Source organism: Spirosoma jeollabukense (assembly GCF_054777855.1).
The window spans coordinates 1-115343 of the sequence record NZ_BAAHAD010000005.1 but is presented as its reverse complement, the minus strand read 5'-3'; the positions used below and the strand labels follow the sequence as shown (position 1 = coordinate 115343).

The window sequence follows — 115343 nt, the reverse complement described above, 5'->3', positions numbered from 1 at the left end:
GGCTTGTCTATTATTGAAAACAAACATATACCCAAGTCATATCTAATTAATTCGACCGAAAACCGGCTAAAACTACTTGCCGGACTTGTTGATAGTGACGGCCATTACCAGGAAGAGTTTAACTGCTACGAGATTATTCAGAAAAACAAAGAATTAGCCGAGCAATTAAAATACCTCTGCGACACCCTTGGATTCCGTTGTTCACTCAAAGAAAAACAAGCAACTATTACCTCAATCGGATATACCTGTCCTGTCTACAGGCTTCGAATTTTCGGTAATCTGAATTCGATTCCAGTACGTATTGAACGCAAAAAAGCCCGGCCCCTCAAGGCCCGTGCTGATTGGCGCGTGACGGGTATTCAAGTTGAATACGACAAAGTTGACGACTATTACGGTTTTTCAATTGACGGAAATCGGCTGTTTCTGCTGGAAGACATGACGGTGACGCATAATACCGCCTTTGTCGTTAGCGCCCTTCGAAATGCTGCTGTCGATCACGGAAAACCGGTAGCAATTTTCTCGCTGGAAATGTCGTCCGTACAGTTGGTTAACCGGCTTATCTCGGCTGAAGCTGAAATTGATTCCGAGAAGATCAGAAAAGGGACGCTGGCTCCGCACGAGTGGACACAGTTGCACCACAAAATTCAACGGCTGACCGAAGCACCAATTTTTATTGATGATACGCCTGCGCTGTCCATTCTGGAACTACGGGCCAAATGCCGTCGTTTGAAAGCCCAGCACGACATTCAGATGGTCGTTATTGACTATCTCCAGTTAATGTCGGGCGATACGTCGGGCGGTAAGGCGGGCAATCGTGAACAGGAAATTGCGTCTATTTCACGGGCGCTCAAGAACTTAGCCAAGGAATTGAACGTACCGGTTATCGCGCTTTCCCAGTTGAGCCGGGCCGTTGAAACACGGGGTGGTGACAAAAAACCGCAGCTATCCGACCTTCGGGAATCAGGGTCAATTGAGCAGGATGCCGACATGGTATGTTTCCTGTACCGGCCTGAGTATTACAACATTACAGCCGACGAAAACGGAAACTCGACGGCTGGTATTGGTGAGGTGATCATTGCCAAAAACCGGAGTGGCTCGCTCGATACCATTCAGCTTCGGTTTATCAATAAGTTCACGAAGTTCTGCGATCTGGATTCTTATTTCGAACCCGTAGCGACACAGGGCTTCGCTCCTGATGTGAATGGTCTAAGCAATTTTGATGCGCCCCCATCGGCGGGAAGCGTTTTCAAGAGTAAGGCTAACAACATGTCGAACTTTGGTAACGCAGACCCCAGTCAGGAAACTCCGTTTTAAGTTTGCAGACGAAGAAATGACGCGGCTGGCCTCTGAATAGGCTATTCGCCGGCGAACAGTCATAATTTGTAAGTACCTTGTGTCGGATTCAAATTCGACATACAATCTTGCTATGAAAATTTCTGCATTACTCACTTCACTACTGGTTTGCTTCACACTGGCTACTAACGCTCAAAAATTAAGGGATATCGACAAGAGTCCAATGGATATGGCCTACTATCCTGACGATTTTGCGCATGACCGGAAATTTGCTCCCGCTAAAGTTGGCGATAAGGTCTTTGCACGGGTAACCTATAGTCGCCCGGCCAAGAAAGATAGAGAGACATTTGGGAAGCTGATTCCCTACGGAAAAGTGTGGCGGGTGGGCGCTAATGAAGCCACTGAATTCAAGCTTTTTACGGACGCCACCATTCAGGGGAAAAAATTAAAAGCGGGCGTGTATTCTTTCTATGCGATTCCGAATGAAAACGAATGGACCCTCATCTTCAACACCGATTTAGATCAGTGGGGCGCGTATAGCTACAATGAGAAACTGGATGTTTTACGGGTAACAGTACCAGTCAAAAAAGCCGAAGAACCCGTTGAAAATCTTAGCATTCAGTTCAAAAAGGCCAGCGATAACGACGTTAAGAACGCCATTATGATGATCGCCTGGGATAAAGCACTGGTCGAGGTGCCCTTTACGTTTTAACAACGTAACTGTTTAGTATTCACTTAAATAACGTGTTTTTGTCATTCCGACCGGTCCGCCGGTGCGGTCGGAATGACAAAAACACACGTGTGATTGCGCGATTTTCCAGCCGCATTACGTTAAAAATTAGGCTTCAATAGGTATTTATTATAGAACTCATCAATAACTTTGACCGCTTCGGTTGGCGTATCAACAATGCTGATGAGCTTCATATCTTCGGCATTGATGTTGTGTTCCTGGCCCAGCATTACGTTGGTAATCCAGTCAATCAGGCCGCTCCAGTAGGCTCGTCCGACGAGCACAATGGGGAATCGAGCAATTTTGCGCGTCTGAATCAGCGTCATCGCTTCGAATAGTTCATCAAGTGTTCCCATGCCGCCGGGCATCACCACAAACCCCTGGGCGTATTTGACGAACATCACTTTTCGGACGAAAAAGAAGTCGAAGTTGATATTCTTGTCGGGATCAATGTAAATGTTGCTATGTTGCTCGAACGGTAACTGAATATTTAAACCTACCGATTTGCCACCCTGTTCAAAAGCACCCTTGTTCCCCGCTTCCATAATACCCGGCCCACCGCCCGTAATGACGCCGTAACCATGCCGTACCAATTTGGCGGCAATCTCTTCGGTCATTTTATAGTATGGATTGTCGGGCTTGGTACGGGCCGATCCAAAAATCGAGACACAGGGGCCTATTTTAGCTAATTTATCAAAGCCTTCGACAAACTCAGCCATGACCTTAAAAATGACCCACGAATCGGCCGTTTTTATTTCATTCCAGTCATGATCCTGAAAGGCTTCTTTGATACGTTGTTCGTCGGGTGTTAGTAGTAATTCGTCACGCTTTGGTAAATCGTGGGCAATCCGTTCGGTGCTCTGCGTTTCAGAGCGATGAACATTTTCTTTTGTTTCGTCCATGTACGTAATTAAAAAAGGCAGTGGGTGCTAACGTACTCACTTATTCGAATAAAACATCCATCCTAATCAAAAAATGAGTTGCCAGCCATGCCAACTGGGATTTTCCTTAGGGGGAATCGAATAACGAATTATTCCCTGAAAATGTTTCTTTACCTCACTTTCATTACCAGTCGACTCATTTACCCTTACAATTACCCTGTGTTTGCCAGACTAAACGAGATATTCATCAAGATACAAATACCCCAAAAGATGCCGATTAAATTATGGTTAATCAGCACCTTATGGGGTATTTGTGATTTAATCAGTCAGAACTGCAAGACAATTATTTGTCCTCGTCGTAACTTAAGTTGTATTGTTTCAGCACATCGGTCGGCACACCTTCCCAATTGTTCGGTACGTTACCAACGTAGCCCAAGTCCTCAATCCCCATCTTACTCGTATAAAATCCACCTAAAACGAAATTGCGCATCCGGGTAAAAAACGCTACGCCCTGGGTCATATCGGGAGTGGCTTTTCCGGGGTATGCAATTTGCTCAACCATATCGATTTGCTGTGCTTTTGTGCATTTTGCAAAGGGGGCACCATAGCGACTGACACACTTGGTATTGAGCCAGCGAAGCCCTCCACGCATCGGCGTCTGGTTAGCTGGCTGATCAACCATCATAAATTCGATGAAGGCCGGTACGCCCGCCTGCGAGGCACTCCCCGATTTGGCATCGGCCGGAATAATAATGTCGCTCAGGATCGTGACCGTTTGCAACTCAGCGGGTGTAAAGAATTTCTCGCCATGCAATTTGGTGTCGCGCTCAGCTTCAAATTTCTGACGTCCGGCCAGTAGTTTAGGAGGGACGATTTTGGGCTTGGGTTCTGGAACGGCTTCTTCAACCGGCCCAACGGCTAGTCCGAACGATGTGAACGATAAGGCTTTAAGGGTGTCTCTTCGTTTCATAAATTTTTGGTTTACGGTTTATGGTCTTCGGTTTACGGTGGGCTGACGCGAACTTGTCCTACGTCAGCCCACCGTAAACCGAAGACTATAAACCTTATATACTTTTCGCTTTGACCTGGTCAATGATGTATTCACTCGTTCGCATCGAACTGGCCAGAATCGTCCACGTAACGTTTTTGTCGCCCTGAGAAACGAACGGGGCGGCATCGACCACAAAGAGATTTTTTACATCGTGGGCCTGCTGGAATTTGTTCAGGGCTGACTTATTCGGATCATTGCCCATACGGACCGCACCCACTTCGTGAATGATACGTCCTGGGGGGGCAAGGCCGTAATTCTGTTCGGGACCGGGCTTGTTTCCCATCGGAATACCACCCATTGCGTGAATGATCTCCTCAAATGTATCCTGCATGTGCTTGGCCTGTTTAATCTCGGCATCAGCCCATTTGTAATGGAAACGTAGCGTTGGAATACCATATTTATCAACCGAGTTCGGGTCAATTTCGCAGTAGTTGCTTTCCAGCGGCACCGGCTCTCCCCTACCCGACATCCCGATATACGCCCCGTAGAATCGGCGGACGTCATCTTTTAAGCCCGCGCCGTAGCCGCCAGCGGGTTTCATCTTGCCATCTCGACCGGGTATTTTCCCATTCAGGGCTTCGATTCCTCCGCCGAAACCATAACCAGGCATTCCCATACCGCCACCGTACTCAATGTGGTAGCCACGCGGAAAATCCAGTTTTTTGTTATCGAGCCACCAGGGTGTGAATACGTGCATGCCGCCAACGCCATCTTCATTGTACCGTTTGCGATCCATCAACGCGGGCACAAAGCCCGATCGCGACGCCCCCGTTGAGTCATTCAGGTATTTACCTACGACACCGCTGGAGTTTGCCAATCCATTCGGGAAACGTGCCGATTTGGAGTTGAGCAATAGGCGGGCTGATTCGCAGGTGCTAGCGCCGAGAATAACCGTTTTAGCCTGTACCGACACTTCCTGCATGGTAATGGTATCAACGTAGGAAACACCGGTAGCCAAGCCCGTTTTCTGATCGGTCAGCACTTCGCGCACCATCGCGTTGTTCTGCAGCGTCAGATTGCCGGTTTTGAGCGCCGGAATACATAACACCGAGGAGGAAGAAAAATCAGCATAGGCCTGACAGCCCCGATTGCATTGATGGCAGTAAAAACACTGTCCCCGCTCTTTATTGATCGGTTGGGTCAGAATAGACAGCCGCGACGGAATGACGGGAACGCCAATTCCTTTGGCAGCTTTTTTCAGCATTAATTCGTGCAAACGGGGCTTGGGAGGTGGCAAAAAGATACCATCCGGTTCGTTAGGGAAGTTTTCGACTGAGCCAAAAACACCAATCAATTTATCGACACGGTCATAAAACGGCTTAAGGTCGTTGTAGCCAATCGGCCAGTCATCGCCAACGCCCGAAATTGAACCGCGTCTGAAATCGTCGGGCCCAAAGCGCATCGAAATCCGACCCCAGTGGTTAGTACGTCCCCCCAGCATTCGGGAGCGGAACCAGTGAAATTCAGCACCCGGTTTCGATGAGTAAGGTTCCCCTTCAATATCCCAGCCGCCCCAGGCCGCATCGAAATCACCGCCGGGCCGGGTTGTACTGGCACCGCGCCGGGGCGATTCGTACGGCCATTTAAGTTGCGTAATGTACTTGGGGTCGGCGGGGTCAAAATAGCCCCCAGCTTCCAGAAGCAGCACTTTGGCACCGGCTTTGGTCAGCATGTAGGCAGCCATCCCACCGCCCGCTCCCGACCCAACAATCACGGCGTCGTAAACAGTCGGGGCTTTTTTAAGTTGAAAAAGGTCCATATAGTTAGGCAAAAGAAGGCGTATTGAATGAGCAGGGATTAGATACCTAAAAAGTAAATTAACGCCGTCAACTACTGATGCGGCTTATACTCCTCAACACTTGTGCGCCAACTATGCAATCCAGTCGTTATATTTGCCAAAATATAACGAGTAATATTCATTCGTTTAAGTGGCGGTATACAGTTTGTATGTGGAAATTATGGCCGTTAAACACTCCCTGAATTTATTAATGAAGCAATCAGTACTTTCTCATCCATTTTCAAGGCAGATTTCTGTAGCCCTGTTGTTTTTGCTAACGCTGGTCTCGAGCCAAAAGACGGATAGTGACAGAGTCGGCTCAACGCCAATAGCCTCTTTATGAAAAAACTCCTCCTGCTTCTCTGCCTATTTTTACCCGCCGGTTTGCAGGCACAGGCACTTCGGGTAGCCGTAGCGGCCAACGCTCAGTTCGTGATGGAAGAACTCAGGACGGCTTTCCAGAAAAAAACCGGTATCACCATCGAGTCCATTGTCAATTCTTCCGGCAAGCTCACCACGCAGATTCAGCAGGGAGCCCCCTACGACGTTTTTTTATCGGCCGATATGGTCTATCCCACTACGTTGCATAAGCAGGGATTAACCAGGTCAGCACCGGTTGTCTATGCGTATGGGTCGCTGGTATTGTGGACGCTGGGCGAGTTTTCGTTATCGACTGATTTGAAGGTCCTGCTCAATGAGAAGATTCGTCATGTTGCTATTGCGAACCCTGCAACAGCCCCTTATGGCGAAGCAGCCGTGTCCTTATTGACTTATGCGAAATTACTCGAGAAGGTCCAGCCGAAAGTGGTCTATGGCGAGAGTATTGCCCAGGTGAATCAATACGTACTCACGGGCTCGGCGGAGATTGGTTTTACGGCTAAGTCAGTCGTGCTTGATCCCAGTTTGAAAGGAAAAGGGCACTGGATTGATTTGCCCGCCAAAGGCTACTCACCTATTGCGCAAGGTGTAGTGATTCTTAAACGTACCAGCCAGTTGAAAGCTGCCGAACAGTTTACCGCGTTTTTGCAGAGTCCGGCTGCCCACCGTATTTTGCAGCAGTTTGGCTATCGTTCATCCAGATCCTGATTCATACCTAGCAACCCATGCCCATCGACTGGGAACCCATTTGGTTAACCCTGCGCTTAGCCAGCATCACTACCCTGCTCCTGCTGATCATCGGTCTACCGCTGGCGGGTTGGCTGGCGCTCAGTCGATTCCGGCTCAAACCCGTGGTCGAAGCCATTATCAGTTTGCCGCTGGTATTGCCCCCCTCAGTGGTAGGATTTTACCTGCTCCTGGCTTTCAGCCCAACGAGTGGACTGGGGGGATGGCTGCTACGTACGGTGAATGTACAACTGGTCTTTTCGTTCGAGGGGCTGGTAGTGGCATCGCTGTTGTATAGTCTGCCCTTCATGGTACACCCCATTCAGGCAGGCCTGGAAAACTTGCCCGCTTCCTGGCGAGAAGCGTCCTACACACTGGGGCAGTCCCCCACGCGAACGTTATGGCGCGTATTACTGCCAAATTGCAAACCGGCTTTGCTAACGGGCATCGTCCTGTCCTTCGCGCATACGATTGGCGAGTTCGGCCTGGTGATGATGACTGGCGGTAACCTGCCCGGTCAAACCCGGGTGGCCTCCATCGCCATTTACGACGAAGTCGAACTCCTGCATTTCGAAACAGCCCATGCCTATGCAGCACTGCTCCTGGGACTTTCGTTCGCTATTTTGCTGCTGGTTTATGGCATTAACAAACGGGTGACGGTATGATCCATATCGATCTTGTGATGCCGCGTTTGTTTGCCGAAGGGACTGGTGCGCTCCAGCTTCAGCTAGCGTTGACGCCCGGTAGCCTGACCGCCGTGGTTGGTCCATCGGGTTCAGGCAAGACGACACTACTACGTGTATTGGCGGGATTGGAAACGCCACCTACAGGACGTATTGACATCATCGGAGCCATCTGGTTCGATACCAGCCAACAAATTAACCTGCCGCCCCAGCAACGTTCGATTGGATACGTATTTCAGGATACGGCGCTATTCCCGAACCTGAGTGTGCGCGAAAACATTCAATATGCCGCGCCTGCCGGTCAGCGCCAGCTCGTCGACGAACTCATTGATTCAACCGGACTTACCTCGTTTGTCGACAAAAAACCAACGGCCCTATCTGGAGGTCAGCGTCAACGGGTGGCTTTGGCGCGGGCCCTTGTTCGCCGACCGAAACTCTTGTTACTGGATGAGCCATTTGCCGCGCTGGACCCGGCAGCCGCTCAAACGCTACGTCAGGTACTGCTCGACCTGCACCGAACCTGGGGCACAACCACCCTACTGGTAAGCCACCACGACGTCGACGTTCAGGCGTTAGCCGATCGTGTAATTCGGTTAGTACAGGGGCAGATTCAAGCTGATTACAATAACGTAGCACCTCATTCTACTACGTCCCCCTTAGGGGAGCGTATTCGACGTATCGACTTTGACGAAGCGCATCAACAGTGGGTTATCGAAACAGAAACGACTGAATTGCGCTCTGCGAATCCGGCCTGGGGCCAACTAAACGTTGGTGATCTGATCGAACTCTCGTGGACACCGAAAGTACGTTGAACAAAGATCTATCTTCAAGTCATCCCAAGGAAACACCCGGTTTTGATCCGGAGCAATTGCTAATCCACTGCGCCGGGTTGACCCCCGGTGTCGCCTTCCTCTCGGGTAACTGCCCCCACCTTGTCCACCAGTGAACAACGGATGTCCGATTCTTTAACGAATCCGCCCATATTCCAGCATTAAAGTAGGGCCTGGTGGCTTTCAACAGCCTTTTCAAATTCTGGCAAGGGATTTGTTGTGCTCAATTACAACTAATCATTTCCGTCGGTTAATACAATGAGAAGAACCTTCCTGGGAGAGTTTGAAGAAATCGTGCTGCTGGTAGTGGCAGCCTGCACCGTCGATGCCTGTGGTGTCAATATCTGGGAAGATATTCAGCAACAGACCGGGCGTTCGATTACGATGAGTGCCGTCCATGCCACCTTATACCGGCTGGAAGAGAAAGGTTATTTGGCGTCATCAATGGGCGGAGCTACAGCCTAACGGGGCGTCGCCCGTGGCCTGGTACGCCATGAGCCAATGGTTACAGGGGTATGTCTACAGAATCAACATGGATTGGTGATTTTTTGCTGTGGTCGGCCTACTGGCAATCGGCATCGCTCTCCTAACAATTAGTTTCCAAAGTATAAAAGCCTCTTTGGTGAATCCCGTGAAGAGTTTGCGAAGTGAATAAGGAGTGGACACCAATATTTATAGTTTCGCCAAGCCTTCCAGCCTCGTTATCCACTCATTAAAGTGTGGACATTCGTTGCGGAGTACAAGTAGCGTGACATCTTTCAATATTAAGATTCCATCTGCGATTTTGTTGTATCCTGAACAAAGTGATAAAATACGCTTCGACGGAGCTGTATGTGGACTATCATTAATCTCTTCAGGTGTCTGGTATGCCTGTCTTATCGGTGCTAAGCTACCAGTAGGCAATTCAGGATGATCGAGTTGAAGCCAGCTCTCGGTGTGCGCTGGATCAGCAAAAAGTAACGCTTCAAACTCATGAAGTTGTAAATACGGAATGAACCGATAGTGGTTAATACGTTCTTCAAGTGCCTGTTCGAGTTGGGCAACACGGTCGTATGAACGTAGTAATCGAGTTTCATCGAAAGCCGGAAACTGGTTATCCAAGCCATACAGATCAATTAAAGTCGTATGCCAGGCAGTAGGATCTTCGCTAAGCCACTGCCTTATGTCGAACTCTGCCTTTCCAAAACTGGTATAACCTCCTCGATGGCCTTTGCTGGTACGTAGTCGACGCACATCAGCATAGATGCCTAATGGAAGTAGATGTGGACGCAGAATCTGGTTAACGAATTGTTCTTCAGCATGCCCTTCGGCCGTAACATTTAATCGAATCATGGAGTACCGCCTATTACATTTTTCTCCCATAGATCGCCCAGGCTATACTCGGTGAGCCAAGTAGACAGTGCTTCAGTCTGTAACCGCCGAAATGTGGAATGGCCATCTTCTCGATCCACAACGATAATATCATCGGGTGTGAACGCATTGACCAAATTAACGCTTTGGGTTGACACGATAACCTGTGTGCGCGACGCAGCTTTTTTTAGCAAACCGGCCAATAAAGCCAGTGCTGTGGGATGCAGCCCCAGCTCGGGTTCATCCAGAAGAATCAAGTTGGGGAGCTTAGGCTGTAAAAGTAATGTTGTCAGACAAATAAACCGTAGCGATCCGTCGGATAGATCACCTGCATTAAAGCGCATATCCGACTGATTGTCTTGCCATTCCAGCAGGATTTTCTGCTCATTGTATGGGTTAGGCCGAAACACAAAGTCCCTGAAAAAAGGCAGCATCAGTTGGATCGTATTAATAATACGCTCGTAATGTTTCGGTGATTTTTGTTGCATGTACCCTAGAAAAGCAGCCAGATTACCAGCGTCAGCGCGTAAAAATGCGGTGTCATTTATATCACTTAGTTTCTTAACAGGAGCTTCAGCACTCGTATCATGAAAGTGATATACACGCCAGTCATCCAGAGCCTCTTGAACCATCCGACTAATCCAATACTCGTTTTTAATTAATCCTGATTCTCTACTCCCCTCCGAGAGTGATTCACCAGCTAAGTCACCAGCCCTATTGTAAACAGCCGAAAAAACATCTTCATTTTCAATAATTAATCGATCGCTTTCAGCAGCAATTAGATCAATTCTATAATGAGCATCACTAAGCAACAAATGAATATTAATCTCTTTCGTCTCCCGGCTCCCGTAGTGTAGCAGTTTGTCGGCTCCGCCTTTCACAGCGGTATAAACTTGTAAACGTTGGTCGATTATTTCATGAAGAAAGCGAAATACTTCAATAAAATTCGACTTTCCCGCGCCGTTTTGTCCAATCAGTATATTTAGATTTTGAATCGGCAGATCGACGCTCTGAATTGACCGGAAGCCACTAACAAAAATTGATCGTAATGTATGTTGCTTATCCATATCCAAAACTACAATTATTTTTCTACCCGGTTGGTATTGGATCTTAGTAGAGTGTAATCGCTTGTTAGAACGTATTAGCATCGAACTAGCTTCCAGAGTATAATGCAGTAAAGTAACGCGGTGAATACATAAAGTGAATTGCTTGCTTTTGTTAGTTCAATCAATAATACCCAATATACATAGCTGGTCGTCTAACAAGCATTGCGCCAGATGTAATGGAAATGGTAGCACAGTGTTGCCCATCGCCCAGTTGGGAGACGAGCGTAGGTAGTGCACAACTCGGCATAAGGCTAAAAATAATTCGTCGGACTGAAAATCCTGACGAATAAAAAAAGGCACTAATTCAACCACTTGCGGGTGCTTAATAGCCAAGTTGGCGCCTGCTATCGCTTTACCTTTATCATCATAACGAGTTTCTAACTTATACAATCCTGCGCTAACTTCAGTGTTCTGTGCCTTTTGTGGGGTTGGTAGTTTACCCACAGAAAAATAATGCCACAGATTAGGATTAGTTTGATCCAGAAATCCACTTAACTCAGTAAAGTTGCGGGCGGGAGACTCATCATCGGTTGTTGGTATGTATTGTGGTGTTTCATTACCCATACGTAGCCGGATAACACCCAGCAAATTAGTTAGCCTGCTATCGTGACGCAAATACTTACCCTTAACGCTCACATTGGCTATATGAGTAAAGTCCAGAATATCACGTTTTGACGTTAACTCCTCATTTTTAAGCTGCGGCCAAATATGATAACGAGGATCTGAGCCGCTGCCATTTCGCCAAACATCAGCTTCTATCATGACGACAGTTGGACGTTCATGTTGAGCCGTTACTACTTGAGCAGCAAATTCAGCTAATTGACTATTAGTCAGATTCAAGGCATTCTTATCGGGCGCATTATGCCACTCTGCCCGTTTCTCTGCCAGCATACGCCCAATGGTTGGTCCAGCTTCGACATAAGGTATCCATTGATTAGGTTGGCTTGGTAGACATACGTCTACTTCTCCCGTCACCCGAAGTCGAACGGCTACAGCAAGATGCGTTTTGGGTATGTCTGATTTAGCATTGGTTTGATGCCGGTATAATGCGATCAAATCAAGTTTATTAGCTGCTTCATCCGATAAGCCAGCTTGCTTATAAATATCAGATGGCGCTCCCAGAAGGGTACCGGTTTGACGCAGTACAAGATCAAACAGACTCAATTGAGCACGTACTAAATCACCAGTTTCTGCCTTATTATTCTTAAATTCCTTCACTTTTTTGATACACTGTGACGCTATATTTAGTTGTGCACAGGCTTCACGAATAGCTCCTTTTGGTTGCTGACGCGGATCGATGCCTTTTCTTACCTGATAATTAATCTCGACAAGTGCAAGATTTATGGCTCCATTTGCTAGTACATACGGTTTGAGAAATTCAATCCATAATGCCTTTTTCTCGCGCTGCTGTTTTAGAAAATACAGAGCTGTGTTATCTTTATAAAGTGGGTCAGTAATGTCTTTATTATAAAGAGAAAGTAGTTGGCTGTTCGTGATATGTACGTCAACCACGTTTAGCCAAGCTGGATATGTGTCCCCTTCATTAATAAGTAGCATCCGTTTCAGTTGCTGATGCAGTAACCAACGGGTGCTGTTCTCCTGACAGACGACTAGAACTGAAATTGGAGATTGAGGTAAGTTTACAGCTAGTCGTTGCTGTAACGTTTGTAAAGGTCCGTCGCCGGCCTGGCGAGCTGGCGATTTTCGGTCTCGCCGGGTGGCAAGCTCTTCCCTATACTTGTTAAATGGCAACATAGCCGCTGATGCGGAGAACCCAATAGGTGCAGATATATCGGCAGGTAACTGACTATCTGGTTGTAGTAACCCATCTAACTGTTCAATAACTGCTTGTATAATCGCGTGCCGCTCATCAAGATGAAAACCAGTTTTAATGCCGTGATTTCGATTATGATATTTGTAACCTTCTGCATGTACAAGAAGATATTCATCACCAAAACGGTCCGTAGTGTTGCCTTTAACTCCAAATCGGTCAGGATTATTATGAACGAGTTCTGGTCCAACCAGTTTACGGCCGCCTACTCCCTCCAACAACTCAGGTAAATATTCACCCCAACAAAGATGGTCTGTATCACGATGGTGAGTTACGGGTAGACGCACAAGTGTTCCGTCGAACGGATAGGTCGTAATACGTCCGGTGCCGATTCCAACTAATATAGATGTATTTCGGTTAAAATTTCCATTATCCAATCGTTCATGTGCATATCGTTGGCAACTTAATTTTAAGAAAACCCAAGGTTTCAAATTACCGTCTGCATAGGTACGTCCAGCTTGCGTCTGTACTATGAAGTCGAGTCGATATGCAAAATAACCACCGCGTGTAGTAGTTGCGCCAGTCTTTTTATCTTCATGAATGTATGTGGCTTGAAAAGGTTGACTTACTACAAACAGGCCAGTGCGGTCGCCACTATTACCCTGAACCCGACGCCACTTGATTTGTTGTCCGTCGCCAATGTTAATGGTCTTCTCATGAAGTAACGAAGCCAGTAAAGCGGGGACTGCTTGATAAACCAAACCATTTTCGTGACTGGGGTTTAGTACTAACAACTCCGGCTTAATTGTTCGCCAGGAAGCTTGCTTGGGTAGTTCTTTTAGTGAGTCAAGAAATCGTTTACTATAATCAGCTTTTTTCTTCACCCGTTGCGGCAAGGTGTCAACCCAGTGTTGTCCCCAAATATTAATAAGCGGATGTAAATCAGCTAGTTCTGGGCGATGTAATACACCATTCGTACCGACTACGACAGCCCTATGGTTGTCAGCATTAAACCATTCAAAACCATGTGTTAATGTAGGCGCACAAGCTAATAAAGCATTATTTAAACGGCGTAACGGAGGGGCTTGTTTTCGCTGGGATGTGCTGATTGCCTGTCTAAACGTAGCGATTGCCTGCTGATAACTAGGGTCGAATAAAAGCGTCTCGACGTGCAAATCTCGAATCACTTCCGGCGATACGGTATAGCGAGCTAAAGTAATGTCAGAATTAATCATGGTGTGTGGTTGGTTTATCAGGTGCCCATTGAAAATTAACAATATTATCTACTAATGCAGTAGCCAACGGACCGTATAGCGGTTGGCAAATCATCTCTTCTGCGTTTTTAGCATCTCCGGCTACATAGTCTGCCAGTAGTTGAATCATGGCCGTTAGTAAGCTGGTTTTGGGTGTATCTGCCACACCCGGCGTCTTGGCATTAATAGGCCCCCAGGCCGCATCAACGAAGTATGCCCGAAACGGAACCCCTCCCCGTAGTAACCGGCCAACGGCTTGAATAATATAACCCAGTGTAGTAGCCGCCAAATCTTTGCGAGGGTAGCAGAGCAATTCTTCATTGTCAAACAGCATACTGTAATACTGCCGGCTTTCAACCAATTGCCAGTATCGTGTCGCCAATCGGCGTGCGGCTTCGGCGCGCCCGGCCAATCCATCTGTTTGCCAGGCCGCAAAATCAGCCTTATGTTGCCAGTCGAGGGAACGTCGGTTAACTTCCTGAGCAATGGCTTGCGTGTCATGCGGATGTGGATAGGGGCGCGTCAGAAAATAAACGGCTCCAAAAGCTGCTTTGCCGTTCGTATTCAAGATATTGAACCCTCGCCCAATTGCACTTAGCGGAGCCACTAGCACCCGGCCACCAGATCGGGCAAATTGTTCGATATCGGCGCGCCGAACGGTGAAAACTTTGTCCGCTTTTGTTAGTGAAACTTCATTTTCCGAGGTCTGCTCGTCGTTGTCTGCTACAAGGTATTTGATCATGCTCTGCTGGTCGGGCCATTGAAGTCGTAATTTATCGGCGACCCATTTAGCCTGTTCATAGGAGTTGACGAATAAAAGTAAGCGGTCTCGGTCATCCCAAGTGTAATTTTTCTGATTATCAGGTAGCTTCCCTGCCTGTTTTAGGCTTTCAAGCATCTGACCAAGATGCCCGCGACCATTCGCTCCAGCGAGTTGTCCAATCATTTGTTCTAGTCGGCTCAGTACTTTTGACTGCCCAGTCCCAGAAATGCGAATCGGTTTATTATTTGTGTCATACTGTGGTAGAAATGCGAAAAGACTCTCGGCAATAGCATCATTGTCTTCCTTATGAGGGAGAAGTACGTAATGAGGACGGCCAACATGAAAAGCTGTTGAATCGGGTAGGTACGACGTACCTGATAAAGCTAGTACGTTAGAACCGCGTCGTCCCGTCAAAGACGTAAGCAGGTTATGAAAATTCAGGACGTAGCACCGGCCGATATTAGTATAGGCAAACAAACTTAAGCTCTGATTCCCCTCGCCACGTGCATAATATGTACCAAACTGTCGTCCGGTTAAAGGCACAGGAAGGATTGTCTGCATAGATGTGTTACTATGATAATTGGGTGATGTGCCTTGAAGTGTAGCGTAGTCGGGACGACTGTCCCACTCATAAAAAATAATTCTGGCCCGGTTATCAAGCAACGTGATAGTCAGAACAAACTGAAGTCGATAAGCTAGACTGTCAATCGTATCAACGTCTTTCCCTGTAAACACATTCGATAAATTTTCTTGAGATTCACTACGTATCTGTTCTCGCAACTTGTCCAATCGAGCTGAAGTTTGCGGAAAATGCTCAAGAATCCACGATCGACAATCTTGCCTTATAACTGGGTTCAAAGCGTTATTTCCAGTCGCGTCGATGCGTAATAAAATCATTGACAAAGCAGCCGCAGCCTGATTCCCTGATACGCGCGTTAACTCTTCCGCTTCCAGAAGTACGTTGAAAACGCTCATAACTTCCGATGTACGTTGTTCGTGTTCCTGCCGGATAGCTTGCGAAACGTCTGATCCGTCCACTTCTCTTAATCCAGCTATGCGCCTAGCTAAACGGTAGAAAAGTGTTTGTGGCGTAAATTGTCGTCTAGCGATCCATTTTGTTAAAATATCATTGTTGGCTTTGTCATTGACTGAGTCGAGCAAGGTCAATACTGATGTAACCAACTGTTGTCCTGAACGCTCGGCTCCACTCCAACGCTGTGTGCGTGATGCGCGGGCCATTGTACGGTATTGGATGGCATATTCCTCTGTTGGCACTGTGATCTTATCGAGTAGGCCTTTTGCTCCACCTGTAAGCTTCACCTCTTGAGCATACTGATCGTCAAACCATTTAATAATGGTATCGGCTTCATCAAAGATCACCACATCGGATTGTTCGTGAATCAACTCGCCTAGTCTAAGACGTCGGTTATCCCAGTGAACTGGTAACGGGCTAATACCCATTGCACCAGGCGTAGTAATCCAGATAGCGGCCGTTGGCATATCGCGATAAAGTTGATATTGCGGGCAGTTTGCTATGAATGGGCAAGCACTTACCTTTTTCTCAGGTAGTTCTTCTGGCTTATTATTTGACCCACCTTTTTTAGGTTTCGGTTTAACCATTTTGTGTAACTGCCGACAAGGTTCTGTGCCAGGAACGAAGACACCGCCATTGAAACGTTCAGCGATCACATTGTCAGGGAGGCAACTTTGTAATGGGCAAAGCGGGCTAATCCAACGCTCTGCCCAATGTGGTTGATGGCGAGCCTGGTGACGTTGATACTCTTCTGATGAGTAAAATCCTTTACAATGAGCTTGGCGGCTGTTACGTCCCAGTAACGGCACTGCTATTGGTGTGTCCGTTTCAGGTATATCTAAGAACCAGTAATTCAGTTGATTCGCAAGTCGAAGAGCTGACTGAACATCGCCTACCACTAATGTTAGCCGCTGATTTGATGCTTGCTCAACTATATAAGCAGCCAAAAGCATAGCTAGTGTTGATTTACCCGAAGCAACCATGCCCGCTATGTGCGTAAAGCCATCTAGGGTCAACCATTCGGCTTCCTCAAGAGTTTTTTCCCTAACTATTTGCAACGTCAATCGATCCAGACGTTCAGACCAGGAAGTAGAAGATGGTGAATACCCATAGCGTGTTGCTAGTAATCGTTCACGCTGATCAATTCGTTGTGCTACGGCCCGTAAAGATGTAACGGACACTCGAAATGAACCTCGTTCACCAGGGATAGTTAACCAGTTTGTTGGTAGTGGAAGTTGTTGATCCAACAAGTCTGCGGGAAAGCTTACATTAGCTTCGACAATTTGATGCCTAAGGACTCCTTCGGATGAGGTCGCTTGAACATGGGTTTTGAAATAGTAAGAAACGTTAGCCACAGCCAGGCTAGGAGGAGTTTGGCGGTGATAGTCAAGCCGAGAAACCACACATTGCTCGTAGATGGTCAAATGGATATGGTGTTGATAGCTTCCTGAACGTCGGGCGTGAGTAAGAAGTGTGGGGCCGGGTGAGTCAAGTTCGAATTCATAGCCTCGCAATTCGTCAGGTAATTCCTGATACCTTCGTAATTCATTTAGCCATGCCGATTTAGCCGAAAAGGGAACAATCTGACGAACATTATCTAAAGCGGTGCGATCCTCTTCAGTGAGCCGTTGTAGTCGTGATTCAAACAAAGGTGATGCGCCCAGGAGCGCCCAGAATATTGTTACAGGTTCATCAGCAAAACCTAGTCGCTCGGCCAATGCAAATGTTAATTCAGTACGTAATAATGAGTAAGCCTCCGTTTTGGACAAAACCTCGTCGTTTACAAGTTCGTCAATCCGGGCCGTGAAGCACGCAGGTGGGTCAAATAGTGGTAAAAAGTTCATGGTTTTCGGCGTGGTTTACGAATAGATTTCAAGTGAATATCAAGGCGCTCAAGCAGTTGGCTACTACTGACAATGTTATGGCTGGCTGGTAAATCTGTGTTGCTTTTCAACAAAGGCAGGTAATGTGGGTTATTTTCAATCCATCGGTCAGGGATTACATAAAACGCAGCACGGTAATCTAAGTCGTTACGACCGTCAAGTACCTTGAGTTCAGGTAGTAATCGCTGTGGATGCTGGTAATCTTTTACATCAATTGCCCAAGCCATTCCGCTCGTAAATTCGATTCGTATGTCATATTGATCAACCCCTGGCCAGAGCTCAACCGCCTTCATTAGGCCGGGCCGCTCTTGTTGGCGCTTATATAATTGGTTGAAAAGAAAAAGCTCAGGTAAGCCTGGAAAGCAAGTACGAACATGGATTCCTGTTCGTATGCGGAGTATAGGCTCTCGTTCACTAGACTCTTGCCAAATGTGTTCAGCTTCGGTTGGGTGATAATTACAGATACTTTGCCTAATACCTACCAAGGCATTTCCTTCCCAATGCAACGGTCCACAATGATGACAAGACCATTGAGTTTGCCCGTCATTACATGGTTCATAGAAATCGCTAACCTTGGGAAATGTCACGTACTTGCCAGACCAGAATTTCCTGCGGATAGTATTTGTCGTAGTAATTGGTGATTCGATTAAAAAACGGCGTAATTGGACGTATTCCTGCTGAATCTGCTCCCGCTGTTCAGCATTCAATTCGTCTCGATAGGCATCTTTTAAATTAAGATAAAGCGATCTAAATAGGCGATTTTCTACACCTACTGCTGTGTACATGGGTGAAGCAGTAGCGTCTATTTCGCTTAGTACAGAATAGTAGTAAGCGACTGCTTCGTCTGACGGTCGGTTCTGTACCAGTAAAGAATCTGTCGATGCAAATTCTTGTGGTAATACATAGTTGGCTGGCCACCATGACTGTATAGGTTGATGAAACAAATTGAGCCAACCTTGAAGCGTTCGGGGAGCGCTAGTTGACAGTTGTAACGCAAGACGTTGACAGACTTGTTGAAATAAAACTGGGTAGGGATAAGGCGACTGCCGTTGCTTATCGGTTAGCTCAAACAAGCCAAGTAAAAGCTTATCAAATAAGATTGTTTGTGGCATAATAGAGCGAATGTTTCCTTTGTGCATCAATCGTATTACAAATAAAACGGATTATTTTCTTTGTGTCAACAATGAAATGAGTTTTTTTTGTGTGAAACAGTAGAATTTTATGGCGTATCAATTGGATGCTGACCGGCTGGCGACATTACTCCGTGCAAAACGGGCTGGGAGAGGTTTGCGTGATATAGCCGATGAAATAGGTGAGGTAAGTCCTTCGACACTGTCGCGGGTCGAAAATGGTAAGGCGCCCGACCTTACTACTTTTTTACTAATCTGCGACTGGTTACAGGTAGCACCGGATGAATTATTAAGAAAAGAAGAGGAGACTGCTAGTAAAGAGACAAATCCTTTAGAAGAGGTCGCTTTATTGTTACGCTCCAATAGAAATTTAGACGCTGCAACTGCTAAAACCTTGGCTACCGTAATAAAAGCGGCCTATCAAAGTTTAACAGGTAATCCTAATCCGCTAGAGTCTAACTGATGCCCACCAACAGTTTGAGCTTTGCTTTCCGGCAACGATGCGAGGCTATTGCCACTGAGCAGCGTTACTTACTCAACAAATTGGCCTTTGATCCACTGCCCGCCATCGATTTAGTAAACATGCTGGGGATTCGTGTTCAATCTACTGAACAGACTGGAGTTGATGGAGCCGTGCTCATTGAATTGATGGATGCCCAGAACTGGTCAGCAATGCTTTTTGGTGCAAATCCGCCAATGATTATTTATCGCCCAGATCATAGTCTAGCAAGGAGAGAGTCTGACCTTATGCATGAGCTAGCCCATGTATTGCTCAAACATCCATATGGACGGTATAATGCAATAACCAGTACGATTAGCAAAAACAGTCAGCACGAACAGGAAGCCGATTACTTAGGAAGCTGTCTGCAAATTCCTCGTCGCGCTATGCAATGGGCAGCACAGTTAGGTTTAACAATTGATCAAACCGCTTCGCACTTCGGCGCAAGCACCCAAATGGTCGAATGGCGAATCCGAATGACTGGCATAAGCCTATAGTGAATGATTCTGTAAGTATAAATAATCGTCTTCAATCAGTTTCCAAAGCATCAAAGCCGCCTTCATAAATCCCGTAAAAAGTTTGCGAAACGAGTAAATCGTACCTGAAGAGAAAGTATCCTCGTTTACTTAAGTGCCATGTATGTTAGGAGTCAGGCTTGTTAGTAATAACGAGCCTGGTCCTAATGGTTTTCGAATTACCCTATTTAGATTCACTATGGTTCAGTTTGTCGAGCGCAGAACTTTGTCTCTTGTAATAGCCAGAATGGCCGGAGGTTGTCTACATCGCAAAGAAGTCATTACGTTAGGTTACACTACGTCACTCTATATAAAAAAGCAAAGCGTTATGACAGATGTTTATCTTTTCCTCATAAGCCCAATTAGCTTATTTCTCAAGGGTTGATCAACCCCCTCTTGTCGTAGTCTTTCCTCAAATACTGCTTTAAACTGTTCAGATGTAAGCCCTGACTCCATAAGTAGTAAGTCTTGTAGAAGACTATCTATTATTATCCAATCACTATTGGCCATTGTTGCTTTATCCTTTTTTGAACCGGAGCGAGCCCAAGCATCTATGTCGCCATTGTAGTACTGATAAATTTCTATTTTTTTGAGCGTCAGCATACCTTAAAATGGGCGTTGTCCCTAACTTCGATTTGAACTTTGTGCGTACCGATCCGCCACGGCAACTATTAGCCGTCTGGTTTCTTCAGCCTTTAATTTATGAGCGGCTAACAGGGCCCTAAAAAGCGAAGAATATAGAAACGCTATGCCGCGTTTACATTTTACCACAAGTGGCGAATCTAGTTCAACGTTAGGTTTTGTCAGTAAGTCACGATACGCAATAAAGCTGACGCCGACCGGATTTGGCGCAAACGGCGCTTTGGGTCTACTTTGTTGCTCTGTTTTAAGCGTAGACCTCAATCTAGCGTAGCTAACAAACTCACTCCGAAAGCTCAAATTGTTGTAAACTTCTTCGACTAACTGTTCATGTGTTTTCATAACCTGTATGATTTATAACCACGAAAAAACTGCTATTACGTTAAAGTTCAAGTAGGGGAAAATTCAAGTTGTCAATAAGATGCTGTTTATACGTTTTCGTAAGCGTGTACTTATGTCCATTTACTAACGCACATTAAAGCGAAGTTCCACGAATGGCTGAGTTGATACCGGGCGGTTCTTGCCGGTTATGTTTCGGTCGAACGGGCGGTTGAGGTTGTTGCCCGCCAGATCTTCCAGCCGACTCTCAATACGCAACCTGTACAGACCCCCTTTCCAGGCTTCGCTGGGGATAAACAAGCCTCGTTTTTCGCTGTCTGCCAGTTGCCATTTCCCTGAAACGATTTTCCTGTCTTGGTCCAAGACGTGCAGCGTTTCGGTCAGTAAATTGTAATCGAGCGATTCGCCAAACGCTACGTCCAGCGGCTGCCCACTGCCTGTTCGTGGCTGGTTAATCCGCCATCGCGCGGGCACTGGCGACAGACTGTCCCGCTGCACCGTCGAAAACGTTTTGGTTGTCGTCTTCGCCAACGTGGCTCCCTGCTGATCGGGCCAGGCAGCCGAAACGACTAGCTGATACTGTTCACCCCTTTGTAAAGGAGCTCCTAATCGTTTGTTGGGTTGCAGATCGCGTTTGATACGTCCGGGATCGAGCCACAGCGTGAGAATGGTCCGTTCGGCGTTCCAGAGCTCCGGTTGCAGATCGAGAAATACACCGGGCAACGTATCAGTCTTGTTTTTTACCAGCGATACGTATTTCTGCGATTGTCCTTCCCGCATGGGGCGCGAAAAATGCAGGTAGATTTTCAACAGGTTGTCCGGCAGGGAATCGCCAGACGGGTAGATCGCCAGCAAAGCCGGCTTGTCGCCCGAGGACAGACCGGGAATGGTAATTTCGCTCAGGCGTTTATTTTTTAGCCACAGAACGTAGCGCAGGCCCCGCGTAAACGGAATAAGCGGCTCGAAGATAATACTGTCATCAATCCGTTTGTAATTACCTAAAATAGCCGTGTTCTGATCGGCCAGCCGCACCGCCAGCCGTTGCTCCAGCGAATCGGCCGGGATGGACTTTGTAAACTGGTTGGGAATAGAAATACCCACCGCGCGCTTATCCTCCCAACGGATGGTGATTTCAGCATCTTCCGAAGACTGACAGGCAGGAAAAAGCCCGGAAACAAAAAAAATCAGGCCATACGTAGCGCATAACCTGATCAAGATTTTTCCGAAAGGTTTATAACATCCGGTCATTGGAAGTCCAGAGATCAAGATTCCCGTTTGATCGACGTTGTAATAACACCATGCGGGAGTCATCCAGTTTGTCAAGCTGGATCACGTTTGTCACAGGCAACGATACAAAATCCACCCCGGCGGTTGCATAATTTTCAACCACGGGCGTTGTCAGTGAACCCTGATAGGCTTCAATATTTTTGTACTTCACTTTGAAAACCGGACGGCTCGAATTGGCCATCATCAAATAGGATTCATCGCCTTTTTTCATCGTAACCATGTCAATCGGCTGGTTACCACTGCCCATTTCGGCAACGGTACGTCCTTTTACGTGGCTTCCAGCCTTCAACTCATCGAGCGGAAACAGAACCAGCGGTGTACAGGTGTAGCTGGCCACCAGGTACTTTTTGCCTTTTATGTCGGTTGTCGTAAAGGTCTTGATGGGCGCCATTGTTTCGTATTTACCGTGGGCCGCATGATAAATTTCGAGCGACGCCTGATCCTGAACGTTCGTGAACGGAAACGGAATGCTGCGGAACGTAGAACCGAATTCCTGATTCGACAAGCCGCTGACCATCACTTTTCCATCGGCAAAACCCATATCCGAAATAGACGCAATACGTAGTGATTCACCGCGCTGGCCTTTGGCATCTTCGGCAGGCGCGTTCGTCAATGCAATAGTTGAAAACGGGATTTCTTTCAGTGATACATTGGTAATTTTATCGCCTTCAATCTTGAGTAAAACCGGCGTCCCATCGCCAGACTGCACGGCACAATACACATTTTTTGAAGCCGGATTAACGGCCATGTCCTGAATGGTGATGTTACTCACTTCGGTCCCTAAAAGAGCCGCAATTTTCTGATCAATGTTTTTGATTTCAACGGCGCTGGGTTTTTCATTCATTGCCGCATCTTTAGTGTCGACCGCAAAAACCGTCGCGCTTTTTCCATCCCCAATGAACAGGACCCCGGCCGGGCCGAACGTCATGGCATTGATTGATTTAATGCCGGGCGTTCCGGTTACAAATCCATACTTGTTTTTGGGCGAACGAGTCGTTGTTGCCAGCAGCACAAGTCCGGCTAAGGCAAGCGCCAGTACGGAATACGTCTTTTTCATGTTCGTAGAGGTTAGTTTTAAGAATACGTTGATAACCAGGCCGAATATAGGCATAGTATCCTAGGTATCAAGGCATTTCGATTGTGTTATTTCATAAACCGAGCGTGGGCTAACTACCTTTATGCTACGTGCCGGACTTACTCACTTTTCCTGCTGGATGTAGGCGTCAATGTTTTCTTCCAGAATAGACAGCGGCACCGATCCATTCATTAAAACGACCCGATGAAATTGCTTCAAATCAAATTTGGGACCGAGTGCCTGTTTTGCTTTTTCGCGCAGCGCTAAAATCTTCATTATCCCAATCTTGTAAGCACAGGCTTGCCCCGGCATAACAATGTATCGTTCGATTTCAGTAACCACCTCGCCATCGGACATGCCTGTATTGGCTGTCATATAATCGATGGCCTTTTCCCGCGTCCATCGTTTGTAGTGAATGCCCGTATCGACCACCAACCGAACGGCCCGAAACATTTCGGCCTGTAAGCGACCCAGATTCCCGAACGGGTCATTTTTGTAAAAGCCCAGTTCATAAGCAAGTTGTTCGCTATACAACGCCCAGCCTTCGGCGTAGGCTGTAAACGGAATAATGGTGCGAAAAATGGGCAGCTCTTTCAGCTCCGTCTGAATACCCAACTGAAAATGATGGCCAGGAATGCCCTCGTGATAGGCCAGCGTCTTCATGCCATATTTCGGGTGTTCAGAAACCTTTCGGACATTGGCAAAAAATATACCGCCCTTCGACCCATCCATGGCAGGGAGGTTATAACTCCCTATGGCCATACCCGCTTCTTTGAAGGCAGGCACTCGCTCTACGGTAATCGCGGCCCTCGGGCGGATGTCAAAGGCCGCGTCCAGTTCTTTACCCGCTACGTTGATAATGCGGGCGTATTCGGCCAGAACCATCTCTTTTCCAGCGGGCGTTTCGGGAAACAGAAAACGGGATTCTTTACTCAAGCCCTGAACAACGGCCCCAATCGACTTGGTCGTATCGGTATAGCCTTCGCTTGTCAGAATGGCCCACATCTCTTTTTTGATCCGACTTACTTCCCGCAAGCCGATCTGATGGACTTCCTCCGGGCTTAGCTCCGTTGTGGTGTTGGTCCGCAACCGATACCGATAATAGGCATCGCCGTTGGGCAGTTTCCAGACGCCGTCATCGGTGGTTGCTCTGGCATACAACCCTTCGTTATAGGCAATCAGTTTTTGATAGGCTCCGAATACGGACGTTTGAATTTTATCGGCCACCTGTTTAGCATAGGCCGCTTTCTCTTCGGTCGACAAGCCGTCTAGCTTGGCTATCTTCTCGTTGAAATTGGTGTAGAGTATGTTCTTGCCAACCCCTCCGCCAATAAAGCCTTTCATTTCATCCAGTACGCGTTTAATCACGAACTTTGGCGGCACAATACCCCGTTGTTCCCTGATTTTGAGGCACTCCAGTACCTGATTAAACTTGGTTTCGAATCCAGACAAGCGGGCCATATAGGCCTTAATATCCCCTTCACTTTTCAACTTATGATGGGTAACAAGTAAGCTGGGCATCCCGTTTTGCACGCCAAACATCTGATTGAGCGGGTAATCATGATAAAAAAACGGCTCCCTGTCCAGTTCGCTTTTTATGTACCAGCCAAATATTTTCGTATTCAGCTTGTTGGCCTTGGACTGACTCCCGAAGTCGTACGACTGAAGTGTAGCGTAGGTGTCCTTAGTTTTCTGAAAATCGCTCCGCAGGCGGGTGTCAGATACATCGTCCCACTCGTCTTTGGTCAGATCGTACAGCACCGGAATGCCGAGTGTTGTAACGATTTCCGGACTACGCAAAGCTAACTTTATAAATTCGCGGTCATAGAACTGCCGGATACTGAACGGGGTAAACCAGATCAGGTTGATAAGCCATACTGAGCCAATCAGCAACATGAGCAGCAACGTTCGTGATACCCAGAATTTCCAGGATCTTTTAGTAGTAGCCATAGTTGAATCGATAGGTGGTTAATAAGAGGTTATTTTTGGTGTGAATAGATAATTATCGATGGCTACTCTTTATAAGATCAAACCGCTACGTCGCAGCATGGCTTTGGGCGATGGTTCGCGCCCCCGGAATTTCTTATAGAGATCCATTGGCTTTTCACTGCCACCTTTCTCCAGAATATTCTTGCGGAAGCTATCGGCGGCTGCTTTATTCTCCAGCGCTCTTTTTCCTTGAAAAATTCAAAGGCATCCGCATCCAGATGAGAATTAGCTACGTTCGTTTGTCGAGCCATTCGCTTATGAATTATGTTAGATGGGTGTATTTATCAAGGAATCTGGAGCCGTAATTTCAAGGACACTAAGAATCTGTCTAAAAATATTTCTTATTTAATCTGAAATCTTCAGTTCTACTTAATAGGCCTAATTTGCCAATATCCTGTGGTGGGACTGTTTTGAGATTCCTGTTTTTGGACGAAAACCCATTGGTAGCCCGTTGCCATTGAAATTGGTGAAAGGGGAATGGCTTCGGAATACAGTAGCTGGGCGTTGTTCATAAACAGTATATTTTCGTTAACGGGTTCGGGCGGTGCATCAGCCACAACCTCGTTGGGTAGCTGAGCGAGTGGTCTATTGATGCGGGTGGCCTGCAGAACCGATGAACAGGCCAGTAAACCGCCGATTGAACCCAGCAGTAGTGAACGAGACAGTAAACCTAAAACAAAGGGTGTGTTCATGGCTATCAATGATATAAAAGAGGGTTAGAAGGCTGCATATACGCAGGGAGGTTTATAAAATGGTGTGGCTAGACAGCCCGTTTGGGTGGGTCAAAGATGGACGTTTACTGCGCTTTACACTGTCAGACTGGGGACATATGTTGTCAGATTCGGGGCATTTTGTCCGTAGAAAGGAGAGAAAAGCCCGAATCAGGCGTTTTTCAAGCGATTGGCCATAAATTCGGTGGGTGTTTGCTGATAGGTTTCTTTGAAAACAATTGTGAAATGCGAGGGCGTACTGAACCCCACCAGGTCAGCCGTCTCTGCTACGTTATGGCCCGCCTTTAACAACTCAGCCGCTTTCCGGAGTCGATACTGGCGGATCAAATCCGCCGGTGCTAATTGAATCAAGCTCTGCACTTTGCGATACAGTGTCTTGCGGTTCATGGCCAGTTGATCGGACAGCCAGTCTACACTGATCGAGGAGTCATCCAGATGCCGATCCAATAACCCATAAATCCGTACCAGAAACGGGTCGGTACTCAAAGCTGGCACAGAAGCCGGTTGCCTGGCGGGCGAATCCACGCCGGACGAATCCACGCCGACCGCACCGGGCAAGTTGAACTGATGCCGGTAATGGTTACCTAATCGCTGCTGGCGGGTAATTAGATTACTGAGCCGCAACTGCAACTCGTCGATACTGAAGGGCTTGGACAGGTAATCATCAGCTCCTTGCCGTAGGCCTTCGATCCGGCTGGGCAGAGCGGCTTTGGCGGTTAGCATTACCACCGCGATATGATCTGTATCGGGATGGCTTTTGATGCGACGGGTCAATTCATAGCCATTCATGCGGGGCATCATTACGTCCGTGATAACTATATCGGGTAGTTCAGCCAGAGTACATTCCCAACCTGCCTGCCCATCGGCGGCCTTCACGACGTGGTAAGAAGGACTTAACTCACCCGTCAGAAACTCCCGTAGCTCGTCATTGTCTTCCACAATCAAAACTCGGGGAATCAGCTTTTCAGCTAACGACGGTGGTGTCACTGAATGCGCAATGGAAGGAGCCCCGGTTTGGCTGACTGTCGTTATAAGTCCGGGAGGAATCAGGACGCGGGTACTGACGTTAGCCGACAACGGACGAACCGGCAGTGTCAGTTGGAACGTAGTGCCCACAGCCAGTTGACTCTCCACCGTGATGGTTCCCCCCACTACGTCGGTCAATTCTTTTACAAGCGCCAAACCAATTCCGGTGCCTTGATAGACGCGGGTTTCTGACGTGTCGGCTTGATAGAACCGGTCGAAAATATGAGGTAAATTAGCTGGTGCGATGCCAATCCCGGTATCCGTAAGTTGAAGTTGCACACCCGCCATCTCCTTGCCGGCCCAAACTGGCGACACGGTTAGGGTTACCAGATCCCCCATGTCGCTGAATTTTAACGCATTTGAGAGTAGATTCATGAGGATCTTTTCCCACTTATCGGCATCGAATAAATGGTCCTGTTCCGGTAGGTGGTCTGCACGCACCGTTAGTGTTATACCCTTGTGGCTGGCCGTCCGTTGAAACAGTGCCACCAACTGACTAATGAAGTCCGATACGTTCCCCTGATTCAGCGAGACGCTCATCTGATTGGCTTCCAGCTTCGACAAATCCAGCAATTGGTTAATGAGCCGAAGTAGCTGATCGGCATTGCGCTGGACCATCGTCAATATCGGCCGGTCAAACCGACTTTCCTGCAGCAATTTCTCTACCGGTGAAATAATGAGCGCCAGGGGTGTTCGAAACTCGTGGGTAATGTTGGTAACAAAGCGTGATTTAACCTGATCAAGTTCGCGAAGCTGATCGGCCTGCTGATGGAGTTCATAGGTACGTTCAGCTACCTGAAGTTCCAGTTGTTCGTTCTGCTGGGACAATAGCTGTTGCCGTTCCTGCTGGTGGGCCAGATTTCGGGCTGATAGATTTTCTACCTCCTGTAGCCGAGCCATAAGTTGCTGATTGATCCAACCGTGTTCCAGGGCTAGCAGAAGTGACAGCGTGAGTGGGAAACACAGAAATGCAGCCAGATAAAACAGGTGAAAAAGCCATTCATGCCCATAATCAGAAATATGCAACGCAAACAGGACCGAGGATAGGATCATAAGCCCCAGATTAGCAAAAGCACCGCTGGTTACAATTCGGGCACCGGGTAATTCGCGCCGGGTAGCCACCAGTGAAAGTCGTATCAGTTCCAGAGGCAGGTAGTAATTTATTGGCCAGAACAGCCACTGGAAATCAGCTGGTAGCGGAATAAAAACGAGTCCAATACTGCCAATGGCCAGCCAGCACAGCCACCCTTTGCGAAAATTGAACATCGTGTAAAATGTAAGAATCGCCATACCGGGCATCCAGACAGCCAGGTATGAACCGTAATACACCAAAATCCGCAGGCTCAGCGTGTGCGTAAAATCGTTGGCCGCCATGGCCAGCAAGGCAAGGGTCAGCATTAGATACATACCCGCAGCATAGAGGTTGGTGCGTTTGGTGCGGTGAGTAAAAAAAAGGCTTAAATGCAGGATAAAGAGAATAAACGAGATACCCAGTTTGAAGGTAGCCAGATAGATGGCCTGTACAGCAACGGGTTTGAGCGCGGGCAAGGCCGTTGTTGGGAACAGCCAAAACTGGATAGTACCCGCATCCCAATGCAAGTAGTTTGTCGTATAAATTAGCCCCGGCTGGCAGGCAACCCGCAAGGCCAATACGTGTTCAGTTGAAGCTTTCAAAGGGAAACTGTAAGCTGAACTTGGATTATAGGCCTGTACACGGTCGGGGTTGGTGCTGATGGTGCCAAACGTATACAACAACCGCCCATCCAGGTAGATCTCCGACGCAACGGATTGAAACATTTTGATCATCAGGGGCGGCAAGTCGGGGCCGGTATGCAGGTGCAATCGAAGCCAGCCGATACCCGCCCGCTGGAGTTGCGGTAACTCCCGAATGTCCTTGGTTGGGTCGATTTGGCTCCAATGACGATCATCCAGTTGCGGACTGGCCCCGTTTGCTACGTCCCCAGCCTGAAATCGCCATCCATCTTTCAACAGAAATCCATCATCCGGTACCTGAGTCAGTGATATGGCGGCTGTTGGCACCTGAGCACGGGCGATCATCAACCCCTGAATCAGGAGTAGGATAGCCATTACTACCCGCAGCAAACGGGTCACTAAGAATTGATTCAACTTTAATTGATCCAAACAGACTCGATAATTCATGGATTGGCTTGAGCCGTCTGTAAGGGATGAGGACGCTTTTTTTTAATTAATCAAGAAGGGCTAAAAATAAGTATTTCTACCTAAAATTTCTATATTATTTCTCTAATGCCATATTATTCGGCAGATTATGCTGAACAATTGCTAAAAAAGAATCTACAAAGGTTCACAATCGACTTCCAGGAAATCTGCTACGTCCAATCGGGTTAAGGCGCTTTTTCTGGTCAGTCAGCCTACCAAAAACCCCGGCTTGACAGAATCAAGCCGGGGTTTTAATAGGGGTTTGCTACGTTATTTCTTTTCTGCTGTCGCTTCGGCCTGCTTGGTGAATTCACCATTTGCCTTCACCTCAATATCTTCACTGATGATCGCGGCAGGCGTTCCTGCTCCTATTCCATAGTCCAGCCGTTTCAGCGTGCCTTTCATATTGAAGCCCACTTTTTCTGACTTTCCACGCGGACTTTCATTGGTTATCGGACCATTCATGACCACATCCAGCGTAATGGGTTTGGTGACGCCGTGCATGGTCAGGTCGCCGGTTACTTTGTACTTCTTATCGCCGGCTTTCTGGAATGACTTGCTTTTGAAGCTCAGGGTTGGAAACTTGGCGGCATCAAAATACTTCTCCCCTTTCAGGTCCCCGTCACGTTTTTCGTTGCCGGTATCAATGCTGTTGACATCCCCCGAAAATTCAAATACAGCGTCGGAAAGATCGGGTTTGGCCGCTATGACTTTAGCGTCGAATGTTTTGAAAAGCCCGTCTACTTCCGACAGCATCATGTGCGTAACGGTGAAACCAACTTTGGAGTGGGCTTTGTCGAGTGCCCACGTCTGCGCGTAGGACGTCGAGAGGGTGAGTAGCGCAGCAACAGATAAAACGAATGCTTTCATGAGTTAAAAAGTTAATTGGGTTAGAAATGAATGGGCAACTACCGTACCTCTATGATAGCCGATGGCTAATTTATGAATCTTGTAATCAATTGACAATCATTGCGGATAGAAAATGAATAATGCCAACTAAAGAATGACAGGTAGCCAACGTGTGCTCATTGTACATTCGTCAGGCTCCACGGCTCAGTTTCTTACCTGGGTCGTCCACCACCCACGGGTGCCGCCGGTTGTGGCTGACCACCCCCATCACCGCCCCCGTCTTTCACATCGTCGTTGCTGACCGAGCGGCCTTTCCGACGATTTTCGTCAAACGTCATCTTGCCAATGCGGTACGTGAAGGTCACTTTCAGGTTCGAGTTGTACAGGTGGTTCACGTTCACTTGCGACAGCAGTGGCGAATTCAGCGTGGTGCGCATGGTGACTCCATTTCCGACGAAGTTCTCGGCGGCCAGTCCGATACTGCCCCGCTTGCTGGCAACGTCTTTTCTGACACCCAGTGAGTACATGTAGAAACTACCCATTGTGCCCTGCAACTGTGGGTTTGGCCCCCGGAAGAAGCTGAACACCTGCGCACTCCAGCCTTTGTCGAGCTGTAGCTGGCTCATCAATCGGCCACCAATACTGATGCCTGAGTTGTCGATGGTCACCGACTTGCCGTCAGCCCCGGCGGTGGTTCCCTGCATGTACATGTAGTAGCCGTCCAGGCCACCGTTGATACTCCATTTTGCCGTGATGCTGGTATTGAAAAAGACATTGGCGCCTACAGTACGCTGCACGCCAATGTTCTGGAACGTAGTGATAATACTTCCTGCCATTGTATCCGACGGTATCCGAATCTGGGAAATGGCGTTGTTCGTTATCCGACCGAAAACGGCAGCATTCAGGTATGTTTTCTTGATCGTCGAACTAACGCTCAACTCCATGTTGTCGGTGAGTTCAGGACTTAGATTGGGATTACCAACGCTGATATTCTGCGGGTTCGCCTTGTTCACGTTCGGGTTTAGCTGTTGCAGACCCGGCCGTTGAATCCGGCGGTTGTAGGCCGCTTTTAGTGTGGTGCCCCCTTTCAGACTTTTCGATACGTTAACGCTCGGCACCAGATTACTGTAACTGGGGATGTTCAGGTTTATGTATTCGTTCGTTTCGTTCGTTTTGGAGGCTTTGGCCGATATGCCGGTGTGTTCGTAGCGCGTTCCCACCTTGAACGTGTATTTGCTCGGTGTTACGTAGGTGTACGAGATGTAGCCCGCCCCAATGTTCTGGTTGTAGATCAGCGCCCCCGCCGGGTTGGTCGGATCGTAGATCAGGTCGCCCGTGCTGCCGCCAATCTGATACTCATAGCGGCTATCTACTTTCCGCATGATGGCTTTTCCGCCAAATTCCAGTAGCTGGTTTTTCTTGATCGGCGTCTGGTAATCCGTCTGGATCGTCATTTCCTGATTCGTGTTGTTGTTCAGGTTTCGCTGACGAGCCGTCAGTTCGCCCGTTTGGCCCAGAATATCCGCATAGAAATTATTGACCAGACCGGTGCGGCTATACTGCGTGGAAATGCTCCACTCCTGCTGCGGCTTAAACGTCCGGACGTAGTCCAGATTCAAGTCCACCGAGTTCGACAGGTCTTTTCGATTCACATCACGGTTGGTCATGCTCAGCAACGAGTCCATTGCGAACGTACTGGTCAACTGGGTCTGTTGCTGAATAAAATTGCGGGTGCCATAACGAATATTGGCCGTTAACGACTGATTCTTGGCCAGGTCATAATCGAAGCCCAGGGTGTACTGACCAAAAATTGGCTTGTCGAAGGCCGTTGCCTGTTGACTGGTACGTAGCGATTGGGCACCCACCAGCGTCGTCTGGTCCAGGGTCGACGAAGCCCGGTTGTACATAGCCCGCCCGAAACCGCCCAGGCTAATCCCCAGTTTGCCCTGACGGAATGAACCGTTCAGACCCAGATTGGATGCACGAAGACCTGCTCCCGCATCGACATTTAAGGTCAGGCCATGCAGTGTAATCTTTTTCGTGACGATGTTGATAATCCCGGCGGCTCCTTCGGCATCGTACTTGGCCGATGGGCTGGTGATCACTTCCACCGTTTTGATCATATCGGCCGGAATTTGCTTGAGCGCGTCGGCCACACTACTCGCGACAATCGTCGAGGGTTTGTTGTTGATCAACACCCGAATATTCTGACTGCCGCGCAGGCTCACGTTTCCGTCCAGATCAACCGACAGCATCGGCACGCGTTTCAATACGTCCGATGCATCGCCCCCTTTGGAGGTCATGTCTTTATCGGCATTGAAAACGAGCCGGTCCACTTTTTCCTCGATCAGCGCGGCCTGGCCCACTACGTTCACTTCGCCCAGCGTGCGCACATCGGCGGGGAGTTTCACCGATCCCATGTTCAACACTGTACCTTTTTCGATGGTGAACGCCTTGGAATCCAGGTTTTTGTAGCCAATAAATGAGTATTGAAGCCGATAATCACCCGGCGCCAGCTTACTCAGGGTGAAATTCCCTTTGGCGTCCGACGTAGTACCGTCGATGGGTTTGTTGGTTTTCACGTTCATCAGGGCGATCGTCACAAATTCGACTGGCTTCCCCGACGTCGAATCGATGAGCAGCCCCGTTATTTTACCATTCCCTTTTGGCGTATCATCGGCAACACCGGTAAACTCCGCTTTTTTCCGCTGGCCATCCTGATTGTTCATGCCCGGAGGGCCACCCGGTCCGCCACCGCCACCCGGAGGGCCAAATTGAGCGTTGCTTGTCTGGATATGGGTCAGACCGCTCCAAAGCACCAGCGTTAGCAATAAAAAATAGTTGTTCATCGGTATTCAGATTGAGACATTGGTAAGCAAAGCAACATTCCTTTAATTAATCCAAAAAACGCAATAGACCGACCGGTAGAAAACGTCGGCAGTTAGGCTGTTTCAGCCGACGAATGAGTTGCCGAATAGTACTAAAGTTCAGCCAGCCGGTAACGAAGCCATTCGTCGGTTAAAAGGCTCAGCCCATCGGGAAACTCTGTTTATGTGCCGATTAATTAAACTGCGCTTTGCTTTTTACCCTAAACTTGCAGCTTTCCCGACGATTATGGCTGCTACTCTTTTATCCCGTCGCTACGTTCCCGTGCTGATTCACGTACTGGGCTGGTTTCTGATGGGCTACTTGCTTTTCTTCAATCAGTCGCTTACGTCCGAGATCCAGTTTCCCCGCTTATTCTGGGTACGTCAGCTCATCTTTTTGAGCCTCATGGTCGGTGTATTTTATCTAAATTCTCAGTGGCTGGTTCCCCGATTATTACTTCATGAGCAGACAGGCCGGTACGTACTATCGCTGGTGAGCATCATCTGTTTTGTGCTTCTTGTCTTGGGGAGTGTTGAACTGGGGTTTGATTTAGCCAGCCAGATGCACCGGGCTTTTCATCCCGACGGAAAAGGTCAGCCTAAATTTTACGGCTGGATTCAACCAAGTCTGTTTACGATTCTGCTGGTGCTGGGAATCAGTACCAGTATTGCGTTACTCCAAAAATGGCAGGACGATGCTAACTTCCGGACGGCGCTGGAACAGGCGAAAACGACCTCAGAGCTTTCATTTTTGAAAGCACAGATCAATCCGCATTTCTTTTTCAATACCCTCAACAACATCTACGCGCTCACCCTGCTCGACGTGGAGACCGCCCGCGAAGCGTTACACCGGCTTTCCCGAATGATGCGCTACGTTCTTTACGACACCCAGTCGGGCACTACGTTGCTGAGCAAAGAACTGTCGTTCGTGAGCGATTATATCCAGCTCATGCAACTCCGGCTCACCGATAAAGTCACTGTTACGCTCAACAAACCGGAACCGCTGCACGATCAGCCCATTGCGCCCATGCTCCTGCTGCCGTTCGTGGAAAATGCCTTTAAACACGGCGTCAGCTCGCTGCATCCCAGTTCAATTACCATTTCCGTCCAGCAACAGCAGCAAACGCTCTTGCTGGATGTCAGCAATACGGTATTTCCCGAAAAAGCGCCCTCCCTCGAAGCGGGCAACGGCATCGGCCTGACCAACACCCGCCGACGGCTCGATCTGCTGTATCCGGGGCACTATTCACTGGACATCAACGAGCACACAGCCGCTGGCGAATACCATGTACACTTAACCCTGAATCTGGCATGACAACGCTGACCTGCATCGCGGTAGACGACGAACCCCTGGCGCTGGGCCTGGTCTGTGCATTTATCGAGAAAACGCCTTTTCTGACCCTCGCTGGCCGCTATAGCAGTGCCGTCGAAGCCTTGCAAGGATTGCTGACATCACCGGTCGATGTTATATTTCTGGACATTCAAATGCCCGACCTGACGGGGCTGGAGCTGGCGCGGGTGCTGGAACGTAGCGCTCGGGGGGCACTGACCACGCGCATAATTTTCACGACGGCGTTCGATCAATTTGCCATTGAGGGATTTCGCGTCGATGCGCTGGATTATTTATTGAAGCCCTTCAATTATGAGGAGTTTCTGCGGGCCGCCAGCAAAGCGCGGCAGTATTTTGAGCTGGTACAACGCGTTGAGCCCGCTCCTGCCGTCGCAACTCCGCTGACCATCCCGCCCACCGACGTAGCCGAGGATTACCTGTTCCTGAAAGTGGAGTATCAACTGGTTCGTATCGCCTACAGCGATATTCTGTACATCGAAGGGCTCAAGGACTACGTGAAAGTATACCGCCAAAGCGAACCCGACAGGGCGTTGCTTTCCTTGACAAGCCTGAAAGCGCTCGAAGAAAAACTCCCGCCAAAACGTTTCATGCGCGTGCATCGGTCGTTCATCGTCGCCCTGGACCGGATTAGTGCCATCACCCGCAACTCCGTACAAATTGGCTCAGCCACCATTTCGGTCAGCGATCAATATAAAGATGCGTTTAGCCACTTCATCAGCCGCTGGCTATAGCCTTTCTGAAGTGCGGTTTCCTTACTCTATTATGTGCTTTCACTTTCGTCAGAAAATTAGCGATATCGGTTAAGAATTGATTCGGCCGCTCATAATGGATATTATGACCACAGTTTGGGTAGATTTTGTGGTCAATCAGGCGTGGATGTTGTTTTTGAAGCGCAGCGTTCCCGGCTTCAAACGGAAACAGATCATTCGGGCTGGTGGGGTCCAGAATTAAGACTGGCACGGACAGGTTTCGAAAGATGATTTTCGGTTCCAGCACCGACATAGATTCCGCAAAAAGTGGAACTTGCGTCGGGTAAAGAATATTAGCCCGAAATTGCTCCGGCGTTTTCATATTGAACAAATCCAGAACGCCCGGACTGATGGCCCATCTTCCACCGTTGACTGGTCGAATCCAGGCTAACAGATCGAATTGACTTCCTCGTTGCGTTGTGTCATAAATAGCTCGGAAAGCGGCAAACTCACTGGCATACATAGTATCCGGGTATCGGTCTTTAAAAATGTCATCGATACGCTTAGTGAGCTGCGCCGGTTCCATCGTATGATAAAACGTATTGGTAGACACCGAACCACCATCTTCCAGGATCAATCCTAAAACCCTGTCCGGGTAGGCATCGTAGAAAGCCGTGCTAATCATTCCCCCTCTCGACCAGCCGCCAATCACCGCTTTTTTAATCTTAAGCTCATCCAGAATGTATTTGATGTCATCGGCCACGTGGTAGAGCGAAACCTCATGCGCCGGAATTGGGGTCTGGCCGTGTCCATAATAATCAATCGCCAGTACGTAGTAACCGGCTTCAACCAGACTGTCAGCTAGCGTCAACAACTCAAGCGCGTTGGTTAAGCTGCCATGCGACCACACGAGCGGAACACCAGAAGGCTTTCCCCAGGTCAGGTAATGCATACGGCCATTTTTTGTCGTGCTGAAATGACCATGCGCTTTTTCAAAACGGGCAAACTCCTGCTTGGCCAACACAAATGCTTTTTGCGCGTTCGTATGATCAGCGCCCGGCTGATTCGGTTGCGCCGGCACATACGTACAGACAGTCAGAATAGAAACAATAGTCAGTAAGATTCTCAACAGCGTATCGAAAAATTAGCGGGATAATTCCGGGCAAATTAACGAGAGAACATTCATGATATGTGCACTATCAGGAAGCAGCGCACTAACTGCACTTTTATGAATTCAATCTTAACGTCTATATTCGTCCCATGACGCCCGATAAACGCCTTAACCAATTAGAGCCAGTAGTGTCTGATGTACTTCAAAAAGTTGATCGTCTGATTGAAGGACAAGGTCAATTGGTAGATTTGGCCACCAGTACGAAAGCTGAATTACAACAAGTCCAAACGACAGGGGACATTACAGCAAACGGATTAGCGAAATTAACCTTGACGGTTAGCAACTTACGTGATGAGATACGACAACGTTTTGACAAGAATGAGCAAACCCAACAAGAAATCTTACCAATTCTCCGTGATCGTTTGATGTAAACACAGGCTATCTGTTTAGATTGTCAAAAGCCTCATTCACCGTATCCTCTCAGTAACTATTTCTTACATTATTCCATCAATGCGCCGTTGTGGTGCTAAAATTCCTACGCCTACCACTCTCTATTTCGGAATGATACGTTCGTAAACCGGCTGGCCCTTGTCGGTGTCAGTCCCAAACATGTCAATGTATTGAACGCGTGGCATAAGCCGCGACTTGGGGTCCAGTTGCACAAACACTTTTTTCAGATACGCCCGCTGCCCATTGATGGTCATCATCGCCATAGGTTTGCCCCGAAGGGTGATAATCTGCATGGGCCGTTGCCTAAATGAATTCAAACTGATTTCATAGGCGTCGGAAGCCAGCGGTCTGTGCGTGTAACCGTAGGCCATTTGCCATTGAACACTGGTTAAATCTTCCCGCTGCCCCTGTTCGGCGTAGCGAATCCAGTAGACCTGCACGGGTTTATTGGGGTCCAGTTTCTTCCCGGCCGATAGGTTCGCTTCGTAGACAACCGTGTTGATGTCTTTGCTGCGTTGCAGGTAAAAAAGCTGGTTAGGCGACGGCGCGGGTTCCGGAAAGGACTTCCGCACCGCCTGGGCAGGTAAATGATCCGTCAGCAATAAGGTCATCAGCAGGGCAAAATATCGGACTATGTTCATGGTACAGGTTGTTCGTGCTGTTAACGAAATTAATCTCCAATCCTATGTAAGCCAAATTGCTTACAGGCTAACTTGAAATGACATTTTAATCGCAAAAGGCGTTACACCCGGATTTTGTCGATACGTCAGCCGGTGCATGGCTTCGATACGTACTGTTTTCAGGACATTCTCGAAACCGTACCCGACCTCGACATAAGGCGTTTGCCGTAATGAATGGACCCTTGGCAGTGGCTTTCCGTTGGTATCGTGGGTAGCAATGAGGTTACGGTTGTCATCGCTCAAATGCCCGAACAGTACGTTACCAGTCACGAAATTCCGCCAGCCCAACCGCCGGATCAGCGGTAATCGGTTGGTGAAAAGACCTTCAAATTTATGTTCAACAGACAGGGATACGTAGCGGTCACTCACAAATTCAGCGTAGTTCATCAGGTTGAACGCATTGCGGTTATAAAACGGCGTCTGGTTTCCCAGATGGACCTGAAGCAGCGGATAGGGAATGGTCGATGGGATGTAGCCCGCTTTCACCGTGTACTGGGTGCGGCCCAGCAAGCCCCAGCGTAGTGTATGCTCCAACTGCATCTGTACTTTATGGTAGCCGCTAAACGTAGTGCCCTGAAATGAACCAGTGCCATAGGTGTAGCGTACCGTTACAATCGGAGCGGTCTCGGTAGGACGACGGCGAATCCGGCGACCCGTGACACGCCGGGCGGGCAGTCGACCCGGTGCATAGCGCGTTTCCAGAAAGTATTCCATGCTACGTAGAGTCGTACCGCCGACGGTTGGGTACTGGTATTCATTACCCTCACTGATCGCGACGGGAAACAGCAGGTCCATCGAGCGCTTGCGAATCCCTACCGTTTGCGTGAAATCCGGCCCTAAATCACGCTGGGCGGTCAACGATGTTTCGCGTTGGTAATATGCCTGCGGAAAACGCCCGAACCGGCTATTCAGTCGAAAGAAGGAGTTGTCGGCCAGGTCTTCCGTGCGATTCCCCAACTGTTCCAGATCGTAGCTATGCCGCAACGAGATCAGCGTTAACGGCCGGCGCGTAGGTATAAAATTAACCTCCCAGCCCGTTTTCCAGACCCGGTCGCGCGTACCATAGGCACCATATGCCGACAGCTGCCAGGTGCGGCTAAAGGCGTTGTTTGTCTGCAAGCCCATCCGAAGCCGATGGCCTTCAATGGGATTGTAGGCCCACATGGAGAAGGCCGAACCAACATCAACACCCCGCATAACGGGCAGGTAGCCGCCATTGAGAATAAACTGAGCCACTTTGGTGTAAGTCTTCACCACCGGCAGGTTTCGAACCGTATCCAGCAGCGCCCGGGTCTGCTCGTAGTTTTGTGCCTGAAGTGATTGCTGACGCTGGTACTGCCAGTAATTGGCGGGCGATTGATCCCGATCCTCCGCCAGATCGATGTCTACGTTGAAAAAGTCAACGGATTTGGGCTGGTTCACCAGCGGCTCCCGCACCGACGTTGTGTAATCGACCGTAGCGCCAAACGTATTTTTGACGACCTCACCTACCCCAACCGTCAGATGCGTTGTTTCGGGCAGCCAGGCACTGCCGGATTCGCCAGCAAGTTCGTACGTCTGGTCAATGTCAATCGTATTGATAAAATTTATATTGGCCGCGGCCCCAACGTGAGCATCGATACGTACCAGTGCATAGCTGTCTTTATCAATCCACATCCGCCCCCGGAACACCAGATCGCGCTCGTTCTTCGGATCGAAATCAATGCCATAACACGTGTGCTGACCAACCTGAGACGTATCGGCCAGGAAGTACGTATAGGCCATGCGCCCGCCCTCGGCCAGTGGCGAGATAAACTCTTTCTTGAACAGGCTAACCTGATTCTGATAAAAATTAAGGGTGTTAAACCCCGCCCCGGTGAACAGCGCCACGAAACTATCGTCGGTGATGCCGACGCTGCTGATGTTGGTCTTTAAAATGTGCTCTTTGGTATGCTGCGGATTGCGTCGGGCGTACAGGTGCGAAACCGTTTCGGACATAAAGACGGGCAAAACAGTAGCTTTTTTGCCTTGTTTCTGCTCCAGTGCCTTCAGAATTGCCTGCACGGGCTTTCGCTGCCGAAAACGGTCGGATAGTTGGTTAATGTTAATCGCGAGCTGACTATAGGCTTCGTATTCATAGCCGCTCAACTGCCGGAAATCGTTCTGTTTCCGATGCGCGTGTATTTCCCGAAGGATACGAAACGCCGGATTTTCACCCGCGTGTACCACAACTTCATTGAGCATGGCTGCGGCTGGCGTTAACGCTACGTCAACAGTTGATGAACTCACCGCCACCTTCGCCGTCTGATAACCAAGCGCCGATACGAGCAGTGAATCAGCGGGTTGACGAAGCTGTAATTCGTAATGTCCATCCACATCCGCCTGCGTACCCGTAGCCTTTCCGTTCACAGCGACGGAGGCAAATGGAACCGCCTGACCCGAACTCTGATCGGTGATTTTACCCGAAATAACGGCTGAATTCGTAGCGGTTTGTCCAAAAGCGGACGTAGTGATAACCAATAAGGTTGAAAGGGACAGACTAAGCGATTGGATTAAAGTGCTCCTTAATCGGCTGATCGGGTGAGAATTTGGTTGTGGAGTAGATAAAATTGTAGCCTTCATGATGTTGTTTACTGAACTTCATTACGGCTATGACTACTGCAAGGCGATTTCCCCCTATTTGAAAAGTAATTTCATGAGTCGACGCTTGCTTGTCGGTCCAGCCGTATGGGTCGTGCTATTGTCATACGTTTATATTGACCCGACAAAATTGTGGCGACCAGCCTGATTCGGAAAGTGAATTGCGACGAAGCGTCTATACTAATTCTTCAATTGTTGGAATAGCCTACTGAGTTGGAGGGCGAAACTAGCGCGGATCGTCCGCGCTAGTTTTTGATTGCCTGAATCTGCTCTTTCAGGTGTAGGGCGACGGTATTTTTCCGGTCGATTTCCAGCGTTTTTTCAACGTATTTACTCGCTGCCGCTGTATTGGCGAATTTGAGGTAACCGGCCGCCAGTTGATTACTCAGCTTGACATTTGTGCTATCTTTTTCAAACTGGCTCTTTACGGCAATTAACTGCTGGACAAACGATTGTAATTCGTTTAAACTGAACTGGGTTTGGTTGTGGGCAGCCGCATAGTGCAGATACGGCATGGCTTCTTCCGGCCGATCCAGCCTGAGTAACGTAATGAATAAGGGCTGAGCCGTTTCGAACGAATTCGCCAGTCGGAAGGCCTTCTTCAGGTACGTAACGGCGGCCTCATTGTCATGTCTGCTTAGGTATAATTTAGCCGCCTGATTGTAAAAAGCCGGGTCGTTCGGAAATTCCAGCAGAAATGCTTCGGTAACCTTCAGGGCGTTGAGCGTATCGTTTTGTTTCAGGTAATGATCTCTTAACTGATTCATGGCATCTGGCCATGTTACCTGCCTGACAACCAAAGCGCCCGCCAATTCTTCTTCTACGGTTTTGGCGCGTTTCTCCGCGGTTGGCATGGGTACGTTGAAGGGCCAGCCTTCTTTCAGGATCATCACTTCGTAAGCCCCTTTCAGGGAATCTACGGCGGTAATCGGCATGCGCTGCCGTAATTCAGCGAGCGAAAGTTCGTGTTTATGGCTAGCCGGAAGTAGCTGCCGTTTTTTCAATGCGTCGTAAAACGCATCGGAAAGCAGTGCATAACCGTATAAATTTGGATGGACGTGTTCCAGAAGGGTTTCCTGGCCCAAAATACCGTGTGGCGAGTGTTCGTCGAAGGCCCGTTTCGTGTCCACCAACGTAACGCCAGGGTATTTAGTTGCTACGTTCTGAATGAGTTGGTTCATGGCTTCCGGCGCCCGAAACCGCAATAAATCCAGTTCTTTAGCCTGTACATACGCTTGTTTCGCTTCGGCAAAATTACCCGTTGTATACGCCTGATTGGCCAACTCATAGCTGGCCTGCGCCGATGTGGCGCCACTCCCCGGTGCACTGATAAAGGGCTTCAGGTCCTTTTCATTACTGACCAGATTACTGATCAATACCGGAATCTTTTGTTGGCTCAGTACCTGGCAAATATCGTTCAGGTTAGTTCGGAATTGGTCGATTCCGGCCTGGTACACGGCCGAGCCAAAGGCGATTTGCTGATCGGCGGCCATCCGTTTCATCAGATTCTCGCGCAAATCAATCTGGTTGCCGGAGATGGTTTTCCGAATGCCAGCTACGGCAGTATTGACCAGTTGAATCAGCCGAGATTCCCGGAGCCTGATTACCAACCGCATCAACGACGGATTGTGCGCAAGGGAACTAGTGGACCCAACCCCCAGGGCGCCATAATACTCATTATGTCCTGTGTAGATCAGTACCGCATCAGGCTCATAATCAACCAGTTCGTTAGCGAATCCGAAGACAGTGTAGGTATTGACGGCCGTCAGGGCCAGGTTTATGATCTCAATATCTTTGTCGGGAAATTCATGCAGCAACCGGTATTGCAACCACCGATGAAAGGACCCATTGTGCATGTATGGATAGCCAATCGTCGTTGATTCGCCCAGCACAAAAATCCGCAGCGTACCTTCTGTTTTTTGCTTCAAAAACGGCTCATAATTACCGATCGTCGCGTTTTCTGTTTCGGTAAAATACCGCTCCGACGCGTGCGGGTTCATTACCCAATACCCCTTGTGCTGGGGATCTTCTACGAATAGACTTAAATCATGGCCATATCCAATCAGTCTGAGTAACCCTTCCAGTAGCACCAGTGCGAGGAACGGTAACAGCACCGCGATTCCTTTAAATAGCCACACCCGCTTTTTCATGAATACCCCGTCTACCTTTTTGCCGCAAAATAATAAAAACCACGTAGGACTTGATGGCCAAGTCACTACGTGGTCACCGGTGGGTTAGGTCTGCCTCCGGTTCAATAGCCCGGATTTTGTTTCATGCTGGCGTTCGCCGTAATCTCGTTGATCGGGATAGGCTGGGCATAGTCCGTTGCTGGATCGAACTGGATGACACCACCCCGGATCTTCTGGTAATAAGCCGCTTCCTGAGGACCGATTTTCCATCGACAAACATCGAACCACCAGTTGAATTCACCGAAAAATTCGGCCCATCGTTCGTAGCGGAGCGGGTTATTTTTCAGTCCATCATCCGGCGCTTTAGTGGCGTCGGTCAGGCTTTTGTAATCAACGGCCGAGGGCGTATCCGCGGGAAGGCCATAGGCGCGCCGGTGCACTTTGTTGATGTACTCCAGTGCCGTTGCGTTATCGCCGGTATGCGTCAGGGTTTCGGCGTAAAGCAGGTAGATATCCGCCATGCGCAGCCAGAGTATGTTAGCCCCGTTGGACCGGTTTACTTCCAGTTCGGTGCCCGCCAGATTGATGTATTTCCGGAAACTCCAGGCTTCCATATCGATCTCCGTTACGTCCAGGTAATGCGAAATGGGCTTTTTTGCGCCAGCCACGACCATCGAATCGACATAGGGCTGCAGACAGGCTACCCACAGCCGGGGGTCAACGGTTTTGTTTGCCCGGGCTGCCACGGATTTAGCAATGTACGACTGATCAACATTCGCTATGTTGGCGGAGGTGGTGCCCTGAGGAAAATAATGGCCCTGATTGAAGCCAAAACGGGCAATGTTCTTGGCGTGCGGAAACACGTTCGACCAGGCCGACGCGATGGGTGTGCCCGTAGGCCCGACGTAGGACGGAGCAATCAAGGTCCCGATCATGGAGCCCATCGACAAATCGACGCCACCATAGGTCATATCGACGTTCAGATTAAGCTCAACGACCGACTCGGCATTGAACTCGTTCTGGCCGTTGAACATATTTTTGTAGACGTCGAACGAAACCAGCGATTTGCCACTACTGGTAATTACGTTGCTCAGGTACGTTTTGGCGTTCGCCCAATCCTGGGTAAACACGTAAACTTTCCCCAGGAATCCTTTCACCCCCCAGCCCGTCACTTTATGTTTGTCGGTAGCTGCCGTCCAGGTCTGGGTGCCCAGCAGGGTTTCGGCGGCTTTCAGATCACTGATAATAAAATCCCAGTTTTGCCTAACCGTCGCGCGGGGTACCTGAGTGGCAGCCAGGTTGTCGGCCACGGTTGTGACGATGGGTACGCCCATTTTATCGCCACCTGCGCCATCCACAATAAACGTCTCCCCCCAGAACGTAGTCAGGTAGTAGTAATACCAGGCCCGCAGATAAAGTGCCTGCCCTTTAATCAGATTGACAGCGACCAGGTCCGTAGCCGAAGCAGTCTTGGCGACCCGATCAACACCAGCCAGCAACGTATTGGCCCGTTGTACACCCCGCCATAAATCGGGCCATATCTGGAGTAAAAAAGCATCGCTGGGCAGGGCGTTATTCTGGCCCATCTGAATCCAGTTGGGCGATCCCTGCCAGCTCAAGTCAGTCGTATGATCCCATAGATACGTACTGTAAGGACCAATTGCCCGGCCGAATATGCCGGTTGCATGCTGCGTTCCGTAAACACCCGTGAGGAGTTGTTCGAGGTCAGACACGGTAGCGGGGTAGCTGCTCGTCGAAATAGCCGTCGGGTTATCGACATCAACGAAACTATCTTTACAGGAGGCAAAACTCACCAGCAAAGCAAATAGCGATAATTTTAAGAATATGTTCATGATCGGAATAGCGTTGGAGGTTAGAAACTCAGGTTGATGCCCGCCGAAAGAAGCATTGTGCGTGGATAGGAATAGATGGTATCAATCCCCCGGGCCGTCGTCCCGTTTCGTCCCAGCACCTCCGGATCAAGCCCTTTATATTTGGTAAAGGTGAGTAGGTTCTGTCCCTGCACGTAGATTTTCAAATCCGAGATTTTCAGGGACTTCATGAGCGAATTGGGAATGGTATAACCGATCTGTAAATTCCTCAGTTTCAGGAATGAACCATCTTCCACGAAGTAGTCGGAAATACGACCGTAGTTGGCATTCGGGTCCCGCGAAAAAACACCCGCGGAACTGGTCGAACCCACCCGGGGCTGATCCGTCAGGCCATTCCCGTTAAAGAAAGAAGAATTGAAAATATCTCTCGTAGTATTGTAATCACCATACATGAACTGGGTAAAGTATTTGTTGCCGTTATACACGTCCACTCCCTGAACACCCTGGAACAGCGCCGTTAAATCCAGTCCTTTCCAACCCAGATTTAACGTAAACCCATAGGTCATTTTAGGCCAGGGGTTGCCAATGAACGTTTTGTCAGCAATGGTAATGCGTCCGTCTCCATTCACATCTCTGAACTTCAGATCACCCGCTGCGGTACCGGCATTCTGGTAATAAACACTGGTTGATCCGGCGGCTTTCTGCGCCTGCTCGTTCAACGTAGTGACATCGGCATTCGACTGAAAAATACCTTCCACCTGGTACCCATAAAACTGACTCAACGGATGGCCAACTTCGGTGCGGGCTGCGTTTCCGTCAAGGTCCTGTCCGGCCGCCCCGTCGGTGATCGGGTTGTTGTTCACCCCATCCAACTGTTTCACCAGGTTGCGGTTGAAAGCAGCATTCGCCGTAATGCCGTACGTAAAGGCGCCTGCTTTTCCCCGGTAATCCACCGCCAGTTCAAGTCCTTTGTTGCTCATCTGGCCAATGTTGGTATATACGGCCGAAGCGCCAAAACCCGCCGACAACGCCACCGGAACCTGATAAATCATGCCCTGCGTCTGGCGGCTATACCAATCGACGGTGATGTTCAGGGCATTTTTCAACAGCCCGATGTCCAGCCCGATATCCGTTTGAAGGACCGATTCCCATTTGATATTCTGATTGGCTAACTGAGCCGTCAGCGCGTAGCCTTTCGCACGGCTGCCGTCGGCTAATCCCTGGCTGTTCGTACCATTCGTTCCGCCATACGACGGCAGATACGTATACTGAGGGATGTTACTGGTGCTACCAAGTTTCCCGTAGCTGGCCCTTAATTTCAGGTTTGACAGGAACGTAACATTGTCCCGAATGAAGGCTTCCTCGTTCAGTTTCCAGCCGATAGAAGCCGATGGGAACACCCCAAATTTGTTCGTCGGGCCGAAGCGGTCCGAACCGTCCCGGCGGATGGTTGCCGTCAGCAGATATTTGCTCGCGTAAGTGTAGTTGATTCGCCCGAATTGGGAAAGAATACGCGTTTGCGGCAGTTCACCCCCGCTCGCTACGTAGCTACTGGGGTTGGTGGCCAACCCTAAGTTATATGTTACGTAGGGGAATCCCTGCGCCGATGCGGTTAAGGTGCTCCAATCTGATTTATATGACTCATAACCAGCCAGCGCTTTGAACTCGTGCTGACCAACGGTTTTAGCATATGTCAACACGAAATTGGCCGTTAGATTACGCTTATTGTTGACGTCGCGGCTTAGCGATGCAACGCGGTTGGCAACAATGCCATAATCATAAGCCTCATTAAATTTGTAATTCTTATCGCTGTAAATCGAAGCACCGAACGTAGTCCGGAAATTCAGTCCCGGAATGATCTCCCAATCGGCATATACGTTGCCTTCCAGCGCATACGTCTGGTTCAACTGGTGATTCATATACTCCTGCCCAACCAGGTTGGGTCCCCCAAAATAGTTGCCTGTTTTAGCCCAGCCACCATAGATATTTGTCGGGTCGTAGATAGGCACGACCGGCGCTGACCGAAAGGGCAACGTAGTAGAGACCACCGGATTGGTGCTGGTCATCCAGGCATAAAGGGTTTCCCCTACCCGGATCTTTTTGTTCAGTTTGAAATCCGAATTGGAGCGAAGGCCGTAGCGTTCAAAATAGTTATCGATGAACGTACCACCTTCTTTCTGATAGTTGGCCGACAGGTAATAATTGCTTTTCGCCGAAGCCCCTGACAGTGAGAGCGAATAACTCTGCTCAATACCATTGCCATATAAATCCTTCACCCAGTCGTTATCAGGCAATTTTGCGGGATCACCCCAACTGTTGGTCGCCACACCGAAGGCTGTTTTCGCAGTGTAGTAATCGGCCGTATTCAGGAGTTTATACTGATGGAGAGGTTTCCGGACGCCGTAATAGGCATTGAAATTTACGCTCATTTTATCCATCGTAGTACCCCGTTTCGTTGTCACCAGAACGACGCCACCAGCCGCCTGGGCTCCATAAATAGCGGCAGCGCTGGCATCTTTCAGAATCTCGATGGATTCGACATCCTGCAGGTTGAAGTTGTTGCCCGACGACATCCGTATGCCATCAACGATATACAGCGGAGCCATGCCCCCAATGGAACCAACGCCCCGGATCACAATGTCGGAGCTGGCCCCCGGCGACCCGTCATTGCGGGTTACCTGCACGCCCGCAGCCCGCCCCTGCAAGGCTTCGTTAATGCTACGTACCGGCAGGCTCTTTACTTCTTCCGCCTTTACAGACGAGATTGAGCCCGTCAGATCCGACCGTTTTTGCGTACCATAACCCACGACGATCACTTCATTGAGGTTTTTGGTATCGGTCGCCAATCGTACGTCCAGGTCACTACGATCACCCACCGTAACTTCCTGGCTTATATAACCTACAAAACTGAATACCAGTGTGGCATCACCGGTGAGCAAGGTCATTTTGTATTGCCCGTTGGCGTCGGTAGTAGTGCCGCGCGTCGTTCCTTTTACAATAATACTCACGCCAGGCAGCCTGGCACCGGCTTCATCAGACACACTTCCCGATACAGTGCGGTCGTTAACAGCCTCATCCTGTGTGGGGGGAAGCACGTCAATCCCCTTCGGAATGGACTCCTGATTCAGGATGATCTGCCGACCTTTCACGTAGTACCCTACGCTAAGTGGTTGTAACAGGTTGTCCAGAATTTCACCCAGCCGCTGGTTCGTGGCGTTTAATGATACGTGGTTTTTCAACTGCACAAGCGCCGACCGGTAGGCAAACCGGACGTCGGCTTGTTTTCCCAGTTGGTTAAGCAGCGATTTTATGGTCAAATTATCGGCCTGCAGGGTAACACGCTGATCCATAACTTGCTGTGCTTCAACCGGACGGGCCGTAGCCAGACCGGCGATAATAGCCGCCAGTAGTACCTGATAGACAGTAAATTTCATAAGGCTACACAACAGACTAAGCGGTTGTCGAAGTTCTTTCATACTTTTGCTTGTTTTTTGGCTATTTACGATTAGGAATGGGCAAAGAACCCCCAGCCTCATCATGGATGAGGGTCTCAAGAAGGGTGTACTTAGAGCCAGTGATGCCGGAATCATCACTGGCTTTTTTTGTAAAAAATGGACTAATGCTTCATAGGCAATACGTAGTAGGGTAAGGATTTCAGACTATTTACGGCAATTACTTACAGCCTTTACTGTTGATGACAACCTGGCCATCCAGCACTTCGTAGGTCGCGCCAATGGTTTGACATACGACATCCAGCCGCTCAAGCAGGCTTTCGTTGGTAAACGTGAGGTTCACCAGGCAAGCCGACAAATCATCTTCATTATAAAGAAGTTTTACGCCATACGTTCGTTCAATAGCTGCGAAGACTTTGCCAACGGGAGCGTCCTCGAATACCTGCTCCCGGCTGACCGTTTCGGGCATGATGGCGGCTGGTTTCTCGACCAGTGCCTTCATCAGTTGATGATCCCCCAGCTTGTAGATCATTTGCTGATTCGGGGTCAAAATAATGCCCTGAATCCGGCGCAAACCCGACTGTTGGGCTTTTTCAAAATCCTGTTGGGTATACACCGAAACCTGTCCAGTACGTACGGTTACGATTACATTCTTTTCGCTTTCAAAAGCACGCACCAGAAAGGTGGTCCCCAATACTTTCGTGACGGTTTGGTTGGCATAGATCAGGAAAGGCTTCGCCGGATTTTTCACTACGTCGAAGAAGGCTTCCCCATCCAGGTACACCACCCGGTTAGTGGCCTTGAACTGAGCCGGATAGCTCAATCGGCTTTTGGGTCGCAGGGTTACGGCGCTCCCATCGGAGAGTAAGATGTTGACAACATGGTTGCTGGTATTGACCGTTTCCTGAAGCGGAACCTGGGCTATTTTTGTTAATTGGGCATACGATTCAGCGGCCACCCGTCGATTGACACTCCCGTAACGCCAGAGACCAAAACCAACCAGGATGAGCACAGCTGCAACGGACGCCCATCGCCACTGCGAAATCCGTTGACCCCATGGTATACTGGGCGTATCAGTTGCTTCAGCCTCCCGGCGTTCGGCTGCGTTCCTGACCAACCGACGTAGTTCGCTCGTTAGTCGCGCGTCAGTGGCGTCATCCTGATAGTGATCGTTCAGGGCCCGCACCAGTTCCTGTGCCTGACGAACAACATGAACCCGGTCCGGATGCAGCGTCAACCACTGCTCCCAAAAAGCGGTTGCTTCTGGAGACGTACCGGCTGTCCACTGGCGAAATGATTCGTCAAACAGAAAATCCTCGATCTTGTACGTCTTGTAATCCATGTCGGAGCAACTAGCACAGGTGGCTTCTATTTCTATAGTGCTGTTTCTTGCCGGACAATACTCAGGAAATTGTAAAAAAATTTTCGACTAGAGTGCAATTTATCAGAATGGCTCGTTGCTGAGAGCCAACAACAGCAACGACATGAGTAAATTCGGCGACCACTGGCTTCGAAGTTCTTTAAACGTCCGATAAAGCAGATTGGCTACGCTTTGCCGTTCCATGCCCAGTATCTGCGCGATTTCATGATTCTCCAGATTCTGGTAAAACCGCAGATATAGTACTTCCTGCTGGCGTTTGGTGAGGCCAGCCATTAGTTGATGCAGCAAGCGCTGCTGCTCCGTATGTAGCTCTTTAGTAATTATTTCTTCTTCGATCGAGCCGGAGAAGGGCAGGCTAACCGATTCGAATTCATCTATATGAACCGGGAATTGATGCTCCCGTACTTTGAGCAATTTATACCGTAATGCTTTTAATAGGTATGTTTTTACAAAAACAGCATTGCCAATTGTGGCCCGGTGATCCCAAATCTCCAGAAACAGATCCTGAATGGTATCCCAGACCAACTCAGCGTCGGTCGTTAACCGCAAACCGTAATTATAGAGGCCTGGATAGTGTACGCGTGCCAACTCACCCAAAGCCCGTTCGTCTCCGGCTTTGAAGCGTTGCCATAGCTCCTGATGAGCCAGTTGTCTGTAATCAGTCGACGTAAAACGTTCCAAGGATGTGATGGCCTTAGTGCACTAACACTAAAGATGTCAAGTATACTATTATATTGATCAAATGTTATATTTTTTTGATTGTAGCCGTAAGAGCGCTATGACGTAAATTAGTAAATCTACAGATCGTGGTGGATCGGGTACCATTCTTTTGAAACAAATCCGTTTGAACGGGTTGCCTTTCAGTGTGACTTCATATTGTTTTTTAATGTCTAACAATCAGTATCAAATACCACCTGTCCTGCGTGTGCATTCACATGATAATAAATCAAAAAAACCACAACCATAGCCTTATATTTATCATACATTTAGCGCAGTTAAACTTATTTAATAGGGCTAAGTTAATCTTATTAAGCGTGGCAGTGTAATAAAAAAAGTAGAATTAGAAGTTTCAGCTACCTCATAATCAGACTTCGGCTATGGTACTTTTCTTCACCGCTTTACACGAAAAAAAGAAAATAAAAATATTTTCTTTTCAACCCGGCACACTAGAACTCGGTTTAGACTTAATAAACATTGTTAGTGCGCAGGGTGACGCCATTCTTAGTGCACACATCGTTGATGAAAATGGTGCAACCGAGATTCCACTGGACGCATTTGATGGTACCGCCTTTTCGGCCCCTATGCAGGCATTGGAAAAACAGTGGAAAAAGCTTTTAAAGAAACCAGCTAAGCCTGTCATAAGCCGGCATACACAGGAGCTTATTAGCTTACTCCATAAGAAAATCAAGATTCATACGGGTATGATCGCTAATCTCGACTCAACTATTGTTCGGCTGGAAGCTCTTCTGGTTCAAGCAGATAAGATAGGGAGCGCCCGGCTGCTTAATCACTACACAACCCTGATTCATAAGTACCAACAAGTCCTTGCCAAAGCACGAAGCGAGCAAAAACTATCTATAGATAAGCTTCGTCTTCTGGAGCAATCCTAAACACAGTCTATCTGAGTACCCAGCCTCCACCCGCAGGCGGTAAAGTATAAACTGGACAAAGATCCAGTTTGTATAAGCTATCAATTGGTAGCCATCAGTAAAAAAAGCCCTTGTTTGCTCTTTCTACGCTATCTTTTAGTGGGGTAATCCTGCAACCTGGCGAAAGAAAGACCCCTTCAGACGTATCTTCGCCGGAGATTTCAGAAAAATAAACATCCGTTTGGGCAAGTAGTCTGAACGGATTGACTTTTTCTATTTGTCATTCAAGCTGCTGATCTGTCGGTAACATCAATAAATATTACGTATGATCAACTTACGTATCAACGGCCGAATCTGGCTGGAAACATCAGAAAGTGAGCGCTTTATAGGGATCGGCCGCATGGACTTGATGGAACACATTCAACGTACCGGCTCTATCAATCAGGCAGCCAAAGCCATGAATATGTCCTATAAGCGGGCCTGGGATCTAGTTAGCTCGCTCAACCGACTTGCCGAACAACCGCTGGTTAGCACCCAAACCGGGGGTGACAAAGGCGGTGGCGCTACCCTTACTGCCGAGGGCATTGCTTATTTAACCTATTACCGGGGATTGCAAGATCGATTCAGGCAGTTTATAGCTGCCGAAGAAAGGCATGTTCCTCACTAACTGAACCAACTCGCTCCATTACTCTCTCAAGTATATGACAAAATTTATCTGGTCTTTGTGCATAGTACTCACAACATTTATTTCTAGTGTAAAAAGTCAGACGCCCGGTCATTTTTCGGGTACGATCACCGATCAACAATCGCTTGGCATTCCGGGTGCCTTTGTCTATTTATTGAACACTAACCTGGGAGCCTCTACCAATGAGCAGGGGAAATTTACGATCTCAAATGTTCCAGCGGGCCAATACACCCTGAATGTGAGTGCCGTAGGCTTTGCTACGGTTAATCAAACCGTTACGTTCACCAATGACAATCAGGCCATCACTCTCCAACTTGCTGAAGCGTCGAATCGATTGGACGAAGTGACGGTTTCGGCCCAAAAAGTTGAAGAGAACCCACAAAAGCTCCCGTTCAGTGTATCGACCCTGTCGTCTAAACAGGTTCAGGACTATCGATTATGGAACAGCAAAGACCTTACGGCCCTGATACCGAATTTGTACTCGGCCAATCCTGGTGATGGTCGCAACGTAACGTCCATTCGGGGCATCACCACTACGTCCTACGACCCAACGGTTGCTACGTATATTGATGGCGTTAATCAGTTTAGCCTGGACACCTATGTCGCTCAACTCCTCGATATTGAGCGAATTGAGGTACTTCGTGGTCCACAGGGGACGCTTTACGGACGCAATGCCATGGGCGGGGTGATTAACATCATCACCAAGCAACCAGACAATAAAACGCGGGGCTTTGTCGAACTCAATTATGGCAGTTTCGGCCAGCAGCGGTACAGCGCCGGTCTGCGAACTCCGCTGGTAAAGAACCGGTTGTTTCTGGGCGTATCGGCGTTATACGGTCAGCAGGAAGGTTTCTATACGAATGTGTTTGATCAGTCCAAATTTGACCGGTCGCACTATGTCATGGGAAATTATTATTTGAAGTATATGGCCAGCCCAAACTGGACATTAACCCTGAATGTAAAACACAACGCCAACCGGAATCGGGGTTCATTCCCGTTAGCCTCAAGCCCTAACGACGCTTTTGCCGATCCATTTACGGTCAATCAGAATGCCGTCGGCCAGTTGATCGATAATATTTTCAACACGTCTTTATCGGTAAATCATTCCGGGAAAGCGCTCACCTTTACCTCCCAAACAGCTTATCAAGCCAATTATCGCTATTACGACCACCCGATTGACGGTGATTTTTCGCCAATTGACGGGGTGACGATCGTCAACGATTACGGTAAAAAATGGAATAACGTACAGGTTGGCACGCAGGAGTTTCGGTTCACCTCGCCTGCCAGCTCAACATCGGCCTTTCACTGGATTGCCGGTACGTATGCTTTCTACCAGGATAACCCAACGAAACTAGGCACTCATTTTGGTAAAAACTCCGACCAGTTGGGTGCGCCGTTTCCTTTTTTCACCAGCCTCAATACCAATAAAGGCACGAGTGTTGGTGTGGCCTTTTACGGACAGGGAACGTATGCTCTTACCCCCAAACTGAAAGCAACCCTTGGCCTTCGGTATGATTATGAGCACAAAAAGCAATCCGTTCTGGGCGAGTTTCAACTGGATGGCGACGCAATACAGGTGACCCGGCCCGACACCTCATCGACAGCTAATTTTAAAGCCTTTTCGCCTAAAGTCAGCCTGTACTACCAAGTCACCGACAATCATCAGGTTTATGCTACCTATAGTCGGGGATTTCGGGCGGGCGGCATCACGCAACTTTCATCCGATCCGTCGCAGCCACCTTTGTATGCATACAAACCGGAGTACAGTAATAACTTCGAGATTGGGCTGAAGAATACGTTCTGGAACAATCGAATCCGGTTGAATCTCGCAGCTTTTTACACACAGGTGCAGGATGCTCAAGTCCCCACGCTGATCTTGCCCGATGCGATAACCATTACCCGAAATGCCGGGAAATTAGATAGTAAAGGGGTTGAAATTGAGGTGCAGGCAACGCCCGTAAAAGGACTGGAAATAGCGTATCAGGCAGGCTATACGGAGGCTACATACGGGGCGCTCAATCTGGCTTCGAACGGCGAAGCGGTGAATTTAGCAGGCAATCGACAGATATTTACGCCGGACGCAACTTCCATGATTGCCATACAATACGGTTATTCGTTAGGCGGGGCTCAGCAACTCCGGTTACTTGCCCGGGGAGAATTATACTACGTGGGAAAACAGTACTTCGATCTCACCAACCTGATATCCCAGGATGGTTACGGGGTAATAAACACCCGAATCGGCCTCTCGTCCCGACACGCGGAGTTATTTGTCTGGGGACGCAACCTGAACAACAAAACCTATATCGACTACGCGTATAATTTTGGAGCGGCTCATTTAGGCAACCCCAGAACGTACGGCATTACATTGCGGAGTAATTTTTAGTAAGGAGTCCATGTGTTTGTCATTCCTCCTTTGACGGAATGACAAACACATGGACTCCTTACTTCCGGTGGCTTTCCAGGAAGTTCTCAATGCGGTCCATGGCTACGTTTAACTCATCGATTGTGGGTAAGCAGACAACCCGAAAGTGATCGTTATCAATGTAATTAAAGCCGTTTCCGGCCACTACCAGCACTTTCTGCTCGGTCAGCAGGTTGTAGACAAAATCGTCATCGTCAGTAAATCGAAACTGACTTAGGTCAATTTTCGGGAAGATATACAACGCTCCTTTTGGCTTCACACAGGTGATGCCCGGAATGGCCGTCATACGATCGTAAGCCAGCATCATTTGCTTGTACAGACGACCCGTGGGCATCACTAAGTCATTGATACTCTGATAGCCACCAAGTGCCGTCTGGATAGCGTACTGCGTAGGTACATTGGCGCAAAGGCGCATACTTGCCAGCAGCGTCAGGCCCTCGATGTAGGATTTAGCCCGATGTCGCGCTCCGCTCAGAATCATCCAGCCGCCCCGAAAACCAGCCGCCCGGTAGTTCTTCGACAAGCCGCCCATGGTGATACACAGCGTATCATTCACCATTTTAGAAATGGGAAAATGTACTGCTCCGTTGTACAGAATCCGGTCGTAGATTTCGTCGGAGAAGACAATGAGTTTATGCCGTTCGGCGATGCGGGCAATGCCTTCCAGCACCGCTTTATCATACACAGCCCCGGTCGGATTATTCGGATTGATCACCACGATGGCTCGCGTTCGGGGCGTGATTTTACGTTCCAGATCGGCGAGGTCGGGGTTCCAGTCGGAGGCTTCATCGCAGACGTAGTGAACAGGTTTTCCGCCACAAAACGCAACGGAAGCCGTCCAGAGTGGATAGTCGGGCGATGGAATTAGCACTTCATCGCCTTCGTTGAGGAGCGCCTGCATTGACAGCATGATCAGTTCGCTAACCCCGTTTCCAATGTAAATATCGTTGATGGTAATGCCCGGCAAACCGATGTTCTGCGTGTGGTGCATGACGGCTTTTCGAGCCGCAAACAAACCCCGGGAGTCGGAATACCCCTGCGCGTTGCGGATGTTCAGAATAATATCGTGGACAATTTCGTCGGGGGCGTCGAACCCGAACGTAGCCGGGTTACCGATATTCAGACTGATAATTTTGTATCCCTGACTCTCCAGTTCCAGTGATTTTTCGTAAACCGGACCTCGAATATCATATTTAAGGTGAGTAAGTCGGTCGCTTTTAAGAATTTCCATTTCAGGCACTTCTACTTCTATGCACGCTAATTCCATGGCACAAAAGTACGGAACTGTTGGGTAATTCAAGGAAAGATGTCAAATCAATACGTTGCCCGACCACCTGAGATATCATAGATAAATCCGGTAGAAAAGCTGTTTTCGGGCGACACGATAAAACTGGCCATAGCTGCCACTTCCTCGGCTTCTCCCAAACGGCCCATCGGAATTTTGGCCGTCATGTAGGCTAATTGTTCAGGAGCGGTATTGGCGTTCATCGCCGTTCGGATGACGGCCGGCGCCAGCCCATTGATGGTAATACCAGCAGTGGCGTATTCTTTGGCGACGGCTTTGACCAGACCTATCACGCCCGCTTTACTGACCGAATAGCCCACCATGCCTGGGTTGCCTTCTTTCCCGGCAATGGAGGCAATCAACAGAATTCGTCCGTATCGTTGTGGAGCCATGTGGGTTACGGCATACTTTGTCATCAAAAAACTACCCAGCAGGTTGACCGCGCAGACCTGCTCAAAATCGGCGGTAGCGTAGGCGGTAATGTTCGTACTCGTTGGCCCGACAATCCCAGCCGAATGAACCACTACGTCGATTGACCCAAAATCGGCAACTACTTGATTAATAGCGTTTCTGACCTGCTCTTCCTGGGAAACATCCACGGAATAAGCACGAACGTTGATGTTCATCGCCATCAGTTCACCGACTGTACTATCCAGCAAGTCGGTGTTTCGGTCGAACAGTGCTAATGAGGCACCTTCAGTGCCTAACCGACTGGCAATGGCTTTACCCAGTCCCTCAGCTCCTCCGGTCACGATCGCAACCTGATTGGTATAACGGCCGGGGAAACTAGTAGGTGCATTCATAGAGGATTCTAAGTGAGCTATTTATTCCAGGTTGTCACTACGTAGCATTCTTATTCTGAAATCAATACTTCCTTTCCGGTATTGACCCCAACTCGTTCTATCTTTCCAACCAGGAATATATAGGAACAGGCTCCAACCAGACCCAGTGTGCCAACAAAAACCAGTGCCGGTTTAAAATTACCTCCCTGAACCAGGTAGCCAATTACAATTGGCACGACAATAGAGGCCAGATTGCCCATGAAATTGAAGATGCCGCCTGTTAGCCCGATCAGGTGCTTTGGCGATAAGAGCGACACAAAAACCCAGGAAATAAGTGCCATACCATTACCAAAAAAGGCCAGTGCCATAAAAAAAATTATCAGGGCTGTATTGTTGGTATAATTGGCACCGATGATGCTCATCGACAACAGCATACCGACAATAATGGGCGTCTTACGGGCCATACCGACCGATTTCCCCTGCCGAACCAACCGATCTGAGAGGAAACCGGACAAGAGCAGCCCGACACAGGCAGCCAGAAATGGCACCGAAGCCAGATAGCCGGACTTGATAAACCCTAAATGCCGGTAATCAACCAGGTATTTTGGGAACCAGGTCAGGAAAAACCACAGCATAGCATTGACGGCAAACTGACCAATATAAACTCCCCATAAGGTCTTGTGGGAAATGACCTGTTTCAGGTTCTCCCATTTCCAGATGTTGATTTGGGCAGCACCCGGTTTCTTACCTCTGAACAGGCCGCCCCCTTCTTCGATATACGTTAGTTCGGCCTGATTTACACCCCGATGGTCAAGCGGATCACGATAAAAAACATACCAGACAATACCCCATAGCAACCCAATTATTCCGGTTCCGATAAACAAACCCTGCCATCCGGCATACTCTTGAACCCTAAACAAAATTGGCGTTAAAAACGCCAGGCCGATAAACTGACCTGATACATATAGCGCGATAGATGAGGTCCGTTCGTTTTCGGGAAACCAGCTCGTCACGATTCGGTTGTTAATCGGATAAGAGGGTGCTTCAAATGCCCCCGTGGCTAAACGGAGAGAAAAGAGAGCGGCAAAACCTTTTATAAACCCCTGGCAGACGGTCACGAGCGACCAGGTAATTAAACAGAAGGCGTATAAAACGCGCGGCCCAAACCGGTCAGCAATTAAGCCCCCCGGAATTTGCAAAGCCGCATACGTCCACCCGAAGGCCGAAAAAATATACCCTAATTCGACCGTCGATAGGTTCAGATCTTTACTCAGGGCAGCCCCGGCAACCGAGATATTACTGCGATCCAGGTAATTAATAACCACATTCACAAAGACGAGGGCTAACATCCCATATCGGGCACGGGTCGGCTTACTGCTGCTTGATGGCTCCATTTTCGGATTAGGGTTTCGGTTTGCAGGTTGTGCTTATCGCGCTGTCCAGCCACCGTCGACGGTGAGCATGGAACCGATCATAAACGAAGCGGCATCGCTGGCCAGGAAAATGGCGGCACCCTGAATTTCGCGCAACAAGCCCCAGCGACCCAGAGCGGTAGCCCCGACCACAAACTTTTTACCTTCTTCGGTATCGGCAATCGGCAGGTTCATTTCGGTTAAGAACGGACCCGGGCAAATGGCGTTGACATTAATAGTAAAGGGCGCCAGTTCGAGCGCCAAGGCGCGGGTCATCTGCACAACGGCGCCTTTGCTGGCCGTGTAGGGTGTCCGGTTAGCCAGCCCAACCAGACCGAGGGTACTGGCCAGATTAATAATGCTTCCCCGCCCCGCCTGTTTCATGAATGGTATCACGGCCCTGGAGGCAAGCCAGGTCCCGGTGACATTCACATCTATTACCTTCTTGAAATCATCGGCAGTCAATTCGTCGATAGCCCCCCGAATGTTGATGCCTGCACTGTTGATCAGAATATCGATTCGGCCAAACGCGTCGATAGCGGCCTGCGCCATCGCTTCCGTTTGCGCCTGGTTGGTGATGTCGGCACTAAACGCAATCGCTTTTACGCCATAATCATCAGCCAGCTCCTGTGCAGCCTGTGCGCCTTCATCGGCGTTTCGGTTGACCAGCATGACGTTGGCCCCCGCCGATGCCAGCCCGGCGGCCATTGCTAAACCAAGTCCTTTGGAGCCACCGGTAATAATGGCTGCCTTTCCCGTTAAATCAAATTGTTTAATTCCAGGTAGTATTTCTTGACTCATTCGTATACTCGATAGTTTGTTTGGCTATTTCATTCCCAATTTCTCCTTACTGTAGTTCAGGCAGGCGACAATGTTCTCTTCTTCAAGGGCAAGTTTGGCTTCGGGCGTCAATTGGGAAACTCGGGGAAGTCCACCCGGATATTTATGCTCCCGAACGGTTCGGAGCATTCGGGCCAGTTCAGGAGCTGGCATAGCGCGGAAGGTTTCCCAGTACGCATTCGTCAAACAGGGGATTTCCAGCGGGTCCCGCGTGATCATTTCCAGGCTGAACGTACCGGCCGGATTATGTTTTCGGCAGAGTTCGACCATTTTTGGCAGATCCAGCATACCTTTTCCCATGGGCACTTCCGAGAGCAAAAATCCATTGGGATATTCTTCAACCGCCATGTCTTTCACGTGCGTACTGAACACATAGGGTGCCAGCGTTTGAACAACCTGCATCGGATCTTCCAGTAACGCCATGCTATTACCAAAATCGAGGGTTACACCAATCCACTCACTATTAACCTGTTTCAGCAGATTTACCAGGTCGGGAGCCAGCCAGTCTTTATGGTTCTCGACCCCCAGTTTGACTTTGTGCTTGCGAAGCACCGGTTCGGCCAGCTGTAGTGACGCCAAAGCGCTCTTCTTCAAATCCTCGAAGGCTTCGGGCGAGTGATACGTCTCATACCGCCGTCCGCTCGAACAGACCGTACGTAGCACCTGCGCACCGGCTTCCCGGGCATTAACGACATCCTGTTCAAATTTCGACACATCGTCCGCTTTTTTGGGTAAGCCAATCGACCCTTCCAGATACAGGCCCAGCTTCTCCCGCTCATCACGTACCTTTTTCGCAAAATCAGTTGACCAGCCATTGACGATTACCTGCACACCACCCGCGCCGAGTTGATGGCAATGATCCAGCAGTTCAATGGCATTAGTAAAAGCTGGATATTTTTTACTGTCTACTTTCGAATTCCAGCGACTCCAGTACGAGTGAACAACAATGCCCATCCGCTTGTCCACCAGGACATCAGGTACCGCTGGAAACGACAGCGCTAGTGCTCCAGCCGCAGTTTTTTGTAAAAAATCCCGTCTATCCATTAAGGTAAGGGTCAAGCATTGTAGGAAGGGTTGGTACTCATATTGAAGCTGTTTAAAATTTTATTCTTGGCAGTAAGTCAATCAAAAATGAATACGTTTCTGTCACTCCAGTTTATTTGTCAATCCGACGTCAGGAGGAATCTTCGGGTGGTCATTTTTTTGTTCTTCGCGAAGATTCCTCGTGACGTCGGAATGATAAACAAAAAAATGTTGCCATGGACAATCTGGGACAGCTTCATTATTTCACGCTGGCAGCCTGATTATCGGTCATATACTTATTCAATTCTTTGGCCGTCCAGGGTACAACCCGGCCTTGTGCTGTCACGCGGGTCATGCCCACGGTACGTTTCCCAATGGGACCGCCGTTATTGCCCCATTCATTGCGGATATACATCAGAATGGACGTGATCGACGTATCGTCCATCGTCGAATGCGAAGGCATAACCGGGAGGATATCCGGGGCGTCGTAGATCCGTTTATTGATTTCGATTGGCCCTTCCATGCCGTGCAGCAGGATAAGCGCTAACCGTTTTTCGTCGCCCACTACCCATTCGGAGCCGATGAGGGGCGGACCGAATCGAGCCAGACCAGCCCCGTCGGTGCCATGACAACCCGAACACGTATTCAGATAAAGCTGCCGCCCCGACGCAAATAGTTTTTGTTCCTCGTCGTTCAGCAAACTTTTTTTCACGACGCTACTTTTTGCTGTCATATGGCCCGGCCATTCAAACATGGCGTCCAGCGTAGCCAGGCGGTTTGGATCAACTTTATGACTTGACTGGGTTAACAGGCTGGGAGCCGATGCTAGTTTAATCGGCTTCGCTTTGCTACTGCTTCCGGCAATCGACATGCTGGTGAGAATCGCTTTTTCCTGCCAGGCCAGGGGTTCCTTATGGGAGTCAACCAAGGCCAACAGCGCGGTCAATTCAGCGGGGTTGCGCTTCTTCACAATCGACGTCGTCAGCATCTCCATGAAAATTTCTTTCGGTGGCTCACTCGTTTGCCACTGTGGTGATTTCATCAGCCGCTGCAAAAAGGCAAACTCCTGGTTTTGCAAGCTACTCATGGCCGCATCCCGAATTAAGGCCGATTCGCCGTACTTCCCGACAATGTTTGCCAGCAGTTGCTGAGCGACCGACTGATCAAGAACGCCAGCCGTGAATGTCATCTGAAGGATTTGTTCGATCGGGGCTTTGGCCCATCGGTTAGCCAGTTGCTCGCCCAACTTCGCCCGAACGGTTTTATCCGCTTTGGCAAACGGCTCAAGCAGCCGGATAGCCGTCGTACCAACAAGTTCATTCGGATCGGACACCAGGCTCAGCAACGTAGCAGCATTGCTTAGTTTCAGGCCATCCAGCGTCCACAACGCATGAAAGCGGCCTAACTCAGAAGTGCCTTTTACCGCCAGATTCGTCAGGGCCGAACCGATTTTGGTATCATTCCGCTCGATTAACAACCGTTGTGCCATATCCCGATGCCAACCATCCGGACTCGACAATTCCGCAACGAGCTCATCGGGTGACGCATCAGACAATTTTTTCACTTTCTGTGTCTTCCAGTTCTCTGGCACAATGCGCCAGATACGACCCCGATTAATGGGTTTATCCAGGTCGCGGGACAGAGTTTGCTCTTTCAGGTAAGGCGTTACGTAAGCTTTATGCTGAATAAGCCCCCGATACATGTCAGCGATGTAGAGTGCGCCATCGGGTCCGGTGGCGATGTGAACCGGCCGGAATCGCTCGTCGGTTGACGCCAGAAATTCGGTGCCGGGGTGCGGGTCATGAGCGGCAATCAGTAGCTCCTTATCTTCTACGACATTGCGCTTGACCAGATTTCCGGCGGGTTCGCAAACGAAAACATTCCCGTAATAATCTTTAGGTAGTGCCGTTCCCCGGTAGAAAAGTGGCGAACAGGCCGCCGTGAATTCCCGCAAGTGACCTTCTTTATCCAGCGTACCGGGTATGTAGCCCCGGTTAACTGCCGGGTTGGGACGGATAGGGTACACCCGCCGATCAAGTGTCACGCCGTAATCAATGCCGGTAGTTGGCTTGTGATTTTTGTTGCGGGACAGGTAATTCGGTGGAACCAGATCGGCGTGAAGCTGCGACCAGTTGTAGTTATAATACAAACGGCCTCTGTCGTCATGACTGATCCCCCACTGCCCACGAAACTCTGTCGAATCACGTAGCCATTTGCCATCTACCAACTTATACCGAAGACGCGCCTTGGCATTGTAAAACCAGTTGTCCATCCCCCGCAAGAGGCCGTTTGGTGCATGTTCGGGGAGCCCTTCGCCAGCATAGTGCGCGTCTACAACAGTTTTGGTATCGGCTTTCAAATCACCATTGGTGTCCTGGGTGAGCCATAAAGCACCATTCTCAGCGACAAGGGCGCCCCCTTTGACTAGCGCAATCGCCCTGGGCATGACCAGACTGTCGAGATAGATTTTACTGACATCCATCTGCCCGTCGCCATTGGTATCTTCCAGCACTGATATACGCCCCACACGTTTGTCTTCTCCATTCCCGTCGACATCCGGCATGAAACCCCGCATTTCGACGACCCATAAGCGGCCATTTTCATCGAACGTGAACACCACAGGATCTTCAACCATGGGCTCAGATGCGACTAGCTGAACTTTCAAACCCGGTTCGAGCTGGAACGTAGCGGCTTCTTCGGTTGGGGTTCTGGCTGGAGACGGTCCTTCTCCGGTCAGTGTATTTCTAACGTTGGCTTTAAAGCTCAGGAAGCCCACAAGGCTGGCACTTAACAGGTAGGTAACGTATCGATGCTTAAGCATGAGTCATGACTAGCATTATTGGTAAGAGACGTTGGTCAAGCAACTTACCTATAAGGGTTGTTTAAATTAAATTATACTCAGTCAGGTAAGGTATTGTCAGGTTAAAATTCCTGACGACGTCCACTACCTGTACTTCCCACCTCCCAGTCACTTCGTCTGGCAGGTATTGGAAAGCGCACGTTCTGCCCGGATTGATTCTTCTCAGCCCTTCCTTGAAACGATGCAAATTAATCCCCGAGCCTGTTTTAACTTCTAAAAACAGGCCCAAGTCGACCGTTTTTGTCCTGCTGAGGCACGAAGCATCTTTGCTGTATCGCCGGAGCAATAACCGAAACACTATTGGCTCACCCGAAGATGCTTCGTACCTCAGCATGACAAAAATTCATTCATTATAAACGTTTAAACTGGTTCTACCCATTGATTTCTAAAAAATAATTTCAAAAAATATTTTCATTAAAAAGAGGTTAAACCCTATTTCTCGGGCTCTTACCAAGTAAGGGTAACTGACAATTAAATCTTCAAAAAGTGATGAAATACGCTATTTATAGCATTCATGGCTTTATGTAGGATCGGCCAGATGAGCAGGCTAACGGCTTGTCTATGAAGGAAGTTATCAGTTTCCTTGAATTTCTTTCCCCTCATTCCTTAAACCCTTATTTCGTATGCAACACTTTTTAGTAACAACCGGGCGACGCATCCTATGGCTGGGTTGTCTCCAGTTTGCGCTTTTCCCACTTACAGCCACCTATGGCTCGACTCCACCTTTGCCAACCCGGACTGCACTCACCCCACCAGAGACCAGCGAGCAACCCGCCGACCGGACAATCTCGGGTACGGTTATCGATGAATCTGGGGCTGGTTTACCCGGCGTATCCGTCGTGGTGAAAGGCACACAAAAAGGCACAGTGACCGATAAAGACGGAGCCTACCGACTGTCAGTCCCCGATGGGGCCTCAACATTGACCTTCAGCTTTGTTGGTTACGTAGCGCAGGACGTAGCGGTGAGTAATCAGACAGCGGTGAATGTTACGTTGAAACCCGAGACAAAGTCACTGGATGAAGTTGTCGTGGTGGGGTATGGAACCGCCCGGAAAAGAGACCTCACGGGCGCGGTGACGTCCGTAACGGCTAAAGATTTTAATAAAGGCAACTTCACCTCCCCCGATCAATTGATTCAGGGTAAGGTTTCGGGGGTGCAAATTATAAACAACAGCGGCCAGCCAGGGGGAGCCGCCACGGTCAAGATTCGGGGCAACTCGGCCATTACCGGTAGCGGCCAGCCCTTATACGTAGTGGATGGTATTCCGCTGGACAACCGATCAGCCCGGCCGGGTTTGAATGCGAACGGCCTGGGAAACACGCCCGGCGGCAACCCACTGAATTTTTTAAACCCGGCCGATATCGCAAGTATCGATGTATTGAAAGACGCGTCGGCTACGGCCATATACGGGTCGCGGGCCGCCTACGGGGTTGTCATCATCAATACCAAACGGGGTCAGGCGGGTCAGGCGAAAATTGACGTCGGCCTGAACACGGGCGTGGCGTCCATCTTCCGGAAAATCAACGTATTGAATGCGGATCAATACCGGGAAGCGATAAAATACTACGGAGTCAGTGCGCTGAATGACCGGGGTGGCAACGTCGATGCTTTTGATGCCATTTTGCGAAATGGGTTGCAGCAGAACTATACCCTGGCCGTTAGCGGAGGCAACGAAAGCGGAAAATACCGATTGTCGGCGGGTTATTTGAACCAGGAGGGCATTATCAATAAGACCGGTTTCAAAAAATATACGGCTAATTTCACGGGCAATCTAAAATTTTTAGAAAGCAAACGACTGGGGTTAGACATGACCGTTAATTCCAGTCAGTATATAGAAGACATTGCCGCCATCACCAACGATGCCGGCTCAAATGGTAGCTTAATCGGGCATGCCTTGCAGTGGAATCCAACTGACTCGCTGCGGAAAGCCAACGGCAGTTTGAATATAAAAGCGGGGGCGGTCATCAATCCCCTGGCTATGTCTGAGTTATACAATGACCAGTCAAAAGTTACCACGATTCTGGCTAGCATTTCGCCGTATTTCAAGTTTACGGACTGGTTGGAGTATCGGATGCTGTATAGCGTCAACTATAGTGCGGGCGGGCGACGATCCTCTATTAATCAGGACATTAACATTTCGGCTACGCAGGGGAAGGGTTGGGCGAGCATTGGGAACAACGAGCTGAGTACCCAGCAATTTACCCACACGCTGAACTTCAACAAGGACATTTTACCGGACCTGAACCTGAATGCGTTAGTTGGCTTTGAGTATATGAGCTTTGCCAATAAGGGGTCGGCCATGAGCGCTTTAGGACCAGCTTCCGGGTTCGGCAATTACGGACTGGACTACACCGATTATATCCAGTATTCGAACACAACGGGCCGCACCGTTTCCTCATTTGTTGATCCAGCCGCCGAACTACAGTCCTACTTTGGCCGGGCCATCGGAAATTATAAAGATCGCTATTTGGTGACGGCGACGCTACGTGCCGACGGTTCGAGTAAATTCGGCGCAAACAATAAATACGGGTATTTCCCCTCTTTTTCGGCGGCCTGGAACATCAGTAACGAGAAGTTTTTTCACGTAGAAACCATAAATTCCCTTAAAATACGCGGTGGTTGGGGCAAGACGGGTAATCAGGAGTTTCCGTCCGGTTCTTCGCAGGCCCGCTATTCGTTTACCGATAATGGTGGGCTGGGCCAGACGAATAACCCCAACCCGGACTTAAAGTGGCAATCCGACAAACAGTATAATGTCGGTTTTGATCTGACGATGTTGAACAGTCGGCTGACGGCGACCGTCGATTACTTCAATAAAACCACGACCGATTTATTATTCCCCAGCCCACCCATTCAGCCCGCTCCGCCCGGCTCGGTTATTCGGTGGATCAACCTGGATGGCCGTATCGAAAACAAGGGGCTGGAAGTGGCAATAGATGGCAATATTGTCAGGAAACCGAACTTTAGTTGGGATCTGACAGCCAATGCTACTTTTATCAGCAATAGTGTTTCTGGCTTAACGGCCCCCATCCTGACGGGCGCCTTGAATGGTCCGGGTCTGAGTGGCGTGTCGGTGGAAGTTATTCAGAATGGCCTGCCGATCAATGCGTTTTACACGCGCCGGTATCTGGGCATGAGCGAGTCGACGGGCCTGGCGACTTATGAAGATGCGGGTAATACGTTCTTCTACGTCGGCAATCCGAACCCAAAAACCCTGTTAGGCCTCAGCACGACGCTTCGGTATAAAAAACTCTCGCTGATCGCGAACATGAACGGAGCGTTCGGACAGGACATTTACAACAATACCAACAATGCCGTTATCAGCGTCGGGCTAATCAACGGGGGACGGAATATCGCCCTGTCGCTGTTCAGGGAACCGGTCAAGGAATCGATCGCCAACCCGGTAACGCCTTCTTCTCGCTATATCGAGAAAGGCGATTACCTGAAAATGACGAATGCAACTGTCTCGTATTCAATCGGTAACATCGCGAAAGTTATTCGTGGAGCGAATGTTTACGTGACCGGCCAAAATCTGTTTGTCCTCACCAAATACACCGGCTTTGACCCTGAAGTCAACGTAAACAAGGCTATCAACAGTGTTCCGTCTGTCGGTATCGATTATGCGGCTTATCCACCGGCCCGCACCATAACATTTGGCATCAACTTCTCTTTATAAACCCTTACGATAATGTCATTAAAAAATAACGTATTCATTATTAGTACGTTCACGCTGATCTTAGGCCTTGGTGGTTGTACGGATCTGGAAGAGAAGTTCCAGGGTGACCTCACTGCCGGCCAGATTGGGACGACAACGTCAGCCAATACAGCCGCCTTACTAACGGGCGTTTACAACTCCATACGGGAACCTTTTCAAAACAATTCGCAGTTGAACGCCCTCTGCGAAATGACCACCGATGCCATGATGGGACCAACCCGCGGCCCGGACTGGGATGATAACGGTACGTGGCGCCAATTGCACCAGCACCGCTGGGATGGCAACCATATTCGTGTCATCAATACGTTCAACAATATGAGTGGCGGGGTCTTTGCGGCCACTGATATGCTGCGGTTCAATCCAACTCCGCAACAGGCTGCCGAAGCCCGATTTATACGCGCCTTTTGCATGTTCTGGCTGCTGGATTTATACGATCAGGTGCCCTACCGCGAGCCGGGAGAAAGTGTAGTACAGGCCGCCAAAGTCCGGAAAGGAATGGACGCTCTGAACTACATTATCAGCGAGGTGACGACCATACAGCCTAATTTGCCGGATGGCCCCGCCGGACTGGCGAATAAAGATGCGGCCCGGGTTTTCCTGATGAAACTGTACCTCAACAAAGGTGTGTATGCCAACCGGGCGACGCCAACCTTTGCGGCAGAGGACATGAACAAGGTCATCAGCCTGGCCGACGAGATCATCAACAGCAACAAATACCAGTTCACGGCTAACTATTACGACAATTTCGCGCCTAACAACACGACAATTGGGAAGGAAAATATCTGGACGCAGGAAAATGTGGGTGGGGTATCACCAAACGCCAACTTGCGGAACCGATGGGTAACATTCCTGCATCCAAACCAGAATCCCAACGGCAACAATGGCTGGGTAATCCTGCCGACCTTTTACGATAAATACGAAGCCACCGATAAGCGATTGGGCGCTGCCTATAAGAGTCCGGGAGGGCTGCCTAATCCCGGCAATCGCATCAATACGGGGTTTTTGATCGGTCAGCAGTACAACTTAACGACCGATGCGCCCTTGAAAGATAGAACGGGGAATCCCTTGATTTTCTCTAAAGAGGTGAAAATTATCGAAACCGGCAGTAATCTGGAACTGCCCGGAATCCGGCCGATCAAGTACCCGATTGACCATGCCAATGATGGCAGCCGACTGATCGACAATGATTACGTGTATTTCCGATTGCCTGATGTGCTGCTGATGAAAGCGGAAGCTATTTTACGGGGTGGTACGCCCACAAATGCCGGTAGCTATGGCAATACCGCCCTTTCGCTGGTCAACGCCATTCGTACCCATGCGTCACGGGGAGCCAGCGCCTTACCGTCGGTCAATCTGGATGTCCTGCTGGATGAGCGGGGCCGGGAATTGTATATCGAAAACTGGAGACGGCAGGATTTGATACGGTTTGGTAAGTTCCTGCAACCTTTCTACGAAAAGAATTACGCGAGCGATCCCAAGTATCTTTTATTCCCGATTCCGATCCAGCAAATGGCCGTTAATGAGAACTTTGTTCAGAACGCGGGGTATTAATTGATTCAGGCTTACAGGCCATTAACCAATTGTGTACTGAAGAAACGATTCGAGTACCAGAATGATACGTAGCAGCGAGACCTACCTCATCAAAAGTTGTGCTGGGCACCCGTCATAAACATATTTTAGTGAGGAAATGGGTAACTATAGGAAAGTTCCTGGTTTTGCTTATACTTATTTTAGGAATTGAATTCGTAATAGTACTGTAGACGCTTTACTGTTTTCATCATAGGTTGACAAAAAAATGCTCTCCTGCTTTGCGGAAGAGCATTTTTGTTAGTAGAAAAAAGTCAGGAGAAGCTATAGCTATCTCATTATTTTAGCTCAATCCAAAGCATCTGATCATCTTTTTCTTTGAGTATATAACCGCTTGGTGCTTTTACAATAGCAAACTTCGTTGGCTCACGATCAATTAGTTGCGTATTTCCTTCCGCTTCTACTGCAATTGAACTAGGCTGTAAATAGAGTGAGTCCCCTACAAATCGCCAACTAAGAGGACTATCCTTCGTAATCATATTTCCTCTTTTCCCTCGGAATGTAGCTCTACCATCCTTATGAAAGATGAGGTAAAGGTTAAAGTCATTTTCGGTTTTACTAACCTTTCCTTTCTCTCCAAGAATAAATGTTTTATCGGATAAGTCGATCCTACTGGTTGTTGATCCTGAGTTGGCTATATTTTGCCCTAAGGCTAGGAAAGGGGTAAAAACCAGCAGAGCTAAAAGGTAAATGGCTTGACGGGTAGGCATAGGACTGACTTATGTAGTGAAACAAAACCGTGTCAATTTTGCGATAAAAATTTAATAATGAGCGCAATATTCACTAAATGTAGAAGTAGCTATTATGTCCTGCTAAAATAGGTGGTGGAAAGTTTACTTGCACCCGTTAGCCGATGTACCTCAGGAGCCACCCAATGACGGCGGCTGCTCCAATCAGACTTAGTTCGGGCAGTTTCTTAAATCGATACAGCAGCCCAACAGTCGTTACCGCAATCAATATCGCCGTTGTATCAATCAACTGCCGACGGGCCAGTACGACCACTGCGCCGGCGATAGCACCAACTGCAGCGATAGTCACGCCATCAACAAATGCCTTAACGCCGGGATGTTTACCCCAGCGTTTGAAGTAGGGCGCGGGCAGTACAGTCAGCAAATAACAGGGAAGAAACGTAGCCAAGGCAGCGACACAGGCTCCCGCAAACCCAGCTACCAGATAGCCAATAAACGCAACGGTAATCACTACGGGGCCGGGTGTAATCATGGCCACGGCCACCGCATCTAAAAACTGCTGCTCGGTAAGCCAGCCATATTCTTTGACAACGCCCCCATACAAAAAAGGCACAATAGCCAGCCCACTGCCAAACACAAACGCGCCCGCTTTGGCAAAAAAGACAGCCAGTTTTCCACAGTACGGAATCGGTGGGCAACGCCAGTACCTGCAGCACAAACGGAACAAGGCTACTTCCTACGTCTGGCCGCATAAATCGGGGCGGGGTTTTCACGATCCAGTAAATGCCTCCCGACAGTAGAACCAGCCACAGCAATTCCGATTCGGTGACTGCCGTAGCTATGGCAGACAGGGCAAACAAAGCCCAGCCGAGTGGGTCTTTACCGATGGTTTTGGTCGTTAGCTTATACGTCCCCATGGCAATAATACCAATAACGGCCGCTCCGATGCCATAAAAGATAGCCTGCATCCAGGGTAATCCACCAAACCGAATGTAGCACCAACCCAGTATCACGACCATAATGAACGAAGGCAGTACAAAGGCAACGCCAGCTAACGTAGCGCCCAGCAGACCGTAGTGAACGTATCCCAGGTAGATCGCCAGTTGAGCCGCCAATGGGCCGGGGGCCAGTTGGGCCAGCGCTAATCCTTCCCGATAATCTTCCTCCGTAACCCATTGCTTTTCAAGAACAAGATCCCGATGCATAGCACTGACCAGAGCCGGTGGTCCACCAAATCCACTGGTACCTAGTCGAAGGAAGTACCGTAGCAGATCCGTTTTTGTATAAGGAATAAGGGGTGACGCCATCTGGGTTCGTTTCTTTAGGTGCTTGATCTTAGAAGCCGTTCTGCGGATTAAAACACAATCCCAAATTGCAATCCGACAGTTAACGACGTAGGGCGGTCGTTACCAAATCGAACCGGAATGGGTACGGCCACGAAATAGTTGAGGGTTTGCCCTCGTTTCACAATTTTATTGAGCACCGGGGTAACGCCATAACGGCCTGACGTTTCAAACGCCAGCCGACTGGCCAGCGTAAAATCGTGCCCTAGGTTGACTAGCACACCCGGATGAAAGAGCACATTAGCCACTCGACTGGTCCCGTTTTCGGCCCGAATGATGGGTACGATTTCTACGGAAAAACCTATCTTCTGCGTCTTCCACAGGTTTAAACCAATGGGAAATCCAACGGCGTAGTACTGACTAAAATTGGTTTCGCTGCCTCTTTGGTCAATCGTGACAATTGGATGAAGTACGCCCAAATACCCAGCCATCCGGGGGTAGCTGGGCTGTGTCTGCGCTAAAGTCTGCGTTACACACAGGCATGACATACATATAATGAGTAAAAAAATAGAAGGGGCGGAGTCTCCCATCCCGAACGTTCCTGACCAAATCCTGTGATACGGCTTATGCATAAATGACTTTCCATTTTTAGCACAAGGATAGGTCGCGTTGGGAGTGAGAAATAGAATGGATTTAACCTTTTGTATCTGCTTTACCTTTGTTTCTGTTTTTTCGGTATTCCGATGGGTTTTGCCCCATCAGCTTCTTGAAAATTCGGGTAAAATGGCTCTGGTCCGAGAATCCGGTCAGGTAAGCAATTTCGGCCAAGCTATACGTTGTCGATTCCAGCAACGTAATGGCTTTCTCGATCCGTAGTTTACGGATGTACTCGCCAAATGACAGGTCGTCAAAGTAACGGGCAAACGTTCGGGACACATAAGCCGGATTGACGGCTAAACTTTCAGCGAGTTCGGTCAGACTAAGCGTCAGGTTCGTATCAATCTGATCCTGAATTAACTCCTTTAATTCTTTCACCCAAACGGGCGTTTTTCGTTTACCCGTTGATTTAAGCACCTCCAGCAAAAGCCGTTCGGTAGGACTTTGCGTATGCCTGACGGTTTGCAGATGCTTCGCCCAACTGTAGAGCGCGTCATAGATAATTAATCCCTGTGACAGCAGTTGTTGATCGTCCGCGATATTAAACGCCAATCCAGCCGAAATCGCCCACAAACCCGCAGCCTGTGTCGCTAATGTATGATCATCCGTATCGGCACCCCGCACGATGGGCGCTATCTTGAGCAACGCAGCATCTGTCAATTCATGCTTCTGGAGGAAATAGTCAAACGTGCAGCGATCTTCGTAATGACTATAATCAACGCCCGGCACATCGAATGGGATAGCGCCTAATTCCTGCGCCCGATCTACAACCTGTTTTTCAGGCACGAACAGGATGGTAGCTTCCGGGTCAATAAAACGTAGTATGAGCCAGGGGCAGGCCAACCGATCAATCTTGGGTCGTTCGCGCGTAATCCAGATCATGTGAATCGTTGCTTACGGATTAGATGAAACCTGAGGAAGTACCAAAAGCCGGTAACGAAGGCTAATCCCTTCAGGCGTGGTACCATAGGGATGCGGTTTGGGCGCTTCCCAGGCCGACCAGCTTGTCGATCGGCCTGGACGATATGGAAGTGTCATCGGGAAATAGCTTTTTTTATTGGCGATAGTCGACCAGACGGCCCAGGTATATACCGTGTGTACCGTTATCTCCCACGGTAAGACGATAAACTTGCCTTCTTCCCTGCTCCTGTCCAGGTGAAACGTATCGAAATCACCACCCGTGTACGACAGCGCCACAACTTCACTGGCAGGACGACCGCCCAACAGGGAGCTGTCGATACGTACCTCTGCTTCCAAAACAGCTCGCTGACCGTCGTAGTCCAGTTTGCGGGGCTCTTTCCCGAAAAACACGACTCCTGCCAGGCTCCACCCTGCCAGCATGATGCAGGTAATCATCTGAACGGGGCGCAAATAGCCATGTCCCGAAAAATACCAGGCCAGGACAGCCACCAGCACGAAACCGAAAAGTGTCAGGGCAAGGCTAAAAAGCAGACTTCTATCCAGACTGGCCCCTGATCCATCGGGCAAGCGTTGCCTGATGAGTGGCTCGACAAACTGAAGCGTGAGCCTAAAAAATAAGGGGGCAGCACAAAGACTGGCAACCGATGTGGTCAGAAAACGTTCCATCTTTCAGCGTTACGGCAGTTACTACGTTTGTCAGTGATTGCTGACGAAAAGTAGCCTGAATCTGACGAAAAGAATGCCCAAAACAAAAATTCCGGTAATGACTAGGTTTATTTGGCCATTACCGGAATTCAATATGTATCCTATCAGGCATTTGCGGGAAGCCGTGCCACCGTTCTAAACGGTGGCACGGCTTCCCGCAAATGCCTGAACTATATTAAGCCTGCTTCGTCAACTGAATATTCAAAACCAGTTTAACGTCATCACTGACAACAACGCCACCGGCTTCGGTAACGCCATCCCAGGTTAAGCCGAATTCTTTGCGCTTGATGGTACCGGTTGCCTCAAAACCCGCTTTGGTCTGACCATAAAAATCCTGCATAATGCCACCGTGTTCAACTTTCAGCGTTACCGGTTTCGTGGTACCGCGAATCGTCAGATCGCCCGTGAGGTTATACGTATCATCACCTGTTTTGGTCAGGTTTGTCGAGGTGAACGTCAGCTTGGGGAAACTCTCGGCATCAAAGAAATCAGCCGACTTCAGGTGACCATCCCGTTGTTCGTTACCTGTTGTAATGCTGCTGATGTCAGCCGAGAAGGAAATTTTAGCATCGGTGAAATCTTCGCCAACAGATTCTACCTGACCTTCATATTGCGTGAACGAACCCGTTACCGTCGAGATAACCAGGTGTTTAACTTTAAATTGTATTTCTGAGTGAGTAGGGTCGATAACCCAGGTAGTAGCGGTGGCGGTTTCAGTTGCCATAGTGGTAAGAGTTTAAAATTAAATGTTTACGTATTTGATGTATATACATTTAATTTTCAGGAATTGTTTCATTGCACTGAAAAAATATTTTTATTGTGATCCGTCAGGGATAGTCGGCCTTATTTACCCAGCCACTCTTTGAAGCCAGGAATCCGGTCGGCGCTCACAAAGACTTCCTGACGGGGTTTAGGCATTAGGTCCATCTTTAGTTTACCGCCCGAAAAGGCATGAATTGTCTGCGTGGATTTTAATGACACCAGAAAGGAGCGATTCACCCGAAAAAACTGGTTGGGGGCCAGCAAACTTCCCAGTCTATCTAAACTATACTCAACAAGCAGGTTTTGTCCCTCCCAATTGGTTAGGTACGTGGCTTTGTCCTCAAAGAAAAAATAGGCAATCTGGCTGGTCTCCACACTTCGGATTTTTGATCCCAGGGTTACCATAAACCGTTCTTTGTAAGCAGCCGATCTGGATTCGATAAACGTAGTCACTACGTCAGCCCAGGTTTAGCACAATGGCCAGTGCGCCCGCCACCAGTAACGTAGCGAGTTTGGCCGGTAGCTTGATATTCACCAGAAAATCGCTTTCCGACCAACCTACATACCAGTGTTCCAGCCGTTCGGATAGGCTTAGCCAGGCGGTAAAAAAGAGTACGGTCATGGTGATTTCGAGCAACCAGACCCACCAAAACCGCTGGACACCTTCCCAGGTCAAGTGATCAAAGAAAATATAGAGTTTGATGGACCAGTAAATAGCAAAAACACTGAGCGCGAGCCGTACTTTTTGCGTGAGTGTCAGGTAAAAGCCAGCGGGTGAATCCATCGGAAACAAAGCTACGGGATTGATGGCTTTCTTAAGTAAAAACCAGCGCGCAACGGATAAAAGGCCGATCTGAACAACGCGGTTACTGATGAACCATCACCCATCACCAGACGGGCAATCGGTCACTATTGTCCTAATAGTCAGCTTCAGAACTTGTTTTGACCAGTTTACTATGAAAGAACAGGTTCAATCCATCACTGATCGATGTGTCCGTTAACGAATAATACGTTTCCCGGCCTTTTCGAAGCTTTTTTAGTATCGTCTTCTCATGGAGAAACCTCAAATTACTATAGAGCACAAATTGATCAATGTCAGGCAAATAACGCTGGATCGTTGTGATACTTGCCAACTGTTCGTGGGCTATGATCGATACGATTTGTACACGTAACGGATGACCAACAGCTTTCAGCAAATTGGCCAGTCGACTTATTTCTTCCTGATCACACATTTCTATCTCCACCCTACTTCCCTCCACAATAGTTCACTTTAATCGTTTAAGCACGATTAAATATCAGATTTATTAATTTAGTTCGACCCCTTACTTGAACTTACTGGCGTCTAACCGAAAAAAGCGAACTGCATTATTGAACATAATGTCTCGTTTTTGGTCGAACGACAGGTAATCCGCATTCTCGATGACGCTGATCGAGGTTTCAAATAACTTGGGCCAAATCAACAGATCAGTGCCGTACATGATCCGTTTGCCAAACCCAGCCTGCACCAGTCGTTTGAGATACGCGTGTATTTCGGCCTGGGGATAACTCCAGATGAAACCCGCCAGATCCACATAGACGTAGGCATTCGCGCCCATTAACGCAATCATCTGATCGATCATTGGATAACCCGCATGCATGACCCATAGTTTCAGTTTGGGATGTCGAGCCAGCATATCTTCCAGCAAAAACGGACTGCCCAGCGAGGCACGGTACTTGGCCTGACCGATATTAGCCATGCCGTTTCCGCCCGTTCCCATATGAATGCCCACCGGAATATTCAATTTTTCGGCTGCGGCAAAATAGCCATCAAGTGACATATCGCTCGGCGACAAGCCCTGATATTGGGGAGCTACCTCGCCCATTACCTCATAGAAACCCGAAGACAGGGAGTCGGTAAAGGCTTTCACGCTCATGTCGTTGGGGGAACTGACGCCAATGCCCGCAATTACCCGGCCCGGCGCTGCTTTTTTCCAGTTACGTAAGATCTGGGGATCGCCGTAGGCCACAATGGTCATGTTGAGCCGTTGCATGGCATCCACTACGGCAGCCTGCATCTCCTGATCCGATTTGGCCGGTTGTAAGGGCGTAGCACATTCGGCATTGAGGAACGCGCGCATCTGCTGATTCGGATCGCCCCCCGGCATGTCCCGTAGAAACCACGGACACATTTCTACGGCAAAGCTGGGGTTCACTTTCATGGCGTGCACGTGCACATCTATGATGGGAAGTGGTCGGCGGGGAACAGCTTGTGCCCACGAAGCACCGGCCATAAACAGGCAGGCCACCAGCAGGCAAACCGATTTCGCCGAGCTGGCTGTATACAAAGTAGATAGAGTCCGGTTCATAGTAAATTGGGTCATGTGTTAGGGCAAAAATGCACGAACCGATTGATAGCTGAAACAAAAAAGAACTGAATGTCAGAATGAGTTGGTTGGACGTTCGATTTTGCCGGATGAATGAATCCCCTACCCGCTACTGATCCATGGTTTTCTTACCCGGTCCCCAGATCGCACGGCCGGGGAAAGTGCCCGTATGTTCACCCTCTTTCAGCACCAGTTTTCCATTAATCAGTACGTGCTGAACGCCAATCGAATATTGGAAAGGATCGGCAAACGTAGCTTTATCGGCGATGGTGGCCGGATCGAATATCACCACGTCGGCAAAGTAACCAGCCTGAAGCATCCCTCGTTTGGGCAGTTTATGATTCGTAGCGGGCAAACTGGTCAATCGGCGGATACCTTCTTCGAGCGACATTACGTGTTCATCCCGGACGTACTTTCCCAGCAATCGGGAAAAATTCCCAAACGTTCGGGGATGAACCACGCCAATATCTTTCCGGTCGTCGGCAATCGAAGCGGCATCTGATCCAAATGACACCCACGGCTGACTGATTCCTTTTTTCACATTTTCCTCCGACATCAGGAAGTACGTGGTTTCGACGCGGCTTTTGTCGGCCACGATCAAATCCATGACCGTTTCGATGGGGTCTCTGTGCCAGATGGCGGCTATCTGCCCGAGCGTTTTGTTGTTGTATTTTTTGAGCGAATCCACCTCAAAAGCGGTCAGGATAATATTGTCAGTCGAGCCTGCCAATTGATACATATTTTCCCAGTCATTACCACTCTGCCGAACTTCAGCGGCTAATTTCTGGCGGGTAGCGGGGTCCTGAAGCCGTTTCCAGCCCGCCATAAAGCCTCCATTGAACAGATAGGGCGGCAAACAGGACGTCAGACCCGTAGCACCAGCCGTGTAAGTATACATGTTGGCCGTTACGTCCTGTCCCTGCTTTCGGGCATCGTTGATGAGCGTTATGGCCGTTTCCATGCGCGGCCAGTTCCGTTGCCCCGAGGCTTTAAAATGGTATAACTCAACCGGCACCTTTGCGGCTTTTCCAATTTGAATCAACTCAGCAACTCCCTGATCCAGCCGGTCGCCTTCACTACGTATGTGAGCGATATATCGACCACCGTAGCGCCCCGCTTCCTTACATAAGGTAATGAGTTCATCGGTGTCGGCAAAGGTATTTGGCGGATAGATCAGAGCAGTTGTGATACCCAATGCGCCCTCTTCCATGGCTTTACGAACAATGGCCTTCATCTTCTCCAACTGGGCTGGCGTTGGTTTCACGTTCTCTTCGCCCAAAACACTCTGACGAACCTGACCGGCTCCGAGGTAAGACGCTACGTTCGGGGTGATACCCTTTTGCTGTAATTTCTTTAGAAAATCCGCCAGCGTCTTCCAGTCGCAGGTTAGTTTATACGGCTTCAGAACCTGATTGACCTGCTGCCGCATTTCATCCGTACTGACTGGTCCCCACGAATCCTCACCAAATACTTCGGTGGTGATGCCCTGCTTGAGATCGCTCATCGAATGACCATCCCGCAACAGTTCTATACCCGTGTGTGAAAGCACGTTGATAAATCCCGGCGCTACGGCCTTACCCTGCGCATCAATGAGGGTTGTTGCCTGGGCATTATTTAGTTTCCCGACCGCGACAACCCGGTCTCCCCGAATGCCAATATCCCCCGACGTGGGTGGCTTACCCGATCCGTCGTAGATCAATCCGTTCCGTATCAGTACGTCGAATCGATTGGTTGTTCCCGCTGGCTGTGCCTGCGTGAGGGTTGCCCCAGTGAGACAGGTTATAATGAGTAGCGAGAGTCTCATAATTCGTATGTTGGGGTCTGATGCTGGTACGGAAAAACTCATTTCAGTTGCATGATGGCGGCCAATGTCTCGATGCCATCCCAGAGGTATTGCACCAGTACGTTCTCATTTTCAGCATGTTGGTTGTTGTCGTAGTTGACGATCGGCACCGATACTACGTTGGCTTTCAAGTGCTTTTCAAATAAATAGAGCGGCAAGCTACCTCCCGCCGTGGGCGTCAATACAATCGGCTCCGTCGATGTCGTTTGCACAGCCGCAATGACCTCCTGGGCGATGGGCAGATCCATTGGTGTCCGCTGGGCGTTGTAGCCCGCCCCCGTCGTGATCTTGATCAGTTTAGGGTATTGTTGCCGATCGGCATCGGTCGGGTCATGATCAGTAACATGATAGCCCTGACTACGAATGTGTTCGGTTACGCGCTCAATCTGACGAGCCATGTCGTTGCCCCGAACCAGCCGCAAATCCAGCACGGCTTCGGCTTTGGTCGGGATAACGTTACCCGCCATCGGTCCGACATTCGCGCTTTGAATTCCGTTGATATTTAGGGTCGGAATCATCATCAGGTCCATGAACGAGGCCCCGCCCCCATCGGGTTTGGCGATGCCCAGTTCTTTTTTCAGCGCTGCTTCCATGTTAGGGACGGTGGCCATCGCCTGTTTCTCGCGAGCCGTGAGTGGCGTTACGTCGTCATAGAATCCTTTGATCAGCACACGACCTTCGTCGTTTTTCATACTCGCCAGCAGGTTCACCAGCTTCTGGGCTGGATTAGGCGCCCAGTTTCCGTAGTTACCGCTGTGGAGCGGGCGTTTTGGGCCATAGACGGTCAGGTTCATATTGACATCGCCCCGCACCCCGAACTGAACTACTTTTTTACCCGATACATGGCGTGGACCATCGACAATCAGCCAAAGGTCACTCGTTAGTTTGGCCTGATGTTTCTGCAGAATGTCGCCCAGGTGGGTCGACCCAAGTTCTTCCTCGCCTTCAAAGAAAAACTTCAGGTTAACCGTCGGCTTGATATTGCTTTTCACCAATGCATCGTACCCGTTCAGGATCGCCATGACCCCCGCTTTGTCATCGGCACTACCTCGCCCGGATAGACGCCAGGTCGGATTGATCGCATCCCCCGATTTATACGTAGTAACGATGGTGCCACCCTGTTCAACAGGGGCTGTGATGAACACTGGTTCGAAGGGCTGCAATCCCTTTGCCCACTGCTTTGGATTAACGGGTTGCCCATCGTAGTGCGCGTAGAAAATGAGCGTTTTGGTAGCTCCAGGCACCTTTACCTCCCCAAAAACCGCCGGATTAGTACCCGGTTTCACGCCATCCAGCAAGGAAGCCGGGATTCCCCGCTGCTTCATCATCTGCATGATGAAGGCCGCATTTTGGCGTATGGTTGCCGAGTCCGATGATACGTTGGGAATGGCCAGAAACCGACGATACTCGTCCATCAGTGCCGTTTCACGAGTTTGTCGGTATTGCCGAACGCGTTGTTGTGGTGATTGCGCGTTGGTGGAAATGGTGATGATGCAGGCTAAAAACAGTACTGATTTGAAAAGAAATGTCATTCTGTCAGGTTGTGTAGTTAAATTATAATCGGTAATTTTTCATTATCGCCAGGTTTAACCCGGCGCAATTCAATAAGTCAGTGCTCCATCCCCCCTTTCACTGCGCCTTCCGGCACTTTGGTTAGCTCGATACCTGCGCCCCGCACCCGGGCCACCTTGCCTTTCGTATCCAGCTCGAAACTGAAAAAATCTTTCCCATTCCACCACTGATCGTAGACGAGCCGGAACGTGTCGAAATTCCAGTGATTCAGGTAGCCAGTCAGTACGTTGTTAATGGATACATAGAGCCTTCCATCCCGCAACGAAACATCCGTTTTTCCGTACAGGGGATCGGTATAGGAGCCTACATAAGCCGTCAGCGGCAACGACGGTTTCGTGTTCAGCACCCGCGTACTGTCGGCCTTTCGTTCGGCCAGTTTCGCATTTTGCTTAAGCCCCCCATAGAGTTTGCGAAACTCAGCACTCCAATCACGGTCAACACCCAGCCGAGCGTCGGAGCTTGCAAACTCATCGAAGGCGCGGTACATCAGCGCGTGGCGGAGTTCGGCATGGTCGAGGTTGCCCTGTATATAGACGGCCAGTTTCTGATCGGGAAGTTGCCCGTGAATAGCCACCATACCCGTCAGGCTACCGGTATGGAAGTTGATGCGATGACCCCGATAATCCTGCTGAAACCAGCCCAGGCCGTAGGTTTTCCAGACAGGTTTGGTGAGTCGCTGGGTAGGATAAAATTCGCTGTCCGTGACGAGCGTTTGCGGCTTGAACAACTCCGCCCACGTAGCGGGTTTAAGCAATGTTTTGACGCCTGTTCCACCGGTACTGTACCGGCTGCTGTCGAGCATGCAGATCATCCAGGCCGAAACATCATCCGGGCACGTCCAGATTGATCCCGCCGGACCGACCGCATCAACGAGTCCTTCTTCTTTCAGGCTATTGACGGCGCGAATGGTGTCATTGATCTCAACGTGCGGTTTGGCCCGATTAGCATCCGTCACTTCCTTGAACAGCGCTTTTGTCCGGCTCATGCCGAGCGGTTCAAAAATGCGGGTACGTACGAAAACGTCCCAGGGCATTCCGCTCACTTTTTCGATCACTTTACCAGCCGCCAGATACATGATATTCTGGTAGATGAAGCTCGAACGTAGTGAATAGGTCGGTTTAATGAGCCGTATCCGGTGGAGGATTTCGTCGGACGGTATTTCCATCGCGGCCCAGAGAACGTCGGCATTGCCAACCCCCGTGTTATGAATGAGCAAATCCCGCACCCGAATTTCCCGCGTGACGGCCGGGTCGTAAAACATAAAATCGGGCAGGTAATTCGCAACGGGATCGTCCCACTTAAGTTTACCTTCATCCACCAGCATCCCGATGCAGGCCGCCGTCATGGCTTTGGTCGTGGAAGCCATCGCAAAAAGCGTTTGCGTGTTTACCGGCTCAGACCCGTCAAGTTCACGAATACCATAGCCTTTTTTGAACAACACCTTTCCATCCTTAACAACGGTGACGGTGAGACCGGGCACTCGCCAATCCTGAACGGCCTGCTGAACATAGGCGTCGTAGCGGGCAACGGGGTCAGATGGCGTCGTCTTTTTTCTGGATTGCGCTGATAGGTGCTGATGGGTAAAACTACTGACAACGAGGGCAAGGAGAATAAAGGTTGATTTCATGGAAGGCCGTTTGTTTTCCCAATATAGCGTTTTATGACCTTTGTACAGCCGCAATTCGGTACGTCTCCTATGCGTCCGCAACAGATTCTGGCTGGAATCAAAAATAAACTACGATAAAAAACATTCGATCAGCTTCTGTAGCGAGTCGCACCTTGTTGTGGCGTTGGCGGTCCGGTCTTTCCGTATATTTGTAAAAACCCCAATCATCCGTTTTTTATACAACCATGAATTACTTCAATACGCAGAAAATTCGGTCCTTGCTGACACTGGCGATCGCCATGTCGATGCTCGTCAATTCGGCCATTAGCTATGCCCAGCCGAAAACCGGAGCAAATGCTCTGTCGGCCATTAAAGAAAGTGACATTAAACGCGATCTGTTTGCGCTGGCTGGTGATCATTTCCGGGGTCGCGAAGGTGGCTCACTCGACGAATTGAAAGCGTCCGTCTGGATTGCCGACCAACTCCGGGCGATGGGTCTTCAGCCCGCTGGCGACGACGGCACGTTCTTCCAGTTTTTTCACATTCAGCGGACACGCATTACCGAAACCAGCCGCTTAAACATTGGTGCGCATCAACTGGTCCACGGTCAGGACGCGTTTCTGTTAGCACCCGCCATTGCGTCGGTCGACGCGCCACTTATATTCGTGGGCAAGGGCACGCCCGAAGACCTGGCGAAAGTCGATATCAAAGGGAAAGCCGTAGCCATTGAGTTCTCGGGAACAGGCCCAGCCGAAATAAGCTATCGTCGTTTTCTGTTCGGCACGATGAACAGCCGGGCTGCCGAGTTGGTAAAAAAGGGCGCATTAGCTGTGGTTTGGGTATCCGATACGCAAGCCCAATCTTATTTCGAGCGCTGGACGACAGGGCTGGAACGGGGCCGTTACGACCTGCCGGGTGGCGCGAATACGCGTGTCTTTTCGCAGGCACCCACAGTCTGGCTCCCGGCCAGTGCGCTGGAGTGGATCAAGCAGCCCGGTCAGCAGTTTACCAACGTAGTGAACGTGGAGAGTTTTAATTACCCATCGGTGAATATTGTGGCAAAAGTGCCCGGTACCGATCCAAAACTCAAAGATGAGTACGTTCTTTTCAGTACGCATCAGGACCACGACGGCGTCCGTCGGGCCGTAGCGGGTGACTCCATCTGGAACGGAGCCGACGATAATGCCAGTGGCTGCGTGGCTACAATGGCCATCGGGCGGGCTTTTGCCCAGAAGCCCGGTAAGCGATCGGCACTGATTGTTTTTCACGGCGCCGAGGAACGGGGTTTGCTGGGTTCCCGCTATTTTGTCGAGCATCCAACCGTACCCAAAGGCTCCATTGTGGCCGTGTTGAACGCCGAGATGATTGGTCGAAACGCACCCGACAGCGCGGCTATTCTGGGTCAGCAATCCCCGCACCGCAATTCTACCGATCTGGTCAATGCCGCGCTGGCGGTCAATCAGTCGGAAGCCCATTTCAAACTCGATACGTTGTGGGATAAACCAAATCATCCAGAAGGCTGGTATTTCCGTTCTGATCACCTCCCTTACGCCCGGGCGAACGTACCAGCGATTGCCTTCACAACGCTGCTCCACCCCGATTACCACACGCCCAAAGATGAACCAGATCGCATCAATACCGACAAGGTGACACGCATTGCGAAGTGGATTTACCTCACCGGCTGGGACGTAGCCAATCGTCCAACGCGGGTCCGTCTGGACGAAGGATTCAAGCTGGAACGGTAGAAAAAGGAATCAGGTAACCAAACTACCCAAACCCCTAAACCGCATCGGCGGACCGCCCCTGAAGGGGACTTTCTCAACTTGTGAGCGAAGTCCTCTTCAGGGGCGGTCCGCCGATGCGGTTTAGGGGTTAAAAGCAATTAGTTATCGTCTGCCGCCACCGTGGAAGCCACCGCCACCGAAGCCGCCACTATGGAAACTGCCGCCCCCGAATGAGCGTCCGCCACCCCAGGATTGGGTGTGGTAGCCACCCGCGTTAAAGTTCTGATAACGAGCCGATGGGGCACTATGGGTTGTAGTCATGTTCGACCAGTTGTTTGGTCGGCTGTACTGGCGGGCATTCGTTAACCAGTTACCACGACCTGCCCCCGTGGCCGGACCAAATGCCTGCCGGGCGGATGTCATGAAACCAGCGTTTACCGGCGTCCAGATACGACGCTCCGCAAGGGTACGGGTATAGTAATTATTGAACCGGTTGTACAGGTGCGGATATACACCACGGCCCGGCCCAAAAAACCAGTTCGAGAATCCCATCCCCGGCAACCCGAACAGAACCATATTACCCCCCAGCCCGTAGTAGAACCCGGTACCGTACCACCAGGCCGATGGATACCACATGGCCGATGTATACCAGTAAGGATACCCAAACCAGAACGGATACGGATTCTGATAATAGTACCCAGTGTTGACCCAGGCCGGGTTGGGGTTGATGCCGGTGTTATAGCCATTCGCCTGCGCGTAGGCCTGGCCAGCTTGCTGCAATTCCTGCTTCGCCTGCGGATCGTTATTCAGTTCATTCTGGTAATCAGCCAGTTCCTGTTGATTCTGAACCGTCAGGCTGTCGTGCAGGGCCGTCAATCCCTTGGTTACCTGGTCGGGGTTGGCCGCGTAAGCCTGTCCCAATTGGGTCGTTTTATCGATCTGATCGGTTAACTGGGTCAACACATCGGGCATGTCGATCAATTGCCGAAAGGCATTCTGCGTTGGTACGTCCAGCGGGCTGATGAGCGAGTCGAATGTTTGCTGCGCCTGCTGGTTCAGGTTATCGATCTGCACCAGGTCATCGTGGTGATGCCGATAGATTTTCCAGGCAGAAGTCTGCAAATCGGCAGGCATGTTTTTGGTCAGGTTTTTCACCGAAGATTCATTTGAACCCACGGGCAACGTAGCCAGTTCGTGCAGTACGTCAGGGTAACGCGACAGGTCATAAAACCAGCCCTGTTTCTGTTGTCCATAGGATTGAATCAACGTAGTAAACGCCTGCTGACTGGAGGCCCGTTGTTGGGCCAGGCTGGTCAATACCTGTGGTTGTTGGCTAGCTAATAAAATAGAACGGCGAACGTCGTCGCGGTAAGGAGCAATGGCCGACACGATCGTCTGGTCATTACTGGATACTGGCTGCTGTTCGGCTCCTGTATTCTGGGCAACTGTGGGTTGCCATCCTGCGGTCAAAAGTCCCGCTGCGAGCAGCAATGTTTTGGCAGGAATGAAGTGGATGAACGCTTTCATGGTTACTAACTTAATTGACTTTCTCAAAAAGATGGTTCGTACTACCGAGCAATCGCAGGTCAACAACTAGAGTAGATATACTAAAAATTGATTGCTTACTACTCAGCGTACCCGGCCTGTTTGGCTACCTATTTACCTAACAGAAAACAGCCCGAAAAGAGATAAAAAAAGCGTTAATGTTTCGTTAAAAATTGATTTTTAGACTGACCGAGGCCCCCAATCAAGCCAATCTGCACGTATTTCCCAATCCTTAGATTTACTCAATTTACAGTAGCCACGACTTAATGTACCGGATGAAAAGTCATGAATATGGTGGCGAATGAGTCAATATCTTTCTGTGAATGTCATACCTTCGGGTTGTCGTACGTTTACTCATCAACTTATGCCTCAATTTCTCCTACGAAAACACATTCTCTGCATTCTGGTACTGGCACCGCTGATCAACTGCCAGCGGCCAACAGCAAAATCAACAACTTATTTCCCCCCAAAAGGCGACAACTGGGCGCACCTAGCTCCCGAAAAAGCGGGCATGGATGCGGCTTTGCTCGACCAGGCCGTAGCCTTTGCCAAAACGCAGGAAACTACCCAGATGGCCCCCGATTTTTCGACGCAGGAAGAAATATTTGGTAAGCTTCTCGGCCCCATGCCAACCAGCCGGGCGGCTACGAACGGTATTGTGCTACGTCACGGCTATATTGTGGCTGAATGGGGAGATACCAAACGACCTGATCCAACTTACAGCGTCGCTAAAAGTGTATTATCGACCGTAACGGGCATTACGATCGAGCGTGGACTGATTCCCGACGTTCACGATCCGGTAGCGAAGCTGATCCACGATGGCGGGTATGATTCACCACAGAATCAATCCATTACGTGGGAAAACCATCTTCAGCAAGCCAGCGAATGGGAAGGTGAATTATGGGGCAAAAACAGCGACTTTGTGGGGAAAGAAGCCTTCGGAAAAGGCGAACGGAAGCCCCGTACCTTACAGAAACCCGGCACGTATTATGAATATAACGACGTGCGTATCAACCGAATGGCGCTATCACTGTTACGACTCTGGAAGAAACCCATCCCCGACGTAGTACGCGACGAAATCATGAACCCCATCGGTGCATCCGATACGTGGCAGTACGTTACGTACCCAAACGCCGTTGCCGACGTTGACGGCAAAAAAATGCCGTCCGTAAGTGGGGGTACCCGCTGGGGCGGAGGACTCCGCATCAACACGCGCGATGAAGCCCGTTTCGGTTATCTGTTTCTTCGTCAGGGCCGTTGGGACGATCGGCAGATTGTTTCGTCTAACTGGGTGAAACAGGCCACGACACCCAGCCAGTACGGTCCGGACTACGGGTACCTCTGGTGGCTGAATACGGGCACAAGTTCAACGGGCAAAAAAGCCTGGCCGGATGCGCCTTCTACCAGTTATGCCGCAATTGGAGCGGGCTCGAACACGATCTGGATTGACCCCGAACACGATATTGTCATCGTCTGGCGATGGCACAACGGCAGCCCGAATGAATTGATTAAGCGCGTATTGGCCGCCGTAAAAAAATAGACGATCTTTTTAAACTGATCAGGTCTTATGGACCTGATCAGTTTTCGCCATCAACCAACCGGCGACAAACCTTTTTGGCGGGGAAGTATCTATAGGCTACCCATTCGCGATTCAGGCTGACAGTATGCTACGTAGGTAATTTCCCGAAAAATTTATTCAAACGATTACACAAATAGATAGTTTAAAAGCAGGTGAAGAGCCAGGATGGTCAATGGTTTAAAGCCAGAGAATTCCCGTTTGTATCAAACTGATTCCAATCAGATACCGTTTGAATCCGGGAAAAAGAGTGAAATCATTCAACTGGTTGATAAAAAAAAGGCCTGTTCAATCAATTTAAATGTGACAACTTAATGTTTTTTAAGTCTAATAAATTAATAGCATTAAAACCATAAAGTTACCAAATAGATCTATTATATCACTTATCACGCTAAAATAAACAGCAATAGCTGCCTATTTTTCTACAGTTAACTAATACATAGTAAATCATAGGAATTACAAGCAGGTTTTTCCAGAATACTCAGCATGCATACTATCTTTGGTGTCTATTTTACACAATGAGAATTAGTACCACCGTACTACAGAATAGAAATTTCTGAACTATATGCCAACAGTCGAACGCGAACGCATTTACGAACGAGCCGATAACAAAGGCTGGAAAAAATGGGGACCTTATCTCTCGGAACGCGCCTGGGGTACCGTCCGTGAGGACTATAGCCCGTATGGTGATGCATGGAATTTCGTAACGCACGATATGGCCCGCTCCCGTGCTTACCGCTGGGGCGAAGAAGGCATCGGCGGCATTTCAGACAACAAAGGCCACATTTGCTTTGCGCTGGCATTTTGGAATCACAAAGACAACATCCTAAAGGAACGACTTTTTGGCCTTACCGGGCCAGAAGGCAATCATGGCGAGGACGTTAAGGAGCTGTATTACTACCTGGACAGCACCCCAACTCACTCCTACATGAAAATGCTGTATAAATACCCGCAGCAGGAATTTCCGTATAATCGACTGGTCATTGAAACGATGCGCCGGGATCGGCAGACGCCGGAATTTGAGTTGACGGACACCGGTATTTTCGAAAAAGACGAATATTTCGACATTTTTATCGAATACGCTAAAGCCGGTCTGAATGACTGGCTGGTGACGATTACGGCGCATAACCGGTCGAACAAGACGGCTCCCCTAACCATGCTGCCAACGATCTGGTTCCGCAATACGTGGTCGTGGGGTTACGAGCAGTACAATGCCCGACCCATGCTGAACGGCATTGCCAATAATCAGATTGAGGTAAATCACAAGCAGTTAGGCAAGTACAAGCTCTACTGCGAGAACGCTGATGCCTTACTCTTCTGCGACAACGATACGAATACGGAACGGCTCTATGGCCGCCCTAACGTAGCGAAATACCCGAAAGATGGCATCAATAATTTCATCATGTCGGGTGGTAAAAAGACCTTTATTAACCCCAACCAGATTGGCACGAAGGCCTCGGCGCAGTACACCCGGAAAGTACCGGCGGGTGAGAGTGTCAGCATTCGGTTGCGATTCAGTGACCAGACGACGATGGCTCAGCCCTTTGCCGACTTCGACGAGATCTGGAACAAACGCCTGAGTGAAGCCGATGCCTTTTACGCTGATCTCCAGAAAAATGTAACCGATCCCGAATTGCTGGCCATTCAGCGGCAGGCCTACGCAGGCATGCTCTGGAACAAGCAGTTTTATTATTATAACGTCAACGAATGGCTTAAGGGTGACCCAAAAATGCCCGTTCCGTTCCAGGGACGCGTGTATGCCCGCAATGAAAACTGGCGGCATATGTACACGGCCAACATCCTGTCGATGCCCGATAAATGGGAATATCCCTGGTTTGCGGCCTGGGATCTGGCGTTCCATACCCTGACCCTTGCCCGGCTTGATCCGCATTTTGCGAAGCGGCAGCTGGCGGTTATTCTGCGCGAATACTACATGCACCCAAATGGTCAGATTCCCGCTTACGAATGGAATTTTGGCGACGTGAACCCGCCTGTTCATGCTTGGGCCACCTGGAAAGTGTATGAGATTGACAGAGAAGCAAATGGCGTTGGCGATGTAAACTTCCTGGAGCGGGTATTCCACAAACTGCTGCTCAACTTTACGTGGTGGGTAAACCGTAAGGACGTATCGGGCAACAACATTTTCGGGGGAGGTTTCCTTGGCCTGGATAATATTGGGGTGTTCGACCGGTCGCAGCCGTTGCCGATGGGTGGACGCATTGAACAGGCCGACGGCACGGGCTGGATGGCGATGTACACGCTCAACATGCTACGTATTGCCTGTGAGATTTCGCTGACACGGCCTAGCTATCAGGATATGGCCAGTAAGTTTTTCGAGCATTTCCTGCACATCGCGTCGGCCATGAACAACCTTGGTCGCCAGAATATCAGCCTGTGGGACGAGGTGGACCAGTTCTATTACGATGTCCTGCATATGCCTGACAACAACGCCCGGCTGCTGAAAATCCGGTCGATGGTGGGATTGATTCCGCTCTTCGCCGTCGAGATTCTGGACGAAGCCTTATTATCAAAACTGCCCGATTTCAAACGTCGGGTCGAGTGGGTGCTTACGAACCGGCCCGACCTGGCCTCGCTGGTATCTCGCTGGCACGAGCCGGGTAAAGGCGAAACCCACCTGCTGAGTTTGCTACGGGGTCACCGGATGAAAATGATCCTGAAACGCATGTTCGATGAAACGGAGTTTCTGTCTGACTACGGCATTCGGGCTTTGTCGAAGTACCACGAAAAAATGCCGTATCAGTTTGAACTGAACAGCGAAATTTTCCAGGTACGCTACGTAGCGGCCGAGTCTGAAATGAGCATGTTCGGTGGTAACTCGAACTGGCGCGGGCCAATCTGGTTTCCGGTTAATTTTCTGCTCATTGACTCGCTACTGAAGTTCTATCAGTACTATGGCGATGATTTTGAGGTCGAATACCCAACCAATTCCGGGCAGATCATGAGCGTGAAAGACGCTACAGTATTAGTAGCCCAACGACTCATCAACATCTTCAAACGCGATGCGAATGGGCAGGTTGCGGCTTATGGTCAGGACCGGAAAATGCAGGATGATCCCCATTTTCAGGGGTTGTATCTGTTCTATGAATATTTCAACGGCGACAACGGCATGGGCCTCGGCGCCAATCACCAAACCGGCTGGACAGGTCTGGTGGCTGATTTGATTGAATATTGGTACAAATACCAGCCGAAGGAAGTAGCAGTAATGGTGTCAAAATAACAGTCAATGTCAGTCATTGAACTCGAAACCTACATTGAGGCCCCGGTAGAGGTATGTTATGCGTTGGCCCTGAGTGTTGATCTTCACAAAATTTCAACAAAACAGACAGGTGAACATATTATTGGTGGAGTGACTCAGGGGGTTATGAAGCTGGGCGAAACGGTTACGTGGAAAGCAAAACATTTCGGTATCTGGCAAACCTTAACCTCAAAAATTACGGAAGCGAGTGCCCCTTACTATTTCTGCGATGAAATGCTCAAAGGTGCCTTTAAATCAATGCGTCATGAACACTATTTTGAGCCCCAGGTTGACAATGATAAGTTGACGCTAATGCGTGATATTTTTCAATTTACGTCTCCACTGGGTTTGATTGGTGCATGGGTTAATAAGCTATTTTTAGAAGCCTATATGACCCGTTTTCTCACTGAACGAAATCAAACAATAAAGCAATTTGCCGAATCAGGCCGCTGGAAAGACATACTCACGGATAATTTCAGTTCGCTACATTAATCGCTTTCTCGAAAGCCTTATCTACCGTCTTACACAAGAAATCCCCGCCAGCGATCTGGCGGGGATTTCTTGTGTTTGTAAGCTTTACAAGCTGTTTAAGATAGCTTTTTAGGAGATAGTTCGGCGAAGTTTTTTACTTCGTCGGTGTGTTATCCGGTCTCCGACCGGCGTGAAACAGCAAGAATGCCGGTCGGAGACCAAATAACGCTCGAACCGAATTGTAACCAGCCTCAACACCTCTAACCCAAAACAGCCTCTAAAACTTTGTCAAAGATTTGCCCGTAGAAACGTTTTCACGAACGCCCAAACCTATAACCTTCAGCTCGTTGCGCCATATTTGCGCTCATAGAACGCTTTCGCCTGACCAACCCAGTTATCGCCCTCAATACGTCCGGGCAAGAACTCAATGATTTCATTGATCTTCTCAATATCTTCTTTCGTGAAGTTGGCAACCTGCCGGAAGGTATAAATGCCCAGCGCATGAAGTTTGCGCTCCAGAAACGGCCCTACGCCAACAATATCTTTCAGATCATCGGCCTGAGCAGCCGTAGCCCGACCAATCCGATCGAAGTTGATCTCTGAAACGCGGGCTTTGATGCGGTTCAACACAATAGTTTCGCGATCCTCTACAATGGGTGCCGGTGCAACCGCGTCTGATTCGTCCTCCGTGGGAAACTCAAACGCGGACCCAACCAGTGACAGTTTTTCAACCACTACGGGGGCTGACGCATCATTGATTTCGCCGGCAAGGTCGTCATCGACCAAAGGCGAAGGGGTGTCATCATACGAATAAATCGGCAGCAACGGATCGGCTGAAACGAACAGATGAGGGGCTTCCAGACTCGTTTCTGGCTCAGAGTCTTCCCGTGGATACGTAACAGGCGCTGGCGTTTCATCCGCTTCTGTAGCAGATGCGTCCATTATCTCAGCGGCAAGCTCATCATTGACGATTGGCGCAGGCGTATCCTCGTGCGAATAGGCGGGCAACAACGGATCGGCAGAAACAAATAATTGTGGTACCTCAACATCCGCTGCAGGCTCAGGCGCTTCGTACGGATAGACAGGCTGAAACGCTACGGGTTCGGTTGTTTTCACGCCAACAAAACCGGCCGCTTTTTCACTACGGCATTTATCGAGTTCGGCTTTTTTGTCATCAATGGCCAACTGCAACGTAGTGATACGGCCAGCCAGCATCAAGCGGCCCAATAACCAGCCAATAAAAGCAACAAAGGCCAATAATATCAGAATTTCGGCAATGGCAACCGGCCGACTCAATGGATCTAATCCAAACATAACAGGATATCGTTTAAGGATAATTAGTGTCAGCGTCATGACTGGCCCTGACACTTGAAAACTTATTTCTTTTTAACTAACTCAGTAGCTTGTCGAACCCAGTTGTCGCGTTGAATACGTCCGGGGAAAAACTCGATGATGTCGTTTACCTGCTCAATATCTTCCTCCGTAAAATTGGCAATCTGCCGGAACGTATAGATATCAATCGCATGCAGTTTCCGCTCCAGAAATGGCCCGATCCCAACAATCTGTTTCAGATCGTCGGCTTCAGCCAACGTCGCCGTTCCAATTCGCGAATAATTAACGTCGCTGGCGCGGGCCCGAATTCGGTTCAGTACAATCGTTTCCTCGTCCTCTTTGTTGACCACGGCCGCCGTAGCCCGGTAACAGTCAACGACAGCTCGTTCGGTATTCAGCAACGTGCTTTCGAGCTGGCGGATCGTTTGCTTGCGCGAAACGTAACCAATTATAAAGCCCAACACACCAGCCACGACCAGCATAATAATATGCTGCATTTGAGCACCGGCTACGTTGAGAGGATTGAGTTCAAACATGGATGAGAATGGTTTATGATTTTAGGTTTACGGTTAATTTGAATCAGCGTGTTAACCAAACGTTTAGACTTATTATTTGACGACCACCGTTACGCGCCGATTGGCTTTACGTCCCGAAAGAGTTTTATTATCGGCTTTGGGTTCGGATTCACCCCTGGCGATAACCTCAATCTGGTCTGACTCAATACCTGACTTGCGCAGTTTCGATTTCACTTCGTTCGCGCGATTTTTTGAGAGTCGCATATTTGCATCTTCAGGGCCAGAGTTATCGGTATGCCCGGTCAGGATAAGCTTTTTATCTTTGTTGGCAGCCAGGAATTTAGCCGCTTCATCAAAGAATTTTTTTGTATCCGGTGTCTTTATGTAGTTGGCTTCACCCAGCGGAAAATACAAATCAATTGGCTCGAATACCGACGTATATTTCTGTCCTTCTGCCAGTTCTTTTTCTGATGTTGGCTCGTCCATCACCACTAACCCGGAAGTAGGCGAAGAACTCTCCGTCGATCCAGCCCCGCCGAAAGCAAAGTCAATGCCCCCTTTCAGCGAGTCGCCTTTTGTTGTGAATGGCAGATTCCGCTCCACGCCTTTTGTGGTTATCGACGCAGCCGGAATGCCCTGTTGCACCAAATATTGCTTGATTCCTTCTGCGCGGGCAAGTCCCAGATTGTCGAACGAGCTTTCATTCGTTTCGGCCGGTGCATAGTACCCAATTACCTGAATCGTTCGCTCCGGGTTATCTTTCAGATACGAGATCAATGTTTCCAGCGAACCACCCAGGGTATTCATATTGGCGTTGGCATCCGACGTGGCAAAGCTGAAATTACCCGGAAGTTCAAGTCGGAATTTGTTGCCATCGGCAATGGTGAACACGTCGGCGCCGGGTGGCGTCGTAAATAAAGGCGTATCGGTGGATCGTATTTCCGTCGGTCGCAGATCATCGGCACACAGCTGCTTTATTTTGCAGACATGCCACCAGGTAGAGCCGCCCATCCAGAGCAGAAGGAGAAAAATCCAGAGCGTTTTAGTCATAAGTGTACGGAATAGTGAAGGTTACCACTGAGCTATGTTTCAGTTTACCCAGTTGAGACGGACTTGACCGAAAAGGTTGCTCAAAATTACATGCCTATATAATACATACAAGGTTACCATTGTTTTTGACTATTTACACAGCGTGTATAAAGCCACACCCCTATTTACCTATTCTGACGAATCAGGAACTTGAGCCTGTTACGTTAAGATGCTCCTGAATGTCGCTAACTTGCCATTTTTCTACAACCTGGACAAACACATAACCAACGGTTCGTTGTCGACGACGAACCAGCCGAATTACTTATGCTTATCGATCTTCGCAGCGACACCGTTACGCAACCCACGCCCGCCATGCGCGAGGCTATGTTCTCCGCCCAGCTCGGCGACGACGTACTGGGCGATGACCCCACAGTCAATGCCCTGGAAGCCAAAGCCGCTTCGTTATTTGGGATGGAAGCCGCCCTCTTTTGCGCTTCGGGTACCATGACCAACCAACTCGCCATTCGGACCCACACCCGCCCTGGCGATGATGTCATCTGCGACTACCTCTCGCACGTTTACCAATATGAAGGCGGTGGAATTTCGGTCAACGCGCTGGCGTCGGTGAGTCTGGCGCATGGCGAACGGGGCAAACTTACGCCCAGCCTCATCCGCGACTACATCTACAGTCCGGCCGACCCGCACAAACCCATATCCAGACTGGTTGTGCTCGAAAACACGGTTAATAAAGGAGGAGGCTGTTATTATACCGTACCCGAAATTGCGGCTATTAAAAAGGTTTGTGAGGAAAATGGGCTAATTCTTCATCTGGATGGTGCCCGATTATTCAACGCACTGGTCGAAACGGGGGAGCCGACCGGGGCATACGGGCAACTTTTCGACTCGATCAGCATCTGTTTATCCAAAGGACTGGGTTGCCCGGTAGGGTCGCTCCTACTCGGTAAAGCCGATTTTATCCGGCAGGCCCGTCGGTTTCGTAAACTGATGGGGGGCGGCTGGCGGCAAGCCGGTTTTCTGGCAGCCGCCGGCATTTATGCCCTTGACCACCACGTCGATCGCCTGAAACAGGACCATTCGCGCGCCCGCAAAATTGGCGCCATGCTCGAACATCTGCCTGAAGTTGAAGAAATTCTTCCAATTGACACGAACATCGTCATTTTCAGACTACCCGAAACCATATTAGCCGCCGATTACGTTGAAAAATTAGCGACTAAGGGTATTCGTAGCATCTCGTTCGGCAAACATTTAGTGCGTTTCGTTACGCACCACGACTTCACAGACGAGATGGTAGTAGAGATGGAGAAAATTCTGAACCGGGATTTTTATGATTTTATTGACTGACTGTGATTTTATTAGTAAGCTTTCTCCGAAAGCACTATCACAGCGAAAATAAAATCATAGTCAGTCAATAAAATCATAAAAATCCCGGTTCTGACAACTATGCATATACAAACGAGAACATTACAGAAAGAAGACTATCATGATCTGAAAGAGACCATGATCGAAGTATACAGCGGCATTGGGGGCGACTACTGGCCGAAAAGCTCAATAACAAAACTGCTCCACATTTTCCCGGAAGGCCAGTTTTGCGTTGAAGTTGATGGCAAGGTGGTGGCCAGTGCCCTGGCGATCCGCGTGAAATACGACAACTTTGGTGATAACCATACGTATTACGAAATCACAGGCGGGTATACCTTTAAGACGCATAACGACGAGGGCGACTATCTCTACGGGATCGAGGTGTTCGTGCACCCCGACTATAGAGATCTGCGACTCGGTCGGCGACTCTACGATGCCCGGAAGGAACTCTGCGAGCAGCTGAATCTGAAAGGTATTCTGGCCGGAGGGCGTATTCCGAATTACAACAAATTCGCTGACGAACTGACGCCCCGCGAATATATCGCCAAGGTAAAGCAGAAGGAAATTTACGACCCGACACTAACCTTCCAGCTCTCCAACGACTTCCACGTCCGCAAGGTGTTACGTGGCTATTTACCTGGTGACTCGGAGTCGAAAGAATTCGCTACGTTGCTGGAGTGGATCAACATCTACTACGTTGCGGAAAAAGACAAAAAACCACATACTGACTCTATTATCCGACTGGGGGTCATTCAGTGGCAGATGCGTCTGTTCAAAAATCTGAATGCCTTTCTGGAACAGGTCGAATTTTTCGTCAACGCCGTCAGTGACTACCGGGCCGATTTCATGGTCTTGCCCGAGTTTTTCAATACGCCCCTGATGGCTGATTTTAACGACCTGCCCGAGCCGGTCGCCATTCGAAAACTAGCTGACTTCACCGTGCCCGTACGGGAGAAGCTGTGCGAATTAGCCATTGCCTACAACGTAAATATTGTGGGGGGAAGCATGCCGCTCGTAGATGAAGATGGTAAACTTTATAACGTAGCCTACCTCTGCCGACGCGATGGCTCTTACGAAGAATACCGCAAGATTCACATTACGCCAAACGAGGTGAGACACTACGGTATGGTGGGTGGCAACGAAATTCGGGCGTTCGATACCGATTGTGGCAAGATTGGTATGCTGATTTGCTACGACGTAGAATTCCCCGAATTGAGTCGGATTCTGGCGCAACAGGGGATGCAGATTTTGTTCGTACCCTTCCTGACCGATACGCAAAATGGCTACTCGCGGGTGCGGCACTGCGCTCAGGCGCGGGCCATCGAGAACGAGTGCTACGTAGCCATTTCGGGCTGTGTCGGCAACTTGCCGAGGGTGCAGAACATGGACATCAACTACGCTCAGTCGGCGGTATTCACGCCCTCGGATTTTCAGTTTCCAACCAACGCGGTAAAAGCTGAAGCCACCACCAATACCGAAATGGTGCTGATCGCCGACGTTGATCTGAGTTTGTTAAAAGAATTACACGAACACGGATCGGTGCAGGTCCTGAAAGATCGTCGGACGGATTTGTACGACGTAACGCTGAAAAAAGCAGCCAAGAAAGCCCTCAAACAGAAGAAAGCGTCGGCCGATAATGACCCGGAACAAGTGGCTCCCGTAATCGTAGTTTCACAATAATTTTTCTGTTTTCAAAAAAAAAGACGTAGCACCAGTGCTACGTCTTTTTTTTGAAAATCCGCTTCCAACCCTTAGCGATTTATGAGCATCTGGTAGCTATATACGCATGATGTGACTGGCTATGACTATCAACCGTTTTATCGTTTTATTTCTCATCATTGGTATTTGTAGCTGTCATCAGCAGGCGACTCAACAGGTCGTTATTGCACCTCAGCAAGTTGATGCGCCCTGTGCCTGTCCGTTCATAGCCGATAAACCAGCCTATAAAATCAACGAGGCACCCGACTCGCTAACGCAGTATTATCTGGCTATCTGGAAACGTGCCTTTATTCGACGTAACGACATCAACGAAGCGCGTTTTGCTACTATGATTAAATACGTCAGCGGTTCACTTAACAGTTGGCGTGAAGGCGTTTCGCTACGTGTCGATTTTACGTATCAACTGGACTGGCTGAGCATTCACCATAACGAGCAGATCCGGGTGCTATACGATTCGGTGACAACCAAATCATACGCTGTCAATGTGCCACGTGGCGTCTATTTGACCGAGGCCCAACTTCTTCTTCGTGAGCCGTGGGATGATGTACAACCCATTCAGCTTGGCGCAAAACTGGCGTTTTCTTCCTGCGCAGATGCCTGCCACGCGTTGAAAACAAAAACCGGATTTATAGCGCTTAAACCGAACCGCGTTTCATTTTATCCACAGGCCTCTCTGCCTGATCTCCTGCCTGGTCAACCATATTTATTTAGCAACGGCACCCTTGACTCTACGGCCAACCAATGCGTTTTCGGGCAAATTAATCTGGTAACCGGTGAAGCCAAAGCCAGTCAGGGACCTTGCTGGATTCAGTAGTCGTATGCCTGGTTTATTTCTTATCCAACGCCAGCAACGTAGCATCTGTCCGATAACGAGAGGGAATCAGTACCGTTTCCACGAGAAATCCTACTGCACTACCCAGGCTGTAGCACAACAAATCGCTCCAGACAAAACTGAATCCGAGTATCAATCCGCCTAATCGGGTTGCCCGTATGTCGTCAATCCAGGGCGCATGATACAACTGGCTTACTTCAATCCCGAACGAAAACAGCAGCGTGGCCAGCGCCACGGTACGGACTGGCCAGCGGTTAAAAACAAGTGCAAAGCCAAAGAACACCATCAGTGCCCACAGCCCATCGCCAACATACGACCGAACAAATGGAATCTCCCCAAAAAACCGTCTTGATACCAATCCGAGCAGCAAGACGACAATTGTTAAGATACCATACAGGAGTCTATTGCGACGAATAGCGGGCATTGTTTTTACAGAAAACGTTCTCCATTTTTTAATCAGGAGCCGTGCCACGGTTTAAAACCGTGGCACGGCTCCTGATTAAAAAGCTTACTCAATACAGCGCTTTAGCTATTTCCAGCGGCCGGTCGGTAGACATGATGTCGGCTCCGTTATCGGCAAAGGTTTTGTAGATCTGATCGCCTTTGGCCGCAGCCTGTTTGTCCAGGTTGCCCAATGTACCGAGGATACAGGCAATGCCCTTTTCGTGCAGGAATTTATACAGCGCAGTATCAGGCTCTTTGACACCCACAAACGCAACCATCCGGTTGTCGGGAACACCCAGCTCGTGCAACCGGTCGTATTCGGCGTTGTTGCGGATCGTCACCGAAATCATCAGCTTCGGGTCAAGTTTGTTGAGCTTGGCCGCATCCTGTGCATTGTAGGTGATCACCGCTACGTAGTTGTCGGCACCGGTTTTATGAATCATGTCTACCACCTTTGCAAACGATACATTTCGCTTCACATCGAGCGTAAACGTAGCTTTGTTTTTACCCCAGCGCAGTACTTTTTCCAGCGTCGGAATCTTATAAGAGGTAACATTACCCTGGTTATCCTCCAGTTGATAGGCGTCGAGTTCGGCGTAGGTTTTGTCGATCAGTTTGCCGGTGCCGGTCGTCGTTCGATCAAGCGTAGCGTCGTGCATCATGACCATGACGCTGTCTTTGGTCAGGTCAATGTCGCACTCAATAATAACCGGCTGTATGGGCCGGCCAATGGTTTTGGCCATAAAGTCAAACGACTCGATGCAGTTTTCGGGATACCCTTTCAGATCGCCCCCGCCCCGGTGAACCGATATTTTCGTCAGTTGATTTGGCTTATACCGGAAGTAATCGTAAGCCGTCCCGACTGATCCGGTGGGGGTTGTTTTGGGGGAACAAGTGGCCAGCCCGAATCCCAGGCTAAGTACAATAAACTGTTTTATAGTCATGATACGTCGTTGACAAATGTTGCTCGCTTTCCGGAACGGAAGTTACTTTCTGGAACCGTTCTCATAAACCGCGTTGTTGATAAAGCAACGTAGTATTTATCGCCCGATTTAGATAGGAAAATCCTGTAAAAATAAGGCAACTAATTGTAGCAACATCGTATGATTCCCTTTTCAATTCTCGATTTATCGCCCATTGTAGCGGGTAATACCGCTAGTCAGGCGTTACACAATACATTGAATCTCGCCCAGCATGCCGAACAGTTGGGATTTAACCGCTACTGGCTGGCCGAACATCACAACATGCCGGGTGTTGCCAGTGCCGCTACGTCCGTGGTGATTGGGTACGTAGCGGGGGGCACGAAAACCATTCGGGTAGGTTCGGGCGGAATCATGCTCCCAAATCATTCTCCGCTGGTTATTGCCGAGCAGTTTGGTACGCTGGAATCGCTCTATCCTGGCCGGATCGACCTGGGCCTGGGTCGTGCTCCCGGCTCCGATCAGGCAACGTATCGCGCCTTGCGTCGGGATGCGAACGGACCCGATACGTTCCCGCAGGATGTCGTTGAATTACAGCACTATTTCCAGCCCGACGATACGAATCAGTTTATTCGGGCCATACCGGGAAATGGCTTGAACATACCCATCTGGATTCTGGGATCGAGTTTATTCGGCGCGCAACTGGCCGCCATGCTTGGCCTGCCCTACGCGTTTGCGTCCCATTTTGCGCCTAAAGATCTGCTTCGGGCAATGCAGGTATACCGAACCCAGTTTCAACCGTCGGAACACCTGAAAGCCCCCTACGCCATGGTCGCGGTGAATGTGGTCGCAGCCGATACGGATGCGGAAGCTGCGCGCCTATTCACGTCGGTACAGCAACAGTTTTTATATATTCGGAGTGGTCGGGCGCGCCAGATGCAGCCGCCAATTGATGACATAACGGCCAACTGGTCGGAGTATGAACTGGCTGGTATTGACCAGATGCTACGTTGCTCAGCCGTGGGTTCTCCGGCAACGGTTCAGCGTGGACTGGCGAGTTTTATTTCGCAAACCCAGGCCGACGAGTTAATCATTACGGCACCTATTTACGACCATGAGGCCCGCAAGCATTCACTCTCGCTCACGGCGCAGGTACGCGATGCGCTGGCGGCCCAGCAGTCGGAACCAGCGGTTGTCTGACTTAGCAGTTAACAAACTTCCCGAAGGTTCTAAACTTTCGGGAAGTTGACATCTTTCCGGTCGTATATTCGCTCAAATAACAAACGCCATGGTACAAGCATCTGGCCCGGCTCTTCCTCAAACACTAGACGCATTCATTGATTGGGAACCTACCGACGGTTTCAAGTATGAGTGGAATGATGGAGAAATTATACGGTTTTCGGGCATAAAGAAAAGACAATATTTCATTTATGATGTATTGAACGTCCTTTTTATCGAGAAAGGGTATCATAGGACGGGCACCTTTATGGCTGAACCAGATGTTATGCTCACTGCTTTTCAGATGCGTCGGCCCGATATAGCCTACTTCACAAAAGAGCAAATCCAGAGCGGTCGAAAGGGCGAGGACGTTATTCCGGCTTTTGTAATTGAGGTATTGTCGGAAACGGATATGGCTTACCGAATCGAGGAGAAAATTGTTGAGTATTTTAAAGCAGGTGTACAGGTTGTCTGGAACATCATTCCTGAACAGGAAGTCGTGTATGTTTACACGTCCCGCAAGCAGGTAACCATCTGTCTCGAAGATGATATTTGCTCAGCAGCCCCCGTTTTGCCCGATTTTACAATCAGTGTCAATACGTTGTTTGCCCAGGCTTGAATTTCGCTAGTTGAAACTACATAAAGCGATAAAGGCGTGCCACGGTTCAAAACCGTGGCACGCCTTTATCGCTTTATGTAGGCCTGATACCTCGCCTAAATCACTACGTTCACAATCCGTTTCGGCACGACCACCACTTTCTTGGGGGCTTTACCTTCGAGCCATTTCTGGACAATTTCGTCGGCCAGCACTTCCCGCTCGATTTCAGTTGGGGCGCGGTCGATGGCAAAGCTGATCGTCGTGCGGACTTTGCCGTTGATCTGGATCGGATACTCGAACGCATCTTCGACCAGGTAACTCGGGTTGAATTTTGGGAACGTAGCCTTTGAGATCGACCCCGGCTCATGCCCCAAAGCGGCCCAGAGTTCTTCGGTGACGTGGGGGGCGTAGGGCGACAACAGCAACACCAGATCCTGCAAAATGGCCCGCTTGTGGCAATTCAGCGTAGCCAGCTCGTTGACGCAGATCATGAACGAACTCACCGACGTATTGAACGAATAGGCTTCGATGTCACTTTCGGCTTTCTGAATGGTTTTATGCAGGATTTTCAACTCAGCGGGTGTCGGTTGTTCGTCCGTCACAATCCACTGACTTTCTCCTGTAGCGTTGTCTTTGTAGAACAAGCGCCAGAACTTACGGATAAAGCGATATACGCCGTCGATGCCGTTAGTATTCCAGGGTTTCGCCTGTTCCAGCGGTCCCAGGAACATTTCGTAAAGTCGTAATACATCAGCCCCGTATTTCGCGACAATGTCATCGGGGTTCACGACGTTGAACTTCGACTTCGACATCTTTTCAACCTCCGCCCCAACGATGTATTTCCCATCGGGTTCGGTAATGAATTCAGCATTCTCAGTCAAATCTGGACGCAACTGTTTGAAGGCGTCCAGATTCAATACGTCGTTTTCGACAATATTTACATCGACATGAAGAGATGTTGTCAGCGGCCGTGAGGCAGAATGGCTATAAATAATTCTGCTATTTGCTTCAGGATATTTCAGCCATAATGACTGCTGAATTTCCATCATACGGTCATTAAAATATTTGATCTTTTCCAGATCATTATTTTCGACCCCTTCCCTTAAATTATTTGAAATAAAGATTGATGGAATACTCGGCAAAAATACGACTTCAGTATTCGCACTACCCCCGAAGTAGTTACTTGTATTAATCCGATACACAAAGTTGCTTCGCCCCTGAATCATGCCCTGGTTGATGAGCTTTTTGAACGGCTCCTCCTGCGGTACGTAGCCACGATCTTTCAGGAATTTGTTCCAGAAACGGCTGTACAGCAAATGGCCGGTCGCGTGTTCGGTGCCGCCAATGTAGAGGTCTACATTCTGCCAGTAGTCAATAGCTGATTTGCTGGCAAAAGCCTGGTCATTGTTCGGGTCCATGTAGCGGTACCAGTACCAGGACGAACCCGCCCAACCGGGCATGGTGCTTAACTCATACTCATACTCCCCTTTGTATTTCCAGCCTTCAGCGCGGCCCAGCGGTGGTTCGCCGGTTTCGGTTGGCAGGTATTTGTCAACAGCAGGCAATTCCAGCGGCAAGTCGCTTTCGTCGATCAGGTAGGGCAATCGACCCGTCGAACCACCGTCTTTGAAGTAAACAGGCACCGGTTCACCCCAGTAACGCTGACGACTGAACACGGCATCGCGCATCCGGAAATTGATTTTACCTTTGCCCAAGCCTCGTTCCTCCAGCCACGCAACCAACGTATCGGTTGCCTCTTTGTAGGTCAGGCCATTCACAATACCGGAGTTGATATAATGACCATCTTTGGTGTTATCTGCCTGCTGGTCAATACCTTTCTGAGCGTCCAGAATCGGAACGATCGGCAAATTGAAATGTCTGGCAAAATTCCAGTCGCGCTGGTCACCCGACGGAACGGCCATCACGGCGCCCGTGCCATAGCCCGCCAAGACGTAGTCGGCCAGGAAGATCGGCACCTTCTCATCGTTGACTGGATTGATGCAATAACTCCCTGTAAACACGCCCGAAACAGCTTTCGTGTCGGCCATCCGGTCCCGTTCAGAACGCAGTTTGGCCGCGTTAACGTAGGCGTCAACAGCCTCGCGCTGCTCGGGCGTTGTCAATTCAACTGCCAGTTCATGCTCGGGTGCCAGCACCATAAACGTAACACCGTAGATCGTATCGACGCGTGTGGTAAAGACTTCGATAAACCGCTTCGTGTCTGTCGTCAGTGGGAACTTCACACTGGCGCCTACTGATTTTCCGATCCAGTTCCGTTGCTGTTCTTTCAGCGATTCGGTCCAGTCGATGGTGTCCAGACCCGTCAGCAGCCGGTCGGCATAGGCCGTTATCCGCATCATCCACTGCCGCATCAACTTCTGCTCGACGGGGTAGCCACCCCGCTCCGAAACGCCATCTTTCACCTCGTCGTTGGCCAGCACCGTGCCCAACGCCGGGCACCAGTTCACGACGGCATTGGCCAGATAGGTCAGTCGGTACTTGAGGGTTATTTCGTAGGATTCTACCTTCGACAAGGCATTCCACTCGGCCGCCGTGAAGGTAGGCGCATCTTCATCACAAACGGCGTTGACATCGGTGGTGCCGTTGGTAGCGAACTTGTTCAGCAACGTTTCAATGGGTTCCGCCCGGTCGGTATCTTTGTTATACCAGGAGCGAAACAACTCCATAAAAATCCACTGCGTCCATTTGTAATACGACGGGTCGGATGTACGAACTTCGCGGGACCAATCGTAACTGAAACCAATATTTTTTAATTGCTCGATGTAGCGGGTCAGGTTCTGCTCGGTCGTGACGGCCGGGTGCTGACCTGTCTGAATGGCATACTGCTCAGCGGGCAGCCCGAACGAATCGAAGCCCATCGGATGCAGTACGTTGTACCCCTTCAGTCGTTTATACCGCGCCACAATATCGGAGGCAATGTAACCCAGCGGATGACCCACATGCAACCCGGCCCCCGATGGATAGGGAAACATATCGAGTACGTAGTATTTGGGACGGTCCGTCGCACGGTTATTGGTTTGCTCTTCTGGTTTGAACGTATTGTGTTCGTCCCAGAAATGTTGCCACTTTTGTTCGGTTTCGCGGTGGTTGTAGTCAGCCATAAGGGTAACGCGGCAGGATAGCCGCATTCTGATTCGGGAGATTTTGCGGCTTTCGGGCCGCATTACTTATTTTCTTGCAAAAATAGCCGTTTACTAAGACTTTTGTCTATCCTCACCGTCGATGAAGTCGTAATCTCCCTCATGCGCCAGGTTCAATCGCTCACGAATCCATCCTCAATAAATAATCCAATACGGCTGGCCAACCACTCGAACGGGTTCTGGCCGATCTTATTGGGCTTATTGACAATGGCTCTTGGTAGCTGGGTCGTAGGCGATTTCAGCCACCCCATGTCCGATGGCAACGATACCGACCAGTTTGAGTATGTGGGTTATTTTTTTACGAAGAACCTGTCATTCAACCCATTCTCGCACCTCAACCTGACCAATACCCAAACATTTTACCCGTACGGCGCCAATCAGGTATTTCTGGACTGGGGATTTGAGCGTGATTACTGGTATCGGTTCTGTTACCAACTCTTCGACGGTCCTGGTCCTTACCTTCAGTTCTACTACATCTACACGCTGGTTGTTACGTCCGTCGGTACGTTTATGCTACTACGTTCCCGATTTGGGTTACCTAAATCGCTGATCGTTGGCCTGATTGTATCCATCTTTAATTTCTATGCGCTCTGGAAATTTCCGGTCCATATGAACGTCTGCGTAGGCCATTGGACAACCCTATGCATCGTTGCTACGTATCGGTTGTTGTATGACGTGGTGGAGAAGAAGCCGGTTTCGCTGGTTTATATTCTGATCTGGGTCTGGTTGCACGTGCAGATACTCAGTCAGGAACTAGCCTATGTAGCCGGGTTCGCGCTGACGTTTACGACGCTGGCCGTACCGGTTCTGGCGGTGGTGTTGTGGCAACGTTTTCGAAAATCCGCCTGGTTGAGAATAGCCGTGCAGTACATGCAGGAGCAGTGGGCACAACACAAACCAGGTATTCTGCTCGGATTGCTGTTGATCGTCGTCAGCCTGTATCTGTACTTGCCGTTAACGTTGCAAATTGCCTTCACGGCCTGGTCATTCGATTTCGAAGCGGTGCCAGAATTACGGGCCTGGTCGCACCCATTGCGCCTGTTTCTGCCCCATTTGCCCAGCCTTCACAGCTACGCGATTCCTTATCAAAAATGGCTGCATGATACATTCGAAAGCTACGGCCAAGGCAGTCCAGGCTTGTATCTGGTACTGATTGCGGGGGTTGGCTTCTGGCAAATCCGACGTCGGGTCGCCATCTGGCTCCCAATCGTGCTCATGCTGATGCTGTGCCTGCTGTATCATCCCGTCTCGTTTCCAACGCTTAAACTGTTCCCCTGGTTTAGCTTTAATCGGCACGGTGGCCGGGCCAGTTTAGTCTATCCCGTACTGTTTTGTTTGTTGGCATTACCGCTTACATGGCCCCGACGGTTGCCTGGCCAGCTCGTTGGCCTGCTTTTACTTGGCCTGATGGGCACGGAGTGGTACACCGGCTACCACAACCGATTGGCCTATCCGCTCGACGTAGCATCGGATAATCTGCTACGATATTGTTCTATCGTGCGGAAACAACCTGGTGTGGCGGTACTCGATTTTCCGTTTTGTACCATTGGCGCCAATGGCGTAGGGTTCAGGGAAGGCCTTTGCCCCTATTACACGCAACAGAACGCGATCTTTACGTTCCGGCGGTTTTACGACAAAAGCGCTGTCGGGCAGTATTTCGGTCGACTTCATCCCGATCAGATAAAACCGTTCCTACGCGATGGCTGGCCCCGGCTGCTCACCCCCGGCCGAACGTTCACCCAACAGGACTGGCAGTTTCTGGATGCGTTTTTGCGACAGAATAACTTCGCGGGAATCAACCTATACTCCAATTTGTTAACAAAGAAACAGGTTACTGACTTTTATCAGCACTACGGGCAGCCGATTGCCGAAACCCGATTTCCGGCAGCAGGGCGAGTGGTATTTATCCCTGTTCGTAACGAAAAATAATTCCTGAAGACAAGCGACGCAACGACAATTTCGTTTTTGGCGTATAGGTAACTACATCCGCTTATTTTTTAGTAAACTCATCCACGACGTATGATATAACCCTGTACGATTTACTACTTTTTTCAACCTGTTGATTTCGTACGTACTCATGCGACGTTTTTTCCCGTTCGCGACGCTCACCAACGTCGCCCTACTTGGCTTCAGCCTGTTTGGTTGCCAAACCGACAGCAGTATTGACGCCAACAGTTTATCAACCGACTGCTTGGTAAAGGCCTCTTCCAATAATGGGGTGGCCATTGCGGGCTCCTACATCGTTACGTATCAGCCCACCGAAACGCTGCCGGTTGCCCCCGGTGCACGGGTTGCTGCAGCCGAATTTTCTACGCAACAGCTTTTATCTCGGCACAAGGTAGCGAATGCGCAAACGACGGTATTGGCATCGGGTGAACAGACAAGTTTTCTGGCTCAGTTGACGGCCAATGAGTCGGAAGAACTCCGACGGGACCGATCCGTAACGCTGATCGAGCCTGACCGGATTATGTCCATGTGCAGCTGTGTTGACGTAGCGACGACCTCAACCCTGACCTGGAACGTTCAGCAAACGGGCTACGGCCGGGGTGATTTGCAAACGGATAAAACGGCCTGGATCATTGATACGGGCATCGACCTCGACCACCCCGACCTGAATGTGGACACCCAACGTAGTAAGTCATTTGTATCGGGCCAAACCTCGGCCGACGACCAGAATGGACATGGCACACACGTAGCCGGTATTATTGGCGCGAAAAACAACAACATTGGTGTAACGGGCATTGCTTCGGGGGCTACGCTGGTAGCACTGAGGGTACTGGACGAAGATGGTGAAGGGCGACTGTCGGGAATTATCCAGGCGGTCAATTACGTAGCCCAAAACGGCAAAGCGGGCGATGTTGTCAATATGAGTCTGGGGGGCGAAGGTACATCCGCAACACTGGACCGGGCGATCACCCAGGCAGCCAACGCGGGTATTTTGTTCGCCATTGCCGCAGGTAATGAAGGCAAAAACAGCGACAATTTATCTCCAGCGCGCGTCAACCACGCCAATGTGTTTACAGTTTCGGCTATGGACAGCAAAAACCAGTTTGCGTCGTTTTCCAACTTCGGCAGCAGTGTTGACGTCTGCGCGTATGGTGTGCGTATCAAATCAACGTATAGAAATGGTACCTATGCCACCCTGAGTGGTACGTCGATGGCGGCTCCCCACGTAGCGGGCCTGCTCTACATCCGGGGCAATACGTTCCCTACGCATGGAACGGTGACGGGCGATACAGATGGCACGCCCGATCCAATGGCAGGTGAGTAGATCAGCTGTATAGATTTGTTTAAAGCGGGCGTTGGAAACTAACTCTGACGCCCGCTTTTGCGTTTATGATCAATGAACAACCTCGACCGGCTTCGCCAGCGCTTCGATGCGCTGTCTCCACAAACGGATGAGGACTGGCTCCGGTTTATACCGATTGTTGAGTCTGTCACCTACGAGAAAAACGATTTCCTGATTCAGGCGGGTCAGGTCGAACGATACATTTACTACCTAGTTGAGGGCATGGTACGGCTTTCTATCAATGATAATGGGAAAGATATTTCCCTAGATTTTATTTTTAGTGATGACTTTGCATCGGCCTATTCGTCGTTTTTGACTGGACAGCCCACGGCATTCACGGTTCAGGCGTTGACCGATGTTCAGGCGTTACGCTTCAGCCGTACGAACCTGCTGAGTTTGTACGACCAGTCGCACAAAGCGGAACGTATCGGCCGGTTGATTGCCGAGCAGGCGTTCCTGCGAAAGACCAGCCGCGAAGTACAGTTTCTAACGAGTACAGCCAAACAACGCTATGTTCAGTTGCTGGAACAAAATCCCACTCTGGTGCAGACAATATCCGTGCGGCACCTGGCGTCTTACCTTGGCATCGAACCCGAAAGCCTGAGCCGTATTCGTCGGGAAGTTTGATTTCCTAACAAATGTTAGTGGATAGCCCGTATCTCCGCCGGAACTTTGGCCCATACATTAACGGGTATTACTGCTATGGCTTTTTTTCTGGGTTTAGTATCAATTGGCGCGCTACTCTACGGAGCAGGCTGGATTTCCAACTCACCCTATTTACTTACTACGCAACACGATGCACTGTTAGCGACAACCGCCATGTTCGTAATGATTGGCCTGGTGCACCTTCGCAAACCAGACCAACTCACCTACATGATTGCTAACTTTCTGCCTAACGCCCGCTTACTCATCCTGCTCTCAGGAATCGCAGAAATCGTTCTGGGACTCGGCTTACTGTTCTCCGAAACCCGCTTCTGGGCGGCCTGGGGATTAATTGCGTTGCTGATTGGTATGTTTCCGGCGAATATTAACGTAGCAGTCAACAAATTACCACCGCCGGGCGGCTTACCGGCCAAACCCTGGTACGTCTGGTCGAGGCTTTTGTTCCAGCCTGTATACATTATCTGGATCTGGTATGCGGCACTGGTTTAGGGAGTCAGGCCGGCTACTATCCGAACTACGTTGCTGGTCTTAAAACAGGACCTCCTTTTTGAGACTTATTTGGATTTTTCCCACAACTGGCCTTACCTTTGTGTTTCCAAACGGCAATAAAAAAGCGGCACGTTCCTGTGCCGTTTTTCATAAGAGAAATAATCCATTAAGTCGATAGACATTATACCTTGTGCAGGAACCAATAGCCACCCCTACCGAACCGGCTGCTACTACGCTCAATCCAATTCAGTCAGCGATAGATCTGAACGGACTGACCATTAGTATTCAGGGCCATAATGCGACGAAACAGGCCGATGCGCTTCGGGCAGCCTTCCCAACGGCAATTATAGAGACTGGGGCTTACCAACCACTGCTACGACGGCGTACACGTACCGAAATTGCCATCTATGTCTTTTCGGCTCTGGCGCTGATGATTGTCGGACATCTGCTGTTCAGTTACTTCACACTGGATCGGTTGACGCTCATTGCCAGCACGATAGATCTCACACCCGACATTTTTTACTTCATACTGGCTGGATTTGTTGCTCAGATGATTGATGGTGCATTAGGCATGGCCTACGGCGTAACGGCCACTACGTTCCTGACGAGTGTGGGCATTAGCCCGTTGTTTGCCACAGCCAGTGTCCACAGTTCCGAAATTTTCACGAGTGGCGTGTCTGGCTATATGCACCTGAAGTTTGGCAACGTGAACAGCCGGTTATTCAAAATTGTCCTGATTCCGGGGGTTATTGGGGCAGCTCTTGGCGCCTTTCTGATCACCAAACTCGCCGATATGGAAGTTGTCGCTAATTACCTTAGCCCGGCCATTTCGATTTACACCGCCATTCTTGGTATTTTAATTCTAAAGAAAGCCTTAGCAAAGCAGACGAAGAAAAAGCCCGTTCGCCAGATTGGTCTGCTAGCCTGGTTCGGTGGATTTGTCGATGCTATTGGTGGAGGAGGCTGGGGCCCTATTGTGAATTCAACCCTGATTGCGTCGGGACGCCACCCGCGCTATACGATTGGTTCGGTTAACCTGGCCGAATTCTTCGTATCCTTTGCCAGTTCGGTCGTGTTTGCCCTCTATGCCGGACTGGATAATTACGGCATGGTTATTCTGGGTCTGATCCTTGGCGGAATGATTGCAGCACCTATTGCGGCCCGTTTAGCGCAAAAACTACCCGTCAAAACCATGATGATACTCGTCGGAATTGTTGTGATCCTCGTAAGTTTGCGCAAGATTATTAAGTTCTTTTAAAGAAGTCGATAGTCGTTAGTTATCAGTCTGTAGTAGCCGTTCATAAATGATCCTGACTACTTGCGGGCTTCAACCTATTGACTAACGACTGTCGACTAACGACTCCAATGAAAAAACAAACAAAAGCCATTCGTATTCAGGCGGAGAAATCCCAGAATCGCGAACACTCTGTGCCGTTGTATCTAACCTCGAGTTTTGCTTTCGAAAGCGCAGAACAGGGAAAAGCCCTCTTCGAGGAAACCGAAGAAGGTAATATTTATTCACGGTTCTCGAACCCCAACGTCTCGGAGTTCGTCGCTAAAGTCTGCATGCTGGAAAACGCAGAAGACGGCATCGCAACGGGAACGGGCATGGCGGCTGTGTTTGCGAGTATGGCTGGTTTGCTGAAATCCGGCGATCACTTAGTGGCCTGCCGGGCCTTATTCGGGTCGGCACACCAGATCATAACCCAGATTCTGAGCAAGTGGGGTATCACCCATACGTATGTAGACGCCAGCGCGACGGAAGCCGAATGGGAAGCCGCTATGCAACCCAATACGCGCATGGTCTATCTGGAAACACCCTCAAACCCTGGTCTGGAGCTGGTTGATTTGGAGATGCTGGGGCGGCTAAAACAGAAACACGGGTTTATTCTGAATGTAGATAACTGCTTCGCTACGCCGATTCTGCAAACGCCGATTGATTTTGGGGCCGACTTATCCGTGCATTCAGCGACGAAATACATGGATGGACAGGGACGCGTACTGGGTGGCATTGTCGTTGGCCGGGCCGATCTGATCCAGCCGATCCGGTTCTTTGCCCGGCATACGGGGCCATCGTTATCGCCGTTCAATGCCTGGGTTTTGTCGAAAAGTCTGGAGACGCTGGACCTGCGCATGGAACGCCACTGCCGCAATGCGCTCCAATTGGCTGAAGCCTTAGATACGCATGTGGATGTTGAGCGGGTATTGTACCCATTCCTTCCCTCCCACCCGCAATATGATCTGGCCAAGCGGCAGATGAGTGCGGGCGGTGCCATCGTAACCATCGAACTGGAAGGCGGTTTTGAGCGGGTAAGCGCCTTTTTCGATGCGCTCCAGATTCCGACACTGTCCTCGAACCTGGGTGATTCACGTACCATCGTTACCAACCCCAATACCACGACGCACGCGAAGCTGAAACCCGAAGAAAAAGCAGCTCTGGGTATCACACCGGGCCTGATTCGTATTTCGGTAGGGCTGGAAGCCATTGAGGATTTAATTGACGACTTCACCCAGGCAGTAGAAAAGTCGGCCGAAGTGGTTAAGGAGAAGGTAGCGTAGCTATAACGCGCCTGGCTACTTTAAACTGACTCGCTATGTCCCGTATCACGCTGTTTATTGCCCTACTGCTATCGGCTCAACTTTCGTTTAGTCAGTCTACCAAAAAGCCGCTTCGCGTGGGTGTGGTAGGGCTGGTGCATTCGCACGTGAATGGCATCCTGAACAAGGTCTACAAGCAACCTAATCAGGCCGATATCGAGATCGTGGGTATTGCCGAACCAAACCGCGAACTGGCTGAGCGATTATCCAAACGGTTTGGTTTCAACATGAGTCTGGTGTATCCAACCATTGCCGAGATGCTCGACAAAACCAAACCCGAGGCTGTCACGGACTTCGGACGTATTGTCGACCATAAAAAAACGGTGGAAGCCTGCGCCCCGCGGGGTATTCATGTGATGGTGGAAAAACCACTGGCCACCAGCTTTGCCGATGCCCAGCACATGGAAGCCTTGTCAAAAAAATACAAGACTCAGTTGCTAACCAATTACGAGACAACTTGGTACGGCAGCAATCACAAAGCTTATGCGCTGGCCAATACAGACAAAGTCATTGGTGACCTACGTAAAATCGTTGTACACGACGGGCACCAGGGGCCAAAAGAGATCAATGTTAACCCGGAGTTCTTTGAGTGGCTAACCGATCCTGTTACGAACGGTGCGGGCGCTTTGTTCGATTTTGGTTGTTATGGTGCGAATCTCTCCACCTGGCTGATGCACAACCAGCGTCCGTTGTCGGTGCTGGCGGTAACGCAGCAGATCAAGCCCGATATTTATCCAAAGGTAGACGACGAAGGAACCATTATACTGACCTATCCGAAAACCCAGACGATTATTCAGGCGTCGTGGAACTGGCCATTTGCGCGAAAAGACATGGAAGTGTATGGGCAGACAGGCTACGTTTTCACTGTAGACGGCACCAAAATGCGTATCCGGCTTAAGGATGAACAGGCTGAACATCCTGCCGAAGCCACCCAGGCCGACGCCCCCGCCATCGACTCATTTGCCTATCTGGCAAGACTGATTCATGGAGAAACTAAACCCGACGAATTAACGTCATTAGACAATAACATGATCGTCATGGAAATTTTAGATGCCGCCCGGCAATCGGCAAAAACGGGCAAGGCGGTATCATTGAAGCCGAAATTATGATCGCTGAACCTACTCACACGCTCGAAAGCTTAAGCGAGCGACTACACGGCCTAAGCAACGTTGACGCACTGCGCACGCTGGCCGACCTGTTTCCTGGCGAAGTCGTTTTCTCGACCAGCCTGGGCTACGAAGATCAGGTTATTACTGACCTGATTCTTGCCAATGATATCCCGATCAAAATTTTTACGCTCGATACGGGTCGTATGTTTTCGGAAACGTATTCGGTCTGGAAAAAAACCAACGATCGGTACGGTACTAAAATTGAAACATATTTTCCCAAAGCCGATGCCATTGAGCAGCTTATGACCACCAAAGGGCCATACAGTTTCTACGACTCGGTGGAAAACCGGAAAGAGTGCTGTGGCATTCGTAAAGTTGAACCGCTGAATCGGGCGCTGAAAGGTCAGAAAATCTGGGTTACGGGCATTCGTGCCGAGCAATCGGCCAATCGTCAGGCCATGACCCAGCTCGAACGGGACGACGCTCATGATCTCTTCAAATTCCATCCCTTACTGGACTGGACATTCGACGAAGTGAAGCAGTATATAAAAGTCAATAACGTACCCTACAACCCTCTTCACGACCGGGGGTTTGTAAGCATAGGCTGCCAGCCCTGCACCCGTGCCATTCAGGAAGGCGAGGACTTCCGGGCAGGCCGCTGGTGGTGGGAAGATAACTCCAAGAAAGAGTGTGGGTTACACACGCATGAGGAAGCTTTTAAACCATAATAGACGAAAGAAATGAGAGTATAAAAGAACGTTTTACCGCGTTCATAACGCTTTCGTTCATTCGCTCTTTCATCGTACCGGCAATCCGGTCTTTAAAATGAAATTAGATTATTTAGATCAGCTTGAATCTGAAGCCATCCACATTATGCGGGAGGTAGCGGGCCAGTTTGAGCGTCCTGCCCTGCTGTTTTCGGGGGGTAAAGATTCCATTACGTTAGTCCATCTGGCACTGAAAGCTTTTCGGCCGGGGAAATTTCCGTTTCCACTGGTGCATATTGATACGGGCCATAATTTCCAGGAAGCCCTTGATTACCGGGATAACCTGGCGGAACGGATCGGCGAAAAACTCATCGTTCGCTACGTGGAGGATACCATTCGGGAGAAGAAACTGAAAGAACCGACAGGACGTAACGCGACCCGCAACGGCCTGCAAACCTTCACGTTACTCGATACAATTGAAGAATTTGAGTTCGACGCCTGCATTGGTGGAGCCCGTCGGGATGAAGAGAAAGCACGCGCGAAAGAACGTGTTTTTTCGGTTCGTGACGAGTTCGGTTCGTGGGACCCTAAACGCCAGCGCCCCGAACTCTGGAACCTTTACAACGGCCGGATTCACAAGGGTGAAAACGTTCGCGTATTTCCAATTTCGAACTGGACTGAACTTGACGTCTGGAATTACATCCGGCGCGAAAAAATCGCCCTGCCAAGCATTTATTTTGCGCATGACCGGGAATTGATCATCCGCGATGGCAAACTCATGGCGACCGCCGGGGGCGTTATCAAACCCGAAGCCGACGACCAGCTAGTTACACGCCGGGTTCGCTTCCGCACGGTTGGTGACATTTCCTGCACAGCAGCCTCCGAATCGACCGCCGAGTCGCTCGACGACGTGATCGACGAAATTCAGGCCACGCGCATCTCTGAACGGGGCGAAACCCGGATGGATGACCAACTGTCGGAAGCCGCGATGGAAGACCGCAAGAAAGGCGGGTATTTTTGAAAAATGATGAGTTATGAATGATGAATTATCCTGCTCCAATTCATTCATAATTCATCATTTATAATTCATCATTCAAGAAATGGATCTCTTACGATTTATAACGGCCGGTTCGGTTGACGACGGCAAAAGCACGCTCATCGGGCGGCTCCTTTACGATTCCAAATCCATCCTGGCCGATCAGCTCGAAGCTATTGAGCGCGCGAGTAAAAGCCGGGACGACGGCGAGATTGACCTCGCTCTGCTGACCGATGGACTCCGCTCCGAACGTGAGCAGGGTATCACCATTGACGTAGCGTATCGCTATTTCCAGACGCCAGCTCGCAAGTTTATCATTGTCGATGCGCCGGGGCATATACAATATACCCGCAACATGGTTACGGGGGCTTCGAACTGTCAGTTGGCGATTGTGCTGGTCGATGCGCGGCATGGAGTGGCCGAGCAAACCCGTCGGCATTCGTTGATAGCCTCCTTGCTGGGCATTCCGCACATTGTGGTAGCGGTCAATAAAATGGATTTAGTGGGGTATTCGCAGGACGTGTTTTCGGATATCTGCATTCATTACGCGGAATTAGCCCAAAAACTGAATGTCAGGAATGTAACGTATATCCCAATGAGTGCCCTCGACGGTGATAACGTCGTTGACAAATCGGTAGCGATGCCGTGGTACGAAGGTCCTACGTTGCTGGAGCACCTGGAAACGGTAGAGATTGACGACGATCTTAACCTGGTGCAAGGCCGCTTTCCTGTTCAATACGTTATTCGGCCACAGACGGCCGAATTGCACGATTACCGGGGCTATGCCGGGAAAATCACAAGTGGTGTGTTCCGCAAAGGTGACTCCATAACGGTATTTCCATCAGGCGAAACGTCGACAATTGACGCCATTGAAATTGCCGAAACTCATCTGGACGAAGCCATTACACCGATGTCGGTGGTGCTTCACCTTGCCACCGATGTGGATATCAGCCGGGGTGACCTCATCGTGCGTTCTGATAACCAGCCGATTAGTAGTCAAACCGTCGAAGCGATGCTTTGCTGGATGGACACTAAAGAGTTAAAAGTAGGCAGCAAGTATGTTTTGCAGGTGGGAACCTTCCGGACACGCTGTTCAGTTCGGGAGATTGCTTACCAGCTAAACGTCAACACCTACGAAGAAATCGAGCATGTTGATAGCCTGAAACTAAATGATCTGGCCAAGGTCGTACTACGTACCGCCCAGCCAATCAGTTTCGACCCGTATGCAACAAACCGGGCCTCGGGCGGAGCCATCCTGATCGACGAAACCTCGAACGTAACGGTTGGTGCGCTGATGCTGCTAGGCGAAGCATAAAGCGGCTTGCTAATTTTGTATATTTGGGTAAATGCCCGACAATACCATGACTGAACTAGCTGCTCAATTGCTCGAATCTCCGAAAGCTCCGCAAATCATTCAGCAGGTGCAAGCCATTCTGAATGACGAAAAAAATCGGCGGCAGGCTTTTTATGAGTGGATGGATGACGATATCAAAGCTGAGTTTATAAACGGCGAGATCGTCGTCCACTCGCCAGCATTAGATAAACACAACTCGGCAGTTCTGTTTCTTTCAACGCTATTAAACGTTTTCGTTACAGAACGAAATTTAGGTATAGTACGTGCGGAAAAAGCCTTAGTTGAGCTAACCCGTAACAGTTACGAGCCCGACATCTGCTTTTTCGGAGTCGATAAAGCCGCGACCATACAACCTGATCAATTATACTACCCAGCTCCTGATCTGGTGGTTGAAGTGCTGTCGAAAAGTACGCAGAAGAATGATCGGGAGGTAAAGTTTGAAGATTACGCGGCTCACAATGTAGCTGAATACTGGCTCATCGACCCGACCCGCCAAACCATTGAACTTTACACGCTTGACGCGGATACGGAAGCCTACGCCTTACTTGGCTTGTTCCGCCTGGGAGAAACCGTTAGCAGCAACCAGTTAGCGGGTTTCACCATTCCTGTGAAAGCAGTGTTCGATTCAACCGCAAATATAGCCGCCCTGCGAACGCTTCTCGTTCGTTAAGAGGCTTTTTTTGTCATTCTGAGGAACGAAGAATCTTCGGTAGCCAATAAAGTTAGATTACCTTCCGAAGATTCCTCGTTCCTCAGAATGACAAATGCCCCGGAGATGATTTCCGGGGCATTTGTTTTTAATTTATTTCGAAGCTTTTACATCTTCTCCAACACTCGTTCCATCGATACATCCTGGCCGATATGTGCCTTCAGTTCGCTGATTGGAATTCGGATTTGTTCGGTTGTGTCGCGGTACCGTACCGTAACGGTGTTGTCTTCGAGTGTTTGGTAATCCACGGCGATGCAGAACGGCGTACCGATCAGATCCTGCCGGGTGTAGCGTTTGCCGATAGCGTCGCGCTCTTCATACACTACCCGAAACTCCGACCGAAGGCTTTTAACGATTTCTTCCGCTTTTTCGGGCAGTCCGTCTTTGCGCACAAGTGGGAACACAGCGGCCTTAATTGGCGCTAAAGCCGGGTGCAGTTTCAGGTACGTCCGCTCTTTCTGCTGATCGCCTTCACCCACCGTTTCCTTTGTAAACGCATTGCAAAACACCGCCAGAAATAGGCGGTCGGCACCAACGGAGGTTTCCACTACGTAGGGAATGTAATTACCGTAGGGTTTGCCCGTCGCTTCGTCAATATCGTTATCGAAGTACTGCATTTTCTTACGGCTCAGTTCCTGATGTGCTTTCAGGTCGAAATCGGTGCGGGAGTGAATTCCCTCCATCTCCCGAAAACCAAACGGAAACTGATATTCGATATCGACAGCCGCGTTGGCGTAGTGGGCTAACTTTTCGTGGTTATGGAATTTAAGTTTCTCGGCGGGCAAGCCAACCGCCTGGTGAAACTTCATCCGTGCATCGCGCCAGGTTTCATACCACTGCATTTCGGTGCCGGGCCGAACGAAAAACTGCATCTCCATCTGCTCGAACTCGCGCATCCGGAACGTAAACTGCCGCGCCACAATCTCATTCCGGAAGGCTTTCCCGATCTGGGCAATCCCAAACGGAATCTTCATCCGGCCTGTTTTCTGTACGTTCAGAAAGTTCACAAAGATACCTTGCGCCGTTTCAGGACGCAGGTAAATCAGACTGGCGTCTTCGGCCAGCGAACCCACCTGCGTGGAGAACATGAGGTTAAACTGACGCACTTCCGTCCAGTTGTCGTTGCCCGATACGGGGTCTTTGATGCCTTCGGCAATGATGAGGTTCCGAAGACCTTCCATATCCTCCGCACTTTGCAACCGGCCAAGCTCATCACGCAGGGCTTGCCCACGCGCTACGTCACCCGCATTTTCATACGTCTCAGCCTTAAGCTCAATGAGTTGGTCGGCCCGGTAGCGTTTTTTTGAATCGCGGTTGTCGATCATTGGATCATTGAACGAGTCAACGTGACCCGACGCTTTCCACGTCAGCGGGTGCATAAAGATCGACGCATCAATCCCCACTACGTTGTCGTGGAGTTGGGTCATGGCCTTCCACCACAGCGTTTTGAGGTTATTTTTGAGTTCAACGCCATTCTGACCGTAGTCATAAACAGCCTGTAACCCGTCGTAGATTTCGGAGGACGGGAATACAAAGCCATACTCTTTGGCGTGGGAGATAATGTCTTGTAATGTTGTAGCTGGGGAAATTTTCTGCTCTGTCATAATCAGTTACTGATGCCACAAAGATAGCGTTTACGCCGAAAATCCCCGAAAATGGCTAACTTTCGACACTCGCTTTGCTGACAAAAAACTATGCTAATTAACTCACTCGCACTTAGAAATTTTAAATGCTTAGAAGAACTCGACGTGAAGTTCGCTCCCATTACGTTGTTAACGGGTGCCAATAGCAGCGGGAAGAGTTCGTTAATCAATGCGATTCTAGCGGTCTTACAGACTGAACAATTCCCTCTGTACTTATCTCCGAATGGAAAGTATGTTGATATGGGAAGTATGAAAGAAGTAACCTTTAAAAATGATTTGTCGAAGTCTATAAGTATTGATATTGCATTTGACTTATCAAAGGACAAGTTGTTTTCTTTCAACTTCTTACATGAAAATTTTTTCAAAACTACTTGGAGTGTAAACAAAAGAAGCAAATTACCTAAACTAAAAGCTGTTAACTCCATTGCTGGAAATATAGAGATATCAATCTGTGAAAGAGATAGTCACGTATCAGTTGATATATTAGATAAAGGGTTTGGTGATTTCGAAACAAGTGAAGAACAATATTCGGCCATCCATAGTGAGTTTGAAAGGATATTAAAAGAGAGAGTTGGCTATAATCAATCTATACATAATAAAATTATAAAAATCACTGACATACAGTATAAATCTATTGAAGATTTAGCACATCAATTAAATTATTTGAGCAGCGCTTTTTTTTTCGATCAAAACATTAATGATCAAATATTTCGCTATACAAAATCCGTTGATAATGCGTTTAACTACATTGGTTCGTTTAGAAAGCCTCCCGGCAGAACTTATAATCAGAAAGCAAAATCACAAAGAAAAGTAGATAGTGATGGAGAAGGTTATATTGATCAATTAATTGAGTGGCAAGAGACTGATGAGAATAAATTAGATTCTTTAATAGCCGAAGTATCCTTACTAGGCATATTTAATAACCTAAAGCCAAAAAGATTACAAGGAGGCCGGTTTGAGTTAAATGTTAAAACAAGTAAGAATAGCCGTTGGGCCTCCTTAGAGTTTGTTGGGGAATTGATAAGGACTGGTAGCCGAGTCAACTTTGTATCGACCAAGAAACAAAGTAATGACCAAGCAGTGGCAACCACTGACCGA

87 protein-coding genes and 4 pseudogenes (1 of these 91 running past the window's edge) are annotated in these 115343 nt (G+C 49.4%); 38 read left to right on the top strand and 53 right to left on the bottom strand.

Annotation, left to right across the window (positions count from 1 at the left end):
• Positions 1-1314, top strand: partial view of a replicative DNA helicase gene (dnaB, locus tag ACYVEA_RS19890; protein WP_461115183.1) — the 3' portion only. 1314 nt of this gene lie to the left of the window's left edge; the window shows 1314 of its 2628 coding nt (coding positions 1315-2628); its start codon lies beyond the left edge, outside the window; its stop codon occupies positions 1312-1314.
• A 112-nt stretch (positions 1315-1426) separates the two neighbouring features.
• Positions 1427-2005 carry a DUF2911 domain-containing protein gene (locus ACYVEA_RS19885; RefSeq protein ID WP_461115182.1) on the top strand — a complete coding sequence of 193 codons (579 nt, stop codon included), beginning with the start codon at positions 1427-1429 and terminating at the stop codon, positions 2003-2005.
• Between the two features lie 119 nt (positions 2006-2124).
• Here ACYVEA_RS19885 and ACYVEA_RS19880 read toward each other — a convergent pair whose 3' ends face one another.
• From ACYVEA_RS19880 to ACYVEA_RS19870, 3 genes are all read right to left on the bottom strand, one after another.
• On the bottom strand, positions 2125-2925 hold the full coding sequence (locus ACYVEA_RS19880) for an LOG family protein (protein WP_461115181.1): 801 nt from the start codon (positions 2923-2925) through the stop codon (positions 2125-2127).
• A 322-nt stretch (positions 2926-3247) separates the two neighbouring features.
• Positions 3248-3874 carry a gluconate 2-dehydrogenase subunit 3 family protein gene (locus ACYVEA_RS19875; protein WP_461115180.1) on the bottom strand — a complete coding sequence of 209 codons (627 nt, stop codon included), beginning with the start codon at positions 3872-3874 and terminating at the stop codon, positions 3248-3250.
• 94 nt (positions 3875-3968) lie between these two features.
• On the bottom strand, positions 3969-5714 hold the full coding sequence (locus ACYVEA_RS19870) for a GMC oxidoreductase (protein WP_461115179.1): 1746 nt from the start codon (positions 5712-5714) through the stop codon (positions 3969-3971).
• Positions 5715-6071: 357 nt separating this feature from the next.
• Between ACYVEA_RS19870 and modA the strand changes: the two genes are divergently transcribed.
• From modA to ACYVEA_RS19845, 5 genes and pseudogenes are all read left to right on the top strand, one after another.
• A complete protein-coding gene (gene modA / locus ACYVEA_RS19865; RefSeq protein ID WP_461115178.1) occupies positions 6072-6818 on the top strand; it encodes a molybdate ABC transporter substrate-binding protein in 747 nt (248 codons plus the stop codon).
• Between the two features lie 17 nt (positions 6819-6835).
• Complete coding sequence (gene modB, locus ACYVEA_RS19860) at positions 6836-7501, top strand: molybdate ABC transporter permease subunit (RefSeq protein WP_461115177.1); 666 nt, start codon at positions 6836-6838, stop codon at positions 7499-7501.
• Positions 7498-8331 carry an ATP-binding cassette domain-containing protein gene (locus ACYVEA_RS19855; RefSeq protein WP_461115176.1) on the top strand — a complete coding sequence of 278 codons (834 nt, stop codon included), beginning with the start codon at positions 7498-7500 and terminating at the stop codon, positions 8329-8331. The genes modB and ACYVEA_RS19855 overlap by 4 nt, the downstream gene beginning before the upstream one ends.
• A gap of 276 nt (positions 8332-8607) precedes the next feature.
• Positions 8608-8811: pseudogene (locus tag ACYVEA_RS19850) on the top strand (PadR family transcriptional regulator); the annotation flags it as partial.
• Positions 8812-8818: 7 nt separating this feature from the next.
• Positions 8819-9004: pseudogene (locus ACYVEA_RS19845) on the top strand (ABC transporter permease); the annotation flags it as partial.
• Between the two features lie 17 nt (positions 9005-9021).
• Here ACYVEA_RS19845 and ACYVEA_RS19840 read toward each other — a convergent pair.
• The 5 genes from ACYVEA_RS19840 to ACYVEA_RS19820 form a co-directional block, all read right to left on the bottom strand.
• Complete coding sequence (locus tag ACYVEA_RS19840; protein WP_461115175.1) at positions 9022-9681, bottom strand: DUF4276 family protein; 660 nt, start codon at positions 9679-9681, stop codon at positions 9022-9024.
• Positions 9678-10766: an AAA family ATPase gene (locus ACYVEA_RS19835; protein ID WP_461115174.1), complete on the bottom strand. Its 1089-nt coding sequence runs from the start codon at positions 10764-10766 to the stop codon at positions 9678-9680. Before ACYVEA_RS19835 ends, ACYVEA_RS19840 begins: the two co-directional genes overlap by 4 nt.
• Positions 10767-10922: 156 nt before the next feature.
• Entirely contained in the window at positions 10923-13811 is a 2889-nt protein-coding gene (locus tag ACYVEA_RS19830) for an RNaseH domain-containing protein (protein ID WP_461115173.1), read from the bottom strand.
• Entirely contained in the window at positions 13804-17469 is a 3666-nt protein-coding gene (locus ACYVEA_RS19825; RefSeq protein WP_461115172.1) for a pPIWI_RE_Z domain-containing protein, read from the bottom strand. The genes ACYVEA_RS19830 and ACYVEA_RS19825 overlap by 8 nt, the downstream gene beginning before the upstream one ends.
• Complete coding sequence (locus tag ACYVEA_RS19820; RefSeq protein ID WP_461115171.1) at positions 17466-18647, bottom strand: restriction endonuclease-related protein; 1182 nt, start codon at positions 18645-18647, stop codon at positions 17466-17468. Before ACYVEA_RS19820 ends, ACYVEA_RS19825 begins: the two co-directional genes overlap by 4 nt.
• A gap of 82 nt (positions 18648-18729) precedes the next feature.
• On the opposite strand from ACYVEA_RS19820, the gene ACYVEA_RS19815 reads away from it, so the two are divergent.
• Both ACYVEA_RS19815 and ACYVEA_RS19810 read left to right on the top strand, forming a co-directional pair.
• Positions 18730-19101, top strand: a complete 372-nt coding sequence (locus ACYVEA_RS19815; RefSeq protein ID WP_461115170.1) for a helix-turn-helix domain-containing protein — start codon at positions 18730-18732, stop codon at positions 19099-19101.
• Positions 19101-19634: an ImmA/IrrE family metallo-endopeptidase gene (locus ACYVEA_RS19810; protein ID WP_461115169.1), complete on the top strand. Its 534-nt coding sequence runs from the start codon at positions 19101-19103 to the stop codon at positions 19632-19634. Before ACYVEA_RS19815 ends, ACYVEA_RS19810 begins: the two co-directional genes overlap by 1 nt.
• Before the next feature lie 357 nt (positions 19635-19991).
• On the opposite strand, the gene ACYVEA_RS19805 is transcribed toward ACYVEA_RS19810, so the two are convergent.
• The 9 genes and pseudogenes from ACYVEA_RS19805 to ACYVEA_RS19765 all read right to left on the bottom strand — a co-directional run bounded on the left by ACYVEA_RS19805 (position 19992) and on the right by ACYVEA_RS19765 (position 32614).
• Positions 19992-20255, bottom strand: coding sequence for a hypothetical protein (locus ACYVEA_RS19805; protein WP_461115168.1), 264 nt, complete (start codon positions 20253-20255; stop codon positions 19992-19994).
• A gap of 501 nt (positions 20256-20756) precedes the next feature.
• A complete protein-coding gene (locus ACYVEA_RS19800; protein WP_461115167.1) occupies positions 20757-21845 on the bottom strand; it encodes a hypothetical protein in 1089 nt (362 codons plus the stop codon).
• A gap of 16 nt (positions 21846-21861) precedes the next feature.
• The gene (locus ACYVEA_RS19795) at positions 21862-22974 is read right to left on the bottom strand and encodes a hypothetical protein (RefSeq protein ID WP_461115166.1); all 1113 of its coding nucleotides are present in this window, start codon (positions 22972-22974) and stop codon (positions 21862-21864) included.
• A gap of 141 nt (positions 22975-23115) precedes the next feature.
• Positions 23116-24942 (bottom strand): DUF885 domain-containing protein, encoded by a 1827-nt coding sequence (locus tag ACYVEA_RS19790; protein ID WP_461115165.1) that lies wholly within the window; start codon positions 24940-24942, stop codon positions 23116-23118.
• Between the two features lie 69 nt (positions 24943-25011).
• A pseudogene (locus ACYVEA_RS19785) lies at positions 25012-25199 on the bottom strand (M3 family metallopeptidase); the annotation flags it as partial.
• A gap of 147 nt (positions 25200-25346) precedes the next feature.
• Entirely contained in the window at positions 25347-25673 is a 327-nt protein-coding gene (locus tag ACYVEA_RS19780) for a hypothetical protein (RefSeq protein ID WP_461115164.1), read from the bottom strand.
• Positions 25674-25862: 189 nt separating this feature from the next.
• Positions 25863-28898, bottom strand: a complete 3036-nt coding sequence (locus ACYVEA_RS19775; RefSeq protein WP_461115163.1) for a hybrid sensor histidine kinase/response regulator transcription factor — start codon at positions 28896-28898, stop codon at positions 25863-25865.
• Between the two features lie 288 nt (positions 28899-29186).
• Positions 29187-29786 carry a YceI family protein gene (locus ACYVEA_RS19770; protein ID WP_461115162.1) on the bottom strand — a complete coding sequence of 200 codons (600 nt, stop codon included), beginning with the start codon at positions 29784-29786 and terminating at the stop codon, positions 29187-29189.
• Between the two features lie 191 nt (positions 29787-29977).
• The gene (locus tag ACYVEA_RS19765; protein ID WP_461115161.1) at positions 29978-32614 is read right to left on the bottom strand and encodes a TonB-dependent receptor; all 2637 of its coding nucleotides are present in this window, start codon (positions 32612-32614) and stop codon (positions 29978-29980) included.
• A 265-nt stretch (positions 32615-32879) separates the two neighbouring features.
• On the opposite strand from ACYVEA_RS19765, the gene ACYVEA_RS19760 reads away from it, so the two are divergent.
• Together ACYVEA_RS19760 and ACYVEA_RS19755 are read left to right on the top strand one after the other, a co-directional pair.
• Positions 32880-33947 carry a sensor histidine kinase gene (locus ACYVEA_RS19760; RefSeq protein ID WP_461115160.1) on the top strand — a complete coding sequence of 356 codons (1068 nt, stop codon included), beginning with the start codon at positions 32880-32882 and terminating at the stop codon, positions 33945-33947.
• Positions 33944-34714: a LytR/AlgR family response regulator transcription factor gene (locus ACYVEA_RS19755; RefSeq protein ID WP_461115159.1), complete on the top strand. Its 771-nt coding sequence runs from the start codon at positions 33944-33946 to the stop codon at positions 34712-34714. The genes ACYVEA_RS19760 and ACYVEA_RS19755 overlap by 4 nt, the downstream gene beginning before the upstream one ends.
• Here the strand turns inward: ACYVEA_RS19755 and ACYVEA_RS19750 are convergent.
• A complete protein-coding gene (locus ACYVEA_RS19750) occupies positions 34698-35801 on the bottom strand; it encodes an alpha/beta fold hydrolase (RefSeq protein ID WP_461115158.1) in 1104 nt (367 codons plus the stop codon). The two genes, ACYVEA_RS19755 and ACYVEA_RS19750, sit on opposite strands and share 17 nt — an antisense overlap.
• Before the next feature lie 131 nt (positions 35802-35932).
• On the opposite strand from ACYVEA_RS19750, the gene ACYVEA_RS19745 reads away from it, so the two are divergent.
• On the top strand, positions 35933-36214 hold the full coding sequence (locus ACYVEA_RS19745; RefSeq protein WP_461115157.1) for a hypothetical protein: 282 nt from the start codon (positions 35933-35935) through the stop codon (positions 36212-36214).
• A gap of 120 nt (positions 36215-36334) precedes the next feature.
• Here ACYVEA_RS19745 and ACYVEA_RS19740 read toward each other — a convergent pair whose 3' ends face one another.
• The 7 genes from ACYVEA_RS19740 to ACYVEA_RS19710 all read right to left on the bottom strand — a co-directional run bounded on the left by ACYVEA_RS19740 (position 36335) and on the right by ACYVEA_RS19710 (position 49007).
• Complete coding sequence (locus tag ACYVEA_RS19740) at positions 36335-36874, bottom strand: DUF4833 domain-containing protein (protein ID WP_461115156.1); 540 nt, start codon at positions 36872-36874, stop codon at positions 36335-36337.
• Between the two features lie 60 nt (positions 36875-36934).
• Complete coding sequence (locus ACYVEA_RS19735; protein WP_461115155.1) at positions 36935-39514, bottom strand: DUF5686 and carboxypeptidase-like regulatory domain-containing protein; 2580 nt, start codon at positions 39512-39514, stop codon at positions 36935-36937.
• Between the two features lie 263 nt (positions 39515-39777).
• Positions 39778-41682 carry a hypothetical protein gene (locus tag ACYVEA_RS19730; RefSeq protein WP_461115154.1) on the bottom strand — a complete coding sequence of 635 codons (1905 nt, stop codon included), beginning with the start codon at positions 41680-41682 and terminating at the stop codon, positions 39778-39780.
• A gap of 101 nt (positions 41683-41783) precedes the next feature.
• Positions 41784-43514: a RagB/SusD family nutrient uptake outer membrane protein gene (locus tag ACYVEA_RS19725; RefSeq protein WP_461115153.1), complete on the bottom strand. Its 1731-nt coding sequence runs from the start codon at positions 43512-43514 to the stop codon at positions 41784-41786.
• A gap of 20 nt (positions 43515-43534) precedes the next feature.
• Positions 43535-46969, bottom strand: coding sequence for a SusC/RagA family TonB-linked outer membrane protein (locus tag ACYVEA_RS19720; RefSeq protein ID WP_461115152.1), 3435 nt, complete (start codon positions 46967-46969; stop codon positions 43535-43537).
• A gap of 196 nt (positions 46970-47165) precedes the next feature.
• Entirely contained in the window at positions 47166-48287 is a 1122-nt protein-coding gene (locus ACYVEA_RS19715) for a FecR family protein (RefSeq protein WP_461115151.1), read from the bottom strand.
• Positions 48288-48389: 102 nt separating this feature from the next.
• A complete protein-coding gene (locus ACYVEA_RS19710) occupies positions 48390-49007 on the bottom strand; it encodes an RNA polymerase sigma factor (protein ID WP_461115150.1) in 618 nt (205 codons plus the stop codon).
• A 416-nt stretch (positions 49008-49423) separates the two neighbouring features.
• On the opposite strand from ACYVEA_RS19710, the gene ACYVEA_RS19705 reads away from it, so the two are divergent.
• The 3 genes from ACYVEA_RS19705 (at position 49424) to ACYVEA_RS19695 (ending at position 52983) form a co-directional block, all read left to right on the top strand.
• Positions 49424-49936: a hypothetical protein gene (locus tag ACYVEA_RS19705; RefSeq protein ID WP_461115149.1), complete on the top strand. Its 513-nt coding sequence runs from the start codon at positions 49424-49426 to the stop codon at positions 49934-49936.
• 304 nt (positions 49937-50240) lie between these two features.
• Positions 50241-50582: a winged helix-turn-helix domain-containing protein gene (locus ACYVEA_RS19700; RefSeq protein ID WP_461115148.1), complete on the top strand. Its 342-nt coding sequence runs from the start codon at positions 50241-50243 to the stop codon at positions 50580-50582.
• A 34-nt stretch (positions 50583-50616) separates the two neighbouring features.
• Positions 50617-52983, top strand: a complete 2367-nt coding sequence (locus ACYVEA_RS19695) for a TonB-dependent receptor (protein ID WP_461115147.1) — start codon at positions 50617-50619, stop codon at positions 52981-52983.
• A 58-nt stretch (positions 52984-53041) separates the two neighbouring features.
• Here ACYVEA_RS19695 and ACYVEA_RS19690 read toward each other — a convergent pair whose 3' ends face one another.
• The 6 genes from ACYVEA_RS19690 to ACYVEA_RS19665 form a co-directional block, all read right to left on the bottom strand.
• Positions 53042-54253 carry a pyridoxal phosphate-dependent aminotransferase gene (locus ACYVEA_RS19690; RefSeq protein WP_461115444.1) on the bottom strand — a complete coding sequence of 404 codons (1212 nt, stop codon included), beginning with the start codon at positions 54251-54253 and terminating at the stop codon, positions 53042-53044.
• 83 nt (positions 54254-54336) lie between these two features.
• Positions 54337-55110: an SDR family NAD(P)-dependent oxidoreductase gene (locus tag ACYVEA_RS19685; RefSeq protein WP_461115146.1), complete on the bottom strand. Its 774-nt coding sequence runs from the start codon at positions 55108-55110 to the stop codon at positions 54337-54339.
• Positions 55111-55160: 50 nt separating this feature from the next.
• Positions 55161-56483, bottom strand: a complete 1323-nt coding sequence (locus tag ACYVEA_RS19680) for an MFS transporter (protein WP_461115145.1) — start codon at positions 56481-56483, stop codon at positions 55161-55163.
• A gap of 33 nt (positions 56484-56516) precedes the next feature.
• Positions 56517-57302, bottom strand: coding sequence for an SDR family NAD(P)-dependent oxidoreductase (locus tag ACYVEA_RS19675; RefSeq protein WP_461115144.1), 786 nt, complete (start codon positions 57300-57302; stop codon positions 56517-56519).
• Positions 57303-57326: 24 nt separating this feature from the next.
• Positions 57327-58385, bottom strand: a complete 1059-nt coding sequence (locus ACYVEA_RS19670) for a sugar phosphate isomerase/epimerase family protein (protein WP_461115143.1) — start codon at positions 58383-58385, stop codon at positions 57327-57329.
• A gap of 238 nt (positions 58386-58623) precedes the next feature.
• The gene (locus tag ACYVEA_RS19665) at positions 58624-61185 is read right to left on the bottom strand and encodes a DUF7133 domain-containing protein (RefSeq protein ID WP_461115142.1); all 2562 of its coding nucleotides are present in this window, start codon (positions 61183-61185) and stop codon (positions 58624-58626) included.
• A 662-nt stretch (positions 61186-61847) separates the two neighbouring features.
• Between ACYVEA_RS19665 and ACYVEA_RS19660 the strand changes: the two genes are divergently transcribed.
• Both ACYVEA_RS19660 and ACYVEA_RS19655 read left to right on the top strand, forming a co-directional pair.
• Positions 61848-64901, top strand: a complete 3054-nt coding sequence (locus ACYVEA_RS19660; RefSeq protein ID WP_461115141.1) for a SusC/RagA family TonB-linked outer membrane protein — start codon at positions 61848-61850, stop codon at positions 64899-64901.
• Positions 64902-64913: 12 nt separating this feature from the next.
• The gene (locus ACYVEA_RS19655; protein WP_461115140.1) at positions 64914-66491 is read left to right on the top strand and encodes a RagB/SusD family nutrient uptake outer membrane protein; all 1578 of its coding nucleotides are present in this window, start codon (positions 64914-64916) and stop codon (positions 66489-66491) included.
• Between the two features lie 314 nt (positions 66492-66805).
• Here ACYVEA_RS19655 and ACYVEA_RS19650 read toward each other — a convergent pair whose 3' ends face one another.
• The 14 genes and pseudogenes from ACYVEA_RS19650 to ACYVEA_RS19585 form a co-directional block, all read right to left on the bottom strand.
• On the bottom strand, positions 66806-67237 hold the full coding sequence (locus ACYVEA_RS19650) for a hypothetical protein (protein ID WP_461115139.1): 432 nt from the start codon (positions 67235-67237) through the stop codon (positions 66806-66808).
• 136 nt (positions 67238-67373) lie between these two features.
• Positions 67374-67853 (bottom strand): chromate efflux transporter, encoded by a 480-nt coding sequence (gene chrA, locus ACYVEA_RS19645; protein WP_461115138.1) that lies wholly within the window; start codon positions 67851-67853, stop codon positions 67374-67376.
• A 172-nt stretch (positions 67854-68025) separates the two neighbouring features.
• Positions 68026-68523 (bottom strand): annotated as a pseudogene (chrA, locus tag ACYVEA_RS19640) (chromate efflux transporter); the annotation flags it as partial.
• A 47-nt stretch (positions 68524-68570) separates the two neighbouring features.
• Positions 68571-69047: a hypothetical protein gene (locus ACYVEA_RS19635; protein ID WP_461115137.1), complete on the bottom strand. Its 477-nt coding sequence runs from the start codon at positions 69045-69047 to the stop codon at positions 68571-68573.
• A gap of 145 nt (positions 69048-69192) precedes the next feature.
• Positions 69193-70038 (bottom strand): chromate resistance protein ChrB domain-containing protein, encoded by an 846-nt coding sequence (locus tag ACYVEA_RS19630; protein WP_461115136.1) that lies wholly within the window; start codon positions 70036-70038, stop codon positions 69193-69195.
• A gap of 12 nt (positions 70039-70050) precedes the next feature.
• Positions 70051-70743 carry a hypothetical protein gene (locus ACYVEA_RS19625; RefSeq protein ID WP_461115135.1) on the bottom strand — a complete coding sequence of 231 codons (693 nt, stop codon included), beginning with the start codon at positions 70741-70743 and terminating at the stop codon, positions 70051-70053.
• Between the two features lie 214 nt (positions 70744-70957).
• Complete coding sequence (locus ACYVEA_RS19620; RefSeq protein ID WP_461115134.1) at positions 70958-71506, bottom strand: YceI family protein; 549 nt, start codon at positions 71504-71506, stop codon at positions 70958-70960.
• Positions 71507-71625: 119 nt separating this feature from the next.
• Positions 71626-71997 (bottom strand): LytR/AlgR family response regulator transcription factor, encoded by a 372-nt coding sequence (locus ACYVEA_RS19615; RefSeq protein ID WP_461115133.1) that lies wholly within the window; start codon positions 71995-71997, stop codon positions 71626-71628.
• A 4-nt stretch (positions 71998-72001) separates the two neighbouring features.
• A complete protein-coding gene (locus ACYVEA_RS19610) occupies positions 72002-72328 on the bottom strand; it encodes a hypothetical protein (protein WP_461115132.1) in 327 nt (108 codons plus the stop codon).
• A gap of 133 nt (positions 72329-72461) precedes the next feature.
• The gene (locus tag ACYVEA_RS19605) at positions 72462-72803 is read right to left on the bottom strand and encodes an ArsR/SmtB family transcription factor (RefSeq protein WP_461115131.1); all 342 of its coding nucleotides are present in this window, start codon (positions 72801-72803) and stop codon (positions 72462-72464) included.
• Between the two features lie 63 nt (positions 72804-72866).
• Entirely contained in the window at positions 72867-73889 is a 1023-nt protein-coding gene (locus ACYVEA_RS19600) for an amidohydrolase family protein (protein WP_461115130.1), read from the bottom strand.
• A gap of 127 nt (positions 73890-74016) precedes the next feature.
• A complete protein-coding gene (locus ACYVEA_RS19595) occupies positions 74017-75711 on the bottom strand; it encodes an N-acyl-D-amino-acid deacylase family protein (protein ID WP_461115129.1) in 1695 nt (564 codons plus the stop codon).
• A gap of 38 nt (positions 75712-75749) precedes the next feature.
• Positions 75750-77282 (bottom strand): M20/M25/M40 family metallo-hydrolase, encoded by a 1533-nt coding sequence (locus tag ACYVEA_RS19590; RefSeq protein ID WP_461115128.1) that lies wholly within the window; start codon positions 77280-77282, stop codon positions 75750-75752.
• A gap of 77 nt (positions 77283-77359) precedes the next feature.
• Positions 77360-78949 carry a serine hydrolase gene (locus ACYVEA_RS19585; protein WP_461115127.1) on the bottom strand — a complete coding sequence of 530 codons (1590 nt, stop codon included), beginning with the start codon at positions 78947-78949 and terminating at the stop codon, positions 77360-77362.
• 284 nt (positions 78950-79233) lie between these two features.
• Between ACYVEA_RS19585 and ACYVEA_RS19580 the strand changes: the two genes are divergently transcribed.
• Complete coding sequence (locus tag ACYVEA_RS19580) at positions 79234-80673, top strand: M28 family peptidase (RefSeq protein WP_461115443.1); 1440 nt, start codon at positions 79234-79236, stop codon at positions 80671-80673.
• 141 nt (positions 80674-80814) lie between these two features.
• Here the strand turns inward: ACYVEA_RS19580 and ACYVEA_RS19575 are convergent, their stop codons facing one another.
• Complete coding sequence (locus ACYVEA_RS19575; protein WP_461115126.1) at positions 80815-82179, bottom strand: hypothetical protein; 1365 nt, start codon at positions 82177-82179, stop codon at positions 80815-80817.
• Between the two features lie 382 nt (positions 82180-82561).
• Between ACYVEA_RS19575 and ACYVEA_RS19570 the strand changes: the two genes are divergently transcribed.
• The 3 genes from ACYVEA_RS19570 (at position 82562) to ACYVEA_RS19560 (ending at position 87521) form a co-directional block, all read left to right on the top strand.
• Positions 82562-83737, top strand: a complete 1176-nt coding sequence (locus ACYVEA_RS19570) for a serine hydrolase domain-containing protein (protein WP_461115125.1) — start codon at positions 82562-82564, stop codon at positions 83735-83737.
• Positions 83738-84338: 601 nt separating this feature from the next.
• Entirely contained in the window at positions 84339-87011 is a 2673-nt protein-coding gene (locus ACYVEA_RS19565; RefSeq protein ID WP_461115124.1) for an MGH1-like glycoside hydrolase domain-containing protein, read from the top strand.
• Positions 87012-87017: 6 nt separating this feature from the next.
• On the top strand, positions 87018-87521 hold the full coding sequence (locus ACYVEA_RS19560; protein WP_461115123.1) for an SRPBCC family protein: 504 nt from the start codon (positions 87018-87020) through the stop codon (positions 87519-87521).
• A 318-nt stretch (positions 87522-87839) separates the two neighbouring features.
• Here the strand turns inward: ACYVEA_RS19560 and ACYVEA_RS19555 are convergent, their stop codons facing one another.
• The 3 genes from ACYVEA_RS19555 to ACYVEA_RS19545 all read right to left on the bottom strand — a co-directional run bounded on the left by ACYVEA_RS19555 (position 87840) and on the right by ACYVEA_RS19545 (position 90397).
• Positions 87840-88814, bottom strand: a complete 975-nt coding sequence (locus ACYVEA_RS19555; RefSeq protein ID WP_461115122.1) for a hypothetical protein — start codon at positions 88812-88814, stop codon at positions 87840-87842.
• 62 nt (positions 88815-88876) lie between these two features.
• Positions 88877-89368 carry a hypothetical protein gene (locus ACYVEA_RS19550; protein WP_461115121.1) on the bottom strand — a complete coding sequence of 164 codons (492 nt, stop codon included), beginning with the start codon at positions 89366-89368 and terminating at the stop codon, positions 88877-88879.
• Positions 89369-89440: 72 nt separating this feature from the next.
• Positions 89441-90397 carry an OmpA family protein gene (locus tag ACYVEA_RS19545; protein ID WP_461115120.1) on the bottom strand — a complete coding sequence of 319 codons (957 nt, stop codon included), beginning with the start codon at positions 90395-90397 and terminating at the stop codon, positions 89441-89443.
• A gap of 303 nt (positions 90398-90700) precedes the next feature.
• On the opposite strand from ACYVEA_RS19545, the gene ACYVEA_RS19540 reads away from it, so the two are divergent.
• From ACYVEA_RS19540 to ACYVEA_RS19530, 3 genes are all read left to right on the top strand, one after another.
• Positions 90701-91738, top strand: a complete 1038-nt coding sequence (locus ACYVEA_RS19540; RefSeq protein WP_461115119.1) for a threonine aldolase family protein — start codon at positions 90701-90703, stop codon at positions 91736-91738.
• 99 nt (positions 91739-91837) lie between these two features.
• The gene (locus ACYVEA_RS19535; protein WP_461115118.1) at positions 91838-93436 is read left to right on the top strand and encodes a GNAT family N-acetyltransferase; all 1599 of its coding nucleotides are present in this window, start codon (positions 91838-91840) and stop codon (positions 93434-93436) included.
• A 121-nt stretch (positions 93437-93557) separates the two neighbouring features.
• Positions 93558-94289 carry a hypothetical protein gene (locus ACYVEA_RS19530; RefSeq protein ID WP_461115117.1) on the top strand — a complete coding sequence of 244 codons (732 nt, stop codon included), beginning with the start codon at positions 93558-93560 and terminating at the stop codon, positions 94287-94289.
• A 13-nt stretch (positions 94290-94302) separates the two neighbouring features.
• Here ACYVEA_RS19530 and ACYVEA_RS19525 read toward each other — a convergent pair whose 3' ends face one another.
• Positions 94303-94731 carry a ribosomal maturation YjgA family protein gene (locus tag ACYVEA_RS19525; RefSeq protein ID WP_461115116.1) on the bottom strand — a complete coding sequence of 143 codons (429 nt, stop codon included), beginning with the start codon at positions 94729-94731 and terminating at the stop codon, positions 94303-94305.
• Between the two features lie 88 nt (positions 94732-94819).
• A complete protein-coding gene (locus ACYVEA_RS19520) occupies positions 94820-95695 on the bottom strand; it encodes a glycerophosphodiester phosphodiesterase family protein (RefSeq protein ID WP_461115115.1) in 876 nt (291 codons plus the stop codon).
• A gap of 159 nt (positions 95696-95854) precedes the next feature.
• On the opposite strand from ACYVEA_RS19520, the gene ACYVEA_RS19515 reads away from it, so the two are divergent.
• Both ACYVEA_RS19515 and ACYVEA_RS19510 read left to right on the top strand, forming a co-directional pair.
• Complete coding sequence (locus ACYVEA_RS19515; RefSeq protein ID WP_461115114.1) at positions 95855-96871, top strand: LLM class flavin-dependent oxidoreductase; 1017 nt, start codon at positions 95855-95857, stop codon at positions 96869-96871.
• Positions 96872-96959: 88 nt separating this feature from the next.
• Entirely contained in the window at positions 96960-97508 is a 549-nt protein-coding gene (locus ACYVEA_RS19510) for a Uma2 family endonuclease (protein WP_461115113.1), read from the top strand.
• 95 nt (positions 97509-97603) lie between these two features.
• On the opposite strand, the gene ACYVEA_RS19505 is transcribed toward ACYVEA_RS19510, so the two are convergent.
• Complete coding sequence (locus ACYVEA_RS19505; protein ID WP_461115112.1) at positions 97604-100609, bottom strand: leucine--tRNA ligase; 3006 nt, start codon at positions 100607-100609, stop codon at positions 97604-97606.
• 246 nt (positions 100610-100855) lie between these two features.
• Here ACYVEA_RS19505 and ACYVEA_RS19500 point away from each other — a divergent pair, with 246 nt between their 5' ends.
• The 11 genes from ACYVEA_RS19500 (at position 100856) to ACYVEA_RS19450 (ending at position 112563) form a co-directional block, all read left to right on the top strand.
• Positions 100856-102577: a hypothetical protein gene (locus ACYVEA_RS19500; RefSeq protein WP_461115442.1), complete on the top strand. Its 1722-nt coding sequence runs from the start codon at positions 100856-100858 to the stop codon at positions 102575-102577.
• Between the two features lie 148 nt (positions 102578-102725).
• Positions 102726-103919 carry a S8 family peptidase gene (locus tag ACYVEA_RS19495; protein ID WP_461115111.1) on the top strand — a complete coding sequence of 398 codons (1194 nt, stop codon included), beginning with the start codon at positions 102726-102728 and terminating at the stop codon, positions 103917-103919.
• Between the two features lie 72 nt (positions 103920-103991).
• Complete coding sequence (locus tag ACYVEA_RS19490) at positions 103992-104564, top strand: Crp/Fnr family transcriptional regulator (protein WP_461115110.1); 573 nt, start codon at positions 103992-103994, stop codon at positions 104562-104564.
• Between the two features lie 75 nt (positions 104565-104639).
• Positions 104640-105089 (top strand): DoxX family protein, encoded by a 450-nt coding sequence (locus ACYVEA_RS19485; RefSeq protein ID WP_461115109.1) that lies wholly within the window; start codon positions 104640-104642, stop codon positions 105087-105089.
• A 202-nt stretch (positions 105090-105291) separates the two neighbouring features.
• Positions 105292-106347 (top strand): sulfite exporter TauE/SafE family protein, encoded by a 1056-nt coding sequence (locus tag ACYVEA_RS19480; protein WP_461115441.1) that lies wholly within the window; start codon positions 105292-105294, stop codon positions 106345-106347.
• Between the two features lie 107 nt (positions 106348-106454).
• Positions 106455-107648, top strand: a complete 1194-nt coding sequence (locus tag ACYVEA_RS19475) for a trans-sulfuration enzyme family protein (protein ID WP_461115108.1) — start codon at positions 106455-106457, stop codon at positions 107646-107648.
• Between the two features lie 35 nt (positions 107649-107683).
• Positions 107684-108796 (top strand): Gfo/Idh/MocA family protein, encoded by a 1113-nt coding sequence (locus ACYVEA_RS19470; RefSeq protein ID WP_461115107.1) that lies wholly within the window; start codon positions 107684-107686, stop codon positions 108794-108796.
• Positions 108793-109524 carry a phosphoadenylyl-sulfate reductase gene (locus ACYVEA_RS19465; protein ID WP_461115106.1) on the top strand — a complete coding sequence of 244 codons (732 nt, stop codon included), beginning with the start codon at positions 108793-108795 and terminating at the stop codon, positions 109522-109524. The genes ACYVEA_RS19470 and ACYVEA_RS19465 overlap by 4 nt, the downstream gene beginning before the upstream one ends.
• Before the next feature lie 97 nt (positions 109525-109621).
• Positions 109622-110524 carry a sulfate adenylyltransferase subunit CysD gene (cysD, locus tag ACYVEA_RS19460; RefSeq protein ID WP_461115105.1) on the top strand — a complete coding sequence of 301 codons (903 nt, stop codon included), beginning with the start codon at positions 109622-109624 and terminating at the stop codon, positions 110522-110524.
• Between the two features lie 79 nt (positions 110525-110603).
• Positions 110604-111854: a sulfate adenylyltransferase subunit 1 gene (locus tag ACYVEA_RS19455; protein ID WP_461115104.1), complete on the top strand. Its 1251-nt coding sequence runs from the start codon at positions 110604-110606 to the stop codon at positions 111852-111854.
• A 46-nt stretch (positions 111855-111900) separates the two neighbouring features.
• Entirely contained in the window at positions 111901-112563 is a 663-nt protein-coding gene (locus ACYVEA_RS19450; protein ID WP_461115103.1) for a Uma2 family endonuclease, read from the top strand.
• Between the two features lie 146 nt (positions 112564-112709).
• Here the strand turns inward: ACYVEA_RS19450 and ACYVEA_RS19445 are convergent, their stop codons facing one another.
• On the bottom strand, positions 112710-114206 hold the full coding sequence (locus ACYVEA_RS19445) for a glycine--tRNA ligase (RefSeq protein WP_461115102.1): 1497 nt from the start codon (positions 114204-114206) through the stop codon (positions 112710-112712).
• 90 nt (positions 114207-114296) lie between these two features.
• Between ACYVEA_RS19445 and ACYVEA_RS19440 the strand changes: the two genes are divergently transcribed.
• Positions 114297-115343: AAA family ATPase (locus ACYVEA_RS19440; RefSeq protein ID WP_461115101.1), on the top strand; the 1047-nt coding region annotated here is incomplete at its 3' end.

Coding starts and splice junctions, on each gene's coding strand:
- ACYVEA_RS19760 (WP_461115160.1), top strand. CDS start 32,880: ATGGCTGCTACTCTTTTATCCCGTCGCTACGTTCCCGTGCTGATTCAC.
- ACYVEA_RS19780 (WP_461115164.1), bottom strand. CDS start 25,673: ATGAACACACCCTTTGTTTTAGGTTTACTGTCTCGTTCACTACTGCTG.
- ACYVEA_RS19720 (WP_461115152.1), bottom strand. CDS start 46,969: ATGAAAGAACTTCGACAACCGCTTAGTCTGTTGTGTAGCCTTATGAAA.
- ACYVEA_RS19575 (WP_461115126.1), bottom strand. CDS start 82,179: ATGAAAGCGTTCATCCACTTCATTCCTGCCAAAACATTGCTGCTCGCA.
- ACYVEA_RS19880 (WP_461115181.1), bottom strand. CDS start 2,925: ATGGACGAAACAAAAGAAAATGTTCATCGCTCTGAAACGCAGAGCACC.
- ACYVEA_RS19630 (WP_461115136.1), bottom strand. CDS start 70,038: ATGATCTGGATTACGCGCGAACGACCCAAGATTGATCGGTTGGCCTGC.
- ACYVEA_RS19855 (WP_461115176.1), top strand. CDS start 7,498: ATGATCCATATCGATCTTGTGATGCCGCGTTTGTTTGCCGAAGGGACT.
- ACYVEA_RS19465 (WP_461115106.1), top strand. CDS start 108,793: ATGATCGCTGAACCTACTCACACGCTCGAAAGCTTAAGCGAGCGACTA.
- ACYVEA_RS19875 (WP_461115180.1), bottom strand. CDS start 3,874: ATGAAACGAAGAGACACCCTTAAAGCCTTATCGTTCACATCGTTCGGA.
- ACYVEA_RS19500 (WP_461115442.1), top strand. CDS start 100,856: ATGGCTCTTGGTAGCTGGGTCGTAGGCGATTTCAGCCACCCCATGTCC.
- ACYVEA_RS19660 (WP_461115141.1), top strand. CDS start 61,848: ATGCAACACTTTTTAGTAACAACCGGGCGACGCATCCTATGGCTGGGT.
- ACYVEA_RS19870 (WP_461115179.1), bottom strand. CDS start 5,714: ATGGACCTTTTTCAACTTAAAAAAGCCCCGACTGTTTACGACGCCGTG.
- ACYVEA_RS19840 (WP_461115175.1), bottom strand. CDS start 9,681: ATGATTCGATTAAATGTTACGGCCGAAGGGCATGCTGAAGAACAATTC.
- ACYVEA_RS19740 (WP_461115156.1), bottom strand. CDS start 36,874: ATGAACATAGTCCGATATTTTGCCCTGCTGATGACCTTATTGCTGACG.
- ACYVEA_RS19765 (WP_461115161.1), bottom strand. CDS start 32,614: ATGAACAACTATTTTTTATTGCTAACGCTGGTGCTTTGGAGCGGTCTG.
- modB (WP_461115177.1), top strand. CDS start 6,836: ATGCCCATCGACTGGGAACCCATTTGGTTAACCCTGCGCTTAGCCAGC.
- ACYVEA_RS19735 (WP_461115155.1), bottom strand. CDS start 39,514: ATGAAGGCTACAATTTTATCTACTCCACAACCAAATTCTCACCCGATC.
- ACYVEA_RS19530 (WP_461115117.1), top strand. CDS start 93,558: ATGACTATCAACCGTTTTATCGTTTTATTTCTCATCATTGGTATTTGT.
- ACYVEA_RS19565 (WP_461115124.1), top strand. CDS start 84,339: ATGCCAACAGTCGAACGCGAACGCATTTACGAACGAGCCGATAACAAA.
- ACYVEA_RS19580 (WP_461115443.1), top strand. CDS start 79,234: ATGCTCGTCAATTCGGCCATTAGCTATGCCCAGCCGAAAACCGGAGCA.
- ACYVEA_RS19590 (WP_461115128.1), bottom strand. CDS start 77,282: ATGACATTTCTTTTCAAATCAGTACTGTTTTTAGCCTGCATCATCACC.
- ACYVEA_RS19450 (WP_461115103.1), top strand. CDS start 111,901: ATGACTGAACTAGCTGCTCAATTGCTCGAATCTCCGAAAGCTCCGCAA.
- ACYVEA_RS19650 (WP_461115139.1), bottom strand. CDS start 67,237: ATGCCTACCCGTCAAGCCATTTACCTTTTAGCTCTGCTGGTTTTTACC.
- ACYVEA_RS19515 (WP_461115114.1), top strand. CDS start 95,855: ATGATTCCCTTTTCAATTCTCGATTTATCGCCCATTGTAGCGGGTAAT.
- ACYVEA_RS19655 (WP_461115140.1), top strand. CDS start 64,914: ATGTCATTAAAAAATAACGTATTCATTATTAGTACGTTCACGCTGATC.
- ACYVEA_RS19550 (WP_461115121.1), bottom strand. CDS start 89,368: ATGTTTGAACTCAATCCTCTCAACGTAGCCGGTGCTCAAATGCAGCAT.
- ACYVEA_RS19600 (WP_461115130.1), bottom strand. CDS start 73,889: ATGAACCGGACTCTATCTACTTTGTATACAGCCAGCTCGGCGAAATCG.
- ACYVEA_RS19715 (WP_461115151.1), bottom strand. CDS start 48,287: ATGGATTACAAGACGTACAAGATCGAGGATTTTCTGTTTGACGAATCA.
- ACYVEA_RS19825 (WP_461115172.1), bottom strand. CDS start 17,469: ATGAACTTTTTACCACTATTTGACCCACCTGCGTGCTTCACGGCCCGG.
- ACYVEA_RS19820 (WP_461115171.1), bottom strand. CDS start 18,647: ATGCACAAAGGAAACATTCGCTCTATTATGCCACAAACAATCTTATTT.
- ACYVEA_RS19620 (WP_461115134.1), bottom strand. CDS start 71,506: ATGGCAACTGAAACCGCCACCGCTACTACCTGGGTTATCGACCCTACT.
- ACYVEA_RS19560 (WP_461115123.1), top strand. CDS start 87,018: ATGTCAGTCATTGAACTCGAAACCTACATTGAGGCCCCGGTAGAGGTA.
- ACYVEA_RS19830 (WP_461115173.1), bottom strand. CDS start 13,811: ATGATTAATTCTGACATTACTTTAGCTCGCTATACCGTATCGCCGGAA.
- ACYVEA_RS19770 (WP_461115162.1), bottom strand. CDS start 29,786: ATGAAAGCATTCGTTTTATCTGTTGCTGCGCTACTCACCCTCTCGACG.
- ACYVEA_RS19700 (WP_461115148.1), top strand. CDS start 50,241: ATGATCAACTTACGTATCAACGGCCGAATCTGGCTGGAAACATCAGAA.
- ACYVEA_RS19685 (WP_461115146.1), bottom strand. CDS start 55,110: ATGAATGCACCTACTAGTTTCCCCGGCCGTTATACCAATCAGGTTGCG.
- ACYVEA_RS19885 (WP_461115182.1), top strand. CDS start 1,427: ATGAAAATTTCTGCATTACTCACTTCACTACTGGTTTGCTTCACACTG.
- ACYVEA_RS19510 (WP_461115113.1), top strand. CDS start 96,960: ATGGTACAAGCATCTGGCCCGGCTCTTCCTCAAACACTAGACGCATTC.
- ACYVEA_RS19485 (WP_461115109.1), top strand. CDS start 104,640: ATGGCTTTTTTTCTGGGTTTAGTATCAATTGGCGCGCTACTCTACGGA.
- ACYVEA_RS19745 (WP_461115157.1), top strand. CDS start 35,933: ATGACGCCCGATAAACGCCTTAACCAATTAGAGCCAGTAGTGTCTGAT.
- ACYVEA_RS19445 (WP_461115102.1), bottom strand. CDS start 114,206: ATGACAGAGCAGAAAATTTCCCCAGCTACAACATTACAAGACATTATC.
- ACYVEA_RS19695 (WP_461115147.1), top strand. CDS start 50,617: ATGACAAAATTTATCTGGTCTTTGTGCATAGTACTCACAACATTTATT.
- ACYVEA_RS19665 (WP_461115142.1), bottom strand. CDS start 61,185: ATGCTTAAGCATCGATACGTTACCTACCTGTTAAGTGCCAGCCTTGTG.
- ACYVEA_RS19810 (WP_461115169.1), top strand. CDS start 19,101: ATGCCCACCAACAGTTTGAGCTTTGCTTTCCGGCAACGATGCGAGGCT.
- ACYVEA_RS19670 (WP_461115143.1), bottom strand. CDS start 58,385: ATGGATAGACGGGATTTTTTACAAAAAACTGCGGCTGGAGCACTAGCG.
- ACYVEA_RS19680 (WP_461115145.1), bottom strand. CDS start 56,483: ATGGAGCCATCAAGCAGCAGTAAGCCGACCCGTGCCCGATATGGGATG.
- cysD (WP_461115105.1), top strand. CDS start 109,622: ATGAAATTAGATTATTTAGATCAGCTTGAATCTGAAGCCATCCACATT.
- ACYVEA_RS19795 (WP_461115166.1), bottom strand. CDS start 22,974: ATGAAAAAGACGTATTCCGTACTGGCGCTTGCCTTAGCCGGACTTGTG.
- ACYVEA_RS19805 (WP_461115168.1), bottom strand. CDS start 20,255: ATGCTGACGCTCAAAAAAATAGAAATTTATCAGTACTACAATGGCGAC.
- ACYVEA_RS19835 (WP_461115174.1), bottom strand. CDS start 10,766: ATGGATAAGCAACATACATTACGATCAATTTTTGTTAGTGGCTTCCGG.
- ACYVEA_RS19540 (WP_461115119.1), top strand. CDS start 90,701: ATGCTTATCGATCTTCGCAGCGACACCGTTACGCAACCCACGCCCGCC.
- ACYVEA_RS19815 (WP_461115170.1), top strand. CDS start 18,730: ATGGCGTATCAATTGGATGCTGACCGGCTGGCGACATTACTCCGTGCA.
- ACYVEA_RS19555 (WP_461115122.1), bottom strand. CDS start 88,814: ATGTTTGGATTAGATCCATTGAGTCGGCCGGTTGCCATTGCCGAAATT.
- ACYVEA_RS19610 (WP_461115132.1), bottom strand. CDS start 72,328: ATGGATTCACCCGCTGGCTTTTACCTGACACTCACGCAAAAAGTACGG.
- ACYVEA_RS19730 (WP_461115154.1), bottom strand. CDS start 41,682: ATGAAAAAGCGGGTGTGGCTATTTAAAGGAATCGCGGTGCTGTTACCG.
- ACYVEA_RS19595 (WP_461115129.1), bottom strand. CDS start 75,711: ATGAGACTCTCGCTACTCATTATAACCTGTCTCACTGGGGCAACCCTC.
- ACYVEA_RS19790 (WP_461115165.1), bottom strand. CDS start 24,942: ATGGCTACTACTAAAAGATCCTGGAAATTCTGGGTATCACGAACGTTG.
- ACYVEA_RS19705 (WP_461115149.1), top strand. CDS start 49,424: ATGGTACTTTTCTTCACCGCTTTACACGAAAAAAAGAAAATAAAAATA.
- ACYVEA_RS19545 (WP_461115120.1), bottom strand. CDS start 90,397: ATGACTAAAACGCTCTGGATTTTTCTCCTTCTGCTCTGGATGGGCGGC.
- ACYVEA_RS19775 (WP_461115163.1), bottom strand. CDS start 28,898: ATGAATTATCGAGTCTGTTTGGATCAATTAAAGTTGAATCAATTCTTA.
- ACYVEA_RS19635 (WP_461115137.1), bottom strand. CDS start 69,047: ATGTCATGCCTGTGTGTAACGCAGACTTTAGCGCAGACACAGCCCAGC.
- ACYVEA_RS19675 (WP_461115144.1), bottom strand. CDS start 57,302: ATGAGTCAAGAAATACTACCTGGAATTAAACAATTTGATTTAACGGGA.
- ACYVEA_RS19725 (WP_461115153.1), bottom strand. CDS start 43,514: ATGAACATATTCTTAAAATTATCGCTATTTGCTTTGCTGGTGAGTTTT.
- ACYVEA_RS19525 (WP_461115116.1), bottom strand. CDS start 94,731: ATGCCCGCTATTCGTCGCAATAGACTCCTGTATGGTATCTTAACAATT.
- ACYVEA_RS19570 (WP_461115125.1), top strand. CDS start 82,562: ATGCCTCAATTTCTCCTACGAAAACACATTCTCTGCATTCTGGTACTG.
- ACYVEA_RS19495 (WP_461115111.1), top strand. CDS start 102,726: ATGCGACGTTTTTTCCCGTTCGCGACGCTCACCAACGTCGCCCTACTT.
- ACYVEA_RS19520 (WP_461115115.1), bottom strand. CDS start 95,695: ATGACTATAAAACAGTTTATTGTACTTAGCCTGGGATTCGGGCTGGCC.
- ACYVEA_RS19690 (WP_461115444.1), bottom strand. CDS start 54,253: ATGGAAATTCTTAAAAGCGACCGACTTACTCACCTTAAATATGATATT.
- ACYVEA_RS19470 (WP_461115107.1), top strand. CDS start 107,684: ATGTCCCGTATCACGCTGTTTATTGCCCTACTGCTATCGGCTCAACTT.
- ACYVEA_RS19585 (WP_461115127.1), bottom strand. CDS start 78,949: ATGAAATCAACCTTTATTCTCCTTGCCCTCGTTGTCAGTAGTTTTACC.
- ACYVEA_RS19490 (WP_461115110.1), top strand. CDS start 103,992: ATGAACAACCTCGACCGGCTTCGCCAGCGCTTCGATGCGCTGTCTCCA.
- ACYVEA_RS19475 (WP_461115108.1), top strand. CDS start 106,455: ATGAAAAAACAAACAAAAGCCATTCGTATTCAGGCGGAGAAATCCCAG.
- ACYVEA_RS19505 (WP_461115112.1), bottom strand. CDS start 100,609: ATGGCTGACTACAACCACCGCGAAACCGAACAAAAGTGGCAACATTTC.
- ACYVEA_RS19625 (WP_461115135.1), bottom strand. CDS start 70,743: ATGGAACGTTTTCTGACCACATCGGTTGCCAGTCTTTGTGCTGCCCCC.
- ACYVEA_RS19755 (WP_461115159.1), top strand. CDS start 33,944: ATGACAACGCTGACCTGCATCGCGGTAGACGACGAACCCCTGGCGCTG.
- ACYVEA_RS19535 (WP_461115118.1), top strand. CDS start 91,838: ATGCATATACAAACGAGAACATTACAGAAAGAAGACTATCATGATCTG.
- modA (WP_461115178.1), top strand. CDS start 6,072: ATGAAAAAACTCCTCCTGCTTCTCTGCCTATTTTTACCCGCCGGTTTG.
- ACYVEA_RS19455 (WP_461115104.1), top strand. CDS start 110,604: ATGGATCTCTTACGATTTATAACGGCCGGTTCGGTTGACGACGGCAAA.